The organism is Leisingera sp. S2M4 (assembly GCF_055398055.1).
On the sequence record NZ_AP040861.1, the window covers coordinates 3215905 to 3330182 of the forward strand.

General features: G+C 61.9%; 102 protein-coding genes and 3 tRNA genes (1 of these 105 running past the window's edge). 56 read left to right on the plus strand and 49 right to left on the minus strand.

The window, feature by feature from the left end:
- Positions 1–391 precede the first annotated feature (391 nt).
- Positions 392–2413, minus strand: a complete 2022-nt coding sequence (gene tkt, locus ACZ52D_RS15590) for a transketolase (protein WP_464441872.1) — start codon at positions 2411–2413, stop codon at positions 392–394.
- Positions 2414–2658: 245 nt separating this feature from the next.
- Here tkt and ACZ52D_RS15595 point away from each other — a divergent pair, with 245 nt between their 5' ends.
- The 3 genes from ACZ52D_RS15595 (at position 2659) to ACZ52D_RS15605 (ending at position 5335) form a co-directional block, all read left to right on the plus strand.
- Positions 2659–3498: a coiled-coil domain-containing protein gene (locus ACZ52D_RS15595; RefSeq protein ID WP_464441874.1), complete on the plus strand. Its 840-nt coding sequence runs from the start codon at positions 2659–2661 to the stop codon at positions 3496–3498.
- Positions 3498–3899, plus strand: coding sequence for a cell division protein ZapA (locus ACZ52D_RS15600; RefSeq protein WP_222453130.1), 402 nt, complete (start codon positions 3498–3500; stop codon positions 3897–3899). Before ACZ52D_RS15595 ends, ACZ52D_RS15600 begins: the two co-directional genes overlap by 1 nt.
- Positions 3900–4150: 251 nt before the next feature.
- A complete protein-coding gene (locus ACZ52D_RS15605) occupies positions 4151–5335 on the plus strand; it encodes a calcium-binding protein (protein WP_464441875.1) in 1185 nt (394 codons plus the stop codon).
- Between the two features lie 74 nt (positions 5336–5409).
- Here the strand turns inward: ACZ52D_RS15605 and grxD are convergent, their stop codons facing one another.
- The 7 genes from grxD to ACZ52D_RS15640 all read right to left on the minus strand — a co-directional run bounded on the left by grxD (position 5410) and on the right by ACZ52D_RS15640 (position 13419).
- Positions 5410–5772 carry a Grx4 family monothiol glutaredoxin gene (gene grxD / locus ACZ52D_RS15610; protein WP_222453128.1) on the minus strand — a complete coding sequence of 121 codons (363 nt, stop codon included), beginning with the start codon at positions 5770–5772 and terminating at the stop codon, positions 5410–5412.
- Positions 5773–5927: 155 nt separating this feature from the next.
- Complete coding sequence (locus tag ACZ52D_RS15615; protein ID WP_464441877.1) at positions 5928–6167, minus strand: hypothetical protein; 240 nt, start codon at positions 6165–6167, stop codon at positions 5928–5930.
- Positions 6168–6409: 242 nt separating this feature from the next.
- Positions 6410–6646, minus strand: coding sequence for a BolA/IbaG family iron-sulfur metabolism protein (locus tag ACZ52D_RS15620; RefSeq protein WP_369929325.1), 237 nt, complete (start codon positions 6644–6646; stop codon positions 6410–6412).
- Between the two features lie 65 nt (positions 6647–6711).
- A complete protein-coding gene (locus ACZ52D_RS15625; RefSeq protein ID WP_222453125.1) occupies positions 6712–7230 on the minus strand; it encodes a hypothetical protein in 519 nt (172 codons plus the stop codon).
- Positions 7231–7328: 98 nt separating this feature from the next.
- Positions 7329–9494: a phosphoribosylformylglycinamidine synthase subunit PurL gene (gene purL, locus ACZ52D_RS15630; RefSeq protein ID WP_464441878.1), complete on the minus strand. Its 2166-nt coding sequence runs from the start codon at positions 9492–9494 to the stop codon at positions 7329–7331.
- A 224-nt stretch (positions 9495–9718) separates the two neighbouring features.
- Positions 9719–11992 (minus strand): mechanosensitive ion channel domain-containing protein, encoded by a 2274-nt coding sequence (locus ACZ52D_RS15635; protein WP_464441879.1) that lies wholly within the window; start codon positions 11990–11992, stop codon positions 9719–9721.
- Between the two features lie 521 nt (positions 11993–12513).
- On the minus strand, positions 12514–13419 hold the full coding sequence (locus ACZ52D_RS15640) for a LysR family transcriptional regulator (protein WP_222453122.1): 906 nt from the start codon (positions 13417–13419) through the stop codon (positions 12514–12516).
- 169 nt (positions 13420–13588) lie between these two features.
- On the opposite strand from ACZ52D_RS15640, the gene ACZ52D_RS15645 reads away from it, so the two are divergent.
- The 10 genes from ACZ52D_RS15645 to ACZ52D_RS15690 all read left to right on the plus strand — a co-directional run bounded on the left by ACZ52D_RS15645 (position 13589) and on the right by ACZ52D_RS15690 (position 25327).
- Entirely contained in the window at positions 13589–17008 is a 3420-nt protein-coding gene (locus tag ACZ52D_RS15645; protein WP_464441881.1) for an indolepyruvate ferredoxin oxidoreductase family protein, read from the plus strand.
- A gap of 190 nt (positions 17009–17198) precedes the next feature.
- The gene (locus ACZ52D_RS15650) at positions 17199–18077 is read left to right on the plus strand and encodes a lysophospholipid acyltransferase family protein (protein WP_464441882.1); all 879 of its coding nucleotides are present in this window, start codon (positions 17199–17201) and stop codon (positions 18075–18077) included.
- Between the two features lie 9 nt (positions 18078–18086).
- Entirely contained in the window at positions 18087–18896 is an 810-nt protein-coding gene (locus ACZ52D_RS15655; protein WP_417471926.1) for a glutamate racemase, read from the plus strand.
- 118 nt (positions 18897–19014) lie between these two features.
- Positions 19015–20043, plus strand: a complete 1029-nt coding sequence (gene argC / locus ACZ52D_RS15660; RefSeq protein WP_464441885.1) for an N-acetyl-gamma-glutamyl-phosphate reductase — start codon at positions 19015–19017, stop codon at positions 20041–20043.
- A 48-nt stretch (positions 20044–20091) separates the two neighbouring features.
- Positions 20092–20535 (plus strand): cytochrome c maturation protein CcmE, encoded by a 444-nt coding sequence (gene ccmE, locus ACZ52D_RS15665; protein WP_369929340.1) that lies wholly within the window; start codon positions 20092–20094, stop codon positions 20533–20535.
- A gap of 197 nt (positions 20536–20732) precedes the next feature.
- Complete coding sequence (locus tag ACZ52D_RS15670) at positions 20733–21344, plus strand: holin-associated N-acetylmuramidase (protein WP_464441886.1); 612 nt, start codon at positions 20733–20735, stop codon at positions 21342–21344.
- Positions 21335–21910, plus strand: coding sequence for a holin family protein (locus ACZ52D_RS15675; RefSeq protein ID WP_464441888.1), 576 nt, complete (start codon positions 21335–21337; stop codon positions 21908–21910). Before ACZ52D_RS15670 ends, ACZ52D_RS15675 begins: the two co-directional genes overlap by 10 nt.
- A 93-nt stretch (positions 21911–22003) precedes the next feature.
- The gene (locus tag ACZ52D_RS15680; protein ID WP_464441889.1) at positions 22004–23968 is read left to right on the plus strand and encodes a heme lyase CcmF/NrfE family subunit; all 1965 of its coding nucleotides are present in this window, start codon (positions 22004–22006) and stop codon (positions 23966–23968) included.
- Positions 23965–24447 (plus strand): cytochrome c-type biogenesis protein, encoded by a 483-nt coding sequence (locus ACZ52D_RS15685; protein ID WP_464441890.1) that lies wholly within the window; start codon positions 23965–23967, stop codon positions 24445–24447. The genes ACZ52D_RS15680 and ACZ52D_RS15685 overlap by 4 nt, the downstream gene beginning before the upstream one ends.
- Before the next feature lie 103 nt (positions 24448–24550).
- Positions 24551–25327, plus strand: coding sequence for an enoyl-CoA hydratase-related protein (locus tag ACZ52D_RS15690; RefSeq protein ID WP_222453112.1), 777 nt, complete (start codon positions 24551–24553; stop codon positions 25325–25327).
- Between the two features lie 52 nt (positions 25328–25379).
- Here ACZ52D_RS15690 and ACZ52D_RS15695 read toward each other — a convergent pair whose 3' ends face one another.
- The 3 genes from ACZ52D_RS15695 to gltX form a co-directional block, all read right to left on the minus strand.
- The gene (locus tag ACZ52D_RS15695; RefSeq protein WP_464441892.1) at positions 25380–26246 is read right to left on the minus strand and encodes a calcium-binding protein; all 867 of its coding nucleotides are present in this window, start codon (positions 26244–26246) and stop codon (positions 25380–25382) included.
- A 268-nt stretch (positions 26247–26514) separates the two neighbouring features.
- Complete coding sequence (gene gltA / locus ACZ52D_RS15700; protein ID WP_222453110.1) at positions 26515–27810, minus strand: citrate synthase; 1296 nt, start codon at positions 27808–27810, stop codon at positions 26515–26517.
- Between the two features lie 128 nt (positions 27811–27938).
- Entirely contained in the window at positions 27939–29339 is a 1401-nt protein-coding gene (gene gltX / locus ACZ52D_RS15705) for a glutamate--tRNA ligase (RefSeq protein ID WP_369929354.1), read from the minus strand.
- A gap of 79 nt (positions 29340–29418) precedes the next feature.
- On the opposite strand from gltX, the gene ACZ52D_RS15710 reads away from it, so the two are divergent.
- Positions 29419–31491, plus strand: a complete 2073-nt coding sequence (locus ACZ52D_RS15710; RefSeq protein ID WP_464441894.1) for a ComEC/Rec2 family competence protein — start codon at positions 29419–29421, stop codon at positions 31489–31491.
- Positions 31492–31582: 91 nt separating this feature from the next.
- Here the strand turns inward: ACZ52D_RS15710 and lexA are convergent, their stop codons facing one another.
- From lexA to ACZ52D_RS15745, 7 genes are all read right to left on the minus strand, one after another.
- Entirely contained in the window at positions 31583–32299 is a 717-nt protein-coding gene (gene lexA, locus ACZ52D_RS15715; protein ID WP_464441896.1) for a transcriptional repressor LexA, read from the minus strand.
- A gap of 154 nt (positions 32300–32453) precedes the next feature.
- On the minus strand, positions 32454–33626 hold the full coding sequence (locus tag ACZ52D_RS15720) for a molybdopterin molybdotransferase MoeA (RefSeq protein WP_464441898.1): 1173 nt from the start codon (positions 33624–33626) through the stop codon (positions 32454–32456).
- Positions 33627–34097 (minus strand): cyclic pyranopterin monophosphate synthase MoaC, encoded by a 471-nt coding sequence (gene moaC, locus ACZ52D_RS15725; protein ID WP_464441899.1) that lies wholly within the window; start codon positions 34095–34097, stop codon positions 33627–33629.
- 16 nt (positions 34098–34113) lie between these two features.
- Positions 34114–34926, minus strand: a complete 813-nt coding sequence (trpC, locus tag ACZ52D_RS15730) for an indole-3-glycerol phosphate synthase TrpC (RefSeq protein ID WP_222453104.1) — start codon at positions 34924–34926, stop codon at positions 34114–34116.
- Entirely contained in the window at positions 34923–35594 is a 672-nt protein-coding gene (locus ACZ52D_RS15735) for a uracil-DNA glycosylase (protein WP_464441901.1), read from the minus strand. Before ACZ52D_RS15735 ends, trpC begins: the two co-directional genes overlap by 4 nt.
- On the minus strand, positions 35591–36610 hold the full coding sequence (trpD, locus tag ACZ52D_RS15740) for an anthranilate phosphoribosyltransferase (RefSeq protein ID WP_464441902.1): 1020 nt from the start codon (positions 36608–36610) through the stop codon (positions 35591–35593). Before trpD ends, ACZ52D_RS15735 begins: the two co-directional genes overlap by 4 nt.
- Positions 36607–37188 carry an anthranilate synthase component II gene (locus tag ACZ52D_RS15745; protein WP_369929370.1) on the minus strand — a complete coding sequence of 194 codons (582 nt, stop codon included), beginning with the start codon at positions 37186–37188 and terminating at the stop codon, positions 36607–36609. The genes trpD and ACZ52D_RS15745 overlap by 4 nt, the downstream gene beginning before the upstream one ends.
- Positions 37189–37380: 192 nt before the next feature.
- Here ACZ52D_RS15745 and ACZ52D_RS15750 point away from each other — a divergent pair, with 192 nt between their 5' ends.
- A complete protein-coding gene (locus tag ACZ52D_RS15750; protein ID WP_464441903.1) occupies positions 37381–39078 on the plus strand; it encodes a divergent polysaccharide deacetylase family protein in 1698 nt (565 codons plus the stop codon).
- 87 nt (positions 39079–39165) lie between these two features.
- Here the strand turns inward: ACZ52D_RS15750 and trpE are convergent, their stop codons facing one another.
- From trpE to fabI, 5 genes are all read right to left on the minus strand, one after another.
- Positions 39166–40677, minus strand: coding sequence for an anthranilate synthase component I (gene trpE / locus ACZ52D_RS15755; RefSeq protein WP_464441904.1), 1512 nt, complete (start codon positions 40675–40677; stop codon positions 39166–39168).
- Between the two features lie 14 nt (positions 40678–40691).
- On the minus strand, positions 40692–42533 hold the full coding sequence (locus tag ACZ52D_RS15760; protein ID WP_464441905.1) for a peptidyl-prolyl cis-trans isomerase: 1842 nt from the start codon (positions 42531–42533) through the stop codon (positions 40692–40694).
- A 117-nt stretch (positions 42534–42650) separates the two neighbouring features.
- Complete coding sequence (locus tag ACZ52D_RS15765) at positions 42651–43826, minus strand: aminotransferase (protein ID WP_464441906.1); 1176 nt, start codon at positions 43824–43826, stop codon at positions 42651–42653.
- Between the two features lie 215 nt (positions 43827–44041).
- Positions 44042–44545, minus strand: coding sequence for a xanthine phosphoribosyltransferase (gene gpt, locus ACZ52D_RS15770; protein WP_222453096.1), 504 nt, complete (start codon positions 44543–44545; stop codon positions 44042–44044).
- 83 nt (positions 44546–44628) lie between these two features.
- A complete protein-coding gene (fabI, locus tag ACZ52D_RS15775) occupies positions 44629–45432 on the minus strand; it encodes an enoyl-ACP reductase FabI (protein ID WP_222453095.1) in 804 nt (267 codons plus the stop codon).
- A gap of 134 nt (positions 45433–45566) precedes the next feature.
- Between fabI and pdxH the strand changes: the two genes are divergently transcribed.
- From pdxH to ACZ52D_RS15805, 6 genes are all read left to right on the plus strand, one after another.
- Complete coding sequence (gene pdxH, locus ACZ52D_RS15780) at positions 45567–46172, plus strand: pyridoxamine 5'-phosphate oxidase (RefSeq protein ID WP_464441908.1); 606 nt, start codon at positions 45567–45569, stop codon at positions 46170–46172.
- A 132-nt stretch (positions 46173–46304) separates the two neighbouring features.
- The gene (locus ACZ52D_RS15785; protein ID WP_222453093.1) at positions 46305–46844 is read left to right on the plus strand and encodes a cold-shock protein; all 540 of its coding nucleotides are present in this window, start codon (positions 46305–46307) and stop codon (positions 46842–46844) included.
- Between the two features lie 31 nt (positions 46845–46875).
- Positions 46876–47328, plus strand: coding sequence for a DUF192 domain-containing protein (locus ACZ52D_RS15790; protein WP_464441910.1), 453 nt, complete (start codon positions 46876–46878; stop codon positions 47326–47328).
- 43 nt (positions 47329–47371) lie between these two features.
- A tRNA-Pro gene (locus tag ACZ52D_RS15795) sits at positions 47372–47448 on the plus strand.
- A 484-nt stretch (positions 47449–47932) separates the two neighbouring features.
- Entirely contained in the window at positions 47933–48076 is a 144-nt protein-coding gene (locus ACZ52D_RS15800; protein WP_464441911.1) for a hypothetical protein, read from the plus strand.
- A 91-nt stretch (positions 48077–48167) separates the two neighbouring features.
- Positions 48168–51806: a vitamin B12-dependent ribonucleotide reductase gene (locus ACZ52D_RS15805; RefSeq protein WP_417471883.1), complete on the plus strand. Its 3639-nt coding sequence runs from the start codon at positions 48168–48170 to the stop codon at positions 51804–51806.
- 243 nt (positions 51807–52049) lie between these two features.
- Here ACZ52D_RS15805 and ACZ52D_RS15810 read toward each other — a convergent pair whose 3' ends face one another.
- The 3 genes from ACZ52D_RS15810 to rocF are packed head-to-tail and all read right to left on the minus strand — an operon-like array spanning position 52050 to position 54945.
- Complete coding sequence (locus ACZ52D_RS15810; protein ID WP_464441913.1) at positions 52050–53096, minus strand: ornithine cyclodeaminase; 1047 nt, start codon at positions 53094–53096, stop codon at positions 52050–52052.
- The gene (ctlX, locus tag ACZ52D_RS15815; protein ID WP_464441914.1) at positions 53093–54022 is read right to left on the minus strand and encodes a citrulline utilization hydrolase CtlX; all 930 of its coding nucleotides are present in this window, start codon (positions 54020–54022) and stop codon (positions 53093–53095) included. Before ctlX ends, ACZ52D_RS15810 begins: the two co-directional genes overlap by 4 nt.
- The gene (gene rocF / locus ACZ52D_RS15820) at positions 54019–54945 is read right to left on the minus strand and encodes an arginase (RefSeq protein ID WP_369929393.1); all 927 of its coding nucleotides are present in this window, start codon (positions 54943–54945) and stop codon (positions 54019–54021) included. Before rocF ends, ctlX begins: the two co-directional genes overlap by 4 nt.
- Positions 54946–55059: 114 nt before the next feature.
- Here rocF and ACZ52D_RS15825 point away from each other — a divergent pair, with 114 nt between their 5' ends.
- The gene (locus ACZ52D_RS15825) at positions 55060–55485 is read left to right on the plus strand and encodes an Lrp/AsnC family transcriptional regulator (protein WP_222453086.1); all 426 of its coding nucleotides are present in this window, start codon (positions 55060–55062) and stop codon (positions 55483–55485) included.
- A gap of 56 nt (positions 55486–55541) precedes the next feature.
- On the opposite strand, the gene ACZ52D_RS15830 is transcribed toward ACZ52D_RS15825, so the two are convergent.
- Positions 55542–56009 (minus strand): disulfide bond formation protein B, encoded by a 468-nt coding sequence (locus ACZ52D_RS15830; RefSeq protein WP_464441916.1) that lies wholly within the window; start codon positions 56007–56009, stop codon positions 55542–55544.
- A 2-nt stretch (positions 56010–56011) separates the two neighbouring features.
- Complete coding sequence (locus ACZ52D_RS15835) at positions 56012–56590, minus strand: YqaA family protein (protein WP_222453084.1); 579 nt, start codon at positions 56588–56590, stop codon at positions 56012–56014.
- Positions 56591–56754: 164 nt separating this feature from the next.
- Between ACZ52D_RS15835 and ACZ52D_RS15840 the strand changes: the two genes are divergently transcribed.
- Positions 56755–56840, plus strand: a tRNA-Leu gene (locus tag ACZ52D_RS15840).
- A gap of 88 nt (positions 56841–56928) precedes the next feature.
- Here the strand turns inward: ACZ52D_RS15840 and ACZ52D_RS15845 are convergent.
- Positions 56929–57594 carry a class II aldolase/adducin family protein gene (locus tag ACZ52D_RS15845; protein ID WP_464441918.1) on the minus strand — a complete coding sequence of 222 codons (666 nt, stop codon included), beginning with the start codon at positions 57592–57594 and terminating at the stop codon, positions 56929–56931.
- Complete coding sequence (gene mtnA, locus ACZ52D_RS15850) at positions 57591–58715, minus strand: S-methyl-5-thioribose-1-phosphate isomerase (protein ID WP_464441919.1); 1125 nt, start codon at positions 58713–58715, stop codon at positions 57591–57593. Before mtnA ends, ACZ52D_RS15845 begins: the two co-directional genes overlap by 4 nt.
- Positions 58716–58959: 244 nt before the next feature.
- On the opposite strand from mtnA, the gene ACZ52D_RS15855 reads away from it, so the two are divergent.
- Together ACZ52D_RS15855 and ACZ52D_RS15860 are read left to right on the plus strand one after the other, a co-directional pair.
- On the plus strand, positions 58960–60111 hold the full coding sequence (locus tag ACZ52D_RS15855; protein ID WP_464441920.1) for an efflux RND transporter periplasmic adaptor subunit: 1152 nt from the start codon (positions 58960–58962) through the stop codon (positions 60109–60111).
- 3 nt (positions 60112–60114) lie between these two features.
- The gene (locus tag ACZ52D_RS15860; RefSeq protein ID WP_464441921.1) at positions 60115–63240 is read left to right on the plus strand and encodes an efflux RND transporter permease subunit; all 3126 of its coding nucleotides are present in this window, start codon (positions 60115–60117) and stop codon (positions 63238–63240) included.
- A gap of 75 nt (positions 63241–63315) precedes the next feature.
- Here ACZ52D_RS15860 and ACZ52D_RS15865 read toward each other — a convergent pair whose 3' ends face one another.
- The gene (locus ACZ52D_RS15865) at positions 63316–63528 is read right to left on the minus strand and encodes a hypothetical protein (protein ID WP_222453079.1); all 213 of its coding nucleotides are present in this window, start codon (positions 63526–63528) and stop codon (positions 63316–63318) included.
- Between the two features lie 487 nt (positions 63529–64015).
- Here ACZ52D_RS15865 and ACZ52D_RS15870 point away from each other — a divergent pair, with 487 nt between their 5' ends.
- The 3 genes from ACZ52D_RS15870 (at position 64016) to ACZ52D_RS15880 (ending at position 68119) form a co-directional block, all read left to right on the plus strand.
- Entirely contained in the window at positions 64016–64981 is a 966-nt protein-coding gene (locus tag ACZ52D_RS15870; protein ID WP_222453078.1) for a TAXI family TRAP transporter solute-binding subunit, read from the plus strand.
- Between the two features lie 100 nt (positions 64982–65081).
- Positions 65082–67691: a TRAP transporter permease gene (locus ACZ52D_RS15875; RefSeq protein ID WP_222453077.1), complete on the plus strand. Its 2610-nt coding sequence runs from the start codon at positions 65082–65084 to the stop codon at positions 67689–67691.
- Positions 67688–68119 (plus strand): universal stress protein, encoded by a 432-nt coding sequence (locus ACZ52D_RS15880; protein ID WP_464441922.1) that lies wholly within the window; start codon positions 67688–67690, stop codon positions 68117–68119. The genes ACZ52D_RS15875 and ACZ52D_RS15880 overlap by 4 nt, the downstream gene beginning before the upstream one ends.
- Positions 68120–68162: 43 nt before the next feature.
- Here ACZ52D_RS15880 and ACZ52D_RS15885 read toward each other — a convergent pair whose 3' ends face one another.
- From ACZ52D_RS15885 to ACZ52D_RS15895, 3 genes are read right to left on the minus strand one after another with little or no spacing between them, the layout of a single operon-like run.
- Positions 68163–69218 (minus strand): lipocalin-like domain-containing protein, encoded by a 1056-nt coding sequence (locus ACZ52D_RS15885; protein WP_464441924.1) that lies wholly within the window; start codon positions 69216–69218, stop codon positions 68163–68165.
- On the minus strand, positions 69208–71613 hold the full coding sequence (locus ACZ52D_RS15890) for an FtsX-like permease family protein (protein WP_464441925.1): 2406 nt from the start codon (positions 71611–71613) through the stop codon (positions 69208–69210). Before ACZ52D_RS15890 ends, ACZ52D_RS15885 begins: the two co-directional genes overlap by 11 nt.
- The gene (locus ACZ52D_RS15895) at positions 71610–72266 is read right to left on the minus strand and encodes an ABC transporter ATP-binding protein (protein ID WP_464441927.1); all 657 of its coding nucleotides are present in this window, start codon (positions 72264–72266) and stop codon (positions 71610–71612) included. The genes ACZ52D_RS15890 and ACZ52D_RS15895 overlap by 4 nt, the downstream gene beginning before the upstream one ends.
- Before the next feature lie 186 nt (positions 72267–72452).
- Here ACZ52D_RS15895 and ACZ52D_RS15900 point away from each other — a divergent pair, with 186 nt between their 5' ends.
- Positions 72453–72890, plus strand: coding sequence for an ion channel (locus ACZ52D_RS15900; protein WP_464441929.1), 438 nt, complete (start codon positions 72453–72455; stop codon positions 72888–72890).
- Here ACZ52D_RS15900 and cls read toward each other — a convergent pair.
- Positions 72887–74302, minus strand: coding sequence for a cardiolipin synthase (gene cls, locus ACZ52D_RS15905; RefSeq protein ID WP_464441931.1), 1416 nt, complete (start codon positions 74300–74302; stop codon positions 72887–72889). The genes ACZ52D_RS15900 and cls overlap by 4 nt on opposite strands.
- 147 nt (positions 74303–74449) lie before the next feature.
- Between cls and ACZ52D_RS15910 the strand changes: the two genes are divergently transcribed.
- Both ACZ52D_RS15910 and ACZ52D_RS15915 read left to right on the plus strand, forming a co-directional pair.
- Entirely contained in the window at positions 74450–75322 is an 873-nt protein-coding gene (locus ACZ52D_RS15910; RefSeq protein WP_417471857.1) for a YihY/virulence factor BrkB family protein, read from the plus strand.
- Between the two features lie 124 nt (positions 75323–75446).
- On the plus strand, positions 75447–75632 hold the full coding sequence (locus tag ACZ52D_RS15915; RefSeq protein WP_464441933.1) for a hypothetical protein: 186 nt from the start codon (positions 75447–75449) through the stop codon (positions 75630–75632).
- A gap of 1 nt (position 75633) precedes the next feature.
- Here ACZ52D_RS15915 and ACZ52D_RS15920 read toward each other — a convergent pair whose 3' ends face one another.
- Positions 75634–76350, minus strand: a complete 717-nt coding sequence (locus tag ACZ52D_RS15920; protein ID WP_222453068.1) for an RlmE family RNA methyltransferase — start codon at positions 76348–76350, stop codon at positions 75634–75636.
- A 72-nt stretch (positions 76351–76422) separates the two neighbouring features.
- A complete protein-coding gene (locus ACZ52D_RS15925; RefSeq protein ID WP_369929424.1) occupies positions 76423–77538 on the minus strand; it encodes a Ppx/GppA phosphatase family protein in 1116 nt (371 codons plus the stop codon).
- Positions 77539–77822: 284 nt separating this feature from the next.
- Here ACZ52D_RS15925 and ACZ52D_RS15930 point away from each other — a divergent pair, with 284 nt between their 5' ends.
- Genes ACZ52D_RS15930 through ACZ52D_RS15940 form a run of 3 tightly spaced genes read left to right on the plus strand, consistent with a single transcriptional unit; the run spans position 77823 to position 80143 of the window.
- Positions 77823–78119: a virulence factor gene (locus tag ACZ52D_RS15930; protein ID WP_222453066.1), complete on the plus strand. Its 297-nt coding sequence runs from the start codon at positions 77823–77825 to the stop codon at positions 78117–78119.
- Positions 78120–78145: 26 nt separating this feature from the next.
- Positions 78146–79072 (plus strand): methylenetetrahydrofolate reductase, encoded by a 927-nt coding sequence (locus ACZ52D_RS15935; protein ID WP_369929467.1) that lies wholly within the window; start codon positions 78146–78148, stop codon positions 79070–79072.
- A gap of 9 nt (positions 79073–79081) precedes the next feature.
- Positions 79082–80143 carry a methyltetrahydrofolate cobalamin methyltransferase gene (locus ACZ52D_RS15940; protein WP_222453064.1) on the plus strand — a complete coding sequence of 354 codons (1062 nt, stop codon included), beginning with the start codon at positions 79082–79084 and terminating at the stop codon, positions 80141–80143.
- Positions 80144–80263: 120 nt separating this feature from the next.
- Here ACZ52D_RS15940 and ACZ52D_RS15945 read toward each other — a convergent pair whose 3' ends face one another.
- On the minus strand, positions 80264–81190 hold the full coding sequence (locus ACZ52D_RS15945) for a LysR family transcriptional regulator (RefSeq protein ID WP_464441935.1): 927 nt from the start codon (positions 81188–81190) through the stop codon (positions 80264–80266).
- A gap of 110 nt (positions 81191–81300) precedes the next feature.
- On the opposite strand from ACZ52D_RS15945, the gene ACZ52D_RS15950 reads away from it, so the two are divergent.
- The 3 genes from ACZ52D_RS15950 to ACZ52D_RS15960 all read left to right on the plus strand — a co-directional run bounded on the left by ACZ52D_RS15950 (position 81301) and on the right by ACZ52D_RS15960 (position 84833).
- Positions 81301–81744, plus strand: a complete 444-nt coding sequence (locus ACZ52D_RS15950) for a cupin domain-containing protein (protein WP_464441937.1) — start codon at positions 81301–81303, stop codon at positions 81742–81744.
- A 313-nt stretch (positions 81745–82057) separates the two neighbouring features.
- On the plus strand, positions 82058–82528 hold the full coding sequence (locus ACZ52D_RS15955; protein ID WP_464441939.1) for a (2Fe-2S)-binding protein: 471 nt from the start codon (positions 82058–82060) through the stop codon (positions 82526–82528).
- A 40-nt stretch (positions 82529–82568) separates the two neighbouring features.
- Positions 82569–84833: a xanthine dehydrogenase family protein molybdopterin-binding subunit gene (locus ACZ52D_RS15960; protein ID WP_464441940.1), complete on the plus strand. Its 2265-nt coding sequence runs from the start codon at positions 82569–82571 to the stop codon at positions 84831–84833.
- A 69-nt stretch (positions 84834–84902) separates the two neighbouring features.
- On the opposite strand, the gene ACZ52D_RS15965 is transcribed toward ACZ52D_RS15960, so the two are convergent.
- On the minus strand, positions 84903–85811 hold the full coding sequence (locus ACZ52D_RS15965) for a LysR family transcriptional regulator (RefSeq protein WP_464441942.1): 909 nt from the start codon (positions 85809–85811) through the stop codon (positions 84903–84905).
- Between the two features lie 166 nt (positions 85812–85977).
- Here ACZ52D_RS15965 and ACZ52D_RS15970 point away from each other — a divergent pair, with 166 nt between their 5' ends.
- From ACZ52D_RS15970 to ACZ52D_RS15980, 3 genes are all read left to right on the plus strand, one after another.
- Positions 85978–87642: a GMC family oxidoreductase gene (locus tag ACZ52D_RS15970; RefSeq protein WP_464441944.1), complete on the plus strand. Its 1665-nt coding sequence runs from the start codon at positions 85978–85980 to the stop codon at positions 87640–87642.
- 27 nt (positions 87643–87669) lie between these two features.
- Positions 87670–90180, plus strand: a complete 2511-nt coding sequence (locus tag ACZ52D_RS15975) for a CoA transferase (protein ID WP_464441946.1) — start codon at positions 87670–87672, stop codon at positions 90178–90180.
- A 149-nt stretch (positions 90181–90329) separates the two neighbouring features.
- Complete coding sequence (locus tag ACZ52D_RS15980) at positions 90330–91976, plus strand: BCCT family transporter (RefSeq protein ID WP_464441948.1); 1647 nt, start codon at positions 90330–90332, stop codon at positions 91974–91976.
- A gap of 379 nt (positions 91977–92355) precedes the next feature.
- Here the strand turns inward: ACZ52D_RS15980 and ACZ52D_RS15985 are convergent.
- Positions 92356–92445, minus strand: a tRNA-Ser gene (locus ACZ52D_RS15985).
- Positions 92446–92562: 117 nt separating this feature from the next.
- Here ACZ52D_RS15985 and ACZ52D_RS15990 point away from each other — a divergent pair.
- From ACZ52D_RS15990 to ACZ52D_RS16020, 7 genes are all read left to right on the plus strand, one after another.
- A complete protein-coding gene (locus ACZ52D_RS15990) occupies positions 92563–93417 on the plus strand; it encodes a DUF2059 domain-containing protein (RefSeq protein ID WP_464441950.1) in 855 nt (284 codons plus the stop codon).
- 222 nt (positions 93418–93639) lie between these two features.
- Positions 93640–94194, plus strand: a complete 555-nt coding sequence (gene rplU / locus ACZ52D_RS15995) for a 50S ribosomal protein L21 (RefSeq protein ID WP_222453054.1) — start codon at positions 93640–93642, stop codon at positions 94192–94194.
- A gap of 11 nt (positions 94195–94205) precedes the next feature.
- Positions 94206–94475, plus strand: coding sequence for a 50S ribosomal protein L27 (gene rpmA, locus ACZ52D_RS16000; RefSeq protein ID WP_222453053.1), 270 nt, complete (start codon positions 94206–94208; stop codon positions 94473–94475).
- 249 nt (positions 94476–94724) lie between these two features.
- On the plus strand, positions 94725–95261 hold the full coding sequence (locus tag ACZ52D_RS16005) for a GNAT family N-acetyltransferase (RefSeq protein ID WP_369924077.1): 537 nt from the start codon (positions 94725–94727) through the stop codon (positions 95259–95261).
- 121 nt (positions 95262–95382) lie between these two features.
- Positions 95383–96417, plus strand: coding sequence for a GTPase ObgE (gene obgE, locus ACZ52D_RS16010; protein WP_222453051.1), 1035 nt, complete (start codon positions 95383–95385; stop codon positions 96415–96417).
- The gene (proB, locus tag ACZ52D_RS16015; RefSeq protein WP_464441952.1) at positions 96405–97511 is read left to right on the plus strand and encodes a glutamate 5-kinase; all 1107 of its coding nucleotides are present in this window, start codon (positions 96405–96407) and stop codon (positions 97509–97511) included. Before obgE ends, proB begins: the two co-directional genes overlap by 13 nt.
- A 74-nt stretch (positions 97512–97585) precedes the next feature.
- Entirely contained in the window at positions 97586–98851 is a 1266-nt protein-coding gene (locus ACZ52D_RS16020; RefSeq protein WP_464441954.1) for a glutamate-5-semialdehyde dehydrogenase, read from the plus strand.
- A 56-nt stretch (positions 98852–98907) separates the two neighbouring features.
- On the opposite strand, the gene ACZ52D_RS16025 is transcribed toward ACZ52D_RS16020, so the two are convergent.
- Positions 98908–99504: a histidine phosphotransferase family protein gene (locus tag ACZ52D_RS16025; RefSeq protein WP_222453048.1), complete on the minus strand. Its 597-nt coding sequence runs from the start codon at positions 99502–99504 to the stop codon at positions 98908–98910.
- A gap of 34 nt (positions 99505–99538) precedes the next feature.
- Between ACZ52D_RS16025 and ACZ52D_RS16030 the strand changes: the two genes are divergently transcribed.
- The 5 genes from ACZ52D_RS16030 to tsf all read left to right on the plus strand — a co-directional run bounded on the left by ACZ52D_RS16030 (position 99539) and on the right by tsf (position 103356).
- Entirely contained in the window at positions 99539–99721 is a 183-nt protein-coding gene (locus tag ACZ52D_RS16030; protein ID WP_222453047.1) for a DUF3553 domain-containing protein, read from the plus strand.
- A 106-nt stretch (positions 99722–99827) separates the two neighbouring features.
- A complete protein-coding gene (gene olsB, locus ACZ52D_RS16035; protein WP_464443143.1) occupies positions 99828–100589 on the plus strand; it encodes an L-ornithine N(alpha)-acyltransferase in 762 nt (253 codons plus the stop codon).
- On the plus strand, positions 100586–101434 hold the full coding sequence (olsA, locus tag ACZ52D_RS16040) for a lyso-ornithine lipid O-acyltransferase (protein ID WP_464441956.1): 849 nt from the start codon (positions 100586–100588) through the stop codon (positions 101432–101434). Before olsB ends, olsA begins: the two co-directional genes overlap by 4 nt.
- A gap of 197 nt (positions 101435–101631) precedes the next feature.
- Entirely contained in the window at positions 101632–102402 is a 771-nt protein-coding gene (gene rpsB, locus ACZ52D_RS16045) for a 30S ribosomal protein S2 (protein WP_222453044.1), read from the plus strand.
- 78 nt (positions 102403–102480) lie between these two features.
- Positions 102481–103356, plus strand: a complete 876-nt coding sequence (gene tsf / locus ACZ52D_RS16050; RefSeq protein WP_369924086.1) for a translation elongation factor Ts — start codon at positions 102481–102483, stop codon at positions 103354–103356.
- Between the two features lie 439 nt (positions 103357–103795).
- Here tsf and ACZ52D_RS16055 read toward each other — a convergent pair whose 3' ends face one another.
- Positions 103796–104551: a helix-turn-helix transcriptional regulator gene (locus ACZ52D_RS16055; protein WP_464441958.1), complete on the minus strand. Its 756-nt coding sequence runs from the start codon at positions 104549–104551 to the stop codon at positions 103796–103798.
- 5 nt (positions 104552–104556) lie between these two features.
- Positions 104557–105000: a type II 3-dehydroquinate dehydratase gene (aroQ, locus tag ACZ52D_RS16060; protein ID WP_464441960.1), complete on the minus strand. Its 444-nt coding sequence runs from the start codon at positions 104998–105000 to the stop codon at positions 104557–104559.
- A gap of 209 nt (positions 105001–105209) precedes the next feature.
- Here aroQ and ACZ52D_RS16065 point away from each other — a divergent pair, with 209 nt between their 5' ends.
- Positions 105210–106085 (plus strand): acyl-CoA thioesterase, encoded by an 876-nt coding sequence (locus ACZ52D_RS16065; RefSeq protein WP_464441961.1) that lies wholly within the window; start codon positions 105210–105212, stop codon positions 106083–106085.
- A gap of 188 nt (positions 106086–106273) precedes the next feature.
- Here the strand turns inward: ACZ52D_RS16065 and ACZ52D_RS16070 are convergent, their stop codons facing one another.
- Positions 106274–106858 (minus strand): HNH endonuclease, encoded by a 585-nt coding sequence (locus ACZ52D_RS16070; protein ID WP_222453039.1) that lies wholly within the window; start codon positions 106856–106858, stop codon positions 106274–106276.
- A 227-nt stretch (positions 106859–107085) separates the two neighbouring features.
- On the opposite strand from ACZ52D_RS16070, the gene ACZ52D_RS16075 reads away from it, so the two are divergent.
- Both ACZ52D_RS16075 and ACZ52D_RS16080 read left to right on the plus strand, forming a co-directional pair.
- The gene (locus tag ACZ52D_RS16075) at positions 107086–107739 is read left to right on the plus strand and encodes a pseudouridine synthase (RefSeq protein ID WP_464441962.1); all 654 of its coding nucleotides are present in this window, start codon (positions 107086–107088) and stop codon (positions 107737–107739) included.
- 12 nt (positions 107740–107751) lie between these two features.
- The gene (locus ACZ52D_RS16080) at positions 107752–108168 is read left to right on the plus strand and encodes a VOC family protein (RefSeq protein ID WP_464441963.1); all 417 of its coding nucleotides are present in this window, start codon (positions 107752–107754) and stop codon (positions 108166–108168) included.
- Positions 108169–108208: 40 nt separating this feature from the next.
- Here ACZ52D_RS16080 and ACZ52D_RS16085 read toward each other — a convergent pair whose 3' ends face one another.
- Both ACZ52D_RS16085 and ACZ52D_RS16090 read right to left on the minus strand, forming a co-directional pair.
- A complete protein-coding gene (locus ACZ52D_RS16085) occupies positions 108209–108874 on the minus strand; it encodes an alpha/beta hydrolase (protein ID WP_222453036.1) in 666 nt (221 codons plus the stop codon).
- Positions 108871–109506: a DNA-3-methyladenine glycosylase family protein gene (locus ACZ52D_RS16090; protein ID WP_464443144.1), complete on the minus strand. Its 636-nt coding sequence runs from the start codon at positions 109504–109506 to the stop codon at positions 108871–108873. Before ACZ52D_RS16090 ends, ACZ52D_RS16085 begins: the two co-directional genes overlap by 4 nt.
- A 95-nt stretch (positions 109507–109601) precedes the next feature.
- On the opposite strand from ACZ52D_RS16090, the gene ACZ52D_RS16095 reads away from it, so the two are divergent.
- Positions 109602–110822, plus strand: coding sequence for an MFS transporter (locus tag ACZ52D_RS16095; protein WP_464441965.1), 1221 nt, complete (start codon positions 109602–109604; stop codon positions 110820–110822).
- Between the two features lie 85 nt (positions 110823–110907).
- On the opposite strand, the gene ACZ52D_RS16100 is transcribed toward ACZ52D_RS16095, so the two are convergent.
- The 3 genes in view from ACZ52D_RS16100 to cysS are tightly spaced (each overlapping or abutting the next) and all read right to left on the minus strand, a layout consistent with a single transcriptional unit that may run on beyond the window.
- Positions 110908–111684, minus strand: coding sequence for a squalene/phytoene synthase family protein (locus ACZ52D_RS16100; RefSeq protein ID WP_464441967.1), 777 nt, complete (start codon positions 111682–111684; stop codon positions 110908–110910).
- Positions 111674–113299, minus strand: a complete 1626-nt coding sequence (gene cimA / locus ACZ52D_RS16105) for a citramalate synthase (protein ID WP_464441969.1) — start codon at positions 113297–113299, stop codon at positions 111674–111676. Before cimA ends, ACZ52D_RS16100 begins: the two co-directional genes overlap by 11 nt.
- Positions 113299–114278 carry the 3' portion of a cysteine--tRNA ligase gene (gene cysS / locus ACZ52D_RS16110; protein ID WP_464441970.1) on the minus strand. It continues 403 nt past the right edge of the window, so only the last 980 of its 1383 coding nucleotides appear in the window; the start codon falls outside the window, past its right edge — the gene reads right to left on this strand; the stop codon is at positions 113299–113301. Before cysS ends, cimA begins: the two co-directional genes overlap by 1 nt.

A 114278-nucleotide genomic window follows, 5' to 3' on the forward strand; every position in this document is an offset into this window, starting at 1 on the left:
CGTTTTGATTCAGACCTGACGAAACGAGAACATCTCCGAGGGCATCGACTATAATTTCAAGCTCTGCTTCGCTTAGACTTGCGAACAGAGTATTGGGGTGACTTGTTGAACGTGGGTGAAAACGGTGGATTAGATCAGGGACTTGAACATCTCCCGCTGATTGCTCGGTTAGCAATCTCAAGAGAAATTCCTTATCCAGCTTCTTAATAACTAATTCGGGCATCGATAAATTGGCCTGCTAGTGGTCTAGTCTGAACAACTGCTTTTCTTAATACCCAAAATAGGCCGCGCCTCATAGATACGTCGACGGCGGTTATTTCCCAAAAAATGGCCGTTCTAAATGAAAAGGGCACCCGTTTGGATGCCCTTTTTGATCATCTGCCAGCTAGGTTCAGCCCAGCAGCTCTTTCACCTTCGCCACGGTACCCTCAGCCGTAATGCCGAAGCGCTCGAAGAGCTCACCGGCCGGGGCGGAGGCGCCGAAGCGGTCCATGCCGACGAAACCGGCTTTCTTCTCCTGGCCACGCTCGCCCAGCAGCCAGCGGTCCCAGCCGCCGTCGCGCACGGCGGCTTCGATGCCGACGCGGATCGGGCCTGCGGGCAGCACCTTGCGGCGGTAGGCTTCGTCCTGCTCGGCGAACAGCTCCATGCAGGGCATGGAGACCACGCGGGTGCCGATGCCCATGCCTTCGAGCTGGGCCTTGGCTTCCAGCGCGACCGACACTTCGGAGCCGGTGGCGATCAGGATCACCTGGCGCTTGCTTTCGGCCTCGGCCAGCACGTAGGCGCCTTTTTCGACCAGGTTGGTCAGCTTGTGCTCGGTGCGCACGGTGGGCAGGTTCTGGCGGGTCAGCGCCATCACCGACGGTGTCTCCTTGGAGGTCAGCGCGATCTCCCAGGCCTCGGCGGTTTCAACCGAATCCGCGGGGCGGAACACATAGGTGTTCGGGGTGGCGCGGCAGATCGCCAGGTGTTCGACCGGCTGGTGGGTCGGGCCGTCTTCGCCGACACCGATCGAGTCGTGGGTCATCACGAACACGGTCGGGATCTTCGACAGGGCCGCCAGGCGCATCGCCGGGCGGGCATAGTCGGTGAAGCAGAAGAAGGTGCCACCATAGGGGCGGATGCCACCGTGCAGCGCCATGCCGTTCATCGCCGCGGCCATGCCGTGCTCGCGGATGCCCCAGTAGACGTAGCGGCCCTTGCGGTTGTCGGTGTCAAAGACGCCCAGATCGCCGGTCTTGGTGTTGTTGGAGCCGGTGAGGTCAGCCGAGCCGCCAACGGTTTCCGGCATGATCGGGTTGATCACTTCCAGCGCCATTTCCGAGGATTTGCGCGTCGCAACCTTGGGCTGGGTTTCCGAGATCTGCTTTTTCAGCGCCTTGATGGTGGCGGACAGCTTCTTCGGTGCCTCGAGGTTGTAGGCGCGGTTGAAACGGTCCTGCTTCTGCTGCGACAGCTCGGCAAAGCGGGCTTCCCAGGCTTCGCGCTCGGTTTTGCCGCGCGCGCCGATCTCTTCCCACTGGGATTTGATCTCGGCCGGGACTTCGAACGGGCCGCCGGCCCAGCCGTAGGCGTCCTTGGCGGCCTTCAGCTGATCGGGATCGGTCAACGCGCCGTGGCCCTTGGAGGTGTCCTGCGCGGCGTGGCCCAGGGCGATGTGGGTCTTGCAGGCGATCATCGACGGCTTCTTGGACTTCTTCGCGGCGGTGATCGCCTCGTCGATGGCCTTGGGGTCGTGGCCGTCGATTTCCAGCACCTGCCAGCCCGAGGCCTTGAAGCGCTGCACCTGGTTGGTGCGGTCGGACAGCTCGACCGTGCCGTCGATGGTGATGTTGTTGTTGTCCCAGAACACGATCAGCTTGCCCAGCTGGTGGCGGCCTGCGAGGCCGATGGCCTCCTGGCTGATGCCTTCCATCAGGCAGCCGTCACCGGCGATCACATAGGTGTGGTGATCCACGACCTTCTTGCCGTAATGCGCGCGCTGCATTTCCTCTGCCATGGCAAAGCCGACGGCGTTGGAGATGCCCTGGCCCAGCGGGCCGGTGGTGACTTCGACCGCATCCAGCAGGAAGTTCTCTGGGTGGCCGGCGGTCAGCGCGCCGGACTGGCGGAAGTTCTTGATCTGCTCCAGGGTGACCTGCTTGTCACCAACAAGATACAGCAGCGCATAGATCAGCATCGAGCCGTGGCCCGCGGACAGGATGAACCGGTCGCGATCCGGCCACTTCGGGTTGGATGCGTCGAATTTTAGGTGCTTTTCGAACAGGACCGTGGCCACATCTGCCATGCCGATCGGCATTCCGGTATGTCCGGAGTTGGCGGCGGCGACGGCGTCGAGGGCCAGCGCGCGAATGGCGGCGGCCTTGTTCCAATGGTCTGGATTGGCGGTGCGCAGGGCTGTCAGGTCCACTTGGTATGTCCTTTGGCGTTAACAGGCATTAGGTGCGCTCAATACCAGCGATGCCACAAAGATCAAGCGGGGTTGCGCATATGTCCGCCGCGCCGCACGAAGTTGTCGTGGCAAGTGGTTGAAACGCAAAGGGCGGTGTTTTATTCGTAGACTGGAGAAACATGGCCCATGTCAACCGCGCCCGGCGCGATTCGTGCAGGCGACGGCGTAAAATCGAACAGATGTGGACGGCTGAGGAAGCAGGCATGACCCAGATCGAAGAGTTGCAAGGCCGCATCCAGGCTGCGCTGGTGCGGATCAGCGATGGCGCTGCCGCGTTGCAGGAGGCGCGTCTGGCGGACCGCCAGCAGGCTGCGGAAACCGCGGCCGAAGCCGCGCGGCTGGCCGAAACAGCCGCCGCGAATGAGGCCAGCAAGGTGCTGGAGCAGGAGCTCGACGAGGAGCGCCTGGCCAATGCTCAGCTGACCGAGCGTGTGCGTGTCCTGAACGCTCGCCTGAAGGAGGCCGGTGGTGGTCGCCCCGGTGACGCGGGTGAGCTGGAGGCGCTGCGGGCCGAGGTCCAGTTGCTGCGCAATGAAGCTGGCGACCCGGCCGAAAAGGAAGCGTTGCGTGCCGAAGTTGCCCGTCTGAAGCGCGAGCTGGAAGTGGCGGCCAATACCGCGGCCAGCGAACACGATGCGTTGAAGGCTGAACTGGCGGAACTGGCCGCCCAGAACGAGGCCCTGACGGCCCAGTTGCAGCAGGCCCAGTCCGGGGCATCCGGTGGATCGGACCATGCGGACGTCAGCGCGCAGCCCGAAGATCCGTCCGCGGCCCTGGTGCGGCTTGACGCCGAACATCAGCAGCTGCGTCAGGCCAATGACGAGTTGCGTGCCGTCAATGCGGCGCTGCGCGACGCCAATGCTCAGGGCGTGGCTGATGCGTCTTTGATCAATTCCGCGATGGAGGCTGAAATCAGTGGGTTGCGCGCGGCGCAGGCCAGCGACAAGGCGCAGGTGAACGCTGTGTTGGCCAAGCTGGAGCCGCTGCTCGCCAATGCCCGCAGCCTGCCCGCCGCCAAACTGCCCGAAGGGGAGGAAGTCTGATGCCGGAAGTAACCATTATGATCGGTGGCCGTGGCTTTGAGGTCTCGTGCCAGGAGGGCGAGGAAAGCTATCTGCATTCCGCCGCCAAGATGCTCGATGACGAGGCGCAGGTCCTGTCGGACCAGATCGGACGGATGCCCGAGGCGCGGATGCTCCTGATGGCCGGCCTGATGCTGGCGGACAAGACCGCCGCGGTTGAGGATCGGATCAAGGAGGTCGAGGCGAAACTGGCCGAGCGCGAGCAGGAGCTGGAAGCGCTGAAATCGGCCCCGCCGCCCGAGCCCGAGCGCATCGAGATCCCCGTGGTCCCGCCGCAGGTCGAAGAAACCCTGATGGATATTGCCGCACGCACCGAAGCGCTGGCGCTGGACATCGAGGCAAAGGCAAGCGGGGCTGCCTGACGTCCGGCCGGGCTGTCGGCCTGCGCGGCAAGCAGGCGAGTGGGTAAAGGAAGGCCCTAAAGGCCACACATCATGCAGAAGCGTTGGCTTGCAACCCGTTGCGCGCCGACGCTTTTTTCTTTGTTTCCGGATCGAAGACAGTGCAAGCACGCAGGCCGCCCGATAAAATCTAAGCAAATTCTGGAAAAACTGTTCATATTGGGCTAATTCGGTTGCGTGCAGTTTTTTCTTGCTACTTTTAGGGGATTTTTATGATTGGGGCGTTTATTCTGGGCAGCCTTGCCATTGCCGGTCTGGCCATCAACCTTGATGAAGACGAAAACGAAACACCGGTAGAAGACACCGGTGAGCCGGACACCGGCTCCGGGCCGACCGAGTACCTGCTGACAGACGGTCCCGACGATATTGTTTCTGGGGACGAAGATGATGTCATCGACGCGGGAAGCGGTTTTGATCGGATCAACGCCGGTGCTGGCAACGACTTGATCTCCGCCGGGGCAGGTCAGGATACCGTGCTGGCCGGTGACGGCGACGATACGGTTTCCGGCGGCGACTACCACGATGTCCTTTATGGCGGCGCTGGCAACGATTCCCTGTCCGGTGACGGCGGCCTCGACCGGCTGTTCGGCGATGAAGGCAACGACACACTGGACGGTGGCGCCTGGAACGACACGCTGAACGGTGGCTCCGGCTACGATTCCCTGTCTGGCGGTGCCGGGAATGACATGCTCGCCGGTGAGGCGGGCAAGGATGTTCTGTTCGGCGATGATGGCGACGATACCGTAATGGGCGGCGATTATCATGACATCGCCTATGGCGGTGCCGGCGATGATTCCATGCAGGGCGACGGTGGCATTGACGTGCTGTTCGGCGGCGATGGCGACGATACGCTGGAAGGTGGCGCCTGGAATGACGACCTGATCGGCGGCAACGGCGACGACCTGCTGGATGGCGGTGACGGGAACGACGCCCTGAGCGGTGTGAACCTGAGCCGTGAACTGTCACCCGAAGAGGTCGCCGCCGTGCGGGACCAAGGGGACGCGGGAGGCGCCGGGGACGGCCAGCTCAGCAATGTCGAATTCGTAAACGATGCCGATGGCGCGGACACGCTGATTGGCGGCGCGGGCGATGATTTCCTGCTGATGGGCGCGGGTGATACCGGCACAGGTGGTCTGGGCGAAGACAATTTCGCGCTGTTCATGTCGCAGGACGCGGAGGGCGTCATCGCGGTGACCGATTACACTCCGGGCGAAGACATGATCCAGCTGATCGTCAACAATGGCGGCGGTAGCCTCGGGGCAGAGGACTTCGCGGTCGAGGCCGACGCCGAAACCGGTGATGCGCTGATCCTGCAGCAGGGGCAGCTCGTCGCGCGCGTGGAAGGGGCTGCGGCGACATTTACCACCGCGGATCTGGTGCTGATCGACGCCGCCTGAGCTGACCAGAGTCAAAACAAAAGCCTGCTGCAGATCGCTCTGCAGCAGGCTTTTCATTTTTCAGGGCAGGCGGATCAGGCGTTGGCTTCGCGGATCTTGTCTGCGGCATCCTTGTCGAATGCGATGTTGTTGCTTTCAAACAGGCCGTCGAGCTCGGCCGACAGCGCCATTTCGGTGATGATGTCGCAGCCGCCTACGAACTCGCCCTTCACGTAAAGCTGCGGGATGGTCGGCCAGTCGGAATATTCCTTGATCCCGGCGCGCAGTTCTTCGTCTGCCAGCACGTTCACGTCGGTGTAGTCTACACCGATGTAGTTCAGCACCGCGGCCACGCGCGAGGAAAATCCGCACTGGGGCATTTCCTTGGTGCCTTTCATGAACAGCACCACGTCGTTGGCTTTGACGGTTTCGTCGATGCGGGTTTTTACGTCGGTCATTTATCCATTTCCTCTTGGCGTTTCCGCCGGTCGCGGTTTGTTTCGATATAGGGGAGAAGCGCGAAAAAGGTAAGCCCCGCAAGCGCAGCTATTGCAGCGAGGGCCGCCAGGGCATCCCGAATGGTCATGGCAATGCCTGCGGTCCCGACCTTTGGTCACAAATGCCTCCGGCTTCGGCGGCGGTTTTCGCGCTCAATTTTCTGGTTCTTTGCATGGGTCTTGTTGACCAGCTCGATGTCGGTGGCTTCTTGCCCCAATTCAACCTCGTCAGTTTTGAGGACGGGTCGTGTGCTGGAGAGGCTCCGGCGCCGGTTTCGTTTCAGGTAAGCTTCCACGGCGATAGCGGCAGCAACCAACGCGATAATTCCAATGAGGATATAGGCGGCTGTGCTCATCAACACGGGCCACAGTGGCGGATCAGGGATGTGTCAGCGGCACCTGTGACCATTGTTACCACCTGCGTTCGGTTCTCCCATTCCCGGTCGGCTTCCAGTTCCGGATGCTGGGCAACCGACGGCAGGAAAGGAAATACGCGTGTCAAAGGCTTGTCATTACGTTTCAAAAACAACCCCTCTCGAGTCGATATCGGGCCAAGTTACCAGTCCTCCCCAAAGGGGGCTGAGCGCGTCCCGTTTTCTTACTCCGGCGCTTTGGTGGTCAGCGCTAGCGCGTGAAGTTCGCCGTCGGGGCCGTCCATCTTGCCTTTCAGTGCGGCGTAGACGGCGCGTTGCTGCTGAACGCGGTTCTTGCCGCGAAAGCTCTCGTCGATCACCATCGCCGACATGTGAACACCATCGGTGCCGCCGACCTGGATCTCGGCATTCGGAAAAGATTCGCGCAGCAGTTCTTCGATTTCGTGGGCTTGCATGGGCATCCGCAGAAGTCCTTTGTCTTGTTTGGTAAAAATGTAGGTGGCCGCGCGGAGCGGTGCAAGCAGGATTAGTCGCGCGGCGTTGCGAAGGGGGCCAGCAGTTCGACAAAGCCGGGCAGTTCTTCCAAGGCGCCCTGCACGTGCTCCTCGGTGAAGTCCCAGACACTACTGGCAGCTTCCGGACATAGGGCGTCCGTCAGTTCGGCGCATTTGCGCGACAGGTAGTTGGGCAGCGGCAGCGCTGCGGCCTCCTGCAGGATCAGCAAGGCCTCGTGGATCGGGCGAAGGACCCGCAAGGCGCGTGTCATATGGGGCAGCAGGTCCGGATCATCGCGCCATGTCTCGCCGCCAAACAGCTCCTGGGTGACGCGTTGGCCGGCACCGGCGCAGGAATAGGCGACGCAGCCGCCGAACCCCTGTGGTTTCAGCTCTGCATGGATCGAGCAGCGAAAATCCTCGCCCAGGTTGGGGCAGGGCGTGTCCGCCGATTTGAGGATGGCGAAATCTTCGTGCTCCGCAAAGGAATAGGCGACGCAGCACAAGGCCGCGCAGCGACTGCAGTCTTCGGACAGCTCCGGTAGTTTCATGATCCCAGGCTCTCCCCCTCAGGCCAAGGAAAAAGGCGGAACGGCGTTTGCCATTCCGCCCGAGTGTGGTGTGCCCGGAGAACCTCCGGGCAGGATCGTCAAGCGACAGCTGCGGCAAAGCTGCTGCGGAAAATCTCCTTGAGCTCGGACAGAGGTGCCTCAGAATTGCCGAACTTCACGCTGTCGCCACCGAACTTGCCGACCGTGGTCAGGGTCACGCCGGCCTGACCGGCTGCCAGCATCAGCGCCTCGGCCTGGTCAAAGTTGCAGGCGATCAGGTAGCGGGCCTGGTCTTCGCCGAACAGGGTCTGGGTGTCACCGGCATCGATCTGCACGCCCACTCCGGCTTCCTCGGCCAGCTCGAACGCTGCGAGCGCGAGACCGCCATCGCCGAGGTCGGTACAGGCCTTGATGAAGTCGCGGTTCGCGCGGATGAATTCACCGTTGCGCTTCTCGGCTTCCAGATCCACATGCGGCGCATCGCCGTCTTCGCGGTTGAACACCTCGGCCAGCAGGGCCGATTGTCCCAGATGACCGGTGGTCTCCCCAACCAGCAGGGCGACGTGGCCTTCACGGGCCTCGCCGATGATCGGCTCTTCGCCCGCGGCAATCAGGCCAACCGCGCCGATGGTCGGGGTCGGCAGGATGCCCTTGCCGTCGGTTTCATTGTAGAGCGACACGTTGCCGGAGACGATCGGCATGTCGAGCGCGGCTACGGCCTCGCCGATGCCTTTGATGGCGCCGACGAACTGGCCCATGATCTCGGGCTTTTCGGGGTTGCCGAAGTTCAGGTTGTCGGTGGTGGCCAGCGGCTTGGCACCGACGGCGGTCAGGTTGCGGTAGGCCTCGGCCACCGCCTGCTTGCCGCCCTCGAAGGGGTTTGCCTTGACGTAACGCGGGGTCACGTCGGAGGTGAAGGCCAGCTTCTTGTCGGTGCCATGCACCCGCACGATGCCGGAGCCCGCACCCGGACGACGCTGGGTGTCGCCCATCACGGTGGTGTCGTACTGCTCGTAAACCCATTGCTTGCCGGCGTAGTTCGGCGAGGAGATCAGCGCCTTCAGGCCATCGATCGGGTCGATGGTCGGCACGTCCTCATCCGCCAGCGGCTCGGGGGGCGGTGTCGGAACCCACGGGCGGTCGTATTCCGGTGCGGTGGAGGACAGTTTCGACAGCACCAGATCGGCCTTCACTTCGCCGTTGTGCATGATCAGGAAGCGGTCTTCGGCGATGGTTTCACCAACGATCGCGAAATCGAGGTCCCATTTCTCGAATACGGCGCGGGCCTCGGCTTCGAGTTCCGGCTTCAGCACCATCAGCATCCGCTCCTGGGATTCCGACAGCATCATCTCGTAGGCGGTCATGTTCTCTTCGCGCTGCGGCACGTTTTCGAGATCCAGACGCACACCCAGCTTGCCCTTGTCGCCCATTTCCACGGCCGAGCAGGTGAGGCCCGCGGCGCCCATGTCCTGGATCGAAATCACTGCGCCGGTCTGCATCAGCTCCAGCGTGGCTTCCATCAGGCGCTTTTCGGTGAAGGGGTCGCCGACCTGAACGGTGGGGCGCTTTTCCTCGATCGTGTCGTCGAATTCGGCCGACGCCATGGTCGCGCCGCCGACGCCGTCACGGCCGGTCTTGGCGCCGAGGTAGACCACCGGCATGCCGACGCCGGAGGCGGCGGAGTAGAAGATGCTGTCGGTCTTGGCCAGGCCAGCAGCAAAGGCGTTGACGAGGCAGTTGCCGTTGTAGGCCGGGTGGAAGCGCACTTCGCCGCCGACGCAGGGCACGCCAAAGCAGTTGCCGTAGCCACCGATGCCTTCCACCACGCCGTTGACCAGCTGCCGGGTCTTGGGGTGGGACGGTTCGCCAAACGACAGCGAGTTCATCGAGGCGATGGGCCGTGCACCCATGGTGAACACATCACGCAGAATGCCGCCCACGCCGGTTGCGGCGCCCTGGTAGGGTTCGATGTAGGAGGGGTGGTTGTGGCTTTCCATCTTGAAAACCACCGCGTCGCCGTCGCCGATGTCGACGATACCGGCGTTCTCGCCGGGGCCGCAGATCACCTGCGGGCCTTCGGTGGGCAGGGTGCGGAGCCATTTCTTGGAGGACTTGTAGGAACAGTGCTCGTTCCACATCGCCGAGAAGATGCCCAGCTCGGTAAAGGTTGGCTCCCGCCCGATGATTTCGAGGATCAGATCGTATTCCTCGGGCTTCAGCCCGTGGTTTGCAATCAGTTCAGGCGTGATGGCGGGTTCCTGCATCCGTAAACGTCCCCAATGGCTGCGGTTGCGCGCCTTTTAGAGTAAGCTTTGCCGTTGGGAAAGAGGGGTTGCGCATTCACCGCCCCGCCTGCGCCGATGTGACCGGGCATCTGGGGCGTCACAGCGCAGAAAACGCGCGGTTTTGAGTGACTTCCTGCAATAGGATCCCATGCCCGGGTTGGCCGGGGCATGGGGATGGGTGATCTGTCGGGCAGGCGGTTCGTTTATCCGGTCTTGCCGACATTGCCGTCGCTCTCTGTCTGCGTTTGGGACGAAACGGCGGAGCTGGCTGCAGCCGCGACGGCTGCCTTTTGCGAATCGTTCAGGTGGTCGGCGTCCTCCAGCCCGGGAATCGCGACACGGACCTCGCGGCGGGCAAAATCGATGCCGTGTTCCGCAAAGGCCGCCTTCACCCGGTTGTAGATCTCCTTGCGGATGGTGAACTGGGTGCCCGGCTTGGCCATGAACTTGCCCCGTATGATCATGCCGACATCGTCAAAGTCGAAAACCCCCTGGCTCTTGAACGGCTGCAGGAAATCCTCCTTGTAGAGGTCGTCCTGCATCATCTCGGCGCCGATCTTCTTGAAGATCTTCTTCACCTTGTTGGGATCGGTATCAAAGGGCACTGTGAAACGAAGCTTCATGATCACCCAGTCACGACTGTAGTTGGTCAGCTTGGGGATCTCGCCGTAGGGGATGGTGTTGACGGGCCCGCGGTGGTGGCGCAGCTGCATCGAGCGGATCGAGATCTTTTCGACCGTGCCGCGGGTGCCTTCGACCTCGACATACTCGCCGACCCGGAATGCATCGTCGATCAGGAAGAACACGCCAGAGACGACATCCGACACCAGTTTCTGTGCGCCAAAGCCAATGGCCAGCCCGAGAATGCCCGCGCCGGCCAGAAGCGGCGTGATGTCGATGCCAAGGGCTCCGATTGCCAGCAGGGCAAAGATGATGGCGATGGCGATCTGCGCGCTGACCCTCAGCAATGGTAGTACCGTCGCCAGGCGTGAGCCGCCGGCGCCGCCTCCTTCGCCACCCGGTTCGGCGTCATCCGGGGTGGTCTGCTCATGCGCGAGGCGGCGGTTGATCCACAGCGAAACTGCCTCGTAGACCACATAGCCCACGCCGATCGTCACCAGGAAACCGACGATGTTGTCGGCTATCCCATCCGCATTGGTGGCAATGCCCATCAGGTTCACGTCCCAGGCGTTCGAGATGATCATCAGAACCAGCCCGGCGACCGCGACCCGGCCGATACGAATGTAGCTGCGTTTGGTCGAACGATAGGCCTGTGCGGCCACGTGCCCGTCGCCGGACATCGGGGGCACCAGGTGTCTGACGAGACCGCGGATCGCGGTGTCGAGGGCGGGCGCGGCCAGCAGCCAGAACATGGTGACATAATGGGCACCCTGCGCCAGATGCCGGGTTTTGCCTAACCCGACCAGCGTGCCCACGGCAACCCACGTCAGCGCCGCCACGGCCATGGCGAAATAGGGGTAATAGCGCGCCGCGGCCTCGTCAAAGCGGCTGCGGTCCGGGTCGCTGCCCCGTATGATGTCCGTCAGCCCCGTGCGCGCCGTCCAGGCGATCCAGATAATGTAGGCATAGACAAGGGTGTCGAGCCAATAGCTCAGCCGGATCGCCTCGGGGTCGATGCCGTTTGCCTTGTTGAAATGCGCGGAAAAGATCGTCAGCCCCGAAAGAAAAGCCAGGCCGATGATGTGCAGATGCAGAAAATCGGCCCATTGGGTGGAGACGTTCACCAGCCGGTGGTCCGGCCGTTGCGGCGCCATGACAAAGCGCGAGACGGCTGCTGCGACCCGGGGGAGCCAGACCAGATAGGTGACCATCGGCGCGGCGAACGCGATCATCTGCTCTTCGAGCAAGGCGCGTCCAAGGGTGCGGATCACCACGTAGAAAACGGCAAGACCAATTATTTCCCGCAGGAAGCGGCGTGCCAGAAAGATCAGCGTTTCGGCAAGGGATGCGCTAGGGCTGGTCGAGGCACCGGGGGCTGCCTCAAGCAAGCGCGAGCGTGCGAGGATCCTGCGCACGACGAACTCCGCCAGAAAGCCAAGGCCGAGAACGACCGCGATCCAGCCGAACAGTTCCAGCACGCCGGTGAGGCCACCATGGCGTTCGCCAAAGACCCGGAAAGACTGGCCCTGCGCGGCGGGCAGGGCCGGTAACTTGCGGACTGCGTCGCTCACCGGTTCGGTGAAAGCGGCCCAGAGCTGGGCAACACGCCCCGACAGCGTCTGCGGCTCGTCTTGCTGCCCGGATGCAGCGGCAACCGCGTCGAGCCGTTCCAGCAGCAGGGCGCGCACCTCGCTGTCGGACATTCGGGCGACCATCTCGTGCACCGCAGCTGGCGGAAGATCGGCCGTTGTCGCCTCCTGTTGCGCACGGGCCGCGCTGCCTCCGGCGGCGACGATGGTCAAGGCGATGAAGAAACCGCCCAAATAGCGGGCAAGCTGCTGAAATAAAGGTGCCATAAATCTCTTTGCCCCTGAATGAGACTGAAAATTGGAACAGAAGTCTCGTCCAGTTGACCCGATGGGCCTTATGCAGGTCAAAGAAAAAGCTCACGGTGCCGGACTGTACCGCACCTGCTGCGCGCACCGAAGGGATGTGGCTGGCAAAGCACGGGGATCTTGCGGGTAGCGACCGGCCAAAAAAAAGGCCGAGCACTAAGCTCGGCCGAAGTCCAACAGGGAGGTATGAAGGAGGGCGTCAGCGCCGCCTTCATGAGGGTCATTTAGGGCTGTGCGCCGAACCCTTCAAGAGGCGAGATGCGAAATGAACGTCAAAGCTGCTATGCGGTTTCTGCATGGCTTTGATTTCGCGAGAACAACCCTGCCATCCGATACCCAAAGACGCAGGCGCGCGCGGCGATTTTCCCGCTCTGTGCGCTGGTAGACGGCCGCGCCCACAGAGCAGCGCAGCCAGTGCCGCGCGGCAAGGCTGTGGCGGGTGTGCGGCAGCAGATGAGGCGTCTAACCGATGTCGGTGCCGGTTACAGCTTGCCCAGTTCTTTCATATGCTTGCGGTGCGCCATGATCTCGGATTGGACAAAGTCCCGGAAGGCACCAACGCGTTGCGAATGGCGCAGCTCTTCGGGATAGGCGAGGTAAACCGGGACAGTGTTCTGTCCTTCGTCAGGCAGAACCTCGACCAGTTCCGGGAACTCTTCGGTCACGTAGTCCGGCAGGATGCCGATGCCCATGTCGTGCACCACACTCTGCAGCACCCCGAAGTAGTTGTTCACCGTCAGCAGCGACTTCGGTTCGTAGGACATCAGTTTTCGGATGACGACGGCCGCCGAACTGACCTGCGCGGCGCGCTGGTTCTGGCAGATCAACCGGTGATCCGAAATGTCCTCGATCGTTTCCGGCACACCGTATTTTTCAAGGTAACGGGGCGAGGCGAACAGGGCCATCCGCACCGTCATGAGGCGCTTGCGCACCAGGTCGGCCTGGCTCGGCTCCTTCATGCGGATGGCGACATCGGCCTCGCGCATCGGCAGGTCCAACACCCGCTCTTCCAGCATCAGATCGATTTTCAGGTTCGGGTACTGCTCGTACAGCTTGGTCAGGCGCGGCGCCAGCCAGAGGGTGCCAAAGCCGGTGGCCGTGGTCACCCTGAGTTCCCCAAAGACCTCTTCTTCGCTGTCGCGGATTCGCGCCGCGGCCGCGTCAAGGCGGCTGGTCATCGACTGCGTCGCGTCGAACAGCAATTCCCCCTGTTCGGTCAGAATCAGTCCGCGTGCATGGCGGTGAAACAGGGTTGCATTCAGGCTCTCCTCCAACGCGCGGATCTGGCGGCTGACGGCCGACTGTGACAGGTTCAGCTTGTCACCGGCATGGGTGAGACTGCCCGCATCCGCGACCGCGTGAAAGATTCTGAGCTTGTCCCAATCCATATCCGTTACTTTCCGTGCATTTCGGGGTCAGTAGATGAAACCTTAGTTATGTATCAGTTTTCGCGGTGCAAGCGAGTAAAATCGAAAAAAAAGCGGCTACACAGGTCAGTATTTCTGACCTATTATCAAATCGGGAGAGAGCAAGCTATTCTTTGGGCGGGAGGCCAAGATGAGCACGCAGAAGATTTCACTGAACGACAAATACGATCTGACCAAATCGCCGGTGCTGCTGAACGGCACCCAGGCGCTGGTGCGGCTGATGCTGATGCAAAAGCACCGCGACAAGGCGGCAGGTCTGAACACGGCCGGTCTGGTCACCGGGTATCGGGGATCGCCCCTGGGTGCGGTCGACATCCAGATGAGCCGCGCCGCCAAGCAGCTGAGTGCCGCTGATGTCAAGTTCCAGTACGGGCTGAACGAGGACCTGGCGGTCACCGCGCTCTGGGGGGCGCAGCAGGCGGAACTGCGTGGGGAGGGGAAATTCGACGGTGTTTTTGGCCTGTGGTATGGCAAGGGGCCGGGGGTGGACCGCTCGGGCGATGCGATCCGTCATGCCAATATGGCGGGCACCTCGAAACATGGCGGAGTGCTGCTGGCCATGGGGGATGACCACACCGGCGAAAGCTCCACGGTGCTGCACCAGTCGGAATGGTCGCTGCTTGACTGCTACCTGCCTATCGTCAGCCCGGCCGGCGTGCAGGAGATTCTCGACTACGGCATCTATGGCTATGCGCTCAGCCGGTTTTCCGGGCTTTGGGTTGGTCTGAAGACCATGAAGGACACGATCGAGGTCACCTCGGTTGTCGATGCCCGCCCGGACCGGGTGCAGCTGGTGACGCCCAAGTTCGACATGCCGCCCGACGGACTGAACATCCGGCTGGACGATGATCGTTTCCGCCAGGAAAACAGAATCATCGACTATCGCCGCTTCGCCGCGGAGGCCTTCAGCCATGCCAACAAGATGGACAAGCGCGTCTGGGGCAAGCCCGGCGCCAAGATCGGGCTGGTTGCCGCGGGCAAGAACTGGCTGGACCTGGTGCATGCGCTGAAGCTTCTGAACATCGACGAGGCGATGGCCGAACGGCTTGGCATCACCACCTACAAGGTGGGTCAGACCTGGCCGATGGACATGAAGGGCTTCAACGACTGGGCCGAAGGGCTGGACCTGATCGTTGTGGTCGAGGAAAAGCGCAAGCTGATCGAGATCCAGATCAAGGAAGCGTTGTTCGACAACCGCCGCGGCCGCCGGGTGTATGGCTGGTACAAGGGCGGCGCCGGTGCGCTGCACCGCGAGGAACTATTCCCGACCAAATACGCGCTGGACCCGATCATGATCGCCGAAAAGCTCGGCGGCATCCTGATCGAAGAGGGTCGCGACACCGAGGCCATCCGCGCAGGCATGGCCAAGCTCGACGAGGCCCGCCGCGCCGACAACGCCGAGGAAATCGCCACCCGGCTGCCCTATTTCTGTTCGGGCTGCCCGCACAACACCTCGACCAAGCTGCCTGACGGCGCGCGCGCCTATGCCGGTATCGGCTGCCACTTCATGGTTCAGTGGATGGACCGCGAGACCACCGGCTTCACCCATATGGGCGGCGAGGGTGCGAACTGGATCGGCGAAGCGCCGTTTTCCAAGCGCAAGCACGTGTTCCAGAACCTCGGCGACGGCACCTACAACCACTCGGGCGTGATGGCGATCCGGGCCGCGTTGGCCGAGGGCACCAACATCACCTACAAGATCCTCTACAATGACGCAGTTGCGATGACCGGCGGGCAGGCGGCCGAGGGCGGTCTGACAGCGCATCAGATCGCGCATGAGCTGACCGCGATGGGGGTGAAAACCATCGCCGTGGTCTATGACGAGAAGGAGGACGTCGATCCGTCCTTGTTCCCGGCGGGCATGCGGATGCACGAACGCGCCGAGATGATGAAGATCCAGCGCGAGTTCGAACAGGTCGAGGGCGTCTCGGCCATCATCTACATCCAGACCTGCGCCGCCGAGAAACGCCGCCGCCGCAAGCGCGGGCAGTTCCCGGATCCCGACCAGCGGGTGTTCATCAACCCCGACATCTGCGAGGGCTGCGGTGATTGCGGCGTTCAGTCCAACTGCGTTTCCATCGTCCCCAAGGACACTGAACTGGGCCGCAAGCGTGCCATTGACCAATCCTCCTGCAACAAGGATTTTTCGTGCCTGAACGGCTTCTGTCCCTCGTTCGTGACAGTTGAGGGCGCCAAGATCCGCAAGGAGGCCACTGCCACGCTGGAACTGCCGGACCTGCCGCAACCGGAACTGCCTGCCATCAACGGCACCCACAACGTGGTGATCACCGGCGTCGGCGGCACCGGCGTCGTGACCATCGGCGCGGTGCTGGCGCAGGCCGCGCAGATCGACGGCAAGGGTGCAGGGTTGATGGAGATGGCTGGTCTCGCCCAGAAAGGCGGCGCGGTGCACATCCATTGCCGGATCGCCAACCGCCCCGAGGACATCTCGGCGATCCGGGTGGCCACCGGCGAAGCAGACGCGCTGATCGGCGGTGACCTGGTGGTGAGTGCCGGTGCCAAGACGCTGGGGCTGACGACGGCGGGGCACACCGGTGCCGTGGTCAACAGCCACGAGATCATCACCGGGGAATTCACCCGCAACACCGACTTTGCGATTCCGTCCGACAGGCTGGAGGTTGCCCTGCAGGCGCGCCTGCGCGAGCGCCTGGACCTGTTTGACGCCTCGGAACTGGCCCGAGTCACCATGGGCGACTCGATCTTTTCCAACATGATGGTCTTTGGCGCCGCCTGGCAGCGCGGGCTGGTGCCGGTTGGGCATGCGGCGCTGATGCAGGCCATCGAGATGAACGGCGCCGCGGTGGAGGCCAACAAGCGCGCGTTTGATATTGGCCGCTGGGCAGTTCTGCATCCCGCCGATGCCGCCGCGCTGAGCCAGCCGAAGGTGGTGGCCAAGCCCAAGACACTGGACGAGAAGATCGCCTTCCGCGTCGACCACCTGATCGCCTACCAGGGCAAGGGTCTGGCAAAGCGCTACACGCGACTGCTGGAGGGCATCAGTGATCCGGCGCTCAAGGAGGCCGTGGCCAAGGGCTATCACAAGCTCCTTTCCTACAAGGATGAGTACGAAGTCGCGCGGCTGCTGCTGAACAGTCGCAGTCAGGCGGAGGCGGAATTCGAGGGCGACCTGAAACTGTCCTATCATCTGGCGCCGCCGATGCTGGGCGGAGTGGATCCCAATGGTCGGCCGAAGAAACGCAAGTTCAGCCAGGGGCTGGATCGCTGGCTGCGGCTGCTGACCCGTTTCAAACGCCTCCGCGGCACGCCGCTGGATGTCTTTGGCTATACTGCGGAGCGCAAGATGGAACGCGCGCTGATCGCGCAATATGAGCGCGACATGCGGGAATGGCTGCCGAAAGCCGCGCCGGAGACCATGGAGGCCCTTATCGCGCTGGCCGAGTTGCCGTTGCAGATCCGGGGATTTGGCCCGGTGAAGCAAGCCAACGAACAAAAGGCCGCCAAGCGCCGCGAGGAGCTGCTTGCGGTCCTTCGTGAGGGAGGGACGGCGGTGAAGCAGGCCGCGGAGTAACCGCCGACGAAGCGCTCCCGCCCGGTGCAGGTCCGGCCCTTCGGGCGCTGGCCCTACGCCGGTTGGGCCCGGCGCCGCGCTGTCGCGCGGCGCGGTGGCGCCATTCTGTCACGGCAGTGTCATGTCGCTTGAATATGGTGCGCTTCCGGCCCTAATTGGCCGGGAGCCGCCGTTCAGGACGACACAGAAGATGCAGTACGATCGTCAGATTGCCCGAGATATATCCTATGCGCATTCCGCGGCGACGCGCCCCGGTCGCGCGCTGATCCGTTTGATGGAAAACGCCACGGGGAGGCTGCACTTGATGCGTCGGGCGGAAGGATATGAGCGCGACATCGCGGCCGGGCGCAGCTTCTGGTCGGTGATGGCCGAACGCTATGGTCTGACGCTGGACGTGGTGGGCGGCAGCCTTGGCAATATTCCGCGGGACCGGCCACTGATCCTGATTGCCAACCACCCCTATGGCATCCTTGATGGGCTGATGATGGGGTATATCCTGTCCAAGACCCGCAGCGACTTCCGCATTCTCGCGCATCAGGTCTTTCGCAAGGCCGAGGATCTGAACCGCGTGATCCTGCCGGTCGATTTTGCTGAAACCAAGGAGGCGTTGCGCACCAACCTTGCCACCCGCAAGGCGGCGCTGGAGTTTCTGGGGCAGGGAGGGGCGATCGGGATTTTCCCCGGCGGCACTGTCTCTACGGCTGCGCGGCCGTTTGAACACCCGATGGACCCCGGATGGCGCGCCTTCACCGCGCGGATGATCGCCAAATCCGACGCGGTGGTGGTGCCGGTGTTCTTCGAGGGGCATACATCGCGCCTGTTCCAGATCGCCAGTCACCTGCACGTGAACCTGCGTATGGGCCTGCTGTTGCAGGAGTTTCGCAAACGGGTCGACACCCCGGTTCGGGTGGTGATCGGCGAACCGATCGCGCGCAGCGACCTGGTGCCACTTGCGGGCGATGCAAAAGCGCTTATGGATTTCCTGCGCAAAGCCACGTATGACCTGTCTCCAGTACCGCTCAGATCTTATGCCCACGGGTATGAGTTTGAGGACAAACACCGCGCCTGAGAGAGCATTATGGCAGTTGGCATCTTTGATTCAGGTCTTGGCGGCCTGACCGTTCTGAACGCGGCCCAAGCGCGGCTGCCGGATGTGGAATTTCTGTATTACGGCGACAATGCCCACGCCCCGTACGGCGTGCGGGATGCCGAGGACATCTATCAGCTGACGCGCGCGGCGGTGCACAGCATGTGGGACCAGGGCTGCAACCTGGTCATTCTCGCCTGCAATACCGCCTCGGCGGCGGCACTGCGTCGCATGCAGGAGGGCGGTCTGCCCAAGGGGAAACGGGTGCTTGGCGTCTTCGTGCCGTTGATCGAGGCCCTGACCGAACGCCAATGGGGGGACAATTCGCCGCCGCGTGAGGTTGCGGTGCAGCATGTGGCGCTGTTTGCCACCCCTGCCACCGTTGCCAGCCGGGCGTTCCAGCGCGAGCTGGCTTTCCGCGCCATCGGGGTTGATGTCGAAGCGCAAAGCTGTGGTGGCGTGGTCGATGCCATCGAGGATGGCGACATGATCCTGGCCGAAGCCCTGGTCCGCAGCCATGTCGATGCGCTGAAACGCAAGATGCCGCAGCCGCAGGCCGCGATTCTGGGCTGCACGCATTATCCGCTGATGCAGGATGTGTTTCAGGCTGCACTGGGGCCCGAGGTGAAGGTGTTCAGCCAGGGGAACCTGGTGGCGGAGAGCCTTGCGGACTACCTGGAACGCCACCCGGATATGCTTGGCTCCGGCCCCGGCGGCTTCGTCACCACCGGCAACCCGGCCCGTGTCAGCGATCGTGCAACGCAATTTCTCCGACGAGAAATCACCTTTCGCTCGGCGTGACGGTTGGCGGCTGCAAAAGTCCTGCGGCCAGTCTGGCCTGCGCGGCAGCACTTCTTCGTTACATGTTCCGCGGAAAGCTGCGGATATGACTCATCACATTTGAAAGACGAGGTCTGACATGACCCATAAAGTGGCTATTCTGGGCGCTTCCGGCTATACCGGCGCCGAACTGGTGCGGCTGATCGCGCAGCACCCGAACATCGAGATCGCGGCCCTCGCGGCAGAGCGCAAGGCTGGCATGACCATGGCCGAGGTGTTCCCGCACCTGCGTCACATGTCCCTGCCAACCCTCTGCAAGATTGAGGAAATCGACTTCTCCGCCATCGACCTGTGCTTCTGCGCGCTGCCGCACAAGACCAGCCAGGAGGTGATCGCGGCGCTGCCCAAGGACCTGAAGATCGTCGATCTGTCGGCGGACTTCCGGCTGCGCGACCCGGCCGAGTATGAAAAGTGGTACGGCAACCCCCACGCCGCGCTGGAACAGCAGCAAGAGGCGGTCTATGGCCTCACTGAATTCTACCGCGAAGACATCAAGGCCGCGCGTCTTGTGGCCGGCACCGGCTGCAACGCCGCCACCGGGCAGTTTGCCCTGCGGCCGCTGATCGCAGCGGGCGTCATCGACCTGGATGACATTATTCTGGATCTGAAATGCGCTGTGTCGGGCGCCGGCCGGGCTTTGAAGGAAAACCTGCTGCACGCGGAGCTGAGCGAGGGCTACAACCCCTATGCCATCGGTGGCACCCACCGGCACCTCGGTGAGTTCGACCAGGAGTTCAGTAAGATTGCCGGTCGTCCGGTCAAGGTGCAGTTCACGCCGCACCTGTTGCCGGTGAACCGGGGCATTCTGGCCACTACCTATGTCAAAGGGGACGCGCAGGCGATCTATGACACCTTCGCCAAGGCCTATGCCGATGAACCTTTCATCGAATTGCTGCCCTTCGGCGAGGCACCCAGCACGCATCACGTGCGCGGTTCGAACTTCTGCCATATCGGGGTTGCCAAGGACCGTATCGATGGCCGCGCCATCGTGTTCGCGGCGCTGGATAACCTGACAAAAGGTAGCAGCGGCCAGGCCTTGCAGAACGCAAACCTGATGTTAGGTGAGGAGGAAACCTGTGGCCTGATGATGGCGCCGCTGTTCCCCTGACGGGGCGGCGCTGTCAGCGCGGCTGCTGGGCCTTGACCAGAGGACACCATGAAGAACCTGAAGAAACAGCGCCGTATCCAGGTCATCGCCCTTGCGGCGGTGGCGCTGATCGTCGCCACCGCCCTGATCGGCTATGCGATGCGGGATGGCATCAACTATTTCCGCTCCCCCAGTCAGGTCGTTGAGGCTCCGCCGGAACCGACCGAGGTCTTCCGCATCGGCGGGCTGGTTGCCGAGGGGTCCTTGGTACGGGGGCAGGGTGAGACGGTGCGTTTCGCAGTGACCGATGGGGGGGGCACCGTTGATGTCACCTACACCGGTGTGCTGCCCGATCTGTTCGAGGAGAACCAGGGTATGGTCGGCACCGGTCGCTACGTCAACGGTGTGTTCGAAGCCTCTGAAATTCTTGCGAAACATGATGAGACCTACATGCCCAAGGAGGTCGTGGACGCGCTGAAGGAACAGGGTGTCTACCAAGAGCCCGAGAGTTGACCGTCTAAACTGACTGGCGCGCTCCCGCCCCAAAGACGCCTCCCTTGCGGGAGGCGTTTTGCGTTGGGCCGGGCGCCGCGCGGCGCGGCGGCGCCTCACCGGGGTGTTGCGCAAGCAGCGCACGCCGGTCTCAGCGGATCTTAGCAGATTTGCGGCAGTCTCATCGCGTCCGGCAAACCGGAAAAGGGTGAGGTGCAATGCAGACAGTTCAGGACATCGCGGCAGAGATCGTCGCCCGCGAAGGCGGCTTTGTGAATGACCCGGATGATCCCGGCGGCGCTACCAAATACGGCGTCACCATTGGCACCTTGCGGCGGCTGAGGCTGGATCTGACCGGCGACGGGCGGATCGGTGTGGATGACGTGCGCGCCCTCAGCTCCGAAGACGCTGAGCGGATCTTCATCCGCCATTATTTCGATGCGCCGGGTATCGGCGCGCTGCCGCAGGCGGTGCAGGCGTCGGTGTTCGACATGTATGTAAACGCGGGCAGCAATGCGGTGCGGATCCTGCAGCAGCTAATGGTTCAGATGGGCTACCAAGTGACGGTGGACGGCGTGATCGGACCGCGGACCGCAGGTGCCGCGCGACAGGCGGCAGCGGTGGATGCGCAGGCCTTCCGCGATGCTTACGGGATTGCGCGGCGCAATTATTACTTCCGCCTTGCCGACCGGCGCCCGGCCAGCCGCAAATATGCGCGCACCCGTGCGGGCACCAAAGGCGGCTGGATCCGACGGGCCGAGGCCTTCCTGTCCCCCGAGTACCACCTCAGCCAGCAGGCATTTCAGCAAAGGACCGCAGGATGGGAATGATCACCGATATCTTGGCGCTGGTGTTCGGCAGCCGCCGCAATCTTGTGCGCGAAACCGCAGAGGTGTTCCGCGAAAACGCCGAAGGCAGCGCGCAGCGCGCCCATGCGGTGCAGGTCGCGGCGCTGTCGCAGCTGGGGGCCGAGTTCCAGCGGGCCCAAAAGGGCCGCTTTGATCGTTTCATGGACGGGGTGAACCGTCTGCCGCGCCCCATGCTGGCGCTCGGGACGCTGGGGCTGATGGTCTCGGCGCTGGCGGACCCGGTGTGGTTTGCCGCCCGCATGCAGGGCCTTGCGCTGGTGCCGGAGCCGCTGTGGTGGCTGCTGGGCGTGGTGGTCTCTTTCTACTTCGGCGCGCGGCATCAGGTGAAAACCCAGGAATTTCAAAAGGGTCTGGCGGCCAGCATGGCGCGTCTGCCTCAGGCTGTTGAAAACATCGCCGCGCTGAAGGGCCTTCGCGCAGACAGCCCGGGCAGTGCCGCCACCGGCACGGATGCGGCCGCCCGGCTGGACACGGTAACAGCCGTCGAAAACCCGGCGCTTGAGGCGTGGAAAGCGCGGCGTGGCTGATCACATTTGCGCGGCTGCGGCGGCGTGGCGCGCCGATTGCCATTGGCCCCGCAGGCAGAGCGGCGTATAGCAGACAGGCGTATAGGAGACCCCATGATTACAGAGCTCGGCCACTTTGCCCTGATCCTCGCCTTCATGATCGCCATCGTGCAGATGGTGGTTCCCCTGATCGGCGCCCAGAAACGCTGGCCCGGATGGATGGCCGTCGCGGAACCGGCCGCACAGGCGCAGTTCCTGTTCACCGCCTTTGCCTTCGGCGCGCTGATGTGGGCCTTTGTCACCTCGGATTTCTCGCTGAAGCTGGTGGTGCTGAACAGCCATTCGGCCAAGCCGATGCTCTACAAGATCTCCGGCACTTGGGGCAATCACGAGGGGTCGATGCTTCTTTGGGTGTTGATCGTGGCGCTGTTCGGGGCGCTGGCGTCCGTATTCGGCGGCGGGTTGCCCCCGACGCTGAAGGCGCGGGTGCTGGCGGTGCAGGCTGCCATTGGCGTGGCGTTTTTTGCCTTCATCCTGTTCACCTCCAACCCGTTCCTGCGGCTGGTGGTCCCGCCTTTTGACGGGCAGGACCTGAACCCCCTGCTGCAGGATCCCGGCCTCGCCTTCCATCCGCCGTTCCTGTACCTCGGCTATGTCGGCCTCAGCATGGCGTTTTCCTTTGCCGTGGCCGCCCTGATCGAGGGGCGCGTGGATGCGGCCTGGGGGCGCTGGGTGCGGCCCTGGACGCTGGCGGCCTGGATCTTCCTGACCATCGGCATCGCGCTGGGATCCTGGTGGGCCTATTACGAGCTGGGCTGGGGCGGCTTCTGGTTCTGGGATCCGGTCGAAAACGCGTCCTTCATGCCGTGGCTGCTGGCGGCGGCGCTGTTGCATTCGGCCATCGTGGTGGAAAAGCGCGAGGCGTTGAAAAGCTGGACCATCCTGCTGGCGATCCTCGCCTTCGGCTTCTCGCTGATCGGCACCTTCATCGTGCGCTCCGGCATCATCACCAGCGTGCACGCCTTTGCCAACGACCCGGAGCGCGGAGTCTTCATCCTGATGATCCTTGCCTTCTTCACGGGCGGCGCGCTGACGCTGTTTGCCGCGCGCGCGCAGGCGATGGAGGCCAAGGGCGTGTTTGGCGTGCTCAGCCGTGAAAGCGCGCTGGTGGCGAACAACATCCTGCTGGCGGTTAGCTGCTTCGTGGTGTTCTTCGGTACCATCTGGCCGATCGTTGCAGAGATGCTGTTCGACCGCAAGCTCAGCGTTGGCCCGCCGTTCTTCAACTCGGCCTTCACCCCCTTCATGGTGGTGCTGGGGCTGCTGTTGCCGGTGGGCGCGATGCTGCCGTGGAAGCGGGGCAAGATCGCGCGGGCCGCCTGGCAGCTGCGCTTCGTGTTCGTCCTCGCGGTGTCACTGGGCGTGCTGGCCTGGGCGGTGCAGACCGGGCGCAGTGCGCTGGGGCCTGTGGGGCTGTTCCTCGGCACTTGGGTGGTGTTCGGCGCGCTGGCGGACCTGTGGCTGCGCAGCGGCAAAAGCGGACGGTTGCAGCGGATCGCACGCCTGCCGAGGGCCGATTGGGGCAAGGCGGTCGCGCATGCGGGGCTTGGCATCACGATTTTTGCCGTCGCGGGTCTGACCGCCTGGGAGCAGGAAGACATCCGCGTTGCCAATCTGGGCGAGCCTTTCACCGTCGGTGGGTATGAGCTGGTGCTGAAGGAGGTCAGCCGCGAGCAGGGGCCGAATTACTTCAGCACCAAGGGCCATGTCGAGGTGCTGCGCAACGGACGGCTCGAGGCGGTTCTTTACCCGGAAAAGCGCGACTACCCGGTGGCGCGGATGCCGACCACCGAAGCCGCGATCGACTATCGGTTCACCCGAGACCTCTACGTGGTGCTTGGTGATCGCCAGGAGGACGGCGGCTGGACCATGCGTACCTACATCAAGCCTTTCGCGAACTGGATCTGGGGCGGGTCTATCCTGATGGCGCTGGGTGGTCTGCTGAGCCTGAGTGACCGGCGCTTCCGCGTTGCGGCTGGCGCACGCAAGACCGCGGCAACAGGAGTGGCGGCAGAATGAGGTTGGCAGGTCTGAAATCCCTGATCGTTGTTGCTCTGACAACGATCAGCCTTCTGGCGGCAGCGCCGGGCGAGGCTGTGGAACCGGACGAGGTTCTGGATGATCCGGTTCTGGAACAGCGGGCACGGCACCTGTCAGAGGGCCTGCGCTGCCTGGTGTGCCGCAACGAGAGCATTGACGATTCAAATGCGGAATTGGCGCGGGATCTGCGCATCCTTGTGAGGGAACGTCTGCTGGCCGGCGACAGCGACACCGAGGCGCTCGATTTCATCGTTGACCGCTACGGTGAATACGTGCTGCTGCGCCCGGCGATCAGCGGTGCGAACTGGCTGTTGTGGGCGGCGGGACCATTGATGCTGCTGATGGCGCTGGTCATCGGGGTGCTCTACGTGCGCGGTCGCGCGCGTGCCCCCAAAGTTGCGGAGCAGTCGCTGAGCCCCGAAGAGCAGGAACGCCTGCGCAAAATCCTAGAGGATTGACGCCGGGTTGGGCTTTCCCGTAGGCGGGCTTTGGGCCAACATGGCGGCAAAAGGGCGGGCCGTGTCGCGGCCGATGCCAGGCTCCAACAGATGAGGCGCGCCGATGGACTATAAGGAAATCCTGTTTTCGCTGGAGAACGGGTTGGCCGTTGTGACCCTGAACCGGGAGGCGCGCAAGAACGCGCTGAACAGTCGCATGCGGCTGGAGATCACCCATGCGATGCAGCAGGCCGCGGCCCAGGCCCGTGCGGTGGTCTTGACCGGGGCAGGCGATGCCTTCTGCTCGGGGCAGGATCTGAGTGATGCGGGCAACGGCGGGGACCTCGACCTCGAACGCACGCTGCGCGATGAATATCTGCCCATGCTGGAGGCAATCTACGATTGCCCGGTTCCCGTGGTTGCCGCCGTTAATGGCGCGGCAGCGGGGGCAGGGGCGAACCTGGCGCTGGCTGCGGATGTTGTCATCGCCTGCGAAAGCGCCTTCTTCATGCAGGCGTTTTCCAAGATCGGCCTGATCCCCGATGCCGGTGGCACCTGGTTCCTGCCGCGCCAGATCGGATTGGCCAAGGCAATGGGGGCAGCCCTGTTTGCCGAGCGGATCTCGGCGCGCGAGGCGAGCGCCATGGGCATGATCTGGGAGGCGGTGCCGGATGCCGAATTCGCCGCCCATTGGCAGGCGCGTGCCACCTATCTCGCAAACGGGCCGAGCAAGGCCTTTGCCGCCACCAAAACCGCCTTGCGGGACAGCAACGGGAATTCCCTGGCAGAGCAGTTGCAACTGGAAGCGCATCTTCAGGGCCAATGCGGCAAGAGCCGGGATTTCCTCGAAGGCGTGACCGCCTTCATGGAAAAGCGCCCCGCGAAATTCGAGGGGCGCTGAGAGCCTCTGACGGGTGTCGCTGTGAGGGGGCCGGGGCTGTCGCCCCGGCGTCTTACAGGGACATCAGCGGCGAGGACGAGCGGTCAACAATCGAAATGTCGCTGGCCGACAAACTGGTGCCCGCGCCCGGAACCCGCGCGATCAGCGTTTTATTTGCGTAGATCAGTGCCGAGCCTGCGCCATCACCGGTGCCGTCGTCGTCCCAGCCGAGCTCCAGTTCCGGCAGGGCGCCTTCACCGTCGTGAGAGTAGACAATCACGTCCTCTCCCTTGGTGAAATCGGTCAGAACCACCGGGTCGTGATCCTCCTCCATCCAGTCACCGATGGCCAGCGTATCAAAACCTTCGCCAAGCGTGACCGTGTCACCGTCTCCCGCGATCACGATATCGTTGCCATATCCGGCATGGACGCTGTCCGCGTCGCTGTCGGTATCTTCGTCGTCGGCGCGCAGCAGCGCCTGCAGGTCTTCCTGCGTCACATCAGGTTCTCGGTCGGCCTCCAGTGCGTCGGTGATTTCACGGGCCATTTCCGCGATTTCCTCACCGTCCATCGCGCTGGTGGCCACGATCGTGTCATCGCCCAGATCGCCCCAGATCGTATCTGCGCCCTCGTGATCGAGGATGGCATCATTGCCGCTGCCACCACGCATGAAATCGTCGCCGGTGCCGCCGGTGAGAAAATCGTTGCCCTCTTGCCCGAACATCCGGTCATCGCCGCCACGCCCTTCGATCAGGTCATCGCCCGCACCGGCGAATACCACGTCGTCCTCCTCGCTGCCGACCACGACATCGGCGTCCTCGCTGGTTTCGAGATCGGTCTCTTCGGAGGAAGCTTGATCGCTGCCGTCGTCATCGTCGTCAAAGATTGCCATGCCAAGTCCAACGGCGAGGCCAAGCGAGAGCAAAATCAGCAATTCCATCAAGAAAGTCCTTTTGAAAAATAAACCGGGCCCGGCCCGACCATCGAACAGCCTTTCGCCTTCGGCCGCGTGGAATTGAGTGGCAACTGTGAAGGCAGCTTGGGGATAATTGGTACGGGGCAGAACATTTTATGTCAAATTTGAGTGGTTACTGTCCCGGGGTGCCGGACAATAGGACGTGGCGGTGAATTTTGTTCAGAAAGCGGGTCTTGAAACGAAAAACGCCCTGCAATCAGCAGGGCGTTCAGATCGTTTATAAAAGCGCGATTCAGCGCTTTTCGATATCGACGTAGTCGCGTGCGGTTTCGCCCAGGTACAGCTGGCGCGGGCGACCGATCTTGTTCTGTGGGTCCGCGATCATTTCCTTCCACTGGGAGATCCAGCCGACGGTGCGCGACAGCGCGAAGATCGGGGTGAACATCGAGGTCGGGAAGCCCATCGCCTCGAGGATGATGCCCGAGTAGAAGTCGACGTTCGGGAACAGCTTCTTCTCGATGAAGTAGGGGTCGTTCAGCGCGGTGCGCTCCAGTTCCTTGGCAACCTGCAGCAGCGGGTTGTCTTCGACGCCCAGCAGTTCCAGCACCTCGTCCGCGGATTGCTTCAGCACCTTGGCGCGCGGGTCGGTGTTCTTGTAGACGCGGTGGCCAAAGCCCATCAGGCGGAACGGATCGTTCTTGTCCTTGGCGCGGGCGATGAACTCGGGGATGCGATCGACCGAGCCGATCTCCTTGAGCATTTCCAGGCAGGCCTGGTTGGCGCCACCGTGGGCCGGACCCCAAAGGCAGGCAATACCGGCCGCGATACAGGCAAACGGGTTCGCACCCGAAGACGAGGCCAGACGCACGGTCGAGGTCGAGGCGTTCTGCTCGTGATCCGCGTGCAGGGTGAAGATCCGGTCCATTGCACGGCTGAGGATCGGGTTGACGTTGTAATCCTCGGCTGGGACCGAGAAGCACATGTGCAGGAAGTTCGCGGCGTAATCCAGATCGTTGCGCGGGTACACGAAGGGCTGACCGATCGAGTATTTATACGCCATCGCCGCAATCGTCGGCAGCTTTGCGATCAGACGGATTGCAGCCACTTCGCGCTGCCAGGGATCCGAGATGTCGGTGGAGTCGTGGTAGAAGGCGGACATTGCGCCGACCACGCCGACCAGGGTCGCCATCGGGTGCGCGTCGCGCCGGAAGCCGCGGAAGAAGTTGTGCATCTGCTCGTGCACCATCGTGTGACGGGTCACACGGGTCTCGAAATCCTCAAGCTGGGTCGCGGTCGGCAGTTCACCGTAGAGCAGCAGGTAGCAGACCTCCAGGTAGTGCGACTTGCTGGCCAGCTGGTCGATCGGGTAACCGCGGTGCAGCAGAATGCCCTCGTTGCCATCGATATAGGTGATGGTGCTGTCGCAGCTGGCGGTGGAGGTGAAGCCCGGGTCGTAGGTGAACACGCCGGCCTGCGCGTAGAGCTTGCGGATGTCGAGGACATCTGGCCCGGCCGTTGGAGAGAAAATGGGCAGCTCGTATGTTTTGCCATCCAGGCTGAGCGTGGCAGATTTCTTGGTCTCGGTCATAGATGTCCCTTCCTGTTGCAGGCACGACCTCCGCCGAAAGCGGCGGAGATGTGCAGGGCAGCGCCTGCGCTGTGTCGCGCAGGGCTTGTCGTATCAATAAAGGGCTTACCCGAGAGTGAAGACCGGGGTCAGCCCGTGGCGTCAGCGAGCCGGGCGAGGGTTTCCTCACGGCCCAGAATCAGCATCATGTCGAACACCGAAGGCGTTACCGCCCGGCCTGCGAGCACGGCCCGTAAAGGGGCAGCCAGCTTGCCGAACTTGGTATCATGTGCTTCTGCAAATGCGTTCAGAAGCGCCTCCAGATCGTCACGGACCCAGCTAGCATTTTGCAACTGCGGCGTCAATTCTTCCAGTATACCATCGGATACAGACGCCAGCGCCTTTTCTGCCTTCTCATCCCGGTCAATTGGCCGTGAAGCCAGTACAAAATGCGCTTTTTCAAGCAGTTCAGGGAAGGTCCGTGCCCGATCTTTGAGGCAATACATCGCAGATTCAAGACCTTGTGACTGTACGTCAGTCAGCGGCGGCAATCCGGCGGCGGCCAGGTAGGCGGTAATTTCCTGCCGCAGCGCGGCATCATCGCTAACGGCGATGTGCTGGCCACACAGGTTTTCCAGCTTCTTGGTGTCAAAGCGCGCCGGGCTTTTGCCGATACCATCGAAATCAAACCAGTCACGGGCCTGCTCGTCGGTGAAGAATTCGTCGTCACCGTGGCTCCAGCCCAACCGGGCAAGGTAATTGCGCATGCCAGCCGCGGGATAACCCATGGCCTGGTATTCCTGCGCTCCCAGCGCGCCGTGGCGCTTGGACAGCTTCTTACCATCAGGGCCGTGGATCAGCGGGATATGGGCCCAGACCGGAACGTCCCAGCCCATTGCCTCGTAGATCATCATCTGGCGGGCGGCATTGTTCAGGTGGTCGTCGCCGCGGATCACATGGGTCACGCCCATGTCGTGGTCGTCGACAACCACGGCCAGCATATAGACCGGGGTGCCATCGGAACGCAGCAGGATCATGTCGTCGAGCTGGTCATTGCGGATGGTCACATCGCCCTGCACCTCATCCTTGATGACGGTGACGCCGTCCTGCGGCGCCTTGATGCGCACAACGTAGGGGGCATCGGGATGTGTGGACGGGTCGGCGTCGCGCCAGGGCGAGCGATAGAGGGTCGACTTGCCTTCGGCCTTGGCCTGTTCACGGAAGGCTGCGATTTCGTCTTGGGTCGCAAAGCATTTGTAGGCCTTGCCTTCGGCCAGCAGCTGGTGCGCCACCTCGGCGTGCCGATCGGCGCGGGCGAATTGGCTGATGACCTCACCGTCATGGTCCAGCCCCAACCACTGCATGCCTTGCAGGATGGCCTCGGTGGCCTCCGGGGTGGAGCGTTCACGGTCGGTGTCCTCGATGCGCAGCAGGAACTTGCCGCCGCGGCCCCGAGCGTAGAGCCAGTTGAACAGCGCGGTGCGGGCACCGCCGATGTGCAGAAAGCCGGTGGGCGAGGGGGCGAAACGGGTGACAACCGGTTTGGTCATGTGCGGGATTTACCTTTTGGAAACCATCAGAGGCATAGAGTTGCCGCCTGTCTACCGGGCCAGAAGGCGGGGGGCAAGCATGCGAGCGATGTCGGCGATCACCGATCAGCTGAACGCGCAGCGGGGGCATCTGTTCCCGTGGAGCCCGGTCTTTCTCGGCACCGGCATCGGGATCTATTTCACCTTGCCTGTTGAACCGGACGTGGTCCACCTGGCCGCGGTTGCCGGGCTGTCGGTGGTGTTGTGCGTGGTTGCCTGCAGCCGGGCGGGCTTTGCCTTTTTGTCCTGGGCGCCGATGCTGGTCGCCGCAGGTCTGTGCCTGGCGGCCGCGCGTGCCCATCTGGTGGCAGCCCCGGTTCTGGATTTTCGCTACTACGGCCCCGTGGAAGGGCGGTTGGTATCCGTGGACCGCTCGCCCACCGATGCGGTCAGGCTGACGCTTGAGGATGTGCGGCTGTCCGGAGTTGCCCCCGCGCGCACCCCAGCGCGGGTGCGGATTTCGCTGAAGACCCCTGACCGGATACCCGAGCCTGGCGCGCGCGTGATGACGACCGCCCATCTCTTGCCGCCACAGGGGCCAAGCGAACCCGGGGGCTTCGACTTTCGTCGCCATGCGTGGTTCTTGCAGTTGGGTGCTCTTGGCTACACGCGTGCGCCAATCCTGCTGGCGGAAGCGGGCACCGATCATTTGGCGGTGGCGAAACTGCGGCGGCGGGTATCCAAGTTCCTGATGCGCGGGATGGACGGCAGGGCGGCGGGCTTTGCCGCCGCGATTGTCGTCGGCGACCGCAGCAACGTTGACCGACAAAGCCTCGAAAACCTGCGACGTAGCAACCTTGCCCACCTGCTGGCAATTTCGGGCCTGCACATGGGGCTGTTGACCGGCTTCATATTTGCCGCCATCCGCCAGACCCTTTGCCTGCTGCCCTGGATCGGTCCCCGCTGGCCGGTCAAGAAACTGGCTGCGGGCGCAGCCCTTCTGGCGGGGTTTGGCTATCTGGTGCTGTCCGGCGGATATGTCGCGACGGAGCGTGCGTTCATCATGGTCTCCGTGATGTTCGGGGCCGTGTTGCTGGACCGGCGCGCGATTACGCTGCGCGCGGTTGCGCTGGCTGCGGTGATCGTGCTGGTGCGCCGTCCCGAGAGTTTGCTAAGCCCCGGCTTTCAGATGAGCTTTGCGGCAACGACGGCGCTGGTGGCCGCCTTTGACGCCTTGCGCCAGGGCGCTGTGCCGCTGGGACCTGGTTGGTGTCGTCCGCTTGTGGCGCTGCTGATTTCGTCGGCCGTGGCAGGGGCGGCGACGGCCCCATTTGCCGCAGCGCATTTCAACATGGTGCCGCATTACGGGCTTTTGGCGAACCTCCTGGCGGTTCCCGTGATGGGGATGGTGGTTGTTCCGGCAGCGGTGTTGGCCCTGTGCCTGGCGCCCCTTGGGCTCGAGATCATCGGCTTGGCCCCGATGAAATGGGGGCTGGAGTGGATTTTGACAGTTGCCGAACAGGTGGCGGCGCTGGAGGGCGCGATCTCACAGGTTTCGGCGCCCGGCGGCTGGATGCTTCCGGTGTTTACCGCAGGCATGCTTGTTGCGATCCTCTGGCAAGGGCGACTGCGGCTACTGGGTGTTCTGCCCGCCGTCATCGCCTTGCTGTGCTGGCCTTCGGCCGGTCGGCCCATTTTGCTGATCGCGGACAGCGGAGGGCTGGTCGGTGTGATGGCGCCTGAGGGCCGCGCGCTGTCCCGTGCCAAAGGGCAGGGGTTCACGGCTGGGATCTGGCTGGAAAATGATGGCGATGCCGCATCGCAGGCAGAGGCGGCGACGCGTTGGTCCGAAAAAATGAACGGGCTGCCGGTCTGGCAGCGCGCGGGACTGCGTGTGCGGCATGCGCCGGGGAAGCGAAAGTTGGCGTCCGTAACGGGTTGCGATGATCGTGATATCGTCGTCACCACGGTGGAACCCGAGAGCGGCGGTGCGGCGGATTGCCTGGTGCTGCATCCAAGGGTGATGCGCCAGACCGGCAGTATTGCCCTCGATGCCGAGGGACGCCTGCAAACCGCGCGTAGCCTATCCGGCGCGCGGCTGTGGACGCAGTGGCAACCCGCAAGCGCCGAGGTGCGGCGCTTGCGGGACATCTTGGGGGCTGAACCAAAATGAGACGTCGGACTGGCCTCTACCGGGTCGTCGAAACCTGTTCCTGACCGGTGCAGGTGAACGGCGTCACTTCCTGCCGTTGCGAAACAAGTGCTCAGTAAGTGCGGATCAGGCCAACCAGAAGCCCCTGGATGCGGACCTGCTCTTCGGGATAGCGGCGGGTTTCATAGGCCGGGTTCGCGGCTTCCAGCGCGATGATGCTGCCCTCACGGTGATATCGTTTCAGGGTCGCTTCGTGACCTTCGACCAGCGCCACGACAATATCACCGTCGTCCGCGGCCTCGGTCTCGCGGATGACAACGATATCACCGTTGTTGATCCCGGCTTCGATCATCGAGTCGCCCTTTACTTCCAGCGCGAAATGCTGGCCGTTCGGGGAAATCATGCCGCCGGGAACCGTGACCTGATGTGACACCTGGCTGATAGCCTCGATCGGGACGCCCGCGGCAATGCGGCCCATCACCGGCAATTCCACCGCCGAACTGTGCCGCGCCGATGTGCGGGCAGACGCGCGGTCCTGTCCGCCCTCGATCACGGTCGGGGAAAATCCTTGCGCCTCGGTCCCGGCGTTTTGCGGCTCCGAGCCGCCGCCGAGGCTTTCGGGAAGGCGCAGAATCTCGATCGCGCGGGCCCGGTGAGCCAGACGGCGGATGAAGCCGCGTTCCTCCAAAGCCGTAATCAGCCGGTGGATGCCCGATTTGGAGCGCAGATCCAGCGCGACCTTCATCTCGTCAAAACTGGGTGGCACGCCGTCCCGTTGCAGGCGTTTGTGAATGAATTCGAGCAAATCCAGCTGTTTTTTCGTGAGCATCGTTGCTCCCTCCGCGGCGTGGGTCCTGTTTTCTTTTGTTCTATTCATGTTCCCGTTTTGTGTCAACCGCTCGGCCGCAGGTTGACGAACATACGGGCAACACAGGAACACGATAGAACCAGACGCAGGACCTCGGCGGCGCTGAACGCGCGGGTCAGATGGGGAGGTAACGGACCATTTCGCCGACGCGGCGCGCCGGGTCATGCGGCGGGCGGACGAGAAGGGCGTTGGCCTTGGCGAGGACGGTCAAAAGAGAGCTGTCCTGGTTGTCAAAAGCCTGCAACCCCTCGGCGTCAAGCAGCGCGCGCATGTAATGCTCGCGCGGGCCGTTGGCAGGCAGCGCCTTGGCCAATCGGGCTGTTTGGAACGCAGGCTCGGTTGTGGGCAATCCCAGCATGGCGCGGATCATCGGCGCCAGAAACACCTGGCCACAGACCATGGCCGAGACCGGGTTGCCGGGCAGGCCAACCATGGCGGCGGCGTTCATGCGGCCAGCCATCAGGGGTTTGCCGGGGCGCATCGCCACCTTGTAGAAGGATCGCTGCAACCCGAGGTCCGCGGCCACATCCGCGACAAGATCATGATCGCCGACAGAGGCTCCTCCGATGGTAACCACCAGGTCTGCGCCCTCCGCCAGTTCGAAGGCGGTGCGCAAAGCGCTCCTGGTGTCGCGTGCAATCGGCAGGATCCGCGCACGTGCGCCCAGCCCGTCGAGCATCGCTTTCAGGCCGAAGGTGTTGGAAACGATGATTTGATCCGCTTCCGGGGTGTCACCCGGCATTACCAGTTCATCCCCGGTCGAGATCAGCGCGACCTCGGGGCGGCGAGTCACCGGGACGGATGGAATGTTCATCGCGGCCAGCAAGGCGATATCGGCGGCGGTCAGAAGCCGGGGCGACGATACCGTCTGCCCGGCAAGGAAATCGCCTCCGCGGGGGCGGATGTTGCTGTTCGCACCGGGTTCGGAGGTGATGGTGATGAGATCACCGGTGCGGCTCACATCCTCCTGGATGACAACGAAACTTGCGCCGTCCGGGACCGGCGCGCCGGTGAAGATCCGCACGGCCTGGCCGGCACCGACACGTCCCTGGAACCCGTGACCGGCGGCGGCTTCGCCGATCACCTTGAACATGGCATGGCGCTCGACCTCGGCGGCGTTGACGGCGTAGCCATCCATGGCAGAGGCCGAGAAGGGAGGCTGGTCACGACGTGCCACAACATCCTGCGCGAGCACCCGGCCCGCGGCCTCGGCGAGGGGTACGGTCTCTGCCTCGAGCTGGCGAACCAGCGCCAGGAGTTGCGTGCGCGCGTCGTCGACCGAGATCATTTAAGCCTCATACCTGCCTGATTTTCCGCCATCTTTTAGCGTGACGCGGATGCCGCCGATTTGCATCGCCTTGTCCACGGCCTTGGTCATGTCGTAAACGGTCAGCGCTGCGGTGGAAACTGCGGTGAGTGCTTCCATCTCGACGCCGGTCTGTCCGGTGGTTTTGACGGTGGCGGTAATGCGCACCCCAGGCAGGTCGGGGTCAAGAGTCAGGTCAACCGCGACCTTGGTGACGGGCAGCGGGTGGCAGAGCGGGATCAGGTCGGGTGTTTTCTTTGCCCCCATGATGCCGGCGAGGCGCGCCACGGAGAGGACGTCACCCTTCTTGGCGCGGCCTTCCGCGATGATGTCATAGGTCGCCGGGGCCATGCTGACATAGCCCTCGGCGGTGGCGATCCGCGCGGTTACTTCCTTGTCGGAGACATCGACCATATGGGCGTCGCCCTTGGCGTCAAAATGCGTAAGGCTCATCCTGTAACTCCCTGAATTACATGGCGTTTGGCGTCAGAGGGTTGTCCAGGATCTTGCGGGTTGCCGTGGCCACGTCCTCTTGTCGCATCAGGCTTTCGCCGATCAGGAAGTTGCGGGCGCCATAGCGAGCCATGTCGGCCAGATCCTGCGGCGTGAACAGGCCGCTTTCGCAAACGATCGTGCGATCCGGCGGCACCAGACGCGACAGGGTGCGGGTGGTGTCCAGCGAGGTCTCGAAGGTCTTGAGGTTGCGGTTGTTGATCCCCATCAGCGGCGATTTCAACAGGCAGGCGCGTTCCAGCTCTTGCTCGTCGTGCACTTCCAGAAGCACGTCCATTTCCCAGTCAAAGGCGCATTGCTCCAGCTCTTGCGCCTGGGCATCGGACACGGAGGCGAGGATGATGAGGATGCAGTCCGCCCCCAAGGCCCGGGCCTCGGCGACCTGGTAGGGGTCATACATGAAATCCTTGCGCAGCGCGGGCAGGGCGCAGGCATCGCGGGCCTCGGTCAGGAAGGATTTGGCCCCCTGGAAGCTGGGCGTGTCGGTCAGCACCGAAAGACAGGTCGCGCCGCCTGCCTCATAGGCTTTGGCCAGCTCGGCCGGATTGAAGTCCGGGCGGATCAATCCCTTGGAGGGGCTGGCTTTCTTGATTTCTGCAATCAGGCCATACCCGGTCCGGCTTGCGCGCATCAGGCTGCGGGCAAAGCCGCGCACAGGCGAGGCCTCGCGGGCCTCGGCCTCCACTGCTTCGAGCGGTTTGGCAGATTTGTCCGCGGCCACTTCTTCGAGCTTGTAGGCCTTGATCTTGTCGAGCACGTTTTCGGTCATGCCGGTGCCTCCGTTCCTGCGTTCCAGTCTATGGTATCTTCGCCACGGGCGGCGAGCCAAGTGTTAACCCGCGAAAAGGGTCGTGAGCCGAAGAAGCCGCGCCGCGCCGAAAGTGGCGAGGGATGCGCGGTTTTCAGGATCAGGTGATCGCCCGGTTTGATATGTTTTTCAAGCTTTTGCGCAGCATTTCCCCAAAGGAGAAATGCCGTTGGCCGAGACGAGGTGAGCGCCAGGACCTGGTGAACCAGATGCTGCCAGCCCAAGTTCTGATGCGCGTTCGCCGCCCCGGCTGGAACGGTGAGCGCCGTATTCAGCAGCAAAACGCCTTGCTGCGCCCAACCGCGCAAGTCTCCATTGGGGCGGCGGATGCCAAGATCATCCTCCAACTCCTTGTAGATATTCGACAAGGAGCGGGGGAGAGGATGCACGTCCGGTGCCGTGGAGAACGCCAGCCCATGCGCATGACCCGGCGTGGGATAGGGATCCTGCCCCAGGATAACCACGCGTGTGGCGTCCGGCTGGGTCAGCTCCAGTGCCGCAAACCGTTGCGACGCTGGCGGCAGAATGTCTCGCTGATCCGCGCGCAAGGCAGACGCAATGGCCGGCCAGTGATCCGAGAAAAATGGAAGCTGGGCCCATTGGCCCAGCCCGGACGGCAGCTCGGTCATGCTTGTGATGTGATCCGGGCGAGCGCCTCGACCTTGGCCTTGGCCGCACCGCTGTCGATGGAGTCAGCAGCCTTGGCCACGCCGTCCTTCAGATCCGAGGCATGGCCTGCCACGACCAAGGCGGCAGCGGCGTTCAGTAACACCGCATCACGATAGGCGGAGGGTTCGCCAGCCAGCAGGGCCCGGAAGGCTTTCGCGTTGTCCTCGGGCGTGCCGCCGACGATCGCCTCGAACGGGTGCACGGGCAAGCCAGCCTGTTCAGGGTGGACTTCCATGTCGTTGATTTCACCGGTTTCTTCCAGTGCCGAGACCCAGCTTACACCCGTGATTGTCAGCTCGTCCGTGCCATCGGAGCCATGAACCAGCCATGCGCACTCGGCGCCCAGTGCCTTGAGCGTTTCAGCCATCGGACGGATCAGATCGCGGCTGAACGCACCGGTCAATTGCCGCTTGACGTTTGCTGGATTGGTCAAAGGGCCGAGAATGTTGAAGATCGTGCGAGTGCCCAGCTCGGACCGGGTCGGCATGACATGCGCCACCGCGGGGTGGTGCATGGGCGCCATCATGAAGCCGATCCCGGCCTCGTTTATGGCCTTCTCCACGACCTTGGCCCCGATCATCACGTTGATCCCCATCTGCGATTGCAGATCCGCGGTGCCGGATTTGGAGCTGAGGTTGCGGTTGCCATGCTTGGCCACCACCACGCCAGCGCCGGCGGTGACAAAGGCCGTCGCGGTGGAGATGTTCAACGTGTTCTTGCCGTCCCCTCCGGTGCCGACGATGTCGATGGCTCCGGCCGGGGCCTTGACCGGGTTGCACTTGGCGCGCATCACGGCGGCCGCCGCGGCGTATTCATCAACGCTTTCACCCCGGGTGCGCATCGCCATCAACAACCCGCCGATCTGGCTGGGTGTGGCTTCGCCTTCGAACAACAGGGTAAAGGCTTGCTCAGCCTCCGCGCGGGTCAGGGAGCGTTCGGCGGCGGCACCGATCAGCGGTTTCAGCTGTTCGCTCATGCCGGCACCTTCATCACGTCAAGAAAGTTTTTCAGCAACGCGTGGCCGTGTTCCGAGGCAATGGACTCGGGGTGGAACTGCACCCCGTGAATCGGAAGGTCCCGATGCTGAAGCCCCATGATGGTCCCGTCTTCCAATTCTGCGGTGACCTCCAGGCAGGCGGGAAGCGTTTCGCGCTCCACCACCAGAGAGTGGTAGCGTGTTGCCTCAAACGGGGAGGGCAAGCCTTTGAAAAGGCCGACATCCTTGTGGTGCATCGCGCCCATCTTGCCGTGCACGATCTCATGGCAGCGCACCACCTTGCCACCAAAGGCCTGTCCGATGGTCTGATGGCCAAGGCAAACGCCAAGCAGCGGCGTGCGGGTTTCGGCGGCGGCTTCTGTCAGGGCGAGGCAGATGCCCGCCTGGTCCGGATCACAGGGGCCCGGCGACAGCAGGATGCCCGCGGGCTTCATGGCCATGGCTTCCTGCACGTCGATGGCATCGTTTCGGCGCACTTCCATCTCCGCGCCAAGCTCACCGAGGTAATGGACGAGGTTGTAGGTAAAGGAGTCGTAGTTGTCGATCAGCAGCAGCATCTTGGCGGGCTCTTTTAAGGGTGGCGGGCGGGGGCCGCGCCGCAGTATAGTCGTTGCAACATACATGTTCAGGGATAAGAGGCAGCGTCAAGGGCAGGAAAGGCGATTGACCGGAGCGGGCGGCAACAGGCCCGCGGTCGAATTCGCAGTCGGACGCGCCACAGGCAATACGGATTGAGAGGCAGAACAGGCATGCGGGGATTTCTGGGCGGCGTGAGTGTCGGAGCGTTGCTGGCTGCAGGCGGGATGATGATGTTGTCGCTGTCGGTGCCATTGCCCGAGCGGCTGACCTCCGGCGCACCAACGGCGGATCAGCCGGTTGGCGCTACAGGTGATCTGGACCCAAGCCCTGCGGAGGCCGGTTCGAGGTCGCAGCCTGCGCCCGAGATGGTCGAGACCGCCGACAATGCGGATGCGCGCAACGAGGCTGCAAGCGATGCGCCGCTGTCCCCAGCACCTGAAACCGGTGCCACGCCACAGTTGCCGAATGGCGCGCCAAGCGGACAGGACGCGCCGACGCAGGAACTGGCGCGAGACGCTGACCTCGCCGAGGCGCAGCCGACCGGCCCTGGTTCGCTGGTGGCCCCTGACGATTTGAGTGCTTTGGCAGATGCAGATACCACGCCGACGCAACGCCCTGAGGTGAGCGCGGATACGGCAATCGCCGAGACGGCTGGACCGGATGTTGCGCAGGCGCCCGCGGTCGGTGGGGCAGAAACGGTAACGGAGCCGCAGACGCAGCTGCAACAGCCCGAGGTCCCGCCTGCGCCGCAGACCGAGGCTGCCGTTGGCGCCGCGACCGACCCTGCGCCGCTGCCGGTGGAAAGCGACGCCGATGACCGCGAAGCGGTTGAGGAAGACGTTCTGGCGACACTTCCGCCAAGTGATGACCCCGTTGTCGCACCCGAGGACGCCCCTCGATCCGATGCGGTGACGATTGTCACTCCGCCCTCTGGTGAGGCTGTGTCGCAGGCTCCGGACATTGGCTCCCCGCCGCGCGCCACGACGCTGCCTGTGATCGGCATTGCGCCCTCAGAGCCGGAGACCGAGGCAAGCGACACCGACCTGCCTGAAACGGAAACGCCTTCAGGTGAGGCCGAGACCGATCAGGTAGAGGACACCGCCAGCCTGTCGCCGCAGATCGGGACGCCGGTGGTACCCTTGACCGAGCGCGATGACGAGGAGCGGATCAGCGCAGTTGCATCCGGGGTACTGCCTTTTGCGGCTTACTCAGAACCCTTCGAGAACCCGGACGGGCGGCCGCTGATGTCCATTGTACTGATCGACGATGAGGGCGCTGTCGGAGCCGAAGCGCTGGCGGAGTTTCCCTATCCCTTGAGCTTTGCAATCGACCCGGAGGATCCCGATGCCGCCGCCAAAATGGCCGCGCGGCGCGCGGCCGGGTTCGAAGTCCTGATGCTGGCCGACTTGCCCCGCGACGCTGCGCCGCAGGATGCCGAAACGGCGCTGGAGGTCTGGCGGCGGCAATTGCCCGAAGCGGTGGCCATCCTCGAAGGCGTGGAGACCGGGGTGCAGGGAAACCGCCCGCTGGCGGATCAGGTTGCGGCCGTGGCCGCGTCAGCCGGTTACGGGCTGGTGACCCAGAACAGCGGCTTGAACACGGTGCAGAAACTGGCGCTGCGTGACGGGGTTCCCGCGGGCGTGGTGTTCCGGGATTTCGACGGTGCCGGGCAGGACCCGCGCGCGATCCGGCGCTTCTTGGATCAGGCGGCCTTCCGGGCCGGGCAGGAGGGCGCGGTGATCATGTTGGGCCGGCTGCGGCCGGATACGATTTCCGCCCTGCTGATCTGGGGGCTTCAGGACCGGGCGAGCCGCGTCGCCCTGGCACCGGTGTCCGCCAGCCTACTGGCCAAGCTACCGCCGAAATAACCATAAAAAACGGCGCCCGGATCGGGCGCCGCTTCGGTTGGCCGGAATATATCTCGACAGACACCTGCCGATGCGGTTTTCCACCGTTCAGCGGTTGCCGTTTCCAGTGAAACGCGCAGCGTCTGCCGCGGCGCGCCGGATGGCATTCGACTTGTGCACGGTTTCCATGTATTCCGCCTCTGGATCGCTGTCATAGACAACGCCGCCCCCGGCCTGGATGTAGAGCTTCTGATCCTTGACGATGGCGGTGCGCAGCGCGATGCACATGTCCATGTCGCCACCTGCGGAAAAATAGCCGACACCGCCGCCGTAGATGCCGCGCTTCTCCGGCTCCAGCTCATCGATGATTTCCATCGCGCGCACCTTGGGGGCGCCGGAGACGGTGCCCGCCGGCATACCGGCAAAGAAGGCGTCCAGCGCGTCCTTCTCCTCGGCCAGTTCACCGACGACGTTGGAAACGATGTGCATCACGTGGCTGTAGCGTTCAATGATGAACTTCTCGGTCGGGCGCACGGTGCCGATCTTGGAAACCCGGCCAGTGTCGTTGCGACCGAGGTCCAGCAGCATCAGATGTTCCGCCAGCTCCTTCTTGTCGGCCAGCAGGTCGGCCTCCAGCGCCTTGTCTTCTTCGGGCGTTGCACCGCGGGGGCGGGTGCCCGCGATCGGACGGATTGTGACCTCCTGCCCGAAGACGCGGACCAGGATTTCGGGGCTTGCGCCAACCACCTGGAAGCCGCCGAAGTTGAAGTAGAACATGAACGGCGACGGGTTGGTGCGGCGCAGCGAACGATAGAGCGCAAACGGCGGTTGACGGAATTCCTGGGTCCAGCGCTGTGCCGGAACCACCTGGAAGATGTCGCCTGCGCGGATGTACTCCTTGGCCTTCTCGACCGCGGCCATGTAGCCGTCCTTGGTGAAGTTTGACTGTGGCGGCGCGACCTCGTCGGCGTCGCCCAGATCGCGGCTTTCCGACGGCATGGAGCGTTCCAGATCCCGCACGGCGTCCATCACCCGTTCCGCCGCCTGGGCATAGGCGGCGCGGGCGGTCTGCCCTTCGCTGACCCACACAGGTGAGACCACCGTGACCTCGCCCTTGACGCCATCGAGCACGGCGATGACAGAGGGGCGCATCATCAGTGCATCCGGCAGCCCGAGCGGGTCCGGGTTCAAGTCCGGCAGGTGCTCGACCAGGCGGATCATGTCATAGCCGAGATAGCCGAATAGACCCGCCGCGGCCTGTGGCAGATCGTCGGGGAGGTCAATCCTGCTTTCGGCGATCAGGGCGCGCAGGTTGTCCAAGGGGTTGCCGTCCTGCGGCCTAAAAGCCTCGGCGTCAAACCGTGCGGACCGGTTCAGCGAGGACTGCTCCCCATGGCAGCGCCAGACGAGATCGGGTTTCATGCCGATGATCGAGTAGCGTCCGCGCACTTCGCCGCCAGTGACGGACTCCAGCATGAAGGCGTCCTTCTGGGCGCCTGTCAGTTTGAGCATCAGCGACACGGGGGTGTCGAGATCGGCAGCCAGGCGGGCGTAGACAACCTGGTTTTCACCGGCCTCATACGCCTTTGCAAATGTGTCGAAATCCGGGGTCAGAGCCATGGTCCGTGCCTATGTTACTGGAAGTTGGCCTGCGCTGCGTTCAGCGCCTGCTGGTCAACGCGGGGCTCCGCGCGGGTTTGCACGTCCTGCATGTAGGCCTGGAACAGCGCCTGTCCCAGCGACTGGTCGAGCTGCGCGCCGAGGGCCTGGGTCAGCAGGGCCAGGTCATCGCTTTCCTCGGGCGGCAGGGTGCTGTTGAGACGCACGACCACGACGGAGTTCTCATCCTGCACAAGGCGGAATTCGCCCGGCTGCATTTCGAACACCTGCTCCATCAGGTCGGCCGGAACGCTCTCCAGGTAGGCGGTGCGGGTCAGGCCGTTCTCGGTGATGACTTCCGCATCCTCGGCAAAGCTGTCGGCGTCTTCGGCGGCGGCAAGGACTGCTTCGCCCTGGTCGCGCAGGGCGGCAGCCAGTCGATCAGCCTGCCATGCTGCGAGAACCTTGTCGCGCGCCTCGGCAAAGGGCTGCGGGCGTTCGGGCAGAATTTCGTCAAGGCGCAGGGCAAACAGGCTGCCATCCTCGAGAAAGTCCACCTCGGGGAAGTCTTCCTCGGTCACCTTGGCGGCGGCGGCGCGGAATTCCTGGTAGGCGGCGATGCCTTCGCTGTCTTCGCCAGTCCAGTGGATCTGGGCCAGCTCCAGGCCGTTCTCGGTTGCCAGTTCCTCGAGGGTGGCACCGCCGGCCAGCATATCGTCGATGTCTTCCGACTGAGCCTCCACCAGGCGACGGGCGCGGTCGGATGCCAGCTCTTCGCGCAGTTCGGGTTCCGCCTGCTCAAACGGGGTGATCTGTGCTTCGAGGCGGCCGTTCACACGATACAGGGCAGGGCCGAGATCCGAGGGCAGCGGGCCCACGACATCGCCAACTTCCGCCGAGAAGACCGCTTCGCCAGCCGCGCCGAGTTCGCCCATTGCAACGTCGCCCAAGTCGATGTCCTGCAGGTTGAGGCCGCGGCTTTCGACCAGGCTTTCAAAGGTGGCGCCACCGGTTTCCAGCTGCGCCTTGGCGCTGGCGGCGCGGTCTTCGTCCGCGAAGACCAGGCGTTCGACCAGCCGCCGCTCAGGCTGCTGGTACTGGTCGGCACGATCGTGGAACAGTTTCTCCAGATTTTCCTCCGGGATTTCGATTTCGTCCAGCAGCATGTCGGGACGCAGCGCTGCATAGGTGATGACCTTGGTTTCCGGGAGCATGAACCGCTGCTGATGCGCGTCGTAATATTCCCGCAGAGTTTCGTCCGACGGCACCTCGGCGGTGAGGGCAATGTCGCCTGCATTCAGCTGCACGTAGGAGAAGCTGCGGCGCGCACCGATGTAGTCGGTCAGCGTTTTCGTCAGCGTGTCAGGCATGTCAGCGCCAGCCAGTATCGCGCCTTGGATCAGGGTGCGTGCGGCCTCGCGGCGAAGATCGGCCTCGAATTCGTTTTCGCTCAACCCGACATTGTTGAGCGCAAAGCTGTAGGCCTCGCGGTCGAATTTGCCGTCCACGCCTTGGAACGCGTCAATGGCGGCAAGTTCCTTGATCAGGTTTTCGTCGCCAATCGACAGTCCCAGTTCGGCCGCTTCGTGATCGAGGGCAGCGATTGAGATCAGCCGTCCAAGAACCATGCGGTCAATCCCGAAGGCGCTGAGCTGCGCCATGGTGACGGGCTGGCCGGTCTGGGATTGCAGCGACTGTTGCTCACGACGCAGCTCGCGCACGTAGTCGGCAATGCGCACTTCCTGATCGCCGACGCGAGCAACAGACGACGCCGAGCTGGTGAAGTTCACCGCGCCGAAACCGGCGAGACCCACGATCAGCATCCCCATCAGGATCCAGACAAAGGTTTTTGATAGCTTTTTCATGCCTGCGGCCATGATGCCCTCTTTAGTGATGTGTCCTGCGGGGAGCGGCCCCGACGGGAATAAATGCCGCTGACTGAATACGCGGCTGCTCGCAGCGGAGCAAGGTGATTGCGGTGTGCCCGGAACGCTTCAGGCGTCGAATGCCGCCAGCCGGTCGAACAACTCTGCGATGCCGTCGACATCGACATTGGCAAAAGCAATCCGGAACTGTCGCGCGCCGTCCGGATTGTCCGCCGGCATGAACATCGAGCCCGGCAACATCAGCACCGAGGCCTCGGCGACCAGCCTGCGCGCGATGTCCTCGGCGCTTTGCTTGAAGGGATGCTCGACATAGGCGAAATAGGCCCCGCACCCCAGGAGTTTCCAACCCCGGGCAGCAAGGGTGGGAAACCCAGCTTCGATGGCGGCGCGCCGGGCAAGGATTTCCCGACGTTCCTCTGCCAGCCAGCTGCCAAGGTTTTCGATCCCCCAAAGCGCGCCGATCTGTCCGAGCTGCGCCGGACAGATGGTGACGGTGTCGAGGAACTTCTCCATTTCAAACAGCCTGGCCGGTGCGGCGGCAATCGCGCCGACCCGGTGCCCGGTAAGCCGGTAGGCCTTGGAGAACGAATAGAGGTGGATCAGCGTCTCGGGCCAGTTCGGCAACTGGAAAAGCCCGTGCGGCGCGCCCTCGCGGCTGTCGAAATCGCGATAGGTCTCGTCCAAAATCAGCGTGAGGCCCCGGGCGCGCGCGAGCTCAAAGAAGTCGCGGAGCAATTCGGCGGGGTATTCGACGCCGGTCGGGTTGTTGGGCGTGACCAGCACGATGGTCCGCGTGCGGGGCGTGATCAGCGCCTCGGCCTCGGCGACCGAGGGCAGCATGCCCGGCCCGACCTGGAGCGGCTGCGCGCGGACGCCGGTCATGTCCAGCCACATCTTGTGATTGAAGTACCAAGGGACCGGGATGATGACATCATCGCCTTCGCCGCAGAGAGCCGATATGGTGGCGGCAAAGGCTTGGTTGCAGCCGGAGGTGATGGCTACCTGATCCGCCGTGATCTGTGCTTCGTAATGGCTGGAGATCTGTGCCGCCAGCGCCTGCCGCAGGTCCGGGTTGCCCAGCACGGGCCCATAGAGATGCGCGGCGGTGTCCTGCAGGACGGCCTCGGCCATGGCCCGGCGCAGCCCTTCGGGCGGGGCTTCGGCGGGAGCCGCCTGGCTGACGTTCAGCAGAGGCCGGTTTTTGGGGAAGTCCACGCCGTCAAGCCAGCGGCGCGATTCGACGATGGGCGAGACAAAGGTGGCCTGTGTGCGGGGGGTAGTCATGCAATGTCCTGTCGGCGGCAATGTTGAAATATTCTTGGTGCTCTTGCGGCGCGACATGTCTGACACGGCGTCTGGTGTACCTCAAGCTGTAAAGGTGCGCAGGAAATCCGGTTTCAGACCGGGCCGCGCGGACCAAATGCGCTCCGTTAAAAGAAAACGGGGATGCCGCCACGATGGCGCATCCCCGTTCTCAGGTCGGTCAGCCGGGCAGGGGGTCAGTCCTTGCCGCGGTAGGGTTCGACATATTGCAGCGCCATGTCCCATGGGAAGAAGATCCAGGTATCCTGGCTCACTTCCGTGATGAAGGTATCGACCATCGGACGCCCCTTGGGCTTGGCGTAAACGGTGGCGAAATGGGCCTTGGGGTACATCTGGCGCACCAGCTCCAGCGTCTTGCCGCTGTCCACGAGGTCATCGATGATCAGCACGCCCTCGCCGTCGCCCATCAGCTTGGCATCCGGGGCCTTCAGAACCTCGGCCTCACCCTGGGCCTGATGGTGGTAGGACTTCACCGAAATGGTGTCGACCGTGCGGATGTCCAGCTCGCGGCTGACGATCATCGCGGGCGCCATGCCGCCGCGGGTGATCGCCACAACGGCGCGCCAGGGCGTGCCGTTTGGCCCCTGGCCGTCGAGGCGCCAGGCCAGGGCCCGGCTGTCGCGGTGGATCTGATCCCAGCTGATGTGAAAGCCTTTTTCGTGTGGCAGACGGTCTGTCATGGTGTTTGCTCCCCGCGAGGTCGCGCCAGAGTGCCTGAACCGGGAAAGCTCGCCCGGATCAGGCTGGAGTGGCTGGTTTCTTGTTACTTGGTGATATCCGGCGCGTCCACGGCCTTCATGCCGACGACATGATAGCCCGCGTCCACGTGCAGGTTCTCCCCGGTCACGCCGGAGCTGAGGTCGGACAACAGGTAAAGCGCGGATTTGCCGACATCGTCGATGGTCACGTTGCGGCGCAGCGGCGAGTTGTATTCGTTCCACTTCATGATGTAGCGGAAATCACCGATGCCGGACGCGGCCAGCGTCTTGATCGGGCCGGCGGAGATCGCGTTGACGCGGATGCCGTCCTTGCCCAGATCCTCGGCCAGGTATTTCACGGAGGCTTCCAGCGCGGCCTTGGCCACACCCATCACATTATAATGTGGCATCACCTGCTCTGCGCCGTAATACGTCAGCGTCAGCAGCGAACCGCCGTCGTTCATCATCTTTTCGGCGCGGTTGGCAACAGCGGTGAAGGAATACACCGAGATGTCCATGGTCATCTGGAAGTTGCCGCGGGTGGTGTCGACGTAGCGGCCGCGCAGTTCGTTCTTGTCGGAGAAGCCAATGGCGTGCACCACGAAGTCCAGCTTGCCCCATTTCTCTTCCAGCGCTGCGAACAAAGCGTCGATCGACCCTTCGTCGGAGACGTCACACGGCAGGACGATGTCGCTGCCCAGCTGTTCGGCCAGCGGGCCGACACGCTTTTTCAGAGCCTCGCCCTGGTAGGAAAACGCCAGCTCAGCACCGGCCTCGGCGCAAGCTTTGGCGATGCCCCAGGCAATCGATTTGTCGTTGGCCAGGCCCATGATGAGGCCGCGTTTACCGGCCATCAGTTGACTAGACATGCAGGGTACTCCGCCTGTGTTCTATTGAATTAGGCGGTGTTTAATATGCTGGGCGCACCGCATCAAGCCTTCACGGCCTTGTCGAGGGGCGGGAAGCTGCATAGGTTGCGGGAAAAGTTCAACCGAGGTGTCCGATGTCAGACCGATCCGGAATTTTTGCAGGCGATGATCCTTTTGCCATCGCGCGGGCCTGGCTGGCCGAAGCGGAAACCAGCGAACCGAACGATCCCAACGCCATTGCGCTTGCCACGGTTGATGAAACCGGATTGCCGAACAGCCGGATGGTTCTGCTGAAGGAGATCGAGGATGACGCCTTTGTCTTCTACACCAATTACCAGAGCGCCAAGGCCCGGGAACTGGACCAGGCGGGAAAGGCGGCCTTCGTGATGCACTGGAAGACCCTGCGTCGCCAGATCCGTGTCCGCGGCCTGATCACCCGGGAGGACGGGGCCAAGGCAGATGAATATTTTCGGTCACGATCACTCAAAAGTCGGCTGGGGGCCTGGGCCTCGCAGCAATCGCAGCCGCTTGAAAGCCGTGCGGCCCTGCTGGCCGAAGTTGCCAAGGTAACGGCAAAACAGGGGCCAAACCCCGCGCGTCCGCCGTTCTGGGGGGGCTATCGTTTGGCACCGCTGGAAATTGAGTTCTGGGCCGATGGCGCCTTCCGGCTGCATGACCGTTTTCGCTGGCGACGTACGGAGTTATCGGCGAATTGGGAGGTTGTCCGCTTGAATCCTTGATCGGATTAACCAATGTTAACCGTGGGTCAATAGCGAATTCGTGACAATTTCAAGACTTTTTAACTTGAACTCCAATGTCAGAATCGCGCATCTGATCAGCGTCAAAATATAAAAAATATGTGGGAACATTAAGTGGCAGAAGATCTCAGCAGCTTGCAGCAGGTACAAGGGCTGGTGAAGTGGTTCGACCCGGCCAAGGGCTATGGGTTCGTGGTTTCCGACGAGAGCGGCCCGGACATTCTGCTGCATGTAAATGTCTTGCGTAATTTCGGACAAAGCTCGGTGGCAGACGGTGCCCGCATCGAAGTGGTGACCCATCAGACCGGTCGCGGCGTGCAAGCGGTCGAGGTTCTGTCGATCCAGCCGCCCGAGCGCAGCGACACGCCGGTGCTCAGCGATTTTGCCGATCTTGATATGAGCAGCCTGCGCGATGAGCCGCTGGAGCCTGCACGGGTGAAGTGGTTCGACAAGGGCAAGGGGTTCGGCTTTGCCAATGTTTTTGGCCGGGACGAAGACGTGTTCCTGCACGTCGAAGTGCTCCGCCAGTCGGGCCTCGCGGACCTGCAACCGGGTGAGGCGCTGGCTATGCGCGTCATCGACGGCAAGCGCGGCCGGATGGCTGTGGAAGTTCTGGCGTGGGAAGCCGCGCTGTCCTCGGACACACGGGACTGACGCTATGGGGCTGCGGCGCGCTTTGCTCAGCATGGCCGTTGCAGCGCTCCTGAGCGTCGCCGCCGCACCCGCCTTCGCAGGCTGCTCCGCCGATAAGGCGCAGCTGCGGGGCGATTGGGGGCAAACCTCGTTCACCGTTGAAATCGCTGACACCGAGGCCGAACGCGCCCGTGGGCTGATGTTTCGCGAGACCTTGCCTCGCGGGGCAGGGATGTTGTTCGTGTACGACCGCCCACAGCCCGTGGCCTTCTGGATGAAGAACACGCTGATCCCGCTGGATCTGATCTTTCTGGACAGGCAGGGGCGGGTAATGCGCGTGCATGAAGACGCGGTTCCCGGGGATCTGACGCCGATACATGGCGGCAATGAGGTGTTTGCGGTCCTGGAGATCAACGCCGGGCTTGCGCGTCGTTATGGCATTGCCGTCGGCAGCCAGATGCAACACGAAATTTTTTCGCAAGATAGCGCAGTTTGGCCCTGTTAGGGCTTTTCAAATCAGTCAGGCGGATATAGGAAAGCGCACGGTCCGGGGCGTGGCGCAGTCTGGTAGCGCACCTGTTTTGGGTACAGGGGGTCGTGAGTTCGAATCTCGCCGCCCCGACCACTTATCATCAAAATGATCAGATCGCTTGTTTGCCCTTTCCTGGGGCGGGCAGGCTGATTCTGTTGCTGCCCAGGTGCGCTGTGTACCGGCGCGGTGGTGTTAAGGGGTTGTTAACCCCTTGTTAGGGGTTTGTTAACCGGCTGACGCCAAGAGGCGTCAATTGCGCGACGCGAGCGGCCATTCCCAAAACCGCGATCGTCAAGCCAAAGAGGTGCCAGCGTAAAATCTACGCCACCGCATCTTCGCGACCCAAACGGGCAATTTCCGGTCGGCCACACCTGGCGGGCATGCGGTCGCATTTGACGCGCTCCGGACAAGTTGTTAGGCGGATGGAAGAAATACGGCTGGCTTTGATCGACCGCCTGCATCCCCGCTCTGGTGTCGATCTGTGGATGAATCGTCGCAGCTTCGGCGACCCTCGATGCGGCTGAGAGCGTCAACAGCAAAGATGGCCTCAAAGGCGTAAATTTTGCGTTGACCCTTTATGGTGGAATACGTCAAATTGTGTTTACCGGTTGCACTGGCACTAAATCTGGTGGGGTTAATTGCCGCGGCAACAACGCTGATAACAGCAGACAACCTATCTGGTCTGGCCATCGCAGGTCTTGGACGCGCCATGTCGTGGTGAGGAGTTGGATTCTGCTTTGGGTGGCCGGTGTTAACGGGTGCTGGGGGCACCGTGACACGTGAATGACCAGTGCTTGACAAAGGGGCAGAGCATGAAGATCGAACGCAAATTCACCAAGGCCGGGCAGGATGCATATGCGGATCTCGGCTTTGTTTCCGCGACCTCGGAAATCCGGAACCCCGATGGGACGATCGTCTTCAGGCTCGAAAATATCGAAATCCCGGAAAGCTGGAGCCAGGTCGCCAGCGACGTAATCGCGCAGAAGTACTTCCGCAAGGCTGGCGTGCCATCGAAGCTGAAAAAGGTTCGCGAAAAGGGCGTGCCGGAGTTCCTCTGGCGTTCGGTTCCGGCACAGGGCGCCAGCTTTGGCAGTGAAACTTCCTCCAAGCAGGTGTTCGACCGCCTGGCGGGGGCATGGGCCTACTGGGGCTGGAAGGGGGGGTATTTCTCCTCGGAAGAAGACGCGCGCGCCTACTACGACGAAATGCGCTATATGCTCGCCACGCAGCGGTCGGCCCCGAACTCGCCGCAGTGGTTCAACACCGGCCTGCATTGGGCCTATGGCATCGACGGCCCGGCTCAGGGGCATTATTACGTCGACTACAAGACGGGTGAGCTGACCAAGTCCGACAGCGCCTACGAGCACCCGCAGCCGCATGCCTGCTTCATCCAGTCGGTGTCTGACGATCTGGTCAAGGATGGCGGTATCATGGACCTCTGGGTGCGTGAGGCGCGGCTGTTCAAATACGGTTCGGGCACCGGAACGAACTTCTCGCACCTGCGTGCCGAGGGCGAGCCTCTCTCCGGCGGCGGGCGGTCTTCCGGCCTGATGGGCTTTTTGAAAATTGGCGACCGCGCTGCGGGCGCGATCAAGTCCGGTGGTACCACGCGGCGGGCGGCCAAGATGGTCATCGTCGATGCGGACCACCCGGACATCGAAGATTTCATCCAATGGAAGGTGCTCGAGGAGCAGAAGGTCGCGTCAATCGTCGCCGGGTCCAAAATGCACGAGAAGATGCTGAACGGTATCTTCGAGGCGATCCGGAGCTGGGACGGTGCCGAAGCGGACGCCTACGATCCTGCTGTCAACGAGGGGCTGAAAAAGGCAATCCGCGAGGCCAAGAAGGTCGCCATCCCCGAGACCTACATCAAACGGGTGCTGGATTACGCCAAGCAGGGGCACACCTCGATCGAGTTCCCGACTTATGACACGGACTGGGACTCCGAGGCTTACAACTCTGTTTCGGGGCAGAACTCCAACAACTCGATCCGGGTCACCAACGCGTTTCTGCACGCCGTGGAAAAAGATGCTGACTGGGAGCTGGTAAACCGCACCGACGGCGAAGTGGCCAAAGTGGTCAAAGCGCGTGACCTGTGGGAGAAGGTGGGTCACGCGGCCTGGGCCTGTGCAGATCCGGGCATTCAGTTCCACGACACGGTGAACGAATGGCATACGTGCCCGGAAGACGGTGAAATTCGCGGTTCAAACCCTTGTTCGGAATACATGTTCCTGGATGACACCGCGTGCAATCTCGCCTCTCTGAACCTGTTGAGCTTCCTGAAAGACGGGCAGTTCCAGGCTGATGATTACATGCACGCGTGTCGCCTGTGGACGCTGACGCTCGAAATCTCGGTCATGATGGCCCAGTTCCCGTCCAAGGAAATCGCGCAGCGGTCCTTTGATTTCCGCACGCTGGGGCTCGGCTTTGCAAACATCGGCGGCCTGTTGATGAATATGGGCTACAGCTACGACTCGGACGAGGGGCGGGCGCTGTGTGGCGCGCTGACGGCGCTGATGACCGGTGTGGCCTATGCGACCTCGGCAGAGATCGCATCGGAGCTCGGCCCGTTCCCGGGGTATGCAAAGAACGCCGACCATATGCTGCGGGTGATCCGCAATCACCGCAATGCTGCAAAGGGCAACGCGGAAGGGTACGAAGGCCTGTCGGTCAAGCCGGTGCCGCTGGATATCGCCAATTGCCCGGATGTATTGCTGACCGATCTGGCCGCCAGCGCCTGGGACGAGGCATTGGAACTGGGCGAAAAGCACGGCTACCGCAACGCGCAAACCACCGTGATCGCACCCACGGGAACCATCGGTCTCGTGATGGATTGCGACACCACGGGCATCGAGCCGGATTTCGCACTGGTCAAGTTCAAGAAGCTGGCGGGCGGTGGTTACTTCAAGATCATCAACCGTTCGGTCCCGGCTGCGCTGGAGAAACTGGGCTACAGTTCGGCGCAGATCCAGGAGATCGTCTCCTACGCCGTCGGCCATGGCTCGATCGGAAACGCGCCTGCGATCAACCACACCTCTCTGGCGGGTCACGGCTTTGGGCCCAACGAACTGGCCAAGGTGGATGCCGCCCTGGAGACGGCCTTCGACATCCGCTTTGTGTTCAACCAATGGACTTTGGGAGAGGACTTCTGCACCGGCGTGCTGGGCATTCCCGGACCGAAACTGAATGATCCCACTTTTGACCTGCTGCGTCATCTAGGGTTCAGCAAGGCAGATATTGATGCCGCGAATGACCACGTATGTGGAACCATGACGCTGGAAGGCGCGCCACATCTGAAGGAAGAGCATTACCCGATCTTCGATTGCGCCAACCCCTGCGGCAAAAAAGGCAAGCGTTTCCTGAGTGTTGATAGCCATATCTACATGATGGCCGCGGCCCAGAGCTTCATCTCCGGGGCGATCTCCAAGACCATCAACATGCCCAACTCGGCCACGATCGAGGACTGCCAGAAAGCCTATGAGCTGAGCTGGAGCCTCGGCATCAAGGCCAACGCGCTCTATCGCGACGGTTCCAAGTTGAGCCAGCCCCTGGCCGCGGCCCTGGTCGAGGATGACGACGAAGCCGCGGAGATCCTGGAAAGCGGCTCGACGCGGGAGAAGGCTGCCACATTGGCCGAAAAAGTGGTCGAGAAGGTGGTGGTCAAGGAGCTGGTCCGCAGCCACCGTGAGAAGATGCCGCAACGCCGCAAGGGGTATACCCAGAAGGCGGTTGTCGGCGGCCACAAGGTCTATCTGCGCACCGGGGAGTACGAGGACGGCACCCTCGGCGAGATCTTCATCGACATGCACAAGGAAGGCGCTGGATTCCGGGCGATGATGAACAACTTCGCCATCGCGGTCTCTGTCGGCCTGCAATACGGCGTGCCGCTGGAAGAATTCGTGGATGCCTTCACCTTCACCAAGTTCGAGCCGGCCGGCATGGTGCAGGGCAATGACTCGATCAAGAACGCGACCTCGATCCTTGACTATGTGTTCCGCGAACTGGCGGTCAGCTACCTGGATCGCACCGATCTGGCGCACGTCAAGCCGGAAGGCGCCACCTTTGACGATCTGGGGCGCGGCGAGGAAGAGGGGGTCTCCAACCTGGCCGAGCTCAGCGAAAACGCGGCAACGCGGTCTCTCGAAGTTCTGAAGCAGATTTCCTCTACCGGATACTTGCGCAAGCGGCTGCCGCAGGAGCTGGTGGTCTTGCAAGGCGGCCAGACTGACGGGCAGGCCCAAGGCACCGATCCCATCGCGGCGCTGCAGTCGCTGGTCCCGGAAGTCGCGGACTCCGCCACACCGGCTGCGAGCGGCATGGACGCACGCACCAAGGCAAAAATGCAAGGCTATGAGGGCGAAGCCTGCGGCGAATGCGGAAACTACACATTGGTGCGCAACGGCACCTGCATGAAATGCAACACCTGCGGCGGCACGTCCGGCTGTAGCTGAAAAATCGCCTCCGCGGCACTGTTCCAGTCAGTGTGTGTCGCGGGGGCTTGGGGAAGCCTGTGTTTTACAAGTTTCCATGTTAATCCGGGACCGGTGCGCCTGTCCTGAACGCTGAGATGGTCCAGGCAAGAATAGGACACGGGCAGTCAACGAAGGAACCTGATCAGTGAAAACTGGCCCCCACTGCGTGCAGCGGGGGCCATTTCTTTTTGTCAAACAGTGGCTAAGGGCGGGTTTCTAAGATTAACCCTTGGCCCGTTGCAGCATGCCGAAGAGATCGCGCGGATCGTCTGGGTCGGCCAGCATGTCCAGATCGATGAAGTAGCCGGTATCCTTGATGCGATCGCGAATGTAGCGGAGCGCTGAGAAATCCTCGATCGCGAAGCCAACGCTGTCGAACAGGGTGATCTGCCGATCGCTGTTGCGGCCGGGCTTGTTGCCGGTGATCACTTCCCAGAGTTCGGTCACCGGGAAATCCTCGGGCATCTGCTGAATTTCACCTTCGATGCGCGTTTGCGGCGGGTATTCAACGAAAACGTCCGAACGCGTCAGGATCCCGGCTGCCAGCTCGGTCTTGCCCGGGCAGTCGCCGCCGATCGCGTTGATGTGTACGCCGCTGCCGACCATGTTGTCGGTCAGGATGGTGGCATATTGCTTGTCGGCGGTGCAGGTGGTCAGGATCTGCGCGCCCTCAATGGCTTCTTCCGGAGTTTTGCAGGAAACCACCTCGATCCCGAGCCATTGCAGGTTGCGGGCGCATTTCTCGGTCGCAGCCGGATCCTTGTCGTACAGACGTACGGATTTCAGGCCGATAATGGCCTTCATCGCCAGCGTCTGGAATTCCGACTGTGCGCCATTGCCGATCATCGCCATCGTGTCCGAGCCTTTCGGGGCCAGATACTTGGCGGCCATAGCTGATGTCGCTGCGGTGCGCAGGGCGGTCAGCATGGTCATCTCGGTCAGCAGCACCGGGTACCCGGTGTAGACGTCCGCCAGCAGGCCGAAGGCGGTGACGGTCTGCAGGCCTTCTGAAGTGTTCTTCGGGTGGCCGTTTACGTATTTGAAGCCATAAGCTTCGCCATCCGACGTCGGCATCAGCTCGATCACGCCGACCTCCGAGTGGCTGGCGACGCGCGGGGTCTTGTCAAACAATTCCCAGCGCTTGAAATCGGCCTCCACGTAGTCGGCCAGATCACGCAGCATCTGTTCGATCCCAACGTGATGAATAAGGCGCATCATATTGTCGACGCTTACAAAAGGCACCAGAGCCTTGTCCGAAGGTTGGGTCATGCTGTCTTCCTTTCACGGGGGCTGAGGTGGATGCCTGCCAGCATGCAGCGCACCGACCCGCCGGCGGTTTCAATGGTGGGGATGGAGAGCGGCAGCAGCTCGGCGCTGCGCTCGATCACGGCGATCTGGTCCGGCCTCAGCGCATCAACTGCGCGGGCCGACAGCGCCAGCAGCCGCCGCCTGCCGGTGAGCTCAAGCGCATTGCCGGCGAAGGCGGCGATCTGTTCCGGGGTGAGGTCGATCACCTCGCGGCCGGTCTCCTCCAGCCTTGCGGCAACCTCGGCCCGGCGTTTAGCGTCGGGCAGCATCGACAGGCCGATCAGCGCGTATTCGGTGCCGATGCCCATCAGGACGTTGGTGTGATAGACGTCCCGGCCTTGCGCGTCCTTCGCCTCGAACACCATGGGCTCGAAGTTGAAGTGGGTGCAGAAGCGCTCCAGCAGCACCGGGTCGGCGCGGTTGGATTTCACCGTGTAGGCAATGCGGCCGATGTGGTCGAGCACCATGGCGCCGGTGCCCTCCAGCGCCAGTCCGTCCTGTTCCAGGCCGGAATAGTCGATCACGTCCTGCACACGGTAGTCGCGCTTCAGCATCTCGATCACGTCCCAGCGCCGCTCCTTGCGGCGGTTCGGTGCGAACATCGGGTAGATCGCGATATGGCCGCCGGCATGGGTGGAGAACCAGTTGTTCGGAAACACGCTGTCCGGGGTTTCGGTGCCTTCGTCGTCGAAGACGTGAACGGTCACCCCGGCTTCGCGTAAAGCTGCCACCGCCTGGTCGAATTCGGTCAGGGCCTGTGCCGCGGTCGCACTTTCATCGTTTCGCGCAAGTGTTTGAAAAGCATTATCTCCGCTGGTCTCCGGGTTGGAGCGGAAATGGTGCGAACGGATCATCACCACCGCGCCAGGGGCTTGCAGGCTGCTCATCGATAGCTCCGGGTCGGGCGGTCGAAGACGCGGCGGCCGAGGGCCGAGGCGCAGAGATCCACCATCAGATGCGCGGTGCGGCCGCGTTCATCGAGGAACGGGTTCAGCTCCACTAAGTCGAGCGAGGTCATCAGGCCGGAATCATGCAGCATTTCGCAAACCAGATGGGCCTCGCGCACGGTTGCGCCACCCGGCACGGTAGTGCCGACAGCAGGCGCAACGGACGGGTCGAGGAAGTCCACGTCAAGCGACACATGCAGCATGCCGTTGGCGGCGGCCACTTGCTCCAGGAAGCGGTTCAGCGGCCCGGCAATGCCGTTTTCGTCGATGTCGCGCATGTCGTGGGTGCGGATCACGCTGCCCTCCAACGCCAGTCGCTCCTCGGTGTCGACCGAGCGCAGCCCGATCATGCAGACGTTTTCCTGAGGGACGGGGTTGGGCACGTCAGGAAAGCCGTCGAAATCCTTGCGGCCAGTGAAATATCCCACCGGGGTGCCATGCAGGTTGCCACTGTCGGTGGTCTTTGGGGTATGGAAGTCAGTATGAGCGTCCAGCCACAACACGAACTGCGGGCGGTTCTGGCGCGCAGCGTGATTGGCCACGCCGACGACCGAACCCAAAGACAGCGAGTGATCTCCGCCCAGGAAAACCGGAAGGCCACGCTCCATGGCGTCTTCGGCCACGGTGGCGAGGCGCGAGGTCCAGGCGATCGTTTCGTTCGGCGCGTGAAGAAGGCCATCGTTGTCGTCTGCGGGATAGGGGTCAGGAGACAGGTTGCCCATGTCTTCGACGCTGTGGCCGAGGCTCTGCAAGGCCTGCCGTATTCCGGCGGTGCGATAGGCATCTGGACCCATAAGGCAGCCGACCCTGCGCTTGCCACTGTCGACCGGGGCGCCGATAAGGATGCAATGTTGCTTTGTCACGGTGAGTGCCTCTCAAAAAAATCCGAGTGCCCTCATAAAAACTTCCGATATGCGATGGATTCCAGCATTCATTTTGGCCATATTGGGGGACGTCTGATCGATTTGAGGTGGGATATGGACAAAACGGATGAGCGGCTGGTTTCCGCACTGCGCCACAATGCGCGTGCGTCGCTGTCGGACCTGGCACTGGAGCTGAACCTGTCGCGCACCACGGTCCGGGCGCGAATCGAACGGCTGCAGGCACGGGGCGATATCCTCGGGTTCACGGTGGTGATGAAGGAGGACGTGCTGCGTGATCCGGTGCGGGGCCTGATGCTGATCGGCATCGAAGGGCGCGGGACCAGTCGTATCACCCGGCAGCTGCAGGGGTTGCCGGAGGTGCGGGCGATCCACACCACGAATGGCCGCTGGGATTTGATCGTCGAGCTGGGCACGGAGACGCTGGAAACTCTCGACACCGCTCTCGCCAAGATCCGCACCTTCGAGGGTGTCGTGAGCAGTGAGACCAATCTTCTCCTGGCGACCAAGAAGGATACGTAGAAAGAAAAGATCAGCGAAGCCAGGCTGTTGTTGGCTTCAGCTGATCTTCTTTCGTGTCAGCCCTGCTTGCGCGCGTGATTGCCTGCCGCGATCCAGATCAGGGCCAGGGCCACAGATGCAATGGCATTCCAGCTCGCCATGGAGAGGTCCAGCAACTGCCACGGCACTTCGTCGCAACGAACCAGCGGCGCGCTCATGATCTGTTCCATCAGCTGATCGGCGGACAGGTTCCCCACCGGACCCGAGGTGCAGGTGCTCGGGCCTTCCCACCATCCGCGCTCAACGCCGGTGTGATAGGCGCCAATTGCCGCCGTTGTCAGCGCCGCCGCGGCGCCGAGATAGGCGAGCAGCGCCCAAGGCAGAAACAGGGCCACAAGGCCAATGGCAACCGCCGCGGCGTGGGGGTAACGCTGCATGTAGCACAGGTCGCAGGGGGCCATCTGGCCGATGTACTGAAACCCAAGCGCGCCCAGAAGCAATGCCGCCGAACCGCCAGCCGCGATCACGATCAGAATACGATGCATATTCAGAGATACCTTATCATCAGAAAGCCACCGAACAGGAGAATGACGAACAGTGTGAAGACCAGTCCCAGACGCCGCTCGATGAAGTCACGGATTGGTGTGCCGAACTGCCACAGCAGACCTGCCACGAGGAAAAAACGCAATGCGCGCGCGAGGATGGAGGTCGCAATGAATGTGCCCAACGGCATCCCGGTCCAGCCGGACATGATGGTGATGACCTTGTAGGGAAATGGGGTCACACCCGCGCCCAACACGGCCCAGAAGCCGAAGTCATTGAAGCGTGTGTTGAACTCCTCCATGGCCGCGCCTTTGCCCATGGCCTCTAGCACGGGTTGGCCGATGCTGTCATAGAAGAACGCCCCGATCACATACCCCAGAACGCCCCCCGCAACCGAGGCCACCAGTGCAACCAGGGCCACCAGCCAGGCGCGCGACGGGCGGGCCAGGATCATTGGAATCATCAGGACGTCGGGCGGGATCGGAAAGAACGAACTTTCCACGAACGCAACGGCCGCCAACCACCAGAGCGCCTTGGGGTGATCGGCCAAGGCCATCGTCTGGTTGTACAGTGGTTTGAGCATCTTATCTGCCTTGCGTTCTCAACCAATATCCAGAAGCGGGGTGACACGCGGGCAGTCGTCCGTCAACCTCTGCCATGCCGCAAATTCAGGTCGCAAATTTTCCGCGTCAGTAGGTTGTTTTGCCTCTGGACCTCGGCTTCTGGCTTGGCTAGGAACAGGTCGTGGCCCAAGTGGCGGAATGGTAGACGCAGGGGATTCAAAATCCCCCGATGGCAACATCGTGAGAGTTCGAGTCTCTCCTTGGGCACCACATTTCCGCAATCCAGCAAAACGAACCAGAGAGCCTCTGGGGGCCTGCATTTGCTTATAAATACGCCCTCCTTTGCATTTGCGCAAATTCAACGGCTGTCCTTCAATCCGTAATCCGCGAAAGCGGCGATCACCTCGTCCATCTCGGACTGGCTCAGGATATGCGGTTCACCGATCATGAGGCTCGTCGCGTAGCCCTTTGCCAATGTTTCCAATTCCACCATGCGCCACAAGGCGCGCGGCAGGCTTTCGCCGGTGCAGACCGCGCCGTGATTTGCCATCAGGCAGGCTGACCGGTCTTGCAAGGTTGCAACGATGTTGTCCGAGAGCTGGCGGCTGCCGAACAAGGCATAATCCGCGAGCGGCACATCGGTGCCGCCGAAGGCTGCGACCATATAGTGGCAGGCGGGAATGCTCTGCCTGTTCATCGCAAGCGCGCTGCAATGAACCGGATGCGCGTGAACAACGGCATTCACCGCGGGCTTGGCCTGCAGGATCGCGAGGTGAAATGGCCACTCGGTGGAGGGTTTCATCTGCCCCATGGGCGCCGGGCTGCCATCCAGTGGAATTTGCACCAGCATATCCGGCGTCATCGCTTCGTAGGCAACGCCGGAGGGGGTGATCAGCATCTGATTTCCGGCCCGCACCGAAATATTGCCGGAACTGCCCTGGTTGATGCCTTCTGCATTCATTTTCAGGCAGGCATCAATGACCGCCTGCCGCACGGCCGTGGTGTCTTCATACGGGGGCTTCACAGGGTACCTCCCTGCGAAACCTGTGCGGCTTGTGCGAGCTCGGGGAACAGGCGCGCCAGACCAGCCTCAGAGGCCTCGCAGATCCCGCGCTCGGTAATCAATCCGGTCACCAAACGGTTCGGCGTGACGTCGAACGCCGGGTTGCCGCCCGGCGTGCCGACCGGCGTGACCTGCACGGTATCGACGTCACCGGAGGCCGTTTTGCCCTGCACGTGGGTGATCTCCTTTTCGCTGCGCTCCTCGATCGGGATTTCGGCAACCCCGTCCCGAACAGTCCAGTCGATCGTGGGCGAGGGCAGGGCAACGTAGAAGGGGACATCGTTGTCGCGCGCCGCAAGCGCCTTGAGGTAGGTGCCGATCTTATTGCAGACGTCGCCTTGGCGGGTGGTACGATCGGTCCCGGTGATGACGAGGTCGACCAGGCCATGCTGCATCAGGTGACCGCCGGCATTGTCCGTGATGTAGTTGTGGCTGATGCCGTGGCTGCCCAGCTCCCAAGCCGTCAGCGCGCCCTGATTGCGGGGACGGGTTTCATCCACCCAGACGTGAATCGGAATTCCGGCATCGTGGGCTTGGTACATCGGGCTGGTGGCCGTGCCCCAGTCCACGGTGGCAATCCAGCCGGCGTTGCAATGGGTGAGCAGCCGCACAGGCTCCCCTTCGGGTTTTTCGGCGGCGATCTCGCGGATCAGTTCCAACCCGTGCTCGCCGATGCGACGGTTGATCTCGACGTCCTCATCAGCAATGGCGTGGGCCAGCGCCAGCGCGGCATCCGCGCGCAGCCCCGGCGACAGCGGTCGCAGGTGGCTGCGGCAGCGGTCCAGCGCCCAGCGCAGGTTGATGGCCGTCGGTCGGGTTTCGTTCAGGAAGGTCCAGGTCTTGTCCATGGCAGCATCCGACGGGTCCTGTCGCATTGCCAGCGCCATGCCGTAGGCCGCGGTGGCGCCGATCAGCGGGGCACCACGAACGCGCATTTCGACGATGGCGTCGGCAAAGTCCTGCAATGTTTCGACGGGCTGGATGCGGAATTCATGCGGCAGCCAGCGCTGGTCAATGATTTCCAGAACGTCACGCTGGGCGTTCCACCACAAGGAGCGGTAATGTGTACCGTTCACTTTCATTGCAGGTATCCTTCCTTTTGCCGGCGCAGCACCGGGTTCGTCACTTGGGTTCTTTCGGATATTGCCGCCGCGTTCAAGTGCTGCGGTACGCGGGCATCGCGATTGGCGCTGATTTTCGCCGCAGGGTCCGACGTACTTGCAGCAGCGACCTTTCAAAGTGTTCAATGCACCTACACATAGAGCGAACGCCGCGACGGCTACGGGTCGTGGCCTGAATTTATCCGATTGTTTGAAAGGCTATGAAATGAAATCCATTGGTACTTGTGCCGGACGCGCGCGCAGTGTGCTTGCCGTCGGACTCGCAGCTGGCTTGCTGTGCGCAAATCCCGGATGGGCCCAACAACAAGGGGCGGCTCCGCGGGTCTCCGTTTCGGAGGCGGTGATCGAGCCGATCCGGGACAGTGCAAGTTTCATTGGTCGCGGGGAGGCAATCGACAAGGCGGACATCACCGCACGTGTCAGTGGCTACCTGGAAGAAATCCTGGTTGAGGACGGCGCCGAAGTCACCGAGGGCGACGTGCTGTTCCGGATCGAGCGCAGCTCTTACGAGGCCGCGCTGGAGAGCCGTCGTGCGGACCTTGCAAAGGCTGAGGCCAACCTCGAGCTGGCTAAGCTGGAACTCGAGCGCAAGCAGGAACTGTTGGCGCGCGGTTCAGTGCCGGAGGCAGACCGGGATACCGCCCGGGCGAATGAGCTGGTGGCAGAGGCACAGGTGCGTGCGGCCAAAGCCGCCATTCGCCAGGCCGAGCTGGATCTGAGCTATACCGAGATCCGCGCTCCGTTTTCCGGACGGATCGGGCGTATTGCTGTCAGCCTTGGCGACGTTATCAGTCCTGGCGGCGCGCCGTTGGTCAACCTCGTGCGCGAGGCGCCGATTTACGTGTCGTTCTCGCTCAACGAAAAGCAATTCGTCGAAGTGTTGCAGATGATGGAAGCCGGCGGCATCGACCGCTCTGATAGCACCCAGGCACCCGAGGTCTTTGTGGTGTTGCCGAACGGCTCCCCGCTGGAAGAGCGTGGCCGCATTGCCTTTGCCGAGAACCGCGTCGATCCGGCAACCGGGGCCGTCACCCTGCGGGCAAGATTCCCCAACGAACACCGGCTGCTTCTGGACGGCGCATTCCTGACGGTTGGCCTGCAATCCCAGGAGCCCGTTGACCGGCTGACGATCCGGCAGGCCGCGGTTCAGCGCGACCAGCAGGGGCCGTTCGTGCTGGTGGTGAATGATCAGAACCAGGTCGAACAGCGCTACATCGTGACGGGCGATGCCCGGGGCACCGACATCATCGTGCTGGATGGCCTGGCGCAGGGCGACCGCGTGGTGGTCGAAGGCCTGCAAAAGATCCGGCCAGGCGTTGCGGTTGATCCGGTGTTGGCCGGGCAGGCGGGGGACTGACCGATGCTGTCGTCAATTTTCATTTCGCGGCCGAAGTTCGCGATCGTCATTTCCCTGGTGCTGACCGTGATGGGGGTGATCGGCTACATGGCATTGCCGGTCGCCCAGTTCCCCGAGATCACGCCGCCGGTCGTGAATGTCTCCACCAGCTATCCCGGGGCCAATGCCGAGACCGTGGAAAAGAGCGTCGCCGCACCGATCGAGGCGCAGGTCAACGGCGTTGACGGGATGGTCTACATGACCTCCACCTCCTCGGACAACGGCGGCTATTCTCTGGCGGTCACGTTTGAGGTCGGCACCGACCCCGACATCGCGGCGGTCAATGTGCAGAACCGGGTGGCCCAGGCGATGGCCGGATTGCCCGCCGAAGTGACGGCCAGTGGGGTCGTCACCCAGAAAAGTTCCTCCAACATGCTGTTGGTGGCGGCGCTGACCTCACCCGGTAACACCTATGACAACGTGTTCCTGTCGAACTACGCTGCCATCAACATCAAGGATGCCTTGTCGCGCGTCGAAGGTGTCGGCAAGGCGGATATCCTGACCAATTTCGAATATGCCATGCGCATCTGGCTTGATCCGAACAAGATGGCCGGGCTGGGGATCGCGCCCTCCGATGTGATCGGCGCCATTCGCGAACAGAACGTCGAGGTTTCGGCTGGCCAGGTCGGCGCACCACCGGTGCCGGGCGATCAGGTATTTCAATACACCATCAAGTCCAAGGGACGGCTGACCGAAGTCAGCGAATTCGAAGACATCGTCATCCGCACCGGCAGTGGCGGCAGCTCTGTCCGGCTCTCGGATGTGGCGCGGGTTGAGCTGGGCGCATCCACCTATAGTGCGTCCGGATTCAACGATGGTGTGCCCTCGACGATCCTCGCGGTCTATCAGGCGCCCGGCGCAAATGCGCTGGCCGTGTCCGATGCGGTTCTCGCGGAGCTTGAGCGTCTGTCGGCGGCGTTTCCGGACGATGTGGAATATACCGTTCCCTTCAACACAACCGACTTCGTCGAACAGTCCCTGAACGATGTCGTCTCGACACTGGTGATGACCTTCATCCTGGTGATCTCGGTGGTGTTCATTTTTCTGGGATCGCTTCGCGCAACGATCATTCCGGCGGTGGCCATTCCGGTATCGCTGATCGGAACCTTCGCCTTCCTGCTGGCGATGGGGATGTCCTTGAATACCATTTCGCTGTTCGCACTGGTGTTGGCGATCGGCATCGTGGTGGATGATGCGATTGTGGTCGTGGAAAACGTCGAGCGCATCATAGCCGAAGAAGGCTTGCCGCCGGCAGAAGCCACCCGCCGGGCAATGGGCCAGATCACCGGCCCGGTGATTGCGACCACGCTCGTGCTTCTTGCGGTGTTCGTCCCGGTCACCTTCATGCCGGGGATCACTGGTCGGCTGTATTCGCAGTTCGCAGTCACCATTTCGATCGCGGTGGTGATCTCTTCGATCAATGCCCTGACATTGTCACCCGCCCTGTGCGCGCTGATCCTGAAGCCCCGCAAGGGCGCCCCGTCCGGCGCTTTGGCGCTGTTCGAGCGCGGGATCGGCGGTCTGCGCGACGGGTACACCAGCGTCGTCAGTCGCTTCCTGCGTCTTCCGCTGATCGGCCTTGCGATCATCGCGGCCGTGGCGCTGGGGACCGGCGGATTGTTCAATGCGTCTTCCAAGGGGTTCCTGCCTGCCGAAGACAATGGTTATCTGTTCGTGGATATCCAGCTGCCCGATGCGGCGGCCTTGGGGCGCACCGAACAGGTGACACAACGGGTGGACGCGCAGATCCGCGCCATTCCCGGCGTAGAAGGTACGGTGCTGGTCAACGGGTTCAGCCTGCTGAACGGCGCGAGCGCCAATGGTGCAATGATCATCGCCAACCTTGCCCCCTGGGACCAACGTGGCGAGGACAGCCTGCAGCCTGACGCCATTCTTGGGCAGATATACGGGATTGCCAATCAGGAGGCTGCCGCAAGCATCGTGGCCTTCAACCCGCCGCCGATCCCGGGCCTGGGGATGTCTGCCGGCGTCGAGATGGCGGTGCAGCAGACGGCAGGCGGCAGCCCGCAGGACCTGTCCCAGGCGTTGGGCGCGCTGGTCTACGCCGCGAACCAGCGGCCAGAGATTGCCCAGGCCTACACGACCTTCCGGGCGAATGTGCCGCAGGTCTTCGTGGATCTTGACCGGGAAAAAGCCAAGACACTGAATGTGTCGATCTCCGAGGTGTTCCAGACCATGCAAGCCCAGCTGGGCTCCTACTACGTCAATGATTTCAATCTGTTCGGTCGGGTCTACAAGGTGCTACTGCAGGCCGAGGGCTCTCATCGGGAAAAGATCGAGGACATCGGAAACCTCCATGTGCGGGCGCAAACTGGAGAGATGGTGCCGCTGTCGACCCTCATCGATGTTGAAAACATCCTCGGACCGGTGCTGCTCAAGCGCCATAACATCTTCCGGTCCGCAACGGTCACGGCGGTTCCTGCCGAGGGGTTGTCCACCGGCGATGCGATCCGCGTGATGCAGGAGGAGGCGGCAACGGCGTTGCCGCCGGGCTATGCCTTTGAGTGGACCGGCACTGCCCAGCAGCAGCTCGATTCTGCCGGTCTGGTCGTGGTGATCCTGGGCATGGCAGTCCTGTTCGGCTACCTGTTCCTGGTGGCCCAATACGAGAGCTGGACCATGCCCGTCGCGATCTTGCTATCGGTGATCGTCGCCTTGTTCGGGGCGGTCGCCGCGGTGGCTTTGGTGGGCAGCGACATCAACCTCTACACCCAGATCGGCATGATCATGTTGATCGGGCTTGCCTCCAAGAACGCCATCCTCATCGTCGAGTTCGCGATGGAGCAGCGGGCCGCCGGTAAGACGATTGTCGAAGCCGCGCGCGAGGCTGCCAGCCAGCGTTTCCGGGCCGTCATGATGACGGCGCTGTCGTTCTTGTTGGGGGTCGTGCCTCTGATTGCGGCCTCAGGCGCCGGCGCAGCCAGCCAGAAAGCGATCGGCATCGCTGTGTTCGGCGGCATGCTGGCGGCCACCGTGCTGGGCGTTATCCTGGTGCCGGTCCTTTATGCCGTGATGCAGGGGTTGCGTGAGCGGGTGCGCGGCACAGCGGCCGCGAAACCGGCTGAGTGACGCCTGTCTGCAACCAAGGTCCCTGTCCCGCAGAAAATCGCGGGGCAGGGGCGGCGGCTGCTCCGTTCTGAATGGTTACAGTTCGCGCGCGCGCAACCCACGTTCGTGGGCCGCAGCAAGGATCAGGTCCCACTTTCTGGGCGTGCATCTGAACTCTGGCTCGACATCGCATGTCAGCGGTGCGCAGAAATCGATCGGCAGTCTTCGAGCTTCTGCCGACACGCAACGCTCCAGCGCCCAGAACCCGGTCAGCGACGGGTTCTCTCCAATGATCTGGCTCAAACGCATGTTGGCCGGGTCCCCTGTTCCTGCCCCGGTCGATCCAGTGCCGAGGCTATTTTGGCACAGCTTATAGGAGAGCGGACGTCAGTTTGTCACCTCCTACTTTGGCAAGTCTAGGCGATTTTCTCGACGTGTCGCCGCGCAGCGTCGCGGCCACGATTTGCTGACATCCGTGGCCGGAAACAGAATCGCCCACAGCATTTTTCCCCTTGCAAGAGTTACCTTTTCATGCCGCTGCGCCCATGCCGGTGACACGGGACGGGGAAAAATTGGTAAGTCACGTCAAAGCGCAGAAAAATATCGACTTAGGGGGTGCGTCAATTAATAGCACCCTTGACTTGGGGAGGTGGCAATGAAACCTTTTGCACGTGCATTTCACCTGCACGCGCCCTGCCTGTCGGTTTCTGTTTTACAGAGCCCGCCCCGGACGGTTTCGCCCCGGCGGCGCATGTGCAGGGCCGCCAATCATAAGACAAGTGGGAGAGACTTGATCATGAAACACACCAAGCTGACCATCGGTGCTTTGGTGACCGCCGCCTTCGTCGCGCCGGCCGCATCCGCGCAGGAATACATCACCATCGGCACCGGCGGCGTGACCGGTGTTTATTACCCCACCGGTGGCGCGATCTGCCGCCTGGTAAACAAGGGCCGCAAGGAGCATGGCTTCAAATGCGCCGTCGAATCCACCGGCGGTTCGGTCTACAACATCAACACCATCCGCGAAGGTGAGCTTCAGTTCGGTGTGGCCCAGTCCGACTGGCAGTACCACGCCTATAACGGCACCTCCAAATTCGAGGAACAAGGTCCGTTTGAAGGCCTGCGCGCCGTCTTCTCCGTACACCCGGAGCCCTTCACCGTGGTCGCCCGTGCCGATGCCGGCATCGAGACCTTTGACGACCTCAAAGGCAAGCGCGTCAACATCGGCAACCCGGGTTCCGGCCAGCGCGGCACCATGGAAGTGCTGATGGAAGCCAAGGGCTGGGGCATGGAAGATTTCGCCCTGGCAACCGAGCTGAAGGCGGCAGAACAGTCCGCAGCGCTGTGCGACAACCAGATCGACGCGATGATCTACACCGTTGGTCACCCGTCCGGCTCCATCCAGGAAGCCACCACCGCCTGTGACTCGGTGCTGGTGACCGTCGATGGCGAAGCCGTTGAAAAGCTGGTGGAAGAAAACTCCTTCTACCGCACCGCGACCATCCCCGGCGGCATGTACCGCGGCACCGACGAAGACACCAAGACCTTTGGTGTGGGCGCGACCTTCGTGACTTCGGCAGACGTGTCCGAAGATGCGGTCTACGCAGTTGTCAGCTCGGTCTTCGAAAACTTCGAAGCCTTCCAGAAACTGCACCCGGCCTTCGCCAACCTGAAGCCGGAAGAGATGATCAAGGACGGCCTATCGGCGCCGCTGCATCCCGGCGCTGCCAAGTACTACAAGGAAAAGGGCTGGATCGAGTAAGTCGACCCAGCAACGGAACGGGGCGCCAAAGCGCCCCGTTTTTGCCCCTAGGGGGAAATAGCGGCCGCGCTATCGGCGCTGGCCCAAAGGGAGATTATCCATGACATCCGATGCTCAGGGAAATCGACCGCTCAGCGAAGAAGAGCTTCAGGAACTGGTCGCGTCCTCTGACGCAGGCGCCCGCAATCCCGCCGGGAGTGTCGGCCTGTTCCTCGCTATCGTTGCGGTCATCTGGTCGGTTTTCCAAGTCATTCTCGCCTCACCGGTTTCCAACATGCTGCTGCCGGGCAGCGTGGTGAACAATTCCCGGCAAATCCATTTGGCGTTCGCCATATTCCTGGCCTATGCCGCCTATCCGGCGTTCAAATCCAGCCCCCGTGGTCAGATCCCGATCCAGGACTGGATCTTCGCCATTCTGGGCGCTGCAATCGCGCTTTATGGGTATATTTTCTATCAGAAAATCGTCGATTCCGGCGGGCTTGCCGATGATATGGACAAGTGGTTCGCCCTTGCGGGCCTGATCCTGCTGTTCGAAGCCGCACGCCGGGCGCTTGGTCCGGCAATGGCGATCATTGCCACGATTTTCCTGGCCTATGTCTTCTTCGGCTCTTCCGAATGGGTGCCCGAAGTCATCCGCTGGAAAGGCGCCAGCCTGAAAAAGGCCATGAGCCACATGTGGATCACCTCGGAAGGCGTGTTTGGTATCGCCCTGGGTGTTTCGACAAAGTTCGTTTTCCTGTTCGTGCTGTTCGGCGCGCTGCTCGACAAGGCCGGGGCAGGCAACTACTTCATCAAGATGGCCTTTGGCGCCCTTGGCCACCTGCGCGGCGGCCCCGCCAAGGCGGCGGTTGTCGGCTCTGCCGCAACCGGTCTGATTTCGGGCTCATCCATTGCCAACGTAGTCACCACCGGCACCTTCACCATTCCGCTGATGAAGCGGGTGGGCTTTACCTCCGAGCAGGCAGGCTCGGTCGAGGTTGCGTCCTCGGTCAACGGCCAGATCATGCCCCCGGTGATGGGCGCTGCGGCCTTTTTGATGGTGGAATATGTCGGCATCTCCTATGTCGAGGTGATCACCCATGCCTTCCTGCCGGCCGCGATTTCCTACATCGCGCTGGTGTACATCGTACATCTGGAAGCGGTGAAGCGGAACATGCCGACTCTGGGCAACCGGGTGGTGTCCATGGGGCGCACCATTGGTGGCATGGCACTGTTCTTTGCGGGCTTTGCCGGCCTGTGCTACGGCGTGCAGTTCCCGGTCCAGTGGATCGTTGCCGCGATGCCGGATGCCTCCGGGCTGATGCTGTCGGCGCTGCTGGTGCTGACTTACATCGGTCTTCTTTGGCTGGCGGCAGGCGTGGATGACCTGGTTCCGGACGACCCCAATTCAGAGAAGGTCGAGCTGCCGGTCGTGTCCGAGATCTACAAGGCAGGTCTGCATTACCTGCTGCCGATCATCGTGCTGGTCTACTTCCTGATGATCGAACAGAAATCGCCGGGCCTGTCCGCGTTCTGGGCGACCGCGCTGCTGTTCGTCATTCTGCTGACGCAGAAACCGCTGAAGGCGATCTTCCGCGGACAGAATACGGCTGCGAATGCCTTTGTGGAGGGCGTCACCGACCTTTGGAACGGCCTGATCGACGGGGCGCGCAACATGATCGGCATCGCGCTGGCCACGGCCACCGCGGGCGTGATCGTGGGGACCGTGACCCTGACCGGCGTGGGACAGGTGATGTCGGAGCTGGTTGAGTTCATCTCGGGTGGCAATCTGATCCTGATGCTGGTGATGGTCGGACTTCTGTCGCTGGTGCTGGGCATGGGTTTGCCGACCACCGCCAACTACATCGTTGTCAGTTCGCTGATGGCCGGCGTCGTGGTGGAACTGGGGGCCCAGTCGGGCCTGATCGTTCCGCTGATCGCCGTGCATCTGTTCGTGTTCTACTTTGGCATCATGGCCGATGTGACCCCGCCCGTCGGGCTGGCGAGCTTTGCCGCGGCGGCCGTGTCGGGTGGCGACGCGATCCGCACCGGGTTCACCGCGTTCTTCTACAGCTTGCGGACCGTGGCCTTGCCGTTTGTGTTCATCTTCAACACCGACCTGCTTTTGATCGATGTGACCTGGGCACAAGGGATACTGGTCGCGATCTCCGCGACGATCGCGATCCTCGTCTTCACCGCCGGCACCATGGGGTATTTCGTCAGCCGCAACCGGATCTATGAAAGCGTTCTGCTGATCTTTGCAGCCTTCGCGCTGTTCAGACCGGATTTCTTCATGGATCGGGTAATGCCGCCGTTCGCCGATGTCCCGCCCACCCAGCTGGTGCAGGCGCTCGATACCGCCGAGCCGGGCGCAGAGTTCCGCATCACCGTGGAAGGTCCAGATTTCGACACAGGCGAGATCAAGTCCACCACCATGGTGCTGACAGCCGATGGCAGCGGTGGCCAGCAAGCCGTCGACGCCTATGGTCTGCTGCTGCTGGAGGAAGACGGGATGATGAAGCTGGATGAGCCGATGTTCGGCACTCCGGCTGCACCCAATCTGGAGAGCTTTGACTTCTATGCCGATGAACCGGTGCAGATCCAGGCAATCCAGGCCCCGGCAAGCCAGCTGCCCAAGGAGCTGGTCTTCATCCCGGCTCTTCTGCTGGTGGCGCTGATCGCGCTGCTGCAACGCGGCCGCGCCCGTGAACAGGAAGGAGTACCGGCATGAGCAAACCCGTTCTTTGCGCATTGGAGCTGAGCGATCGGGAGACGGACGAGAAGGTCCTGACCCAGGCCGCCAAGCTTGCCGATCTGGAAGGCAGCCAGCTGGACGTTCTAAACGTCTTGCCGGATTTCGGTGAAAGCTGGGTGTCGGGCTTCTTTGAGAAACACCACCATGAAAAAGCGGTCAAGGAAGCGACCAGACGGCTGAGCGAGCTGTGTGACAAGATTCTGGGGGACGAACGCAACGCCAAGGTTCGTCACCTGGTGGCGACTGGCACGGCCTATCAGGAAATCCTGAAGGTCGCAGAAAAGGCCGGCAGCGGTCTGATCGTGATTGGCGCGCACAAGCCGGATCTGAAGGATTACCTGTTGGGCCCCAATGCCGCGCGGGTGATCCGGCATTCGGATTGCTCGGTCTTTGTCGTGCGTTGAACCCGCATGAATCCCCAAGACTTAAGGGCGCCCTCGGGCGCCCTTATTCATAACCGGTCATTTCCAGATACCCCTGGCCGCTGTGGCTGCCGCTGACCTCGACCGGTCCCTCCCAATATGAAAACTGGGTGCCCATCCAACTTTGCGGGTTAAGCGCCTGGACTTCCACGGAAAGATCCCGCTCCTCAAGCACGAGGCTCCATCGTGTTGGGATCTCGCGCCCGGCGACTAAAGTGGTCTCCAATGGCTCTGCCTGGACTGCACCCGGGGCAAGCGCGGTGACGGTGCCATCGGTGCCGATCCAGGTGCCAGATGAGAAATTGCCGTTTTCGCCACGCAGCACAAACCCCATCAGGCGGTCGCCGCTGTCAAGACTGAGCGAGAACCAATCCCAACCGCTTTGGTCTGCAGCCAATGGCTGGCTGGACCATTCCCGATCCAGCCAGGCAGAGCCGCTGACCTTCACCGGGCCATCACCGAGGCTCAATGTGCCTTGAACCTGGTAGTCGGGCTGCGAATAGTAGTAGCTGGCCTGACCGAGGTCCGATTTGACTGAATAGCCATCCGCACCGTGGAGGACCAGCGGGCCTTCAGCTTTCAGGTCCAAATTGTAATGAAAATCAAATGCTTGGGCTGTTAGGTTGAGTTCTGAAATTCCATCTGATTGTGCCTGCATCCGCCAATCGTCAATCCATGCGGAAAATGGCTGGGCGGTGACCCCGGCCTGGCCGGTGCCGCCGCGGGCAATGCGCTCGGCGAACAGATGCCGGTCGCGCGAAGTTGCAGCCACATGACCCATCCAGATCTGGGGGTTCTGCCAGCCATCTTCGTTCCCCGGTTCCAAGGCCGAACGAAACAAAGTCCACTGGACACCATATTTTGTGCCATCCGCGGAATGAAGGTTGGCGGTCAAGTACCACCATTCAATACGAAAATCCGGGTGCGGGCCGTGATCTTGCGGGAACTTGAGTGGCGTGTTCGGACGCGGGATGGCGAACCCCTCGGCACGGGAGGCGAGGCCCGCATAGCCCTGTGCCTCTGCGGCGAAGGGCATAGGGAGCAGGAAACAGGCGGCGATGAGCCACGACCTAGCGTTCATTGGCAAATACCTTCAACAAGTCCGCGGGGTCCAGTCGGCTTAGCCTCCAAGCCGGCAGGGCTGCCGACAGCGTGGCGGCTAGCAGGGCCAGCAGGAAGAGTTGCAGCCAATCAGCGGGAAACAGGTACATCGGCAACTTCCAGCCAAAGGCGGCAACGTTGATGACCGCCAGCAGCGCCCAAGCCAGTGCCAATCCCAGTGGCAAGGCAAGAAGCGCGGTCATGGCTGCAAGCAGAAGGCTGCGCAGTAGCTCCGTCGCGGCCAGTTGTCGCCGGGTCAGGCCCATGGCCCAGACCGGCGCCAGTTGAGGCAGCCTTTGCGCCCAAAGGGTCAGCAGGCTGCTGAGCATGGCAAATCCTGCCACCCCGAGCGTCAGAAGGTTCAAGGCGGCGGTTATAACAAAGGTGCGCTCGAAGATCGCGAGTGACCGCATTTTGATCGTCCGCTGATCCGTTATGGCGTCTGCAGGCAGATCAAAGGCGTCTCGTATGGCCTTGGAGACAGAAAGAATCTCTTCTTCGGGTGCGCGCAGGCCAAACTGCCGGTTCGGCACGCCGGGTATCTGCGCCAGCAGGGTCGGCAGAGCGACAATTGCCTGTGCGTCAGGATTTCCGAAATCGGAATAGATACCGACCACTTCTGCGCGCCAACCGGATTGCAATGCGACGGCATCTCCGGGTTTTAAACCGTGGCGGCGCGCCATTTGCTCATTTATCATGGTTGCTCCATGTCGAAACATGCGATCCCATGCATCGGATTTCGCGTCCAGCAACGGCCAATGATCGCGGTAGGTGGCGTGATCGACTACACCGTAAACACGCAGCGGCAGGCCCTCGTAGCGAAGGTCGGCACGCCGAACAGGAAGCGCGGGAATATCGCGAGCCGCCAGCCAGTCCTGCAACGCTGCCCCCTGGTGATCATTCCGAACAGTCACGTAGAGCTCCGCCGCGAGCCGCTGATCCAGCCAGGCGGTGAACGTGAGGCGAAAGCTGGAAACCATTGTCGTTACGCCAATATTCGCCGCCAGTGCCAACAAAAGCGCCATCAGCGCCAGCGACATGCCCGGCAGCTGGGCACGGGTGTCCGCCAACAACCATCCAGCAAAAGGCCCGCGCGTAAATCGTTGCGCCAGCGTGAGCAACAACGTGATGAGCTGCGGCAAGAGTAGCGCGGCCCCGAGCATCAACGCGCTGAGAAATGCAAACCCTCCCAGAAGCCCTTCGGAGAAAAGCAAGATTATTGCCCCGAGTATCAGGAGGGCCACACCCGCAATCGCCAGCAGCCTGTAGGAGCGACGAACGCGCTGGCCGCGCGCCTGCGAGGCTGGCGCAGCGAGCAAGGGCATCCGCCACACTTCATACAAGGCCTGTGCTCCGGCCACGAATATCCCCGCCAAGGCCATTCCCAACCCGGACAGCACCCAAGAGGGCCGCAGCTCCAAGCCTCCCTCGATCTGCGCGCCGTACAGACCTGACAGGGTGGCGCTTACATCCGGTAGCAGGGCTGCGGCGACAAGATACCCCCCAGCGAGGCCCAGAAGCGCGGAGAGGATACCAATCGCCATCAACTCCGCTGCAATCAGCAAGACAATCAGGCGCAAGGAAAGACCCAGCCCTCGCAGGGTGCGCAGCATGGCCCGCCGTTGCTCAAGACTGAGCGCGATGCCGCCCTGTACGATGAACAGGCCCACCGCGAAAGAGAGCATTCCAAAAGCCGTTAGATTGAGGTGAAAACTCTCCGTGAGCCGGGCGGTGTCCGCTGCGTCGCCTGACGCGTCAAGACGCAATTCTGGGACCAGTTCGGCAAGGGGCTGAAGGCCGGATCGTTGCGTGGGCAAAAGTTGCAGGTAGCTGATCTGATGCGACTGGTTCAACAGGCGGCCTGCCAAGCTCAGATCCGCGATCAGCAGGTCGCGTGGCACATCCTCAACCGCGCGCATTGGGATGCTGTCCTGCAACTGGGCTAGCCGAGCAGCGGTGTCCGGGTGAGCGAACAGCAGCCCAGGTGGGGTGAGCGCAGTCAAATCCGGTGCGCCTTGCTCCGTTATGAGGGTGGCGGAAAGGGGGTGGCTCAGCAGGTCTATCCCCATGATATCAAATGCTTGATCGCCAAAATTTACGTTACCTGTTAAAACGGGCGTCACCTGCCATCCTGCGCGGCGCAGGCGGGCAAACTGTTCAAGTGATATCGAACTTTCCATCGGAACCAAGCGGGCGCCAGCCATCCCTGCAAGCTGTTGTTCTGCTTGTTTGTAGCTCGCGCGTGCCTCTGAATTGATCGCCTGTACCGCGGACCACAGGCCGGTTGCCAGGGCCAGTCCGACCGCCAAAGTCACCAATTGCAGCGGATGCCGCAGCCAGTGGGACAGAAGGGCCAGAAAGGCGGCCCGGATCATTCGATGCGTCCGTGATGCAGGTGCAGCTGCTGATCCAGCATCGACGCAATGCTGCGGGAGTGAGTGACCAGAAACAGCGCGGTTCCGCTGTCACGGACAAGCTCGAGCATCAACGCCATCACTTTCGCACTGGAGCTTTCATCGAGGTTACCGGTAGGTTCATCCGCCAACAGCAAGGTCGGGCGAAGGGCGAGCGCGCGGGCAATGGCTACCCGTTGCTGCTGCCCGCCCGACAATTGGTCCGGAAACCGCGATCTCAGATCCGCCAGTCCAAGCCGATCCATCACTTCGGCTCCCCACTTCGGGTCCCAGCGCTCACCAAGCTGGGCATGCAGGGCAACGTTCCGCTCCACACTCAGTGAAGGGATCAGGTTAAATTGCTGGAAAACCAAAGAAACCTTTGTTCGCCGCAGAGCCGCCCGCTCCCGGTCCGAGAGGGAGGACAGGGCGGTTCCCGCGACGGTGATCTCTCCGGTATCGAACAGATCCAACGCTCCGACCAGGTGCAACAGCGTGCTCTTGCCCGATCCGCTTTCCCCGGTCAGCGCAAGGGTGCGACCGGCAGCAAGGTCCAGCGAGACGCCCCGCAGAACCGCGCTCGTCGGATCCTGCCCGGGATAGGTTTTGGTTACATTGCGGATCGACAAAACCATGGTGCGCCGAACCTCCTGCAGTCCGTTTGTCTGCCATCATTGCACTGAACAGGCTTGTGAAAGGGTTGTCCAGCCTGACGGCCAGCTTCGAATTGACGCGCCAAGAGCGTTGCGAGACAGCTGTTAAGTTCTTAGGTTGGCAGAAATTTATCAAACAAGAGGCAGGCACTCCCGATGACCTTATGGGTGCAACTGATTTGGGGTTCGATCTTCCTCAGCCTTTGCCTGCTGCTGCAGATCGCCATGCTGGTCTGGTGGGGCGCACAATTGAAACGCTTGTTCTCGCTCTTCGACAAGCCGTTCCACAGATGGCAGTCGGGCTGCATTCTGGTCGTCACGATTTTCACTATTCTCGCCAGTCACACGGTACAGGTCTGGATCTGGTCGATAGCCTTTTACCTCAACGGTGCGCTGCCGGATTGGAACACGGCCGTCTACTTTATCCTGGTGACCTATACCACTGTGGGCTATGGCGACGTCGTGTTGGATCCGTCGCTGCGGGTCGGTGCGGGTCTGGCCTCGGTGAACGGCGTTCTGTCGTTCGGGATCAGCACAGCTTTCCTGGTGACCGCGATGGGGCGGTTGTTTTTCCACGAAGATCAAGCACCTGACGCGTCTGATTAAAGCACGGGCGCCAGCAGCCTTGCCATGGGGGCCATGATCCGCAGCAGGGGCTTTTGTTGGCTCAGCGGCTCCAGCTCATCGCTTGCGTTGACAAAATCGCGCTCAAGCATTTCAGCTACGTCAAGGGCTGACGCCTGATCAAAGAGCAATGCCATGGTTTCAAAGTTCAAGCGGAACGAACGGTTGTCGAGGTTGCAAGTGCCAACGCCGGACAGCGTCTCGTCGACGACAAAACACTTCTGATGCATGAACCCGTCACGATAGCGGTAGATCTGTACGCCCGCGGCCTGAAGTTCATCAAAGAAGGCGAAGCTGGCAAGCCACGGCAAATAATGGTCGACCTTCTCGGGCAACAGGATCCGCACATCCACGCCGCGTAGGCTGGCGTGCTGCAAGGCGGCGCTGACTTCCTGATCGGGAACGAAATAGGGGGAGGCCAGCCAGACTCGTTCCTGCGCGGCGGTTATGGCGGAAAAATACAGCATTGACCCATTGCCCACGGCATCGCCGGGACCGGTTGCCGCGATCAAGGCGGGCCTGTCCTCCGTGCCTGGGTGCGGCTCCCAGTGCAGGTGATCCAGAATTGGTTCCTGTGTGTACCAATGCCAGTCTTCGGCAAAAGACAGCTGGAGCTGCAGCACCACGGGACCGCTCAGCCTGACATGGGTGTCGCGCCAGGGCGACAAGGCCGGGGCGAGGCCGAGGTATTCATCCCCGACGTTGATCCCGCCGGTAAAGCCAATGCGACCATCAACGATGACCGTCTTGCGGTGATTGCGGAAATTGATCCGCATCCGCGTCCAGGGGCGGCGATAGCGTCCCGGTGCCACGAGGTGGATACCGGCGTGTTCCAGTTCCTCGATATAGGCGCGCGGCAGCTGGCGACTGCCGATCTTGTCCACCATCATCCAGATTTTCACGCCGCGTTTGGCGGCGGCCAGCAACCGCGCATGCAGCTGGTCTCCGATGCCGTCCGAACGCAGAATGTAATATTGAAGCAATATATACTCCTGCGCGCCGTCAATCGCTTCAAAAATGCTATCGAAGGTCTGCCGCCCGTTGACCAGCAATGTCATGTCGTTGCCACGGCAGATCTTGAAGCCGGCAATCGCTTCGAAGGGGGCCGGGTTGATGGGCAGCGTCAACGGCGGTTCCGACAGGGCGCTGGTCTTGGCGCGGCGCGGCAGCAATGCCCTTTCCGCGGCGCGACGGGCCCGCCAATACCCCCGGAAACGGTGATCCCCGAACACCATGAAGGCGGGCAACGCGATCATCGGAGCCGAAAGCAGGAAGACGACCCAACCGATCGCCCCCTGCGGCGTTCGGGACGTGCGCGCTGCCCGTAAGGCGGCAACCGAGGCCACACCCCAGATCACGACCAACGCACCGGTGCTGAGGACGAACCACACCATTCATGCCCCCTTGCCTGAAATCCGAATTCGTACCGTGGCCGTTGCAAGCGGGCCATCAGCTGCGGCGACTGTTGCCAGAATGTGAGTTTCACCGGCCGCATTTGTCAATGGCTGGAAAATTCGCAGCTCTTGTGGGAACTTGTGGCCATGATGATCTTGCCGCCGATACACCGTTGGCCGACAGCCCTGCTGATCGCCGCTCGCCGTTTCAACCAGAAAAACGGCTGGGTCATGAGCAGCCATATCGCCATGTCGATGATGTTGGCGTTGTTCCCATTCGTGTTGTTTTCCGTGGCCCTTGCCGGCACCCTTGCGGGGCTGTTCTCGCAAAACCTCGAAATGGAGCAACTGACCGACCATGTGTTCGGTGTCTGGCCCGCGCCCGTCGCCAAGCCGATCCTGGCGGAGCTCAAGGCTGTGTTGCGCACCTCGAACACTCAACTGGTCACCCTGGGGGGGCTGCTGGCGCTGTACTTTGCGTCCAACGGCGTTGACGCCGTGCGGGTGGCGATGGTGCAGGCCTACCACGACACTGACACGCGCCCCTTCTGGAAAACGCGCGGACTGTGTATCGCACTGGTGATCCTGGGCGGCGCAGGGATCATTCTCGCCGCAACTGTTGAGATCCTGGTACCACTTTACATGCGCTACCTTGCCGATCTCGTGCCCTTTGCGACAGTGCCGAAGGGGCTGGAAAGCGGGCTGAGCGGCATATTCGCATTGAGCCTGCCTGTCGGCGCTGTGCTGTCCTTCCATCTCTTGCTGCCGGGGCGGATGCATCGGTGGCAAAGGATTCTCCCCGGCGCGTTGCTGACATTGCTGTTGTGGCTGGCTGCCGGTGGCGGTTTCGCCATTTACGTCAGCAGCTTTGCCCAATATTCCGCGACATATGCAGGACTGGCCGGGGCGATGGCCGCGATGATCTTTCTCTACCTCAATTCCGCGATCTTGATTATCGGAGCGGAATTCAACGGGGCCTTGATCGATCTTGCGGAAGAAGCCAACAGGGCCCAGGGCTGAATTCGGAAACGGGCGTTTCCAAAATTTCAACAATAAGGCGGGCCTGCCACAATTCGGCCCAAATGCGTTCCTAAAGGCGGTCTAAACCGGTGACACCACCGACGCTCCAGAAGGACCGACCAAGATGAATGTGCAAACCCCGCGCCGCCAGGAAAAGTTGATCGCGAAGTTGCGCAAGACGCTGGAAAACTGGCGGGACCGGGCGCCCTTGCGCGTGTACCGGCTGGCGGAAGGCGAGGGCGACGCCGCGCTCATGCTGCGCCACATTGCGACACAGTCTCTGAGCAGCCCCCGCCGTTTCCGCTTTTGAGCTAGCCGCGGAACCCTGTCGCGACGACGAATTTCTCGGAACTGTCGGAGCGTGAGGAGGGCGGCTTCATGTTGACCACCTTGGTGAATTTCTGCTTCAGTAGCTTTTGAAGTTCGCCCTCGGCACCGCCGGCGAGCACCTTGGCAACAAAGGTGCCTCCTTCCTCGAGGACGTCGAAAGCGAAGTAGGCCGCTGTCTCGCACAGCGAAATGATGCGCAAGTGGTCAGTCTGCTTGTGTCCCGAGCTGGCAGCGGCCATATCCGACATGACCACGTCTGCCTTGCCGCCAAGCCATTCCTTGACCTTTTCGTCGGCGCCGTCATCCATGAAGTCCAGCTGGTGGAACTCCGCGCCTGCCAGCGGTTCGACCTCCTGCAGATCGACGCCAATGATGCGACCGACGGCTTTACCCGGCTTTTCCCCAAGGGCGTTGATCCGCTTGACAGCAACCTGCGCCCAGCCACCTGGCGCACAGCCAAGATCGACGACACGCGCACCGTTCACCAAGAACCGGAAGCGATCGTCCAGCTCCATGATCTTGTAGGCGGCACGCCCCCGGTAGCCCTCGGCCTGCGCCCGCTTGACATATGGGTCGTTCAGCTGCCGCTGCAGCCAACGGGTCGAGCTGAGCTTGCGTCCGCGGGCGCTCTTGACCTTCACCTTCAGGTCACGCTGGCCGCGGCCGGATGTATTCTTGCCAGTAGGTGTCTTTGCCATATCGCTGTATTCCGACGGATGCCGGACCCTGAGAAAATCCAAGTAACGTCACATAGGGCATTTCGCCCGGCTTTAGAAGGGTCCGTCTTCCAGAACCCCATCTGCGCTCATCTGCGCATACAGCAGCCCCTCGCGCAGGCCCCGGTCCGCGACCGACAGACGGTCGGTGGGCCAGCAGCGCAGAAGCGCCTGAAGGATGGCAGACCCAGACATGATCAGCGCCTGCCTGTCCTCGCCGATCCGCGGATCGCGGCGTCGCCCCTGGGGACCCAGTTCCAGGTAGCTGCGGATGACCTTGTCAATCTGGTCGCTGGTCATGCGCAGCCCGTCGACCTTGGTGCGGTCATAGCGTTTGAGGCCCAAGTGTGAGGCCGCGACGGTTGTGACCGTTCCGGAGGTGCCGACAATTTGGAAGCCTGCGCGTTTCTGCTCGTCCTTGTAGGGCGCAAAATCAGCGAGGTTTTCCTCGAAGAACCAGCTCATGAGGGCAAAACGTGCCGCGTCATCTTCGACATCGATGAACTGGTCACGCAGCGTTGCCACGCCCAACGGCACGGAGATCCAATCCACCACCTTGGCAGCAGGGAAAGGTGACGACGCGACCGGGGTGAAGCCGTGATGCAACCGCATGATTGCGGAGGGGCGGTCCCGACGCGGAACAGAGGAAATGTCGATCCACACCAGCTCGGTCGAGCCGCCGCCGATGTCGACCACCAACAGCTGCGTCGTTCTGGTCGAAACCAGCGGCGCGCAGGAGATGACCGCAAGCCGGGCTTCCTCCTCGGGCTGGATGATTTCCAGCGTCAGACCGGTCTCGCGTTTGACCTGCCGGATGAAATCCCTTGCATTCTTGGCGCGGCGGCAGGCCTCGGTCGCGACGAGCCGCATGCGCTTGACCTTGTTGCGCTTCAATTTCTGCTGACAGATGCGCAAGGCCTGAATGGTGCGCGCCATTGAGGACCGCGACAACCGTCCGGTCCGCTCCAGTCCGGCGCCCAGTTGCACCGACTTGGAGAAACTGTCCACCACATGAAAACCGCTGCCCTTGGGCTGAGCGATCAACATGCGGCAGCTATTTGTGCCCAAATCCAGCGCCGCATAAAGCGCGTCTGGATCGGGTCGGGCCGGTGCAGGGGTCTCAACCGCCTTGGGAAACGCGCCCACACCTTTCGAGCGCCTGGGCGCCATGATTCACGCCCTCCGATTATCGTGTTAACTGTAACAATAGGTGGGCAGTCGCCCCGGCGCAAGCGCCTGTCCACCGCGCTTTGCAAAATCCTCGGCTTGCCACATTGCTCATAATTCACATGAATATTTTGGCGGATCGCCCCGGTGGCCTTCGGCGGCGCACAAAGCTAGTGTTCCGGCCAGCAAAACGTCGCACAATCCCATCGGGTTGTCGAAAACCGACCAACCTGCGGCGCGTCAGCGCACTAGAACGAAGTCTATCCAGGCTTAGGAGGAACCCAGCCATGCCCGACGTCACCATCGTTTACTGGCGCGATATTCCCGCGCAGGTTATCGTTGGCAAAGGCCGCCGCGGCGCCAAACGGCAGTTGGAGGAACGCTTCGAACAGGCAATCGATCGCGCTGCGATGAAGGTCAATGCTAAGGACGCCGATGCCTATCTGGCAGAGTGGCGCAAGGCCGCGCCCTTCGCCGCCGAAGGCGACCCGGCTGAGATTGCCGAAGCGGAAGCCTCCCGTCTGGAGCAGGAATACGATCAGGAACGTCTGAAGGCTCTGATCGCAAATGACGGATGGGCATGAGCCTGACACCATTATGGGAGGCCGCGATGGCTTTGCTGAACTTCAAGAAACGTGACACCGGCGCGGCCCAGCCCGTCAGCCCCGAGGTTGAAGCCTTCCTGCAGGGCTACTCGATCGAAGTGATGCCGCGCACTGCCGCGAAGGTCGAGAACTTCCGCGATCTGCTGCCGGCCGATACCCGCGTCTACATCGCGCATATCGAAGGCACCCCGATCGAGGAAATGGTGGCCACGGCCAAGCGACTGAACGCGGAAGGCTTCCCGGTGATGCCGCATTTCCCGGCCCGCATCATCCAGGATGAGGCGACCCTGGCGGACTGGATCGCCCGCTACCAGGGTGAGGCGGATGTAAAGCAGGCCCTGCTGCTGGCCGGTGGTGTGGCCAAACCGCATGGTGATTTCCACAGCTCGATGCAGCTTTTGGAGACCGGGCTGTTCGACAAGGCAGGCTTCACCAATCTACATGTCGCGGGTCACCCCGAGGGCAACAAGGATATCGATCCCGACGGTTCAACCAAGAACGTCCTCGAAGCGCTTCTGTGGAAGCAGAAATTCTCCGAGCGCACCGACGCGAAAATGGCCCTGGCCACGCAATTCGCATTCGAAGCCAAGCCGATCATCGAATGGGCCAACAGCATCAAGGAAGCGGGCGTCGACATTCCGATCCACATCGGCATCGCCGGTCCCGCCAAGCTGCAGACGCTGATCAAGTTCGCGATCGCCTGCGGCGTGGGCCCGTCGCTGAAGGTGCTGCAGAAACGTGCCATGGATGTGTCCAAGCTGCTGCTGCCCTACGAGCCGACAGAGGTCGTCGCAGAGCTGGCGGCGCACAAGGCCGCGAACCCGGACTTCAACATCACCAACGTTCATTTCTTCCCGCTGGGCGGCATCAAGACCAACGCCACCTGGGCAATCAACAACGGCGGCGCCGCGGCGAAGCCGGTCAACTCCTAAGGATCAACAATGACCCGTACAGTCGTAGAATCAAAAACCAAAACCGCGATCCTGGGCTTTGACGAGCCTTTCTGCGTGATCGGAGAGCGCATCAACCCCACCGGTCGCAAGAAACTGGCGGCCGAGCTGGAAGCCGGCGATTTTTCCACCGTGGAACAAGACGCGCTGGCCCAGGTCATGGCAGGCGCCAACATTCTCGATGTCAACGCGGGTGTGGTTTACAACTCCAACCCCAACCCCAACGAGACCGAACCGCCGCTCATGACCAAGCTGATCGAGCTGGTTCAGGGCCTGACCGATGTGCCGCTGTGCATCGACTCCTCCGTGCCTGCCGCCTTGGAAGCCGGTCTCGCCGCAGCCGAGGGACGTCCGCTTCTGAACTCGGTCACCGGTGAGGAAGAGCGCCTGGAAATCGTTCTGCCGCTGGTCAAGAAATACAATGTCCCGGTTGTTGCCATTTCTAACGATGACACCGGCATCTCCGAAGACCCCGACGTCCGTTTCGCCGTGGCCAAGAAGATTGTCGAGCGCGCTGCCGATTTCGGCATCCCGGCACATGACATCGTGGTCGATCCTCTGGTCATGCCGATCGGTGCCATGGCCACCGCCGGCCAGCAGGTGTTTGCCCTTGTTCGTCGTCTGCGTGAAGAACTGGGTGTCAACACCACATGCGGTGCGTCCAACATCTCCTTCGGTCTGCCGAACCGGCATGGGATCAACAACGCCTTCCTGCCGATGGCAATGGCCGCTGGCATGACATCCGCGATCATGAACCCGGTCGCGCTGCCGGTGACGCAAAAGAAAATCGCGGAGAAGAAGGCCGAAGTCGAAGCCGCCGGCATCGTGCTGCCGGACGGCATGGATGACGAAACTTTCGTGACCCTGTTCGGCATGGGCTCCACCAAACCGCGTGCGGGGTCTGAAATGGAAGCGATCCGCGCCGCCAACCTGCTCACCAACAATGACCCGCATGGCGGTGAGTGGATCAAGGCCAACAAGGCACCGGCAGCCGCCGGCACCGAGGGCAGGGGCCGCGGTGGTCGCGCCGGAAGCCGTCGCCGTCGCGCCTGAGACTGGCCGCCAAAGGGATAGCGAAGCCGGGGACAATCCCCGGCTTTTCTTGTGCTGATGAGACGCGAGCAGCAGAGATAACTTGCGGCGATCGATCCGGTTTCAGACTACGCAGCGTCGTCACATATCCAGCTTCCGCAAGAGCGTGAATGTCTGCTCTCGAACCCATTTCGCAAGTTGCGCGGTATCGAACCGTCGGTTCCAGATACCCACGATGACAGGTGGCTCTATCTCCATCGGTGGCGCAAAGATCTTGAGATCATAGGTCCTTGCCATATCCGCCGCCAATTGGGCCGGTACGAGGGCAATCAGATCACTTTCACGAACTACGCGACACACGCCTGAAAAAACCGGAACCGTCAGCGCGACATGCCGCCTCTTGCCGACCCGTTCCAGTGCGGCATCGCCCATCGCAGCTAGGTTTCCTTCGGGCGAAAACAGCACGTGGTGCAGCGCGCAAAATATCTCCATTGGCATGACCTGCCCATCCGACAGGCCGCGAATGCCGGGGTTTGCAGCTCTGGCAATGACGTGGAAGGGGGAGCGAAACAGCGTCTCCCGGCGGACCCATCCGGGCACGCTCGTATCCGGGATCAAGGCCACATCCGCATTTCTGCGCTCCAGACTGGCGATGTAGTCTTGTGGTACCAGATCAACGAGTTGCGCGCGAATGCCCGGTGCTTTGCGTTGCAAGAGATCGCCAAGTGCGGGCATCAGCATCTCGGCGAAAAAATCACTTCCAGCGATCCGGAAGGTCCCCTCGGCGGTCGTCGGCTCGAAGGGCACCGGTGGCGCCAGCATGGCTTCGATGTGCTCGAGCTGCTGCCGGAGCGGCTCCCGAAGACCCGCGGCATAGTCAGTGGCTACGAGCCTGTTCCCTTGCCGGATAAAGAGCGGATCGCCGAGCGCATGGCGCAGACGCGACAGGCCGCCGGACACCGCGGACTGTGACAGCCCCAGCCGCTCAGCAGCTTTTACCGTCGAGCCTTCGCGGAACATCGCGTCCAACACGCGCAGCAGGTTGAGATCAAAGGTCGCGAAATTCATCTGGGCGATATCTTATATCGCGGAATGCGGTTTGGTCGATACCGTGTCGCGACGTTATGCTTTGTCGCACGAAAGCGCTTTCGTTTCAGGCCCCAGCAAGGAGTGAAACGATGATGGACCTGACTGCAAAGCCCGAGACGATCGAGTGGCTCGGCGTTCAATACAAGACCATCCTCTCACCGTCGCAAAGCGGTGGCACGCTGTCCATTGTCGACAGTCTGTCGCCCGTGGGAAGCGGCCCGCCGCGTCACGTCCACGAAAAGGAGGATGAGACTTTTGTCATCCTTTCCGGCACCTGCAAGATCTGGATCGACGGTGAAGAGACCCTCGCGGGCCCGGGCCAGAGCGTCTTCATACCGCGCGGAACCAACCACACGTTCAAGGTGGTCGGGACGGAACCGTCACGGCATCTGGTCATCCTGACACCAGGTGGGTTCGAGCAATTCTTCGTCGAAATGGCTGCCGGAAGTTTCCAGATTCCGGCTGATATGCCCGCGATTGAGGAAGCCGCCAAGCGCCACAACCTCGTCTTCACCGGACCTCCTCTCGACTGACGGTTGGCGAGGGCATCCCGGAAGAATTGTAAAAACCGCGGCGGCGCGCGCCGGTGGAGGGGGTGTCATTTTCGCCCCCTCTCGAAATTGGGTTGGGAAAACCATTGTTCCTCGCACCCGGTGCACAGGCCGACGAGATAACCACGGCGTTTTATTTTTTGGCGAAAACACCGCCTTATTTGCGCCCTAACTTTTTTGTGAATTTTCGCGCCGACGTCTTCAAATCCATGCGATGAGACATACTTGGGCTGCTCTAGTTAGGGCAGCTGAACGCGCTCCCCCAGGTAAATACATCCCAAGGGACAACGACTCCATGATAGAATTCGAACTGAACGGACGGCAGGTTTCTGTAGACGCCGATCCGGACACGCCGCTGCTGTGGGCGATCCGAGATGAGCTTGGTCTCACCGGCACCAAATTCGGCTGTGGAATAGGGGCCTGCGGGGCCTGCACCGTGCATATCGATGGCTCCGCCGCGCGTTCCTGCATCACCTATCTGTCGGATGTCGAAGGGCTTTCGGTGACAACCATCGAAGGCCTGGACGAGGACGGCAACCACCCGGTTCAGGAAGCTTGGCGCAACCTGCGAGTCCCGCAATGCGGCTATTGCCAGTCGGGCCAGATCATGCAGGCGGCTTCGCTTCTCAAAGATACCCCGAACCCGAGCGACGAGGACATCGACGCCGTCATGACCGGCAACCTGTGCCGTTGCATGACATACACCCGTATCCGTCAAGCCGTGCGGGAAGCGGCCATCGCCATGGGAGGGTCCAACAATGGCTAACCTGTTGTCTCGTCTTGCAAACGCCCAGACCAAACCCCAAATGACCCGGCGCGGTTTCCTCGTCTCGATGACCGCCGCCGGGGTCGCGTTCGGCTTCCCGCGCACATCGGATGCCGCGATGAACCCAGCCGTGCCGGATGGAGCGCCCGTGGCAGCCGATGGCCGGGTTTTCGAACCCTCAATGTGGTATTGGATTGACGCCGACGGCCAAGTCAACGTCAACATCATCCGCGCGGAAATGGGTCAACACGTGGGGACGGCCATTGCGCGGATCCTGGCGGATGAATTGGAGGTCGCATGGGAGAAGGTTCAGATTACCCATGTCGACACCCATGAAAAATGGGGCCTTATGGTCACCGGCGGAAGCTGGTCGGTCTGGCAAAGCTGGCCTGTCTACCGTCAGGCCGGTGCCGCCGGCCGGATTGCGCTGATCGAGGCCGCCGCAGCCAAATGGGGTGTTGATGCCGCATCGCTGACCGCACGCGACGGTGTAATCTCGGATGGTAGCCGCGAGATCACCTATGGTACGCTCGTTGCCGAAGGGCTGGAGCGGAGCTTTACCGAAGAAGAGCTTGCCGCGCTGCCCCTGAAGCCCCATGCCGACTTGCGGCTGGTGGGCCAGGACGTGCATCCCTTGGATCTCGACACGAAAACCACCGGCCAGGCGATTTACGGGCTCGATGCCAAGGTCGACGGCATGATCTATGCCGTGCCCATGCTGCCGCCGACACGCTATGGGTCCAAGGTGATTTCCGTAGATGACAGTGCCGCGAAATCCATCAAGGGTTATCTCGAAACGGTGGTGCTTGATGACCCGTCGGGCACGGTTCCGGGCTGGGCGGTCGTTCTGGGTACCAGCCTCCATGCGGCGCGCTCAGCGTCCTACGAGATCGAGATCGATTGGACGCCAGGTGACACCGCCGATGTGTCGGAGGAGGATATCCAGGCGCGCGCGCGGCAGCTGATCGAGAGCGATGCGGGCGCGGTCCTGCCGACGGAGCAGCCCGATACGTCGGCGGCATTTGACGCCGCTACGGACACGTTGGAGGCCGAATATACCACTCAGTCGGTGCTTCACTTCCAGATGGAGCCGGTGAATGCCACCGTGTTCCAGAATGCAGATGGCATCTGGGAAGTGCATGCGGGCAACCAGTGGCAATCCCTGATCCTGCCGACGCTGGCAACCGCGTTGGAAGTGCCCGCCGACAAGATTGTCATGCGCAGCTACATGCTGGGCGGCGGCTTCGGGCGGCGTTTGAACGGCGACTACATTGTCCCTGCTGCGCTTGCATCCAAAGCGGTGGGCAAACCGGTCAAGCTGGTCTTTGCCCGCGAGGAGGATGTCCAGTTCGACAGCATCCGCTCGCCGTCGGTACAAAAGCTGCGAATGGCCTTCGACGATGGTCAGGACGTCATCGCGATGGAGCACCATGCCGCCGCGGGGTGGCCGACGCAGGTGCTGGCGCCCGGGTTCATGCCGAAAGGGGTGAACGGAGAGCCTTTCGACCCCTTTGCCATCGATGGTGCCGACCACTGGTACTCGGTTGGGGCTCATCGGGTGCGGGCCATCTCCAACGACCTGGCCAACCAGACCTTCCGGCCTGGCTGGTTGCGGTCGGTCGGTCCGGGCTGGACCAATTTTGCGGTTGAAAGCTTCATGGATGAGGCCGCGCACAAGGTTGGTGCCGATCCGCTGCAGTTCCGGCTCGACCATTTGAAGGCAGAGGGCATCAACGCTGGCTCTGCGCCGAACCCGGTTGGTGGTGCATCGCGGCAGGCAGCCGTTCTGCGCCGGGTGGCCGAGATGTCTGGCTACGGCAAGCGCGAGCTGCCAGAGGGAACGGCGATTGGTCTGGCGACCACTTTTGGCCAATCTCGCACCATGCCGACCTGGACCGCTACGGCTGTGCAACTGGCAGTGGACACTGAAACCGGCGAGGTCGATGTCCAGAAGATGTGGTTGGCCTTTGACTGCGGGACCGTCGTGGATCCGGACGGCGCGCGGGCACAATGCGAAGGTGCCGCACTGTGGGGGCTTTCCATGGCGCTGCATGAAGGCACCCGGATTGAAAACGGCAATGTGGTCGATCTCAACCTCGGCGCCTACACACCGCTGCGGCTGGAGGATGTGCCGGAGATGGAGATCGAATTTGTCGAGAGCAGCGAGGTTCCCGTTGGTCTCGGGGAGCCAGGCACCACGGTCGTTGCCCCGGCCATTGCCAACGCGATCTTCAATGCTTCAGGCGCGCGGGTCCGCCATTTGCCCATCACCGCGGATGCGATCCTTTCCGCGTTGAAAGGCTGACGATATGGGCGGGCGCATTTCCCTGCGCCCGCCCAAACATCGGGTTGGAGTACGTGGGCGCGCGTTCGGTCAGCCCCATACGGTGGCAAGTTGCTCAAACAGCGCCGCGACGACCGGAGTTGACTTGAGTGCCTGCGGTGTCAGCATCACCAGGCAGGCCGGTACGCTTTGAGTTTCGCACAGGCTGAGCCCGAAGGAATGTTGCTGATCCAAGGCAATAGTTTCACGACACAGGCATAGGCCGACACCTGCGCGAACCATCTCCAGCATTGATGCCTCGTGATCGACCAAGGCGACCACGTTCTGAGTGCAATCGTGTTGCGCAAAGATCCGGCTCAGCAGCCGGTTGTGAACGGACACCCCGGTCGTGCCGATCCATGGCAGCGCCGCCAGCTCGGGCCAACTGGCGGCGGCGACCCGGGCCTCCCATCCGGCGGGCGCAATGATGCGGTAATTGAAGCTGGCCAGAACCTTGACCTGCATCCCGTCGGCCGAGGCAATATCATCAACCGCGCCGGGATCTGTCAGGTAGAAACCGGCGTCGATCTGGCGGCGACGGAGTTTCTCCAGAATTTCACCGCTGATCCCGTGCACCAGTTCCGTGGTGATGCCGGGGTGCGCCTTCCCGAGCTGGCTCAGCAGGCGGCCCAGCCGGATGAATTCCGGGTCCACGATCGTCCCGATGCGCAGTGCCCCTGCAACCTGTCCGACCCGTCCGCTGGCGCTTTGCCGGAACTCGGCCATGGCGCTCAGGACGGCCTCTGCCTTGGGCAGCAGCGCCTTGCCATCAGAGGTCAGGTACAGCCCGTGTGGCGCCCGCTTGAAGAAAGTGACGCCGGTTTCTTCGCTGAGGCGCTTGATCTGGTGACTGATCGCCGGTTGCGTGAGGTTCAATACCTCTGCCGCGCGGGAAACGCTGCCTTCCCGGGCCACTGTGACAAAGGCGAGGATGCTGTTCAGGTTCGAGAATCTTTCCATATTACGAAACTTAATATCAGTCAGAGATATATGTCATTGGGAATGTGCTCCCGGCCTTACTAAACCGGAACCCGGAGATACGCAGGGCAGCGCCTTTGCCCCGACAGCCCCGTTTCGGGGGCGGTTCGGCGGCGATGGATGCCCCGCTCGAAAGGTGAGGGACGACATGGCAGGAATGGCAACCGAGTTCGACTTTATCGTGATTGGAGGCGGCTCCGCGGGCTGCCTTCTGGCCAACCGCCTGAGTGCTGATCCAGCCAATCGGGTCCTGCTGCTGGAGGCTGGCAAGGCCGACAGCTACCCGTGGATTCACGTGCCTGTCGGCTACCTGTACTGCATCGGCAACCCGCGCACCGACTGGATGTACAACACCGAGGCCGACAAGGGCCTGAATGGGCGCAGCCTGCGCTACCCGCGCGGCAAGACGCTGGGCGGCTGTTCGTCAATCAACGGCATGATCTACATGCGCGGTCAGGCCCGCGACTATGACAATTGGGCCGCGCTGACCGGCGAAGACGACTGGTCCTGGGAGGGGGCTCTGCGCGATTTCAAAGCGCACGAAAACCACTACAAGCTGGACAATGGTGCCGACCCGAAGGTGGGCGACAACGAGCGTTTTTCCGACCTGCATGGCCATGGCGGCGAGTGGCGGGTCGAAAAGCAACGCCTGCGCTGGGACGTGCTGGACAGCTTTGCCGATGCCGCGGAAGAGGCGGGGATCGCCAAAACCGACGATTTCAACAGCGGCGACAACGCGGGTGTTGGCTATTTCGATGTAAACCAGCGGTCCGGCTGGCGCTGGAATACCTCCAAGGCATTCCTGAAACCCGCCCGGGCACGGCGCAACCTGACGGTCTGGACCGAGGCACAGGTCCAGAAGCTGACCTTTGACAAAGACGCCAACGGCGCGCTGCGCTGCACCGGTGCACGGGTCGATCGCAAGGGAAACGTCGTTGACGTGAAAGCCCGGCGCGAGACCGTACTGTCGGCAGGGGCCGTCAACTCGCCGCAGGTCCTGCAACTGTCCGGCATTGGTCCGGCGGATCTGCTGCGCGAGCATGGCATCGAGGTTCTGCGCGACGCACCCGTCGGCGAGAACCTTCAGGACCACCTGCAAATCCGCGCGGTCTACAAGGTGAACGGAACCCGCACGCTCAACACTCTGGCGAATAATCTCTTTGGAAAGGCGAAGATCGGCGCGGAATATGCGCTGAAACGATCCGGCCCGATGAGCATGGCGCCCAGCCAATTGGGCGCATTCACCCGCTCCGACCCGAACCGGCCTCATGCAAACCTTGAATATCACGTGCAACCGCTCAGCCTCGATGCCTTTGGCGAGCCGCTGCATGCCTTCCCGGCTATGACGGTCAGTGTCTGCAACCTGAACCCGACGAGCAGGGGGCACGTGCGCATCCGCTCGGCCGACTTCCGCGATGCGCCGCTGATCTCGCCCAACTACCTCGCCACGGAAGACGATCGCAAGGTCGCTGCCGACAGCCTGCGGCAAGTGCGTGAAATCATGTCCCGGCCCGCGATGGCAAGCTACGAGCCCGAGGAGTTCAAACCGGGTGTCCAGTACCAGAGCGACGAGGACCTCGCCAAGCTGGCCGGCGACATTGCCAATACGATCTTTCACCCTGTCGGCACAGTGAAAATGGGCCGCGAGGACGATGACAGCGCCGTTCTGGACCCGCATCTGCGCCTCAAGGGCGTGGCCGATCTGCGTGTCGTCGATGCCAGCATCATGCCAGAGATCACCAGCGGCAACACCAATTCCCCGACCTTGATGATCGCGGAAAAGGCAGCGCGCTGGATCTTGGCCGGACACTAATCGCACATCTTCCTGACGGAGAAACAAATGCGTTCATCGTTTTCCAACCTGCCCCTGCGCGGGGTCAAAGTGGTCGATTTCGGGCAGTACATCGCCGGGCCTGCCGTGGCGATGCTGCTGGGCGATCTTGGCGCGACCGTCGTGCATATCGACCCGCCCGACGGGCCGATGTGGGACAGCCCGGCGAATGCGACCCTGATGCGCAACAAGCTGATCGTGAACCTGGACCTCAAGTCCGAGGCAGGCCTGGCGCAGGCCCGCGCGCTCTGTGCCGAAGCCGATATCATTGTCGAGAACTTCCGCCCCGGCAAGCTGGCCGCGCTCGGCATTGATTTTGCCGCCATGCGCGAGGAGCGCCCCGAGCTGATCACGCTGTCGATCCCCGGGTTTGCCTCGAACGATCTGGAGCGGCGCGAGCAGCGCGCCTTTGAAAGCGTGGTTGCGGCCAGTTCCGGCGTGTTCACCGACATGGGGCTGAACAGGGTGCTGATGGGGCTGAACCCGTCCTTTTCGCCGCTGCCGCTGGCCTCGGCCTATGCCTCGCAGATCGCGGCATCCGCGACAGTGCTGGCTCTGCAATCCCGCCAGGTAACCGGACTTGGCGACCAGATCGAAGTGCCGCTGGCCGCCGCCGTGATGGAGGGGCTGTGCTACAACTCGATCAAGGTCTCGGACATGCCGGAACGGTATCTGACCCAGCGCGAGGTCGAGATCGAGCGCCGCCGGGTCGAGGGGCTGCCGATGAACGTGTCCTACGAGGAACTCCAAGAGCTTCTGGACCCGTTCTTTCGCAGCTACATGTGCAAGGATGGTCGGATGTTCTACGTGGTCTGCCCCAGCCACAAGAACCATGCGCGCCGCTGCCTCGAGGTGTTGGGCCTCTATGACGAGATGCTCGAAGCGGGGCTGCAGGAAGAAGAGGACACCTACAAGCCGCAGTCTGAATGGGTTTCGGACACCTCGCTCGGTGTTTACCCGATGCCGAAGTTCTGGGCCGACAAGATCGCTGCGCGGATGAAAGAGGTCTTCTTGACCCGAACATCGCACGAGTGGAAACGGATGTTTGGCCGCGCGGGCATCCCCGGCGCGCCGCAGCGCTGGCTGCAGGAATGGATCAACGACGAATACGCCGAGACCTCGGGGCTGATGATCGACGTCACGGACCCGGAGTACGGCGAGATGACACAACCCGGCCCGGTGGTCTGGATGGAAGAAAGCGGCGAAGAGGCGCTGAACCCCGAACCGCGCCGCTGGGTGGATTTTGACGAGGCGCTGGCGGTCCTGCGCAAGCTGCCGACTGACATACCAGCCCCGAAAGAGAAGCTGGACCAAGAGGGTTGGCTCTCGGGCGTGCGCGTGTTGGACATGTGCAACGTCATCGCGGGGCCGCATGCGGCCAGCTATCTGGCGCGCTTTGGTGCAGAAGTGATCAAGCTCGATCCGGCAACGCCGCTCTACGACAGCTGGAACACCGTGATCTACGGGCTCAGCCAGGGCCGGGGCAAGAAGTCGATCTTGGCCGACGTAAAATCAGAACATGGGCGCAAGGTGCTCGAAGACCTGGTGAAATCGGTTGACGTGATCTTCTGGAACGCGCCGGACAACCAGATCAAACGCATGGGGCTGGACGCCGACAGCCTGCGCAAGCTGAACCCGGAGGCGATCTTCTGCAAGCTGGACTGTTTCAGCGGCGTGCGGCGCGGCACCCGCACGGATTACATCGGTTATGACGATCTTGTGCAGGCAGCCACTGGCATCATGCTGCGCTTTGGCGGGGCTATGGACCGCCCCGAGGAGCACGCCCACGTGGGCACCATTGACGTGATGTGCGGCTTTGGCGGCGCGCTGGCCGTGGCCGCGGCGCTCTATCAGAAACACCGCTTTGGCCGCATCGGACGCGGCCGCACCTCTCTCAGCGCCAACAGCGGCTTGCTGCAGGTGCCCTTTGCCTATGATTTCCGGGGGCGCGGACTGTTCGACGAGCCTTCGGGCCCGGAAGCGAACGGCTACGGCCCGCTCCACCGTTTTTACAGCACCGCTTCGGGAGTCTACATCCTGCTGTGCGCGTATGAGACGGATCTGCCCCGGTTCCGCGAGGTCGACGACTTGGCGGATCTGCCGGATTTGCCCGAAGAAGACCGTGCGACCTACCTCGCAGGCGCGTTTCAGACGCAACCCGCGACCGAATGGATCGCCCGCCTGCGCGCAGCAGACATTGGCTGTGCAATCTGTAACAACATCGACGCGCTGCGCTCTGAAAACCTGCGCGAGGCGGATGGCACGCCCGGCATCGAACGGGGCAGCTATTCCTTCTCGCAAGACAGCAACCACCCCAGCGGTCACGAGGTGATCCAGCTGGATCCCTATGCGGTGCGCCCCACGCGCGGCAAAGTCTTTGCCCTGTCACCGACAGAAAAATTCGGCACCTCGACGCGGGCTATCCTGCGCGACCTCGGCTACTCCGATGCGGCCGTCGCGCGGATGCTGGAGACCGGCCAGCTTAGCGAGAGCTGGAGCGCCGAATACCTGCCCAGCTGAGGGCACTGTCAAAGGGGGGCTGCACATGCCTCCCTTGTTGCTCTGCGGCGTGCCGCAAATCCCGAACGGTCTGGCGCATCACTGGCGTGCAACAGTTGCGCGCCAAAAGGAGGAGGCAGCCCGGACCCCCAAGCCATAACGGAGGAGACATGGCCAACAAACCCCCACTGATGGAACTGGACATCGCGACGGCGGAGCGCGGGTTCTATTCCGGATTCGCCAAAAGCGTCGCCATCCCGTCCAAGTTGCTGGTCAGCGCGCTGATCGTCTGGGCCATCACGGTGCCTGACAACGCCGCCGCAGTATTGAATGCCCTGAACGGTGCGCTGCTCAAGAGCTTCGCCAGCTGGTACATCTGGGTGGTGGCGCTGTTCCTGGTGCTTTGCATTGGCCTCGCGCTGGTGCCAACCACCGGACGCCTGAAGCTGGGCCTGCCGGAGGATCGCCCGGAATTCTCGCGGTTTTCTTGGTTTTCCATGATGTTCGGCGCAGGCATCGGCATCGGCATGCTGACCTTTGCCACCGCCGAGCCGATGTACCACTTTGCGACCAACCCCAATGTCATCATGGGCGAAACCACCGGATCGACCGCGGACAACGTGACCGCCGCCTATGTCTGGTCGTTCCTGCACTGGGGCTTTTCGGCCTGGGCCTGCTATGCGCTTGTCGGGCTGTCGCTGGCCTATTTCTCTTATCGCCGGAACCTGCCGCTGACGGTGCGCTCAGCGCTGGTGCCGCTCTTTGGCGCAAGGCTGTCCGGGCCTGTGGGGCATGTCGTCGATATCGTGGCCGTTGTCGCCACCATACTTGGTGTCGCGCAGACACTGGGCTTTGGTGTCGAGCAATTCGTGGCCGGCCTCAACCGCGTGGGCCTTGGCGACTGGATCGTGCAGCCTGATGGCAAGCCGAGTTCGGCCGGTATCGTGCTGGCGCTGGTGGTGATCCTTGGCGCCTCCACTCTGTCGGCCTTGTCCGGCGTGGGCAAGGGGATCAAGTGGCTGTCGAACCTCAATATGGGGCTCAGCTTCTTCCTGCTGGCTTTCTTCATCCTCTTCGGCTCCACCTTTTTCGGGCTGAACGCGTTGGTGACAGGGCTGGTGGCCTACGTGATCGAACTGCCCGCGCTGCTGTTCACGGTCTGGCACGCCGACGGGACCGAGACCGGTGACGCCCTGGCCGCATGGCAAGGCGGCTGGTCGGTGTTCTACTGGGCTTGGTGGATCGCCTTCGCACCCTTTGTCGGCGTGTTCCTGGCCCGGATCTCGCGTGGGCGCAGCATCCGTGAGTATGTGCTGGGTGCGATCATCGTGCCATCGCTGATGTGCTTCGTCTGGTTCACCCTTGTCGGAGGCACGGCCATCGACATGACTTTGAACGGCGCGGCTGGCGACGCGATCGCGGGCGCGGGGCAGGAGAGCCAGTTGTTCGTCATGCTGGACCTGATGCTGAGCAGCGGACTGGCATGGATCATGGCGGCGATTGTTGTCGTTCTGCTGCTGACCTATCTGGTAACAACGGCAGACTCGGCGATCCTGATCGTGAACACAATCAACGCCGCCGGAGAGGAAAGCCCAAAAGGGCGCGTGCATATCGTGTTCTGGGGCGTCGCGCTGAGCCTCGTAGTTGGCGGCCTGCTGCTGGTCGGCGGTCTCGGGGCAATCAAGACCGCCATGGTGATCGGCGCGTTGCCGTTCAGCCTGGTCATGTTCCTGATGTGCGTGGCGCTGACAAAAGCGATCATCAAGGACGCGATCCGCGATCGCCGGGGCGTGAAGAGCCTTCATTTGAAAGCGTAAAATGTTCGCCACTCGAGGCTGGCAACTGCCGACCTCGTGTGGCGTAGGCATCGTGCTGTCAGGATGCATCGATTTCAGTCGCGCAGGCTCGCTCACGACGACAGAAAGCGACCTTTGATATAGTGATATAGCCGCTGCTCTAACGAGGATTGCAAACTAGGCCTCTGCAACCGAAAGCCACATCAGCTACGAGACCCGCACAGCCCGAATGGATTTCGCCGATTGCTGATACCCGAATAGGCGCTTTGGCCGCATGGAAGGGCAGCTGGCGCGAATACATACGGCCGATCGGGTGAGGCGTGGTCAAACCATGCCGAACACCTAGCCATCATCCTAGACATAAGGAGCCGGAATTTATTTGCGATCTCAGGGGGGGGAATGGCGGAGAGACAGGGATTCGAACCCTGGGTGGGCTTGCACCCACAACGGTTTTCGAGACCGCCCCGTTCGACCACTCCGGCACCTCTCCGCGGGGGGTGAGGCGCGGTTTAATGTTGTTTCCGACAGTGCGCAAGGGAGAAATGGCAGTTTGCGAAAAAAACCTGAAATCCTTTGCCGATCCCGTTTTTTTACCTAAGTTCCCTATATGCTTAGATCACACTCCTTTCCCGCTACGCTCCGCCTTGCCTGTGCCGGTCTGTTGTTGCTGCTGAGCCTTCTGGCCGCGTCCGCGACACTGGCGGCTGATCGTCAGCGCGTGACAACCTTTCTCAACGTGACCGGGTTTGACGTCGCTCTGGACAGCATCGCGCTGTCCGCTGCTTCGGCACCCCAGATGTTGGGTTTGGATGTCGGCACATTCGGGAACCAGTGGGGGCGCCTGTCGGATGATGTGTTTGACACGGCTGTCATGCGTCGCATGGCCGAGGACATTCTGGTAGAAACGCTGGACGATGCAGCGCTCGACCATGCCGCTGCATTCTATGCAAGTGACCTTGGCCAGCGCCTGGTCCGCGCCGAAAACGCCGCCCACATGGTGGCCGACGACGAGGTCAAGCAGGAAGCCGGAAGCCGCATCATTGCGGATTTGGTGAAGTCCGGCAGCGAACGGCTTGTCCTTTTCCAACGCATGGGGCGGGCGATCGATGCGGCCGACACCGGCGTGCGGGCCGTGCAGCAGATTCAGTTTCGCTTCCTGATGGCTGCAACCGCAGCCGGAGTTATCGACCTTGAACTGGATGCAGACGAATTGAGGGCGTTGCTGGACAACCAGGCCGACGCCATGCGTCTTGAGCTGCAGGCCTCGGGGCTGGCGAGTTCCGCCTATACCTACCAAGATTTCACGGATGAAGAGCTGGAACAGTACGTGACCGCACTGGAACAGGAAAAGATGCAGGAGGTTTACGAGCTGCTTAATGCGGTGCAATACGAAATCACCGCAAACCGCTTCGAGGAACTGGCCCGCCGTCTCGCAGACCTCACACCCGCGCAGGATATATAAGCGCAGCGCCCTCTAAGCCTTTTGGCCCGGGGCCGGGGGACCGGCAGAAACGGGTTGACAGCTTGTGGATTTTCGATCATAAGCCCGCAGTCCCGGCTCGGAATCTCTGCGCCGGGATTCATTTGTAATACGCCCGCATCGCGGGCGCGCTGTTCGAGGCGGCATCTGCCGAAAACGCCCGCAAGGGGGCCGAAGGACGCGGTTGAAAAAGGAAAGACGCATATGTTTGCGGTCCTCAAGACTGGCGGCAAGCAGTACAAGGTTCAGGCGGGCGACGTGCTCCGCGTTGAAAAACTGGCTGCTGATGCTGGCGAAACCATCCAATTCGACGAAGTTCTGATGCTGGGCGGCGACGCTCCTGTTGTTGGCGCTCCGCTGGTCGAAGGCGCTGCTGTGAAGGCAGAAGTGATCGACCAGATCAAAGGTGACAAGGTCATCAACTTCGTCAAGCGTCGCCGGAAGCACTCCTCCAAGCGCACCGTCGGCCACCGTCAGAAGCTGACCCTGGTCCGGATCACCGAGATCCTGGCGTCGGGCGCAACCAAAGCGGCCCCGAAAGCCGCAGCCAAGGCAGCTCCTGCTGCCAAAGCAGAGAGCGCCGACGACCTGACCCAGCTGACCGGCGTAGGCCCTGCCGCCGCCAAGAAGCTGAACGAAGCCGGTCTCACCAGCTTTGCCCAGATCGCAGCCTTGTCCGAAGACGACATTGCTGGTATCGAGGCAATCAAAGTGAAGCCCGAGTGGGTTGAGCAAGCCAAAGAACTGGCTAAAGGCTAAGGAGAGACAGAATGGCACATAAAAAAGCTGGCGGTTCCTCCCGTAACGGCCGCGACTCCGCAGGTCGCCGCCTTGGCGTGAAACTCTTCGGTGGCCAGGCGGCCATCGCGGGCAACATCATCATTCGTCAGCGCGGCACCAAGTTCTGGCCGGGCGAAGGCGTTGGCATGGGCAAGGATCACACCCTGTTCGCCACCACCGATGGTGCTGTCAGCTTCCGCAAGGGCCTGAAAGGCCGCACCTTCGTATCGGTTCTCCCGGTGGCGGAGGCCGCTGAGTAAGCCGACCCGAACGGTAGTAAAATCATGGGGGATCGGCTTTGGGCCGGTCCCCTTTTTTGTTGTTTACGGATGCGAGTACCCAATGACGTTTCCATTCCGGCCCCACGCCGCAACGGCTTGGCGGCGCCTGAAAAATTATTGCGCTGACAGCACTTGCCGTTGCGTCAAAACGAACACATTTGGGGGGTGCGACACCCCACGGCGGCCCCAATCCCGCCGCACAATGTTGCGTTGAGGAGGACCACATACATGAACCTGGAACAGATCGTGTGCCAGCAGGTGATAGAGACCGAACGGTTCGTCCTGCGCCCGCTGCGAAAATCCGACTCCGGTTTGATCGAGCATTACGTCAGCGACGAACGCGTCGCGCGAATGACCCGCTCCGTGCCGCACCCCTTGCCGCCCGGGGCCGCAGAGGCCTTCGTGGCCCGCGCCATGGCCGAGGATCGTGACGAGGACATCTGGGTGATCGACGGTACGATCGAAGACGATGCCGAGCTGAAAGGCGTCATCGCGCTGAAACGGATGGATCGAAACCAGTCCGAAGTCTCTTTCTGGACGGCGCCACCGTTTTGGAACACCGGCCTGGCTTCGGCCGCCTTGAAGGCACTTGTCGATGCCAACCCGCAAGGCAATGCTGCGATGTTTGCGTCGGTGTTCCAGGACAATCCCGCCTCGGCCCGGGTGCTGACGCACTGTGGGTTTACCTATCTCGGCGATGCAGAAAGCTACTGTGTTGCCCGGGATGCGACCGTGCCAACCTGGACCTACAGCCGAAAACTGTGATTGGCGCGGGCTGCGCTTTCGGGTAAGGCAATCAAAAGATTTCCGCAGACGCGTCCGGCGTTTGCGGAAAGAACTGTACTGGCAAACGCGGCAAATGGCCGAGTTGCATTAAGGAGCTGTCATGAAATTCCTCGATCTGGCTAAGGTCTATATCCGCTCCGGCGCGGGCGGGAACGGCTGTGTCAGCTTCCGCCGTGAAAAATACATCGAATACGGGGGGCCTGACGGCGGGGACGGCGGCAAGGGCGGCTCGGTCTGGGCCGAGGTTACCGACGGGCTGAACACCCTGATCGATTTCCGGTATCAGCAGCACTTCTTTGCCAAGAACGGGCAATCCGGCATGGGCCGCCAGCGCACCGGCAAGGATGGCGACGACATCGTGCTGCGGGTGCCCGTCGGCACCGAGATCCTGGACGAGGACGAGGAAACCGTTCTGGCAGACCTGACCGAAGTTGGCCAACGGGTGCTGCTGGCCAAGGGCGGCAATGGTGGTTTTGGCAACCTGCACTTCAAATCGGCCACCAATCAGGCACCGCGCCGCGCCAACCCGGGGCAGGAGGGTGTCGAGCGCACCATCTGGCTGCGGCTGAAGCTGATCGCGGATGCTGGCCTGCTGGGTCTGCCCAACGCGGGGAAGTCGACCTTTTTGTCGGCCACCTCCAACGCGCGCCCCAAGATTGCGGATTACCCGTTCACCACGCTGCACCCGAACCTGGGCGTGGTCGGCATCGACAACACAGAATTCGTTGTTGCCGACATCCCCGGCCTGATTGAAGGCGCGCATGAGGGCAAGGGCATCGGCGACCGCTTCCTGGGCCATGTCGAACGCTGCGCGGTGCTGCTGCATCTGGTTGACGGCACCTCCGACACGGTGGTCGAGGACTATGAGACCATCATCGGCGAGCTGGAGGCCTATGGCGGCGAGCTGGCGACCAAGCCGCGCATCACCGCGCTGAACAAGGTGGACGCGATCGACGCGGAAGAGCGGGACGAGAAACGCGCCGCGCTGGAGGCCGCCGTAGGCGGGCCGGTGCTGCTGATGTCGGGCGTCAGCCGCGAGGGCCTGAACGAGGTGCTGCGCGCGGTCCGTGCGCAGATCGACGATGACCGGGTTCGCATGAAGCCCGCCGAGGAGGAAGAGACTTGGCGGCCCTGAGTTCTGCCCGGCGGATTGTCGTAAAAATTGGCTCTGCTCTGCTGGTTGACCGCGATAGCGGCGAGCTTCGGGCGGGCTGGTTGCACTCTCTGGCCAATGATGTCGCCTGGCTGAAGGCCAACGGAACGGATGTCGTGCTGGTATCCTCCGGCTCGATTGCACTGGGCCGCGGTGTTCTAGGATTGCCGCGCGCCGATCTTCCCCTGGAGCAATCTCAGGCCGCGGCCGCGGTGGGACAGATCCGTCTTGCCCGTGCTTACGAGGAAGCCCTCGCACCGCACCGGATCACAACAGCGCAGGTTTTGGTGACGCTGGAAGATAGCGAAAACCGCCGCCGCTACCTGAATTCGCGCGCCACGCTCGAGACCTTGCTGAGCCTCGGCGCGGTGCCGATCGTGAATGAAAACGACACCATTGCCACGGATGAAATCCGCTATGGCGACAACGACCGTCTGGCGGCACAAGTTGCGGTGACGGTCGGCGCCGACGCCCTGATACTGCTGTCGGATGTTGACGGGTTCTACAGTGCAAATCCGGCGCTGGATCCTGCTGCAAAGCGTTTCGACCGCATTGAAGTGATCACGCCTGAGATCGAGGCAATGGCCGGCGATGGCGTGTCAGGCCTGTCCAAGGGCGGCATGATCACCAAATTGCTGGCGGCCAAGATGGCCACGGCGGCGGGCTGCGCCATGGCGATCACTGAAGGATCACCTTTGAACCCCTTGAAAACGCTGGAAGAAGGCGCAGCTTGCACCTGGTTTACCGCGCAAGGAGATCCGCAGGCTGCGCGCAAACGCTGGATCGCGGCCATGAAGACACGCGGCGTTCTGACCATCGATGAGGGCGCCGCCCAGGCGCTGACGTCCGGCAAAAGCCTGCTGCCCGCAGGGGTGCGTCATGTGGAGGGTGACTTTGGCCGCGGCGATCCGCTGGCCATCCTTGGCCCAGACGGGCGCAAACTGGGGCAGGGGCTGTCGCGCTATACCGCTGACGAGGCCCGTGCCATCCAGGGGCGTCAATCGCAAGAGATCGAGGCAACCCTGGGATACCCAGGCCGCGCCGCGCTGATCCACCGCGATGATATGGCGCTTTGACCACAGCTGGTGATAGTTTATTCCGGCCCGCAGGCATGCAGTGCCAGACAGGGACCGGCAAGGGCACAAGATAGATGAACGAGACTGACAACATTGCCGCCATGATGGCGGAGCTTGGCAAACGTGCAAAGCAAGCAGCGCAAACGCTGGCAACGGCCAGTGCAGAACGCAAATACGCAGCGCTGATCGGCGCCGCCGAGGCGGTCTGGAGCCGCCGGGCGGAAATCATCGCCGCCAACGCCAAGGATTTGGAGTTTGGCCGCGACAAGGGGCTGTCGGATGCGATGATGGACCGGCTGATGCTGGACGAGCCCCGCATTCAGGGCATCGTCGACGGGCTTCGTGCGGTGGCCGAGCAGGCGGACCCGGTCGGCGAAGTGATGGAAGATTGGCGGCAACCGAGCGGCCTGCATATCCAGCGGGTCCGTACGCCGCTGGGCGTCATTGGCGTGATCTATGAAAGCCGTCCCAACGTCACCGCCGATGCCGGCGCGCTGTGCCTGAAATCCGGCAATGCGGTGATCCTGCGCGGCGGCTCGGAAAGTTTCCATTCCTCCAAGGCGATCCACGCCTGCCTCGCGGAGGGGCTGGAATCCGCGGGCTTGCCCGCTGACGCGGTGCAGCTGGTGCCGACCCGCGACCGCGCCGCGGTGCAGGAACTGCTGACCATGACCGAATACGTCGATGTCATCGTGCCGCGCGGCGGCAAGGGGTTGGTTGGTCTGGTCCAGCGCGAGGCGCGGGTGCCGGTCTTTGCCCACCTGGAAGGCATCGTCCACATCTATCTGGACAAATCGGCGGATCCGCAAAAAGCGTTGGACGTGGTGCTGAACGCCAAGACCCGGCGCACCGGCATCTGCGGCGCCGCCGAATGCCTGCTGATCCACCAGGATATTGCCGAGACCCTTGGCAAGACCGTGCTCGAGGCCCTGGCCGCCGCAGGTGTTGAGATCCGCGCTGAGGTCGGGCTGCCGGGACCGGAGGGCATGACGCTCGCCAGTGCCGAGGATTGGGGCAAGGAATACCTGGATGCGATCATCGCCGCCAAACCCGTGGCGGACATCGACGAGGCGATCGCCCATATTCGCACGCATCACTCGCAGCACACCGACTGCATTATTACCGAGGATAAGGCTGCAGTTCAGAAATTCTTTGCTGAACTGGACAGTGCTATCCTGATGCACAATGCCTCGACCCAGTTTGCCGACGGCGGCGAATTTGGCATGGGCGCGGAAATCGGTATTGCCACCGGCAAGATGCACGCACGTGGACCGGTGGGCGCCAAACAGCTGACCAGCTTCAAATACCTGGTGCGCGGCAACGGCACGACCCGCAGTTAAGAAAGAGAAACGCCGGGCTAACAGCCCGGCGTTTTCAATAGCTTGGAGGCCAACCTTCAGAACTGAAGCGTGATCTTTTCCAGGTTCTGCTCCAACCGGACGGTGCGTTCAGCCTCGCGGGCTGCCTCTGGCAGCAGCGCGAACTGCACCAGTGCGGGCGTGATTTCCGCGTTGGACGTTCCGCCGCTGACCCGCGCCCAGAGTTCGTCATCCACGTTCAGCTTGCTGCCTTCACCCATCACGGTCCACTTGCCGTCAGCGCAGAAGATCTTGATCGTGCCGCCATAAGGCAGAGCGCTTTCCAGGCACAAAGCGCACAGCAGTGCCAAGCGCGCCTCGCTGCGGGTACAGACCTCGAGCGGTGCCCACTGGTATTTCACCCGGCCCGCCTTGCTGATGTCCTCCAAAACCGAGACGATCTCGGCCCGGCCCATTTGCTGCTCGCCGGCCGAACCGAAAGCAATACGGAAGAAACGGATACGTGCGTTTGCATTGGCGACACTGTCAGAGATCAGCTCCAGCTCCGGTCCCGACATGCTGCCAGCCATGCCCAGCAATTCCAGGCCGTTGTTGATGGCACCGACCGGGCTGATCAGATCGTGACAAATCCGTGACCCTACCAATGCGGCGAGATTGGCGTTATCTACTGCCATAACTTTTACTTCCTCCGAAATAGGCCACCCGCCAATGAATGACCTGAACGCTATTTTGGCCCCCGGAATGTTCGTCCGTCACCCCGATCACCCGGACTGGGGTATCGGCCAAGTACAGTCGAACGCGGGCGGCAAGATCACAGTCAATTTCCCCGACCAAGGGAAACTGGTCATCGACGGGGCGCGTGTCGCTCTTATTCCCGTCTTTGAGCCATAACCGTTTATGAAGGGTTAACGAACTCCCTCAAATACACGCTAATTCTTGCGCTTTCTTTGCCGCATAAGTTAGGTGCGCTCAACCCTGAAACATGCAAGGGATACAAATGCACTCTCAAGCCCCTGAATTTTCGGTGAAACTTGCAGACTGCGAGGCAGATCTGATAGCCGCTCAGCGGCTTCGATATGACGTCTTCGTGCGAGAATTGGGCGGCGGGGGCAGCATGGTGGATCATGAGGCCGGCCTCGAACGCGACCGGTTCGATCCCTATTTTGACCACATGCTCGTCACGGATGAGACCCGCGGCGAGTTGGTTGGCGTCTATCGGCTGCTGCGCGACGATCAGGCTGCTGAGCTTGGGCAATTTTATTCCGAAGACGAATACGATCTTTCCGCGTTACGGAACTCTGGTCGGCGACTGTTGGAACTGGGGCGGTCGTGCCTGCATCCGGACTATCGGGGCGGAACGGCCATGTACCACCTCTGGTCGGGTCTGGCGCAGTATATTGCCGAGCATGAAATCGAAATCCTGTTCGGGGTAGCCAGCTTTCATGGTACGGATCCGGCTCAACTCGCGGAACCTTTGTCGTTGTTGCACCACCGACATCTTGCGCCGCAAGACCTGCGCGCTCGGTCAAAATCGTTCCATAGCATGGACTTAATTCCCGAACCTGAACTTGACAGGAAGGCTGCCATGACGGCCGTGCCCTCGCTGATCAAAGCCTACCTGAGGTTGGGGGGCTTCGTGGGCGAGGGGGCGTATGTCGACGAAGCTTTCAACACGACCGACGTCTGCCTGATCCTGGACACCGCGCGGATGAACGAGCGCCAGCGCAAGATCTACAGCGGAGCCCGCAGCACGGCATGAGTATCAGTTGGCAAAGCGAGGAGGCACCGGATCCGGTCAAGATCGATGGCGTTGGGTGGGCGTTGGTTCTGCTGCGTGGTCCTGCCTTAGCCGTCCTGGTATTCGGAGGGTTGGTGATCTTGCTCCTGCTCCGGCTACTCGAGCGGCCGTTTTTCGGCCTGCGCCGCCCGTTTTCTCCATTGCTGACGCAGGTGGTCTGCCGGGGTGCCTTGCTCATTCTGGGTATTCGATTGGTTGTGCGTGGACAGGTGATGCACCAACGCGGCGCACTGGTGGCTAACCATGCGTCCTGGCTTGACATTTTTGCGCTTAACGCCTTGGCGCGGATCTATTTTGTCTCCAAGGCCGAAGTCGCGTCCTGGCCCGGAATAGGCTGGCTTGCCCGGGCCACCGGCACCTTGTTCATCGAACGCAATCCCCGCCACGCGCGCCGGCAGGCAGAGCTTTTGGAAGACCGGCTGCTGGCGGGTCACAAGCTATTGTTCTTTCCCGAGGGAACCTCTACCGACGGGTTGCGGGTTTTGCCCTTCAAACCAACGCTCTTTGCCGCATTCTTTGCCAAGCCTTTGCGCGATAATCTGCATGTTCAGCCCGTTTCAGTCGTCTACCGGGCACCGCCGTCTGCACCGAAACGTCACTACGGCTGGTGGGGCGACATGGATTTCGGGAGCCATTTGTTGAAGGTTCTGAGCACACCCCGACAAGGAGTCGTTCTGGTGACGTGCCACGATCCGCTGCGGGTCGCTGATTTTGCCGACCGCAAGGCCCTTGCCGCGCGGTGCGCCGAGGTCGTCCGGCGGGGACATGAGATATCCCTGCGTGACGCAACGCCAGATGTGAATTGACCGTCGATCTCGGCCAAGCCGGAGAATTTCCTGCTTCGGCCCTTGCCAGCACGCGTTTTCTGATCTAATAGCGCGCCTACGAACCCGCAGGCGGGGTTTGGTTTCGTCAGGGGAGAAATCCCTGATGGACCGCCGGTTGGAGCAAACGCTCTATAAGACCCCCGCCGAGGATAGAAACCGGAAAAGGATAAGATAGCATGGCTCTTCCCGAGTTCACCATGCGTCAGCTGCTGGAAGCTGGCGTTCACTTCGGTCACCAGACTCAGCGCTGGAACCCGCGCATGTCGCCGTTCATCTACGGCGCGCGCAACGGCATCCACATCATGGACCTGACCCAGACTGTTCCGATGCTGGACCAGGCGCTGCAGGTTGTCCGTGACACCGTTGCAAAAGGCGGCCGCGTTCTGTTCGTTGGTACCAAGCGCCAGGCAGCCGGCCCGATCGCCGAAGCTGCAGAGAAATCCGCGCAGTACTACATGAACCACCGCTGGCTGGGCGGCACCCTGACCAACTGGAAAACCGTTTCCCAGTCGATCAACCGCCTGAAGGAAATCGACGAGAAGATGGCCTCCGGCGCCGAAGGCCTGACCAAGAAAGAGCGTCTGGGCATGGAGCGTGACCAGGAGAAGCTGCAAGCGTCTCTGGGTGGTATCCGCGACATGGGCGGCGTTCCGGACCTGCTGTTCGTCATCGACGTGAAAAAAGAAGCACTGGCAATCGCCGAAGCCAAGAAGCTGGGTATCCCGGTTGTGGCTGTGGTTGACACCAACTGCTCCCCCGATGGCGTGGACTACATCATCCCCGGCAACGACGACGCATCGCGCGCGATCTCGCTGTACTGCGATCTGGTTGCCCGCGCGGCGCTGGACGGCATGTCCGCACAGCTGGGCGCAGCAGGCGTTGACCTGGGCGCGCTGGAAGAAGCACCGGCTGAAGAAGCCGTTGCTGAAGAAGCAGCTGAAGCCTGATCCGTCCTGTCACGGAATTGACATGCGGGGCAGGGTATTTCCTGCCCCAAATCCGTTTTTGAATTGAGGGAGCCTAACATGGCAATCACTGCAGCAATGGTGAAAGAACTGCGCGAATCCACCGGCGCAGGCATGATGGACGCGAAGAAAGCACTGGTCGAAAACAACGGCGACATGGAAGCCGCGGTTGACTGGCTGCGCACCAAGGGCCTGGCGAAAGCCGCCAAGAAATCCGGCCGTACCGCCGCTGAAGGCCTGGTCGCCGTGGTCGTTGAAGGCGGCAAAGGTGTTGCGGTTGAAGTCAACTCCGAGACCGACTTCGTTGCCAAGAACGCCGAATTCCAGCAAATGGTCGCAGGCATTGCCAAGGCCGCACTGAACGCCGACGACGTTGACGCTCTGAAGGCAGCTGACCTGGGCGGCAAGACCGTGGAAGCAACCCTGACCGACAAGATCGCCACGATTGGCGAAAACATGTCGCTGCGTCGCATGGCCAAGCTGGAAGGCGAAACCGTGGTGTCCTACGTGCACAACGCGGCCGCTGAAGGCATGGGCAAAATCGGCGTTCTGGTTGCCATGAACGGTGGCGACGAAGCCATCGGCAAGCAGGTCGCAATGCACATCGCCGCTGTGAACCCTGCAGCGCTGTCCGAAGCTGACCTCGACGCCGCCGTCGTTGAGAAGGAAAAGCAGGTCCAGATGGACATCGCCCGCGAGTCCGGCAAGCCGGAGCAGGTGATCGAGAAGATGATCGAAGGCCGCATGAAGAAATTCGTCGCGGAATCGACCCTGCTGAACCAGCAGTTCGTTGTGAACCCGGACCTGACCGTGGAAGCCGCTGCCAAGGAAGCAGGCGCCACCATCACCGGTTTCGTGCGTGTGGAAGTTGGCGAAGGCATTGAAGTCGAAAAAGAAGACTTCGCTGCGGAAGTCGCAAAAGCTGCTCAAGGCTGATTTGCGCTGACAGCAAGAGTTCTAAAGAACGGCGGGTCAAACAGACCCGCCGTTTTTTTGTGGGAGACGCCGCCGCCGCCGCTGTACATGCGTGCTGCCAGGTACGCTGATCGCGCTCCACAGGCAGCACCAAGCTTTCAATCCAACTGTAGGCATGGGGCAGATTGCGTAGATACGGAGAGAAGGCGAGGGGCCCCACTGATGGGGATGGGTGAGGCCCCTCTGATATCCGAAACCGACGACGGAAGAATACGCGCCTGTCTCTGATCAGGTATGAGCGCCTTGAAATTGCAAGGATCAATACCCGCAGTTCCTTGGCTAAAGCCACCACTCACGGAACATGTGAAAGATGCAGTGAATTAAACTTTTGCGGTAGTATAGAATTCCATACCTTTTGTCGCTTTTCTGCATTAAATGCGACATTTACAGTGCGATCTGACTATGCGTCGATCAGATACATCTGGTTGTGCAACGCCGCTTTCAGAACTGCCTGTGCCGTGGTTTCCACCGCCAGGGATTCACGCGCCAGACGCAGATGCTTTTCGATGGTGGCCGGCGTCAGCCCCATCAGCAAGGCAATGTCCTGGGTCGTTTTTCCATCGCCAACCCATTCCAGGACTTCCCGCTGCCGTTTGGTCAGAGTGCGTTTGGGCCCGGCATAGGGCAGGGTGAGTATCTTCAGGTGCACCACGTTGTTCATCAACAGGATGTCCGCCCCGTGGTCCTGCCAGATGGCGTCAACCATATCTTGGCTCATGTCAGCCTCGGCGGCGAGAGAGATCGCTCCCTTGAAGCGGCTGTTCGTGGAAGGAAAACTGATCGTGTAACCTGACTGGACACCGTGAGCGCGGTTGAAGTCCACGACCTTCTGCACTTCAGGGCTGAGGCTGTCATCGCGAGCCTGTTCCTGGGCGATCCGCCAGCTTCCGGCGCCTTCGTTGTCCAGCGCCCATCGCAGCATCGGAGCGTGAAGATACAAACCACTGTGTAGGTAGCCTTGCAGGTAATCCTCATCGTGGTTCGTCAGAAGAACGAAGTCGTCCGGATCTCCCAAAGAGGTTTCCGTGAGACACCGCGTATTGCCATAAATCAAACGGTCAAAGCCAAATTTCTTCATTTGCGCGACATGCCCGTCCCACAAAACATCCAGACTTTGCGCATGACAGACAAAATCCAGGTAACCCTTTAAACTCATACTTATTAAGCCTCTTTCAAATGCTGAACCAATGCCTCAAGTGCGAGAATGTAGCCATGCGAACCGAAACCGCAAATTTGTCCCACCGCAGCCTTTGAAATAAAGGATACATGACGGAAGCTTTCGCGCGCGTGGATGTTGGACAGATGCACCTCAACGGTCGGAATTTCGACCGAGATCAGCGCATCCATCAATGCGATCGAAGTGTGCGTATAAGCGCCTGCATTCAGGATGATTCCCTGATGAACACCCTTGGCGGCATGAATGGCATCGATCAATGCGCCTTCATGGTTCGATTGCAGGCAGCTGACGTCCAGCCCCAAGGTTTTCCCATGCGCCACGCAGGATTGTTCGACCATCTCCAGCGTGACGGAGCCATAGACCTCGGGCTGACGTGTTCCCAGTAGGTTCAGATTGGGGCCGTTCAGAACCAGAATACGTTGTGTCATAGGCGGAACTTCCTTGGAAAATCGCTTGCTGGGCGCGATGGCCCAGAATTATTTCAATTGTGAATATGGCAAATGCTGCGACGGTACGAAAGGCGCAATTCAACGGCACTGGTGCATTCGCTCTCAAGGTGGCGGGCTGGCTGTTTTCTTCCGCAAGACCATGGCCTAAATAGCAACGCAGCCCACTCGCAGAATTGAAAGACGTCCCAATGTCCGATACCGCGCAGACCTTGCTTGACCTGCTGGACCTGGAAGTTTTGGATCGCCATCTGTTTCGTGGTTCCGGCTCCGGCGGAGAGACGCCGCTGCGGATCTACGGCGGCCAGGTGATCGCGCAGGCATTGAAAGCGGCTTATTCCACGGTTTCCAACCGCTTGTGCCACTCTCTTCATGCTTACTTCATTCGTCCGGGTGATCCCTCCAGACCCGTCATCTACGAGGTCGACCCAGCCCGCGACGGACGCAGCTTCACCACACGGCGTGTGGTCGCGATGCAAAACGGCAAGCAGATTCTGAACCTTGCCGCATCCTTTCACGAAGCTGAACCGGGTTGGGATCATCAGCACGCCATGCCCGAAGTGCCGCCGCCGCATGGGCTGGAATCCCGTCATGACATCTTGCTTCGCAATGCGTCCCGTGTCCCAGAGGAGCGTCGCAAGGAATTTACCCGCGAACGTCCGTTCGAGCTGCGCGAGGTCGAGCCGCGAGATCCGCTGACGCCTGAGAAAACAAGTGACGTCAACAACATGTGGGTCAGGATGGCAGCAGCCAAAGGGGCCGATCCGGCCTTGCAGCATATCCTGATGGCCTATGTCTCGGACTTTGGCCTGTTGGGATCCTCCATGCGGCCACATGGATTGACGTTTCATAATCCCGCGGCGATGACCGCCAGTTTGGACCACGCGATGTGGTTCCATGCGCCAGTTCAGCTTGAAAACTGGCATCTGTATTCGATGGATGCGCCATTCACCGGCAATGGGCGCGGCTTCAATCGCGGGGCAATTTACACCGAGAACGGCCAATTGGTCGCCAGTGTTGCCCAAGAAGGGCTTCTCAGACCGCTGAAGACAGCCACGCCGCGATGAGTTACTACTTCAGCACTCTTATTTAACATAATTCAGATTATAAGAGGTGCTGATGGGTCGCGAGGGCCACCCATCCTGGGGACCGAAACTCGACGATTTACGCCGTGACAAGCGCTCGCAGGTCCACGTTCAGCTGTCGCTCGCGAGCGCTTCAACCGGACACCCCTTATTGGTTGGACTTCTGCGGATCAGGCGTCGAGCTCGGTGTCCCAATAGAGAAAGTCCATCCAGCTTTCGTGTAGATGGTTCGGCGGGAACTTGCGGCCGATATTGCGCAGCTCTTCTGCGCCCGGCCTGCGCGGCGGTTTGCGCAACGACATGCCTGCACGATGCAGTGACTTGGAACCTTTTTTCAGATTGCACGGGCTGCAGGCAGCCACGACATTCTCCCAGCTGGTGACGCCACCTGTCGCGCGTGGCACGACATGGTCAAACGTCAGATCGCCTTTGCTGCCGCAGTACTGACAGCAGAATTCATCCCTCAAAAACAAATTAAAGCGCGTGAAGGCCACGCGCTTTTGAGGTTTCACATAGTCTTTCAGAACCACGACCGACGGTATTCGTATTTCCGTACTGGGGCTGTGAACGACCTCGTCATATTCTGCAACGATTGCAACGCGGTCCAGCCAGGCTGCCTTGACCGCATCCTGCCAGGACCACAAGGACAATGGGTAGTAGGACAATGGCCTGTAATCCGCATTCAGTACCAATGCCGGGTGCTGCTTCAGCGCCCCGGGAGATCTGACAAACTCTGCCCTGAAATCGCCATCCATGTTGAACGTCTTCCTCGCCCTGACTTTCCGTTTCCGGGAACCAGAGCGGGGAACCCGCCCCAGCCTAACTTTGACTATATATCGTGGTTTGCGGCTGGCAAGCCCCACTATACACAATATGTCGCGAGGTTTGTGATGTGATTCCATGACAGCGCCGTGACAGTTATCCACAAGCCTGCAATCGTTCATGACTTGCCCCGACGCAGCCGCGCAATTATTGCCACGGCATGACCCGCTTGATCCGCTTCAACAAACCCTTCGATGTGCTGCCGCAATTCACCGATCGCGGCAGCCAGGATAGCCCACGTCCCACTCTCAGCCGCTACATCGATTGTCCCGGCGTTTACCCAGCCGGGCGGCTGGATCGTGACAGCGAGGGGTTGATGCTTTTGACGGACAGTGGCCGCCTGCAGGCTTGGATCAGTGACCCCAAGCACAAGATGGAAAAGACATATTGGGTGCAGATCGAAGGTATCCCGGACGCCAAGGCGCTGAAAAGCCTGGCGAAAGGCGTGCAGCTGAAGGACGGCATCACGCTTCCGGCCAAGGTGCGGAAGATGGATGAGCCGATCGGACTTTGGGCGCGCACGCCACCAGTCCGTCACCGCAAGAGCGTTCCCGACAGTTGGATTTGCCTCACGATCCGAGAGGGTCGCAACCGACAAGTCCGGCGCATGACTGCCGCCGTTGGCCATCCGACCCTGCGCCTGATCCGCTACGCGATTGGCGCCTGGACCTTGGACGGGCTGGCGCAGGGGGCTTGGGAGGATCTGGAGCCTCCGCGCATCCCCGGCCCGCCCAAACCGTCCCAGAAACCACCGCGCCGCCCCAAGGGCGCCAAAGGCCCTCGGCCGGTGGGTGACAGGTCGCGCCGACGCTGATAGCGTGACGGCATGCGACCCGACGCCCCTGCCCCTCAAGCGATACTGGAAGCCTCGCTCTACGTGGATGATCTGGATTCCGCAGCGGAATTTTATGGCGAAATTTTGGGGTTGGAGGAGATACAACGCGTCGAAGAGCGCCATATCTTCTATCGCTGTGGTGGCTCAGTGCTGCTGCTGTTCCGCGCAGAAGAGACGCGAAAGCCCCCCAGCAACCCAAGACTGCCAGTGCCGCCGCATGGCGCCCACGGTCCCGGCCATGTCTGCTTCGCGCAGCCACGCAATGAAATGAACCTGATGAAGCAAAGGCTTCTGGATGCGGGTGTGGCGATCGAAGCGGAATTCGATTGGCCCGGCGGCGCACGCTCACTCTATTTCCGTGACCCGGCCGGAAATTCGGTTGAGATAGCAGAACCGCATCTGTGGTGAGGGTGAACCGAGGCGCCAATCGCGCCCCGGTCCCAAGGCGTTAAAGACCCAGCTTGTCGCGCATAAAGGCCAAGGCGACACTCAGCCCGTCGGGCGCGATGCCATGCGCTGTGCCCTTCTGGATGTGGGCGAATACGTCCTGAAAGCCGGCCTCTTGCAGGGCTTGTGCGGCTTCCGGCAGCGACTGCACCGGAACGACGTCATCCTGATCGCCATGCACCAGAAGCACCGGCATTTTGGATTTCATTTCATCCTTCAGCAACTCGGGCGAGAGAAGCCGACCGGAGAATCCGACGACACCGGCCACCGCGTCCTCGCGACGGGGCGCCACATGCAGGCTCATCATCGTGCCCTGGCTGAAGCCGAACAGAACAACCTGTTCCGGCAGGACATCTTCGTCCACCATCAACGCATCCAGAAATGCGTTCAGATCCTCGACCGCGGCCTGCATGCTCCGCATGCTTTCCTCTTCGGAGGAACCGTCGATCCAGGGAATCGGGAACCACTGGTAGCCCATGGGGGCACCCGGACAGGCCTCCGGGGCGTCAGGCGCCACGAACAGCGTGTCTGGAAGATGTTCTGCCAGCGGATCCGCAAGCCCTAGCAGGTCTGCGCCATTTGCGCCGTAGCCGTGCAGGAAAACCACGATTGATCTGGCTACGCCGGAAACCGGCTCCTTGCGCCCGGCATTGAGTACACGAGTCATCTGATCCCTTCCCTGTCCTTTGCAATGCGGTAATAGGCCCAGAGGATACGCGCTGCAACCGATCGCCAAGGTGACCACGCTTCTGCCAGTTGCCGCATCTGTCGTTCGCCGGGGCGTTCAGGCAGCTCGAACAGCAACCGTGTGGCCTCCTGCAACGCAAGATCCCCAGGTGCAAAGACATCTGCCCGCCCCAGGGAAAACATGGCGTAGATTTCCGCGGTCCAGGTTCCGATACCGGACACCTTGGTCAGGGTGGCGATAACCTCGGCATCAGAAAGCACCCGCAGGCCATTGTAATCAATGGACGCTTCAGCCAGAGCGCGCGCATATCGGATCTTTTGACGACTTAATCCGGCTGCGCGAAGTTCATCCTCGGTGGCCCTGAGGATAGCCTGCGGATCGGTCAATTTCGCCGCCTGCAAGCGCGCCCAGATGGCACTGGCAGAAGCTACGCTGACCTGCTGGCTGGTTATGGCGCTCAGCAATTCGGCAAAACCATCAGGCCTGCGCCGAAGCGGCAAGGGCCCGACTTCTTGCAATGCCGCGCCGAACCTTGGCTCCCGCGCGCTGAGCCATTGTGCGCCTTCCGCAACGCAGGCATCACTGGTTATGATGCGCCCAATTGCCCCCATCAGCCACGGTCCGCGGGCAAACTTGAAAGAAACCGTGATCGCTGAATCTGCAGCACTGGCTTGCTCCTTAACATATTCAAGGTTACGCATCTCACATGACCATGAGCATGACCACCCCCGGCGACGCGGTCGCCAAGAAAAACGTTGCCATCCTGGTGCTGGCCCAGGCAATCCTCGGCGCGCAAATGCCGATGATATTCACCATCGGCGGGCTGGCGGGGCAATCGCTGGCCTCCAACCCCTGTTTTGCCACCTTGCCCATTTCGCTCATTGTCGGCGGATCGATGCTGGCGGCCACGCCGGTCTCTGCGATCATGCAGCGCTGGGGACGCCGGGCGGGGTTCTTCGTGGGCGCAGCCTTTGGCGCCTTGGGCGGCCTCGTCGGCGCTTATGGCCTCTATCTGGGGTCTTTCCCGATCTTTCTGCTCGGCAGCCTTCTCACCGGCGTCTACATGAGCGCGCATGGCTTCTATCGGTTTGCCGCGGCCGACACCGCCTCCGAAGCGTTCCGCCCCAAGGCGATTTCCTACGTCATGGCCGGCGGGCTGGCCGCCGCCATCATCGGCCCGCAACTGGTCAAGCTGACGAGCCAAGCCTTTGTCGTACCATTCCTCGGCACCTACATGGCGGTGATTGCTGTGAATGTCCTTGGCGCTGCGTTGTTCCTGTTCCTCGACATCCCCAAACCGCCTGTTCCCAGCCAGGATGCCCCGCGCGGCCGCAGCCGCATGGAGCTTCTGAAGACTCCGGTGATCGCGGTCGCGGTGATCTGCGCCATGGTCTCCTACGCGCTGATGAACCTGGTGATGACCTCGACCCCGCTCGCCGTTGTCGGCTGCGGCTTTACCGAAGGCAACGCCGCCGATGTCGTCACCTGGCACGTCCTGGCGATGTATGTGCCATCCTTCTTTACCGGCCACCTGATCGCACGTTTCGGCGTTGAAAAAATCGTCGCCTCCGGTTTGGTCATCCTTGCCGGCGCCGGGGCTGTCGCATTGCAAGGTGTCGACCTTGCCAACTTTTTTGTTGCACTGGTCCTGTTGGGCATTGGCTGGAACTTCGGGTTTATCGGCGCGACCACGATGCTCGCCAGCGCCCATGCCAGCCATGAGCGCGGCCGCATGCAGGGGCTGAATGACCTATTGGTCTTTGGTGGGGTAACGATGGCGTCCCTCGCGTCTGGCGGCCTGATGAACTGCTCGGGCGGCAACCCGGTAGACGGGTGGAACGCCGTCAATATGGCAATGGCGCCTTTCCTTGTTCTGGCTGGCGGCGCGTTGGTTTGGCTGGCCTTGCGTCCCAAACCTGCGTTGTGACCCCGACCGCCACCTCAACAAAAAAAAGGCACCAATCTGGGTGCCTTTTTGATGTTTCCAATGTTGTGCCGGAGGTTTCTGACATCTACCAGCGGGCGGTCGCCGCACGCCAAAGCAATGATCCGCGTTTGCCGAACTCACTTTTCCCAAGCGCCCCCTGCGCGACCCGTTCAGGCTCGCGTATGGCCTGTTTCAAAATCGTCTCCGCCTGCCACCCTGCCAGCATTGCCGGTGCGGCGGAGGCCGGAAGCCTGCTGCGTGACGTCCTGGCTTTGTTCAACTTTTCCAGCGCCTTCTGCGCCAAACCTCGAACACCTTCAGGGGTGCCATCCAGCAAGGGAATGCGGTTTTGCGCTTCCAGTTGCGGTATGGCGCGCAACCAGTTTGCAACCCCAGCGCCATAGGCAAACTCGCGCACAACATTCTCTGCAGACGCGCCCAAGGACGCCGCGGCCATCCACATCAGACTTCCACTGGTGTGGTCGATGTATCGGTCGAAATCCGCTTCATCCTCGAAAGGCTCGCGGTAGATGTCCCAGCGGCGCGCTTCCGCCATGTTGTCGATACAGGCAGCCAGTTCCGGCTTCAGCAAATCCGCCAACGGGGTTGCCACATAGTGCCGCCGAACAGGCTTGCCCTCAGCGATTGCCGCCCCGATATCCCGCCACCACTGCACGCGCATCTCTGCGATCATGCTTTCCTGGCTCGCCCAGGAGGCACGCGCCAACTCGATATTGAAGGCATATAGAGCGAACAGAATCGGGCGTACCGAGACAGGCGCAGCCATTGTGGCCATGAACCGGTCCGGATCGCGGTTCCGTACCAAGTCCGCGCAGGCCGTCAGGTCGTCGTCAAACTGCATCCGCCCCGCCATCGTGGATCAGCTTCCAGCGAATTGCATCAAGAAGGGCCTCAAACGAAGCATCGATTATATTCGCGCTGACACCCACGGTGGACCACCGATGTCCCTGGCTGTCCTCGCTGTCGATTATGACGCGTGTGACGGCCTCGGTGCCGCCTTGGGTGATGCGAACCTTGAAGTCGACCAGCCGCATGTCGGCGAGCTGTGCTGAATAGCGCCCAAGGTCCTTGCTGAGCGCTTTGGCCAAAGCATTGACGGGGCCGCGGTCACTACCAACTTCGTCGAGCGATTCACTGACCGACAGTCGTTTTTCGCCGTCCACCTTCACCACCACGACCGCCTCTGACAGGCTGATCATCTGGTTGTACTTGTTTTTGCGCCGCTCGACCGTCACCTTGTACCGTTTGACTTCAAAGAAATCCGGCAACTGATCCAGCTCGGCGCGGGCCAGCAGCTCAAAAGAAGCCTGAGCCGTATCGTAAGAGTAGCCCTGGGCCTCACGTTGCTTGATCCGCTCCAAGATCCGGGCCAAAGCGGGATCGCCCCGTTCCACTGCCAGTCCGGCATCGGTCAGGCGCTTTCGCAGGTTGGATTGTCCCGCCTGGTTCGACATCGGGATGACACGTGCATTTCCGACAGCCGAAGGCTCAATATGCTCGTAGGTCGAGGGATCCTTGAGGATGGCGCTGGCATGCAGCCCTGCCTTGTGGGCAAACGCCGAGGCTCCGACATAGGCAGCTTGCCGCATCGGCACCCGGTTCAGGATGTCGTCCAGCATTCGACTGGTCCGGGTCAGCCCCGCCAAGGCTTCTCGGCTCACACCAATTTCGAATGCGCTGGCGTAAGGCTCCTTCAACAGCAAAGTCGGGATCAGAGAGGTCAGGTTCGCATTGCCGCACCGCTCTCCAAGCCCGTTCAGCGTGCCCTGAATTTGTCGCGCCCCTGCATCGACGGCCGCAAGTGAACAGGCCACCGCATTTTCCGTGTCGTTATGGGTATGTATGCCCAGTTTCTCACCTGGGATTCCCTTGGCAATCACCTCACCGACGATGCGGTGGACCTCGCTTGGCAGCGCGCCCCCATTGGTGTCGCACAGAACAATCCAGCGCGCACCGGCCTCCAGCGCGGCGCGGCAAGCATCGAGCGCATAAGCTGGGTTGTCCTTGTAGCCGTCGAAGAAATGCTCGGCATCGAACAACGCTTCGCGCCCTTGTGCCACGATATGCGCAACAGAAGCACGGATGTTGTCGAGGTTCTCCTCCAGGCTGATGCCCAAAGCATGGGTGACATGGTAGTCGTGGCTTTTGCCAACCAGACAAACTGCCTGTGTCCCCGCATTCATCACCGCGGCCAGAACCTCGTCATTGGCGGCAGAGCGCCCTGCCCGTTTGGTCATGCCGAAGGCCGCCAAGGTGGCTTGCAAACGCGGAGCCTCGTCAAAAAACGCACTGTCGGTCGGATTGGCACCGGGCCAGCCACCTTCGATGTAATCGATGCCCAGGTCGTCTAGCGCTTGGGCGATTTGTCTTTTTTCCGCGGTGGAAAATTGCACGCCCTGAGTCTGCTGCCCGTCCCGCAGGGTTGTGTCGTACAGATAAAGACGTTCCCGACCCATTACAGCGCCTCCAGCTTGGCTGGATCAAAGGCGCCAGACGCAATCAGCTCGACTCCCGCCTTGCTCATCCGCACTTCCAATCCGGCAGCGACATAGGCCGTCTTCAACCTGTCCACTTCGGAAAAATCTTTTGTTTCCATGGCCTTTTGACGCGCTTCAAACAGCCGCGCCTCATGGGCTGACAGATCCACCGATGGTCCGCCTGCCCAGTCGCCGAGGTCCTGGGTCAGCACCCCAAGCAGCTGCGCCGACGCCAGCAGCCCCGCTGCGTCACCGGCTGCGGCCAACTTGTGCAGTTCTGCAATTGCACCAGCCGTGTTCAGATCATCAGCCAATGCGGCCAATACCGCTGCGGACGCGTTGGCCGCAGGTTCGACGCCTGCGGTCAGCCCACGCCACTTGCGGAGTGTCGCCTCAGCTTCCTTCGCCTTCTTGTCGGTCCAGTCCATCGGTTTACGGTAGTGGGTCTGCAGGAACACCAAGCGGACCACTTCGCCGGGATAGCCCTGGTTCAGCAGGTCGCGAACAGTGAAGAAATTGCCCAGCGACTTGGACATCTTCTTCCCTTCGACCTGCAGCATCTCGTTGTGCAGCCAGTAGCGGGCAAAACTGTCATCCCCGTTGGCGCAGCAGCTTTGCGCGACTTCGTTTTCGTGATGCGGGAACATCAGGTCGTTACCGCCACCATGAATGTCAAATGTCTCGCCCAAGAGATCGTCCGCCATCGCGGAACATTCGATATGCCACCCCGGTCGACCGCGCCCCCACGGGCTGTCCCAGCCGGGCAAGCTCGCGTCGGAGGGCTTCCACAGCACAAAGTCCATCGGGTTCTTCTTGTAGGGCGCGACCTCGACCCGCGCGCCTGCGATCATGTCGTCCACCGAGCGACCTGACAGGTTGCCATAGTGTTGTTTCCAGCTGTCGACGGCAAACAGCACGTGGCCTTCCGCCGCATAGGCGTGCCCCCTGGCAATCAGGG

Bases quoted from the DNA above. Each gene is read 5' to 3' on its own strand.
- ACZ52D_RS15595 (WP_464441874.1), top strand. From the start codon at position 2,659: ATGACCCAGATCGAAGAGTTGCAAGGCCGCATCCAGGCTGCGCTGGTG.
- ACZ52D_RS15600 (WP_222453130.1), top strand. From the start codon at position 3,498: ATGCCGGAAGTAACCATTATGATCGGTGGCCGTGGCTTTGAGGTCTCG.
- ACZ52D_RS15605 (WP_464441875.1), top strand. From the start codon at position 4,151: ATGATTGGGGCGTTTATTCTGGGCAGCCTTGCCATTGCCGGTCTGGCC.
- grxD (WP_222453128.1), bottom strand. From the start codon at position 5,772: ATGACCGACGTAAAAACCCGCATCGACGAAACCGTCAAAGCCAACGAC.
- ACZ52D_RS15615 (WP_464441877.1), bottom strand. From the start codon at position 6,167: ATGAGCACAGCCGCCTATATCCTCATTGGAATTATCGCGTTGGTTGCT.
- ACZ52D_RS15620 (WP_369929325.1), bottom strand. From the start codon at position 6,646: ATGCCCATGCAAGCCCACGAAATCGAAGAACTGCTGCGCGAATCTTTT.
- ACZ52D_RS15625 (WP_222453125.1), bottom strand. From the start codon at position 7,230: ATGAAACTACCGGAGCTGTCCGAAGACTGCAGTCGCTGCGCGGCCTTG.
- purL (WP_464441878.1), bottom strand. From the start codon at position 9,494: ATGCAGGAACCCGCCATCACGCCTGAACTGATTGCAAACCACGGGCTG.
- ACZ52D_RS15635 (WP_464441879.1), bottom strand. From the start codon at position 11,992: ATGGCACCTTTATTTCAGCAGCTTGCCCGCTATTTGGGCGGTTTCTTC.
- ACZ52D_RS15640 (WP_222453122.1), bottom strand. From the start codon at position 13,419: ATGGATTGGGACAAGCTCAGAATCTTTCACGCGGTCGCGGATGCGGGC.
- ACZ52D_RS15645 (WP_464441881.1), top strand. From the start codon at position 13,589: ATGAGCACGCAGAAGATTTCACTGAACGACAAATACGATCTGACCAAA.
- ACZ52D_RS15650 (WP_464441882.1), top strand. From the start codon at position 17,199: ATGCAGTACGATCGTCAGATTGCCCGAGATATATCCTATGCGCATTCC.
- ACZ52D_RS15655 (WP_417471926.1), top strand. From the start codon at position 18,087: ATGGCAGTTGGCATCTTTGATTCAGGTCTTGGCGGCCTGACCGTTCTG.
- argC (WP_464441885.1), top strand. From the start codon at position 19,015: ATGACCCATAAAGTGGCTATTCTGGGCGCTTCCGGCTATACCGGCGCC.
- ccmE (WP_369929340.1), top strand. From the start codon at position 20,092: ATGAAGAACCTGAAGAAACAGCGCCGTATCCAGGTCATCGCCCTTGCG.
- ACZ52D_RS15670 (WP_464441886.1), top strand. From the start codon at position 20,733: ATGCAGACAGTTCAGGACATCGCGGCAGAGATCGTCGCCCGCGAAGGC.
- ACZ52D_RS15675 (WP_464441888.1), top strand. From the start codon at position 21,335: ATGGGAATGATCACCGATATCTTGGCGCTGGTGTTCGGCAGCCGCCGC.
- ACZ52D_RS15680 (WP_464441889.1), top strand. From the start codon at position 22,004: ATGATTACAGAGCTCGGCCACTTTGCCCTGATCCTCGCCTTCATGATC.
- ACZ52D_RS15685 (WP_464441890.1), top strand. From the start codon at position 23,965: ATGAGGTTGGCAGGTCTGAAATCCCTGATCGTTGTTGCTCTGACAACG.
- ACZ52D_RS15690 (WP_222453112.1), top strand. From the start codon at position 24,551: ATGGACTATAAGGAAATCCTGTTTTCGCTGGAGAACGGGTTGGCCGTT.
- ACZ52D_RS15695 (WP_464441892.1), bottom strand. From the start codon at position 26,246: ATGGAATTGCTGATTTTGCTCTCGCTTGGCCTCGCCGTTGGACTTGGC.
- gltA (WP_222453110.1), bottom strand. From the start codon at position 27,810: ATGACCGAGACCAAGAAATCTGCCACGCTCAGCCTGGATGGCAAAACA.
- gltX (WP_369929354.1), bottom strand. From the start codon at position 29,339: ATGACCAAACCGGTTGTCACCCGTTTCGCCCCCTCGCCCACCGGCTTT.
- ACZ52D_RS15710 (WP_464441894.1), top strand. From the start codon at position 29,419: ATGCGAGCGATGTCGGCGATCACCGATCAGCTGAACGCGCAGCGGGGG.
- lexA (WP_464441896.1), bottom strand. From the start codon at position 32,299: ATGCTCACGAAAAAACAGCTGGATTTGCTCGAATTCATTCACAAACGC.
- ACZ52D_RS15720 (WP_464441898.1), bottom strand. From the start codon at position 33,626: ATGATCTCGGTCGACGACGCGCGCACGCAACTCCTGGCGCTGGTTCGC.
- moaC (WP_464441899.1), bottom strand. From the start codon at position 34,097: ATGAGCCTTACGCATTTTGACGCCAAGGGCGACGCCCATATGGTCGAT.
- trpC (WP_222453104.1), bottom strand. From the start codon at position 34,926: ATGACCGAAAACGTGCTCGACAAGATCAAGGCCTACAAGCTCGAAGAA.
- ACZ52D_RS15735 (WP_464441901.1), bottom strand. From the start codon at position 35,594: ATGACCGAGCTGCCGTCCGGGCTGGGCCAATGGGCCCAGCTTCCATTT.
- trpD (WP_464441902.1), bottom strand. From the start codon at position 36,610: ATGAGCGAACAGCTGAAACCGCTGATCGGTGCCGCCGCCGAACGCTCC.
- ACZ52D_RS15745 (WP_369929370.1), bottom strand. From the start codon at position 37,188: ATGCTGCTGCTGATCGACAACTACGACTCCTTTACCTACAACCTCGTC.
- ACZ52D_RS15750 (WP_464441903.1), top strand. From the start codon at position 37,381: ATGCGGGGATTTCTGGGCGGCGTGAGTGTCGGAGCGTTGCTGGCTGCA.
- trpE (WP_464441904.1), bottom strand. From the start codon at position 40,677: ATGGCTCTGACCCCGGATTTCGACACATTTGCAAAGGCGTATGAGGCC.
- ACZ52D_RS15760 (WP_464441905.1), bottom strand. From the start codon at position 42,533: ATGGCCGCAGGCATGAAAAAGCTATCAAAAACCTTTGTCTGGATCCTG.
- ACZ52D_RS15765 (WP_464441906.1), bottom strand. From the start codon at position 43,826: ATGACTACCCCCCGCACACAGGCCACCTTTGTCTCGCCCATCGTCGAA.
- gpt (WP_222453096.1), bottom strand. From the start codon at position 44,545: ATGACAGACCGTCTGCCACACGAAAAAGGCTTTCACATCAGCTGGGAT.
- fabI (WP_222453095.1), bottom strand. From the start codon at position 45,432: ATGTCTAGTCAACTGATGGCCGGTAAACGCGGCCTCATCATGGGCCTG.
- pdxH (WP_464441908.1), top strand. From the start codon at position 45,567: ATGTCAGACCGATCCGGAATTTTTGCAGGCGATGATCCTTTTGCCATC.
- ACZ52D_RS15790 (WP_464441910.1), top strand. From the start codon at position 46,876: ATGGCCGTTGCAGCGCTCCTGAGCGTCGCCGCCGCACCCGCCTTCGCA.
- ACZ52D_RS15800 (WP_464441911.1), top strand. From the start codon at position 47,933: ATGGTGGAATACGTCAAATTGTGTTTACCGGTTGCACTGGCACTAAAT.
- ACZ52D_RS15805 (WP_417471883.1), top strand. From the start codon at position 48,168: ATGAAGATCGAACGCAAATTCACCAAGGCCGGGCAGGATGCATATGCG.
- ACZ52D_RS15810 (WP_464441913.1), bottom strand. From the start codon at position 53,096: ATGACCCAACCTTCGGACAAGGCTCTGGTGCCTTTTGTAAGCGTCGAC.
- ctlX (WP_464441914.1), bottom strand. From the start codon at position 54,022: ATGAGCAGCCTGCAAGCCCCTGGCGCGGTGGTGATGATCCGTTCGCAC.
- ACZ52D_RS15825 (WP_222453086.1), top strand. From the start codon at position 55,060: ATGGACAAAACGGATGAGCGGCTGGTTTCCGCACTGCGCCACAATGCG.
- ACZ52D_RS15830 (WP_464441916.1), bottom strand. From the start codon at position 56,009: ATGCATCGTATTCTGATCGTGATCGCGGCTGGCGGTTCGGCGGCATTG.
- ACZ52D_RS15835 (WP_222453084.1), bottom strand. From the start codon at position 56,590: ATGCTCAAACCACTGTACAACCAGACGATGGCCTTGGCCGATCACCCC.
- mtnA (WP_464441919.1), bottom strand. From the start codon at position 58,715: ATGAAAGTGAACGGTACACATTACCGCTCCTTGTGGTGGAACGCCCAG.
- ACZ52D_RS15855 (WP_464441920.1), top strand. From the start codon at position 58,960: ATGAAATCCATTGGTACTTGTGCCGGACGCGCGCGCAGTGTGCTTGCC.
- ACZ52D_RS15860 (WP_464441921.1), top strand. From the start codon at position 60,115: ATGCTGTCGTCAATTTTCATTTCGCGGCCGAAGTTCGCGATCGTCATT.
- ACZ52D_RS15865 (WP_222453079.1), bottom strand. From the start codon at position 63,528: ATGCGTTTGAGCCAGATCATTGGAGAGAACCCGTCGCTGACCGGGTTC.
- ACZ52D_RS15870 (WP_222453078.1), top strand. From the start codon at position 64,016: ATGAAACACACCAAGCTGACCATCGGTGCTTTGGTGACCGCCGCCTTC.
- ACZ52D_RS15875 (WP_222453077.1), top strand. From the start codon at position 65,082: ATGACATCCGATGCTCAGGGAAATCGACCGCTCAGCGAAGAAGAGCTT.
- ACZ52D_RS15880 (WP_464441922.1), top strand. From the start codon at position 67,688: ATGAGCAAACCCGTTCTTTGCGCATTGGAGCTGAGCGATCGGGAGACG.
- ACZ52D_RS15885 (WP_464441924.1), bottom strand. From the start codon at position 69,218: ATGAACGCTAGGTCGTGGCTCATCGCCGCCTGTTTCCTGCTCCCTATG.
- ACZ52D_RS15890 (WP_464441925.1), bottom strand. From the start codon at position 71,613: ATGATCCGGGCCGCCTTTCTGGCCCTTCTGTCCCACTGGCTGCGGCAT.
- ACZ52D_RS15895 (WP_464441927.1), bottom strand. From the start codon at position 72,266: ATGGTTTTGTCGATCCGCAATGTAACCAAAACCTATCCCGGGCAGGAT.
- cls (WP_464441931.1), bottom strand. From the start codon at position 74,302: ATGGTGTGGTTCGTCCTCAGCACCGGTGCGTTGGTCGTGATCTGGGGT.
- ACZ52D_RS15910 (WP_417471857.1), top strand. From the start codon at position 74,450: ATGATGATCTTGCCGCCGATACACCGTTGGCCGACAGCCCTGCTGATC.
- ACZ52D_RS15915 (WP_464441933.1), top strand. From the start codon at position 75,447: ATGAATGTGCAAACCCCGCGCCGCCAGGAAAAGTTGATCGCGAAGTTG.
- ACZ52D_RS15920 (WP_222453068.1), bottom strand. From the start codon at position 76,350: ATGGCAAAGACACCTACTGGCAAGAATACATCCGGCCGCGGCCAGCGT.
- ACZ52D_RS15925 (WP_369929424.1), bottom strand. From the start codon at position 77,538: ATGGCGCCCAGGCGCTCGAAAGGTGTGGGCGCGTTTCCCAAGGCGGTT.
- ACZ52D_RS15930 (WP_222453066.1), top strand. From the start codon at position 77,823: ATGCCCGACGTCACCATCGTTTACTGGCGCGATATTCCCGCGCAGGTT.
- ACZ52D_RS15935 (WP_369929467.1), top strand. From the start codon at position 78,146: ATGGCTTTGCTGAACTTCAAGAAACGTGACACCGGCGCGGCCCAGCCC.
- ACZ52D_RS15940 (WP_222453064.1), top strand. From the start codon at position 79,082: ATGACCCGTACAGTCGTAGAATCAAAAACCAAAACCGCGATCCTGGGC.
- ACZ52D_RS15945 (WP_464441935.1), bottom strand. From the start codon at position 81,190: ATGAATTTCGCGACCTTTGATCTCAACCTGCTGCGCGTGTTGGACGCG.
- ACZ52D_RS15950 (WP_464441937.1), top strand. From the start codon at position 81,301: ATGATGGACCTGACTGCAAAGCCCGAGACGATCGAGTGGCTCGGCGTT.
- ACZ52D_RS15955 (WP_464441939.1), top strand. From the start codon at position 82,058: ATGATAGAATTCGAACTGAACGGACGGCAGGTTTCTGTAGACGCCGAT.
- ACZ52D_RS15960 (WP_464441940.1), top strand. From the start codon at position 82,569: ATGACCCGGCGCGGTTTCCTCGTCTCGATGACCGCCGCCGGGGTCGCG.
- ACZ52D_RS15965 (WP_464441942.1), bottom strand. From the start codon at position 85,811: ATGGAAAGATTCTCGAACCTGAACAGCATCCTCGCCTTTGTCACAGTG.
- ACZ52D_RS15970 (WP_464441944.1), top strand. From the start codon at position 85,978: ATGGCAGGAATGGCAACCGAGTTCGACTTTATCGTGATTGGAGGCGGC.
- ACZ52D_RS15975 (WP_464441946.1), top strand. From the start codon at position 87,670: ATGCGTTCATCGTTTTCCAACCTGCCCCTGCGCGGGGTCAAAGTGGTC.
- ACZ52D_RS15980 (WP_464441948.1), top strand. From the start codon at position 90,330: ATGGCCAACAAACCCCCACTGATGGAACTGGACATCGCGACGGCGGAG.
- ACZ52D_RS15990 (WP_464441950.1), top strand. From the start codon at position 92,563: ATGCTTAGATCACACTCCTTTCCCGCTACGCTCCGCCTTGCCTGTGCC.
- rplU (WP_222453054.1), top strand. From the start codon at position 93,640: ATGTTTGCGGTCCTCAAGACTGGCGGCAAGCAGTACAAGGTTCAGGCG.
- rpmA (WP_222453053.1), top strand. From the start codon at position 94,206: ATGGCACATAAAAAAGCTGGCGGTTCCTCCCGTAACGGCCGCGACTCC.
- ACZ52D_RS16005 (WP_369924077.1), top strand. From the start codon at position 94,725: ATGAACCTGGAACAGATCGTGTGCCAGCAGGTGATAGAGACCGAACGG.
- obgE (WP_222453051.1), top strand. From the start codon at position 95,383: ATGAAATTCCTCGATCTGGCTAAGGTCTATATCCGCTCCGGCGCGGGC.
- ACZ52D_RS16020 (WP_464441954.1), top strand. From the start codon at position 97,586: ATGAACGAGACTGACAACATTGCCGCCATGATGGCGGAGCTTGGCAAA.
- ACZ52D_RS16025 (WP_222453048.1), bottom strand. From the start codon at position 99,504: ATGGCAGTAGATAACGCCAATCTCGCCGCATTGGTAGGGTCACGGATT.
- ACZ52D_RS16030 (WP_222453047.1), top strand. From the start codon at position 99,539: ATGAATGACCTGAACGCTATTTTGGCCCCCGGAATGTTCGTCCGTCAC.
- olsB (WP_464443143.1), top strand. From the start codon at position 99,828: ATGCACTCTCAAGCCCCTGAATTTTCGGTGAAACTTGCAGACTGCGAG.
- olsA (WP_464441956.1), top strand. From the start codon at position 100,586: ATGAGTATCAGTTGGCAAAGCGAGGAGGCACCGGATCCGGTCAAGATC.
- rpsB (WP_222453044.1), top strand. From the start codon at position 101,632: ATGGCTCTTCCCGAGTTCACCATGCGTCAGCTGCTGGAAGCTGGCGTT.
- tsf (WP_369924086.1), top strand. From the start codon at position 102,481: ATGGCAATCACTGCAGCAATGGTGAAAGAACTGCGCGAATCCACCGGC.
- ACZ52D_RS16055 (WP_464441958.1), bottom strand. From the start codon at position 104,551: ATGAGTTTAAAGGGTTACCTGGATTTTGTCTGTCATGCGCAAAGTCTG.
- aroQ (WP_464441960.1), bottom strand. From the start codon at position 105,000: ATGACACAACGTATTCTGGTTCTGAACGGCCCCAATCTGAACCTACTG.
- ACZ52D_RS16065 (WP_464441961.1), top strand. From the start codon at position 105,210: ATGTCCGATACCGCGCAGACCTTGCTTGACCTGCTGGACCTGGAAGTT.
- ACZ52D_RS16070 (WP_222453039.1), bottom strand. From the start codon at position 106,858: ATGGATGGCGATTTCAGGGCAGAGTTTGTCAGATCTCCCGGGGCGCTG.
- ACZ52D_RS16075 (WP_464441962.1), top strand. From the start codon at position 107,086: ATGACCCGCTTGATCCGCTTCAACAAACCCTTCGATGTGCTGCCGCAA.
- ACZ52D_RS16080 (WP_464441963.1), top strand. From the start codon at position 107,752: ATGCGACCCGACGCCCCTGCCCCTCAAGCGATACTGGAAGCCTCGCTC.
- ACZ52D_RS16085 (WP_222453036.1), bottom strand. From the start codon at position 108,874: ATGACTCGTGTACTCAATGCCGGGCGCAAGGAGCCGGTTTCCGGCGTA.
- ACZ52D_RS16090 (WP_464443144.1), bottom strand. From the start codon at position 109,506: ATGGGGGCAATTGGGCGCATCATAACCAGTGATGCCTGCGTTGCGGAA.
- ACZ52D_RS16095 (WP_464441965.1), top strand. From the start codon at position 109,602: ATGACCATGAGCATGACCACCCCCGGCGACGCGGTCGCCAAGAAAAAC.
- ACZ52D_RS16100 (WP_464441967.1), bottom strand. From the start codon at position 111,684: ATGCAGTTTGACGACGACCTGACGGCCTGCGCGGACTTGGTACGGAAC.
- cimA (WP_464441969.1), bottom strand. From the start codon at position 113,299: ATGGGTCGGGAACGTCTTTATCTGTACGACACAACCCTGCGGGACGGG.